This is a genomic window from Kitasatospora sp. NPDC033851, assembly GCF_055576085.1.
In genome coordinates this window covers 1-113,596 of record NZ_JBVIRL010000012.1, presented here as the reverse complement: position 1 = coordinate 113,596, position 113,596 = coordinate 1, and the positions used below count along the sequence as shown (strand labels likewise).

Sequence of the window (113,596 nt, the reverse complement as noted above, 5' to 3'; positions counted from 1 at the left end):
GCCGCCAGCTCCAGGGGGTCGGTGGCCCCGGTCCCCTCGTCCGGGTCGCGGTAGCCGCCGCGGTCGGAGCTGGAGAAGCCGGACCTGCGGAAGGTGACGGCCTCCACCAGCGCCGGTCCCCGTCCCTGCCGGGCCGCCTCGACGGCGTCCGCGACCACCCGGTGCACCGCCTCCACGTCGTTGCCGTCCACCGCGTACCCGGGGATGCCGTAGCCGGCCGCCCGCCGGTACAGCTCGGTCTGGCGCGAGTGCCGGTCGAGGCGGACGCTCAGGCCGTAGCCGTTGTTCTCGACCAGCACGACGACCGGTAGCCGCCACAGCGCCGCCATGTTCAACGCCTCGTTGAACGCACCGGAGTTGACCGCGCCGTCGCCGGTCACGCAGAGCGTGACGGCGCCCCGGCCGGCCCGCTTCTGGGCCAGGCCGTGGCCGACCGCCAGGAGCAGCGAGTGCCCGACGATGCCGGAGGGGCCGAGCAGTCCGTGCTCGGCGTCGGCGATCAGCATGTGCCCGGCCCGGCCGCCGCACTGGCCGTCGGCCCGGCCCATCATCTCCGCGAAGGTGCGGCCCAGCGGCAGGCCGAGACCGACGTACTGGGCGTGCGGGCGGTGCGTGGCGGTGGTCAGGTCGCCCGGCCGCAGCGCGGCGGTGGCGCCGATGCCGGCCGCCTCCTGGCCGATGCCCAGGTGCATCGGCCCGGTGACGAGCCGCTCGGCCACCAGCTCGGCGAGCACTTCGTCCATCCGGCGGAGCACCCGCATCCGCCGGTAGAGCTCCAGCAGGTCGTCGTCGGGCGGGGGGTGCGGGAGCGTTCCGCACGCCTGCCGAGGTTGCGTCACAGTGCGTTCTCCAGAACGTGGATGGGGGCGGCGGGCGCGGTCCGACGGCGGAACGGCCCGACCAGGGCGAGTCCGCCGGCCGCGCCGGCCAGCGCGAGCAGCGCGCAGGACCACCACAGCGCCCACGGCGCGACCGAACCGTAGAGATAGGCGCCGGCCGGCGGGCCGAGCAGCTGGGCGGCCACGTCGGACCAGCCGAAGGCCGCCTGGTAGCGGCCCTGGGCGTGCGTGGGGGCCAGGTCCGCGATGATCGAGCCGACGAAGCCGGCCGCCCCGATCTCGCCGATGGTCCAGACCACGACGGTGGCCAGGTACCCGGCCGCGGTGTGCACCAGACCGGTGGCCGCGATGCCCAGTCCGAAGACGGCCCAGGACACCGCGAGCACCGCGATCCGGTCGAACCGTTCCAACCAGCCGGCCAGCGGCGGTTGGAGCACGCCGATCAGGACGCCGCTGACCAGGAAGACCGCGCCGTAGACGGCGGAGGACTCGCCGCTGTCCTTGATCGCGAGCGGCAGCCCGACGGTGACCTGCGCGTTGATCAGGCCGCTGACGACGTTGAGCGCGATCAGTGCGAGCAGCAGCCGGTCCCGGAACAGCCCGACGGGGTGCTTCCGGGCGACGGCACGCGGCAGGGCCGCCGCCGGCCCCTTCGGCAGCAACAGGGCCACCAGCACCGCGAAAGCGGCGGAGGAGGCGGCCTGGGCGAGGAACAACAGCCCGTAGCCGTACCGGGCCAGCAGGCCCGCCAGCAGCCCGGCGAGACCCACCCCCAGGTTGACCGCCCAGTAGATCAGTCCGTAGGCACGCGGCTGGGACTGCGCGGGCACCAGGACCGCCACCAGCGCGGCCGCGGCCGGACGGTAGACGTCGGCCACCACCCCGACCAGGACGGCGGCCGCGAGAAGCGCCGGCAGGCCGTGCGCGAGGCCGAGGCCGACGATGCTCGCCGAACTGGCCGCGAGCCCGCAGACCACGGCCACCCGGGGGCCGAACCGGTCGGCCAGCACGCCGCCGAGCGGCTGCGAGACCAGGCCGCCCAGCCCGACGGCCGCCAGCACCGTCCCGGCGTCCGACGCGGACAGGCCCTGATCGCCCAGATAGAGCACCAGGAACGGGACCGCCATACTGCCGATCCGGTTCACGAGCTGGCCGGCGAACACCACCCAGAATCCCCGTGGCAGCCCACGGAAGTGACGTAAAACGAAAGTCCTTGCCTGGGTGATGATTTCGATACCCCCGATCCCCCGACCGGACACCGCAACGGATGGCCCGGAAACTCGGCGAGAATGCCGTATTGCCCCGCGAGAGCATCGGCAGGGCTGTTCCGGACGTGCGGTCCCTTCGTCCTCACCGTACAAGCCGACCACGTGCTTTTGAAGGGACATCTCAACACCCGAGATGGCCATCCGCCCTCGTTGACCGAATGTTGACAGGTCGTCACTCCTGTGCTTGCATCCCCAAGGCGAATCGCCAGCTGCCAGAGAGGCTCGGTCAATTGACTACCCGGCGTGTGATTCTCGTCGACACCTACGCCCTGTCCCGCCGTCTCGCGACCGCCTTCCTCGAGCGCGGAATAGAACCGGTCAGGGTACAGAGCACTGTCGAAGTCCCCCGGCTCTACGCCGGGAAGCCGGATTCGAATCCGTATCTCGCCGACTTCGTGCACACCGGGGACGTCGAGGCGACCGCGGCACGGCTGGCGCCCTTCGAACCGCTGGCCGTGCTGCCCGGCGGCGAGCTGGGGGTGGAACTCGCCGACGCGCTGAGCGAGCGGCTCGCCCGCGACCGCCCGATCCCGACGAACGGGACGGCGCTCAGCCCGGCCCGCCGCGACAAGTACGCCATGGTCGAGCGGATCAAGGCCTGCGGGCTGCGCGGAGCGGAGCAGATCCTGGTCCGCTCCGAGGAGCAACTGCGCTCCTGGCACGAGCGGTCGGGCGGGCGGGCGATCCTCAAGCCGCTGCGCAGCGCCGCCAACGACGGCGTGTTCTGGTGCGACACCCCCGAGGAGTCGGTGCGGGCCTACCGCACCCTCGCCGGCCGCGAGAACATCTTCTCCGAGCCCGGCGACGGCGTGGTCGCCCAGGAGTACCTGGTCGGCGCCGAGTACCTGCTGAACACGGTCAGCCGGGACGGCCACCACCATGTCTGCGACATCTGGAAGACGCACCGGATCAGCGCCAACGGCAAGCGCGACCTGGCGGTCGCCTGCCAGCTGCTGCCCCGCCGGGGCGAGGTGCAGGAGCCGGTGGTCGACTACGGCCTGCGGGTCCTGGACGCCCTGGGCATCGCGAACGGCCCGGCCCACGTGGAGATCAAGCTGACCCCGCAGGGCCCGTGCGTGATCGAGGTCGGCGCCCGGATCGCGGGACTCGACCTGCCCGGCCGCACCCACCTCGCCACCGGCGAGTCCCAGATCAGCTGGACGGTCGACGCGTTCGCCGAACCCGACCGCTTCCTGGCGCGCCACCAGGAGGACTACCGGCTGAGCCGGTCCGTCGCCTGGGCCGGCCTGGTGTCACCGGTGCGGGGCGTCCTGCGCGGCTACCGGGGGCTGGACGACATCAGGGCCCTGGAGAGCTTCCGCGAACTGCACCTGGCGGTCCACCCCGGCGACCCGATCAGCCCCACCGTGGACGACTCCACCTACCCGCTGGCGGTCTCACTCGCCCACGAGGTGGACGAGGTGCTCCTGCGCGACCTCGGCACGCTGCGCTGGCTGGACGGACCGGGCCTCTACGACGTGGCCGAGGGCCAGGCGCATTCCTGACCCTGCGGGATTCCTGCCTCTTCGGGATTCCCGCCTGTCAAAACTCTGCGAACTCCGCGAACTCCGCGCACTCTTCGAACTCCGTGACACACCGCTAGCAGATGGTTGGAATCACCCATGGATCTGGGAATTTCGGGGCGCACCGCGCTCGTGTGCTCGTCCACCGGCGGCCTGGGGGAGGCGATCGCCCGGGCGCTGGCCGCGGAGGGCGCCCGGACGGTGGTCTGCGGACGGCGCGGGGAGCGCGCCCGGCAGATCGCCGCCGAGTTGCCCGACGCCGTCGGAGTCGAGGCGGACCTCCTGGCCGAGGACGGCCCGGCCCGGCTGATGGCGGCGACGATCGCGGCTTTCGGCCCGCCCGACCTGCTCGTCCTCAACGGGCCCGGGCCCAAACCCGGTCCGGCGAGCGGCCTCGACCCGGCCGAGGTGGACGCCGCGCTGGACGTCACGCTGCGCCCGCAGTTGGCCCTGGTCACGCTGGCGCTGCCGGCCATGCGGGAACGCGGCTGGGGCCGCATCCTGGCGGTCGGATCCAGCGGGATCGCCGCTCCGATCCCCAACCTGGCGCTCTCCAACCTGGGTCGCGCGGCGCTGGCCGGCTACCTCAAGACCCTGGCCGCCGAGGTCGCCGCGGACGGGGTGACGGTGAACCTCCTGCTGCCCGGCCGGATCGAGACCGAGCGCACCGCGGCGATCGACGCCGCCAACGCCGAGCGCGCCGGCCGCAGCCTGGCGGACGTGCGGCGGTCCTCGGTCGAGGCCATTCCGGCAGGTCGCTACGGGCGGCCCGAGGAGTTCGGCGCGACCGCCGCCTTCCTGTGCAGCGCGCAGGCCTCCTACGTCACCGGCACCGCGATGCGTTGTGACGGCGGCTACGTGCGCGGCCTGTGACGGGAAACACGGATTACCCGGGCTTCCCGCCCATCACGCAGCGTCAAATTCCATCACGCGGGAAACCGCATTCCTGATAAGATCGATCATGCTCACGACGAGTAAAGCTCTCCGTAAATCATCGCGCAAACCTGCGAGTAAACCGGAGATCGCCGCCTGGCGGCCTTCCGTAGGCGGCATCCGAGAAGTCTTCCACGCGCGCATAACGAACCACGTCTACCCCATGCACACGCACGACGCATGGACACTCCTCATCGTCGACGACGGAATCGTCCGTTTCGACGTGGACCGTCATGAATACGGCGCCCTGGATCACCTCGTCACGATCCTCCCGCCGCAGGTCGCGCACAACGGCGATTCGGTCTCCCCGGACGGATTCCGGAAACGGGTGCTCTATCTGGACCCGACCCTGCTGAGCCATGAACTCATCGGGGCGGCCGCGGACCAGCCCGTCATCTCGGACCCGGTGCTGCGGCAACGGATCCACCTGCTGCACACCGCCCTGAACGGGACCGACGACCCGCTGGAGGCCGAGAGCCGACTGGGCTTCATCGTCGAACGCCTGCACGGACACCTCGCGGGAACGCTGCGTGATGCCCGTCCGCCGGCCGCCCCGGGCGTCGCCGGGCGGCTGCGCGACCTGCTCGACGCCCGGCTGGTCGAAGGCCTCACCCTGGCGGAGGCCTCCGACCTGCTGCAGTCCCACCCCACCCAGCTGGTCCGCGCCTTCACCAAGGAGTTCGGCGTGGCCCCGCATCAGTACCTGACGGGCCGAAGGGTGGACACGGCACGCGGCCTGCTGCTGGAGGGCATGACGCCGGGACTCGTCGCGGCGACCACCGGCTTCTACGACCAGTCGCACTTCACCCGCCACTTCAAGAACACCATCGGTACCAGCCCCGGCCGCTACGCCCGGTCCGCCACCGCCGGCTCGGCCAAGGCCTCGGTCGCCGGCTCGGTCGCACGCTCCGACTCGGTCGCACGCACGGTTTCGGCCGCACGCTCGGTCTCGGTCGCACGCTCGGTCTCGGCCGCCGGCTCGGCAGCGGGCATCTCCCGCAAGCGGGTGAGCGGGGACAGCAGGACCCCGCCGACCACGAAGACCGCCGATCCGAGCGTCGAGACCCACAGGGTCTGATGCACGCCGATCCGGTCGGCGAGCAGTCCCGAGAGCAGGCCGCCGAGCGCACCGAGCCCGAACATCACGGCCCGTACCGCCGCGTTCATCCGCCCGAGCAGCTCGGGCGGCGTGACGTTCTGCCGCACGCTGATGATCAGGATGTTGACGGTCGTCAGCCCCAGCGGCCCGAGGAACCAGGCGATCGTGAACAGTCCGCCCACCAGGAAGTCCGGGCCGGCGGCGGCCGGCACGAGCAGCATCGGCACGAACGCCACCGTCAGCGCGCAGGCGTAGAGACGCCCGAGGGACAGCCGCTGGGTCAGCCGGCGGCACATGATGCCGCCGACGATCCCACCGCAGGCACCGACCGAGAAGATCAGTCCCAGCACCGAGGCCGACAGCCCCCGGTCGCGGGCCGCGTACAGGAGGAACATCGGCTGCGTCGCCGAGAGGAAGAAGTTCGCCAGGCCGCCGACCAGCGCGATCCACCGCACCAGGCGGTTGCCCGCGACGAACCTCAGTCCCTGGGCCAGTTCCGTGCGGATCCGCCGCCCGGGCACGACCTGGGGCGGGGTCTCCTTGGCGCGGATCAGGAGCAGCGAGACCACCGAGCCGAGGAAGGTCACGGCGTTCGCGGCCATCGCGACCGGAGCCGTCAGCAGGCTCACCAGCGATCCCGCCAGTCCGGGCCCGGCCGCCTCGGCGGTCGCGGACGTGGTCGCCAGCTTGGAGTTGGCGTCGACCAGGTACTTCGGGTCGCGGATCAGCGTGGGGACGAACGACATCCAGCTGATGTCGAAGAGCACCGCGCCGATCCCCACACCGAAGGTGATCGCCAGCAGCAGCGGCATGTCCAACCGGTCGAGCCAGGCCAGCACCGGCACCATGCCGATCAGCACCAGCCGGAGCAGGTTCGCCCCGATCATCGTCGTGCGCCGGCGGTGGCGGTCCACCCAGACCCCGAACAGCGGCCCGAACACCAGGTACGGGACCATCTGCAGGAAGCGCAGCAGACCGAGTTCGTCGGGCTGCGCGTCCAGGGTGATCACCGCGGTCAACGGCAGTGCCAGCACGGTGATCTGCGTGCCGAACAGGGAGAGGGTCTCCCCCGACCAGAAGGTGAGGAAGTCCCGGTTGCGCCACAGGCTCGGGCGGCCCTGCACCCCGGCCCCGTCGGCGACGGTGCTGTCCTTGTCCGCGACGGCGGTTTCCCCTTCACGGACAGTGGTGTCCTGCGTGGTCATGCCGGTACTCCTTCCGGTCGCGCGGCGGACACCTCGTGCAGGGTTTCCCACACCGCTTCGCCCAGCGCCTTCAGTCCGGCTCCCTGCCACAGCGAGAAGTGGTCGCCGGGCACGGTGACGGTGCGCACGTCCTGCGCCGCGTCGCTCCACCGCAGCGGACCGCGCGGCGAGTCCTCGGCCTCGACGACCAGCACCGGTCCGGGGTAGCCGGGCTCGGGGCGGTAGCCGTGGAGGGCCTCGACGTTGCGCCGGAACACCTCGAACCGGTGGTCCAGGGTCTCGGCGTCCAGCTCCTCGGCGATCAGGCCCGCCCGGTGCAGCAGACGCCAGGCGTCCCCGGTCGGCGCGTCCGACGGCCACTCCCCCAGCACGTCGGCGACCTGCTGCTCGGCCCGTCCGTTCCCGGCCTCGGTCAGCAGGTTGACGGCGAACCCGGACAGGACCGCCTGCCGCGGCGGGACCGGTTCGGCGTGGTGCATCAGGGCGTCGACCAGCACCACGAGCGGCACCCGCCGCCCCCGCGCCAGCAGCCGGTGGGCCATGGCGAACGCGACCGAGCCGCCCATCGACCAGCCGAGCAGGCACAACTCCGGCCCCACGCAGTCCTCTTCGACCGTGCGGGCGTAGTCCTCGGCGAGCTCGCGCAGGTCGGTGGGCGGCAGGCCGTCGCCGTCGTACCCGGGCGCCTCGATGCCGACCACCGGCCGGCCTCCGAGGAGGCCGGCCAGCGGCAGGTAGGTGTAGGCGGAGCCGGAGGCGGAGTGCACGCAGTACAGCGGCGCCAGCCCGGTGTCGTCCCCGCCGAACGGCAGGAGCAGGTCAGCCGACACGGCCGGGCTCCGCGGTGACGCCCGCCGGGGCGGCCTTGAGGGCCGCCGGCTTCGCCGCCACCAGCCGGTCGACCTCCGCGGCGATCGAGCGCGTGGTGGCGTCGGCGAACATCGTCCGCAGCCGGATCTTGACGCCGAACTCCTTGCCGAGGCGGCTGACGACCCGCATCGCCTGCAGGGAGTTGCCGCCGGCCGCGAAGAACGCGACCGCCGCGCTGACCCGCTCGACCTCCAGTACCTCGGCGTAGATCCGCGCGACCGCCTGCTCCGTCGGCCCCTGCGGGGCGACGTAGTCCTCCTCGGGGTCGGCCTCGACCGGGTCCGGCAGGGCCTTGCGGTCGACCTTCCGGGCCGTGGTCAGCGGCAGCCGGTCCAGGACCACCCAGGCGGTCGGGACCATGTACTCGGGCAGCCGCTCGGCCAGGTGGGCCCGCAGGTCGGCCGGGTCGGGAAGGCGGTCGGCGGCCGGCGAGGCGTAGCCGACCAGGCGGTTCTCACCGCGCCGGTCCGGCCGCAGCACCACCGCGCCGACCCCCACGTCCGGGTGCGACATCAGCGCGGACTCGATCTCCTCCAGCTCGATGCGCAGGCCGCGCAGCTTCACCTGGCCGTCGCCGCGGCCGAGGAACTCCAGCTGGTAGTCCCGGTTCCAGCGGACGAGGTCGCCGCTTCGGTAGACCCGGCCGCCGGGGTGGAACGGATCCTCGGTGAACGCCGCCGCCGTCAGGTCCGGGCGGTTGAGGTAGCCGCGGGCGAGGCCTTCCGGACCGCCGATCAGCAGCTCACCGGCGACACCGCGCGGGACGAGCTGGCCGGCCTTGTCGACCACGTACATCCGGCGGTCGGTGAAGGGGGCGCCGATCGGCGGGGCGCTGCGGGCCGGCTCGTGCGGGCACTCGTAGGAGGTGCAGCCGACGGCGGCCTCGGTGGGGCCGTAGCAGTTGATCATCCGGCGCCCCGGCAGGTTCCACTTGGCGACCATCTCGGCCGGAACGGCCTCGCCGCCCGCCATGATCTTCCGAAGGTGCGGGTAGGACCCGCCCTCGACGAGCGCGAGCATCGCCGGCGACATGCAGATGTAGGTGACCTCCTGCGCCCGCATGAGCGCCGCGAGCGCGTCGGGCGAGGTGCCGGCCTCCTTGTCGACCAGGACCAGGGCCGCTCCGGCGGTGAGGCCGGCGAAGATCTCGCCCTGCGACATGTCGAAGGCCAGGGCGGCCAGCTGGAGCATCCGGTCCTCCGACTGGAGGTCGAACACCCGGCGGTAGGAGGCGATGAACGACTGGAGCGCCCGGTGTTCGAGGAGCACGCCCTTGGGCCGGCCGGTCGAGCCGGAGGTGTAGATGACGTAGGCGAGCGAGTCGCGGCCGGCCTCCTCGGCCCAGCCGTCGGACTCGGCTCCCGCCTTGGCGATCGCCTCCCGCTCGCGGTCGACCTCGATGACCGACCAGTCCGCCGACGCGGGTATCCGCTCGCTCACCCGGCTCTGGGTCAGCACGATCGGCGCCGCGGTGTCCTGGAGGATGTACTCCAGCCGACCGGCCGGGTGCGAGGGGTCCAGGACCGCGTACGCCGCCCCGGACTTCAGCACGCCGAGCAGCGCGACGAGTGCGTCGAGGTCGCGCTCCATCGCCACCGCGACCACCTGCCCGTGCCGTACCCCCCGGTCGCGCAGGAAGGCGGCGAGTTCGAACGCCCGGCTCTCCAGCTGACGGTAGGTCAGACTGTCGCCCTCGTGGATCGCGGCGACGCGGTCCGGCTGCTCCAGCGCGCGCCGGGCGATCGCGGCGTGCACCGGCTCGTCCGCGTGCGAGAGCAGCTCGCCGACCCCGGCCGCGAGGAGCTCCTGGACCTCCGTGCCGTCGAGCAGCGCCAGCTGCGACACCGGCCGGGCGGGCTCCGCGCAGGCCGCCCGCAGCACCTGGGCCAGGTGCCGGACGAGCGCCTCGACCCGCCAGCCGTCGAAGAGGTCGGCGGCGTACTCGACGAGGACGTGGAGCCGGTCGGCCGACTCGACGAAGGTCAGGGCCAGGTCGAAGCGGGCGCCGAGCGACGGGATCGCGACGGCCTCCGCGGTCAGCCCCGGCAGCTCGAACCCCATGCCCGAGGTCTGCTCGGTCAGGAACTGGGCGCAGACACCGAACAGCGGGTTGCGGCCCGCGTCGCGGTGCGGCCGGAGCCGGTCGACGACCCGTTCGAAGGGCACGTCCTGGTTGTCGTAGGCGTCCAGCAGGGTGTCGGAGAGCCGGTCCAGCAGGGTGGCGAACGCGGGATCGTCCTCGAGGCCGGCCCGCAGCACCACCATGTTGGTGAAGTACCCGACCACCTCCTCGAGGTCCGGATCGGTCCGGCCGAGCGCCGCGGTGCCGAGCGAGACGTCCTGGTTGCCGGTGTACCGGCCCAGGACCACGGTCAGCGCGGCGGTCAGGACCATGAACAGCGACGCGCCCTCGGCCTCGGCGAGCGCGCGGGCCGCCGCGAGCAGGTCCGGCGGCAGCTCGGCCCGCGTGGTGCCGGCGGTGTAGCTGGGTTCGGCCGGACGCGGGCGGTCGGCGGGCAGCTCCAGCGGGGTGACGCCGTCCAACTGCGTCTGCCAGTACTGGAGTTGCTCCTCCAGGCCGCCGTTCTCGAGGGCGGCGCGCTGCTCGGCGGCGAAGTCCGCGAAGCGGACGGGCGCCGGGCCGTCGGCCGGTCTGCCGGCCGGTACGTCGCCACGGAGCGCCGCGGCGTAGGCATCCGGGAGCTGCCGGAGCAGCAGGCTGGTCGACCAGCCGTCGGTGACGAGGTGGTGGAAGACGAGCGACAGCACGTGCTCGTCCGCCGAGAACCGGAACAGCTTGAAGCGGTACAGCGGGCCTTGCACCAGGTCGAAGGACCGGGAGGCGTGCTCGTGCAGCTCCTGCGCGAGCCGGGCCTCGCGGGCTTCGGGGCTCCCCTCGGCCAGGTCGCCGACCGGCAGGTCCACGTCCGACGGCGGGGTGAACACCATCCCCGGCGCCCCGTCCACCGCGGACACCGTTCCACGCAGCGACTCGTGCCGGCGCACGAGCTCGGTCAGGGCGGCGGCGAGCGCCGCGCCGTCCAGCGGTCCGCGGAGCCGATGGGCGACCGCGACGTTGTACGTCGCGAGCCCGGGAGTCAGCTGCTCCAGGAACCAGAGCTGCTCCTGCCCGACCGACAGCGACACGTGCCCCGACGCCATCGAACCCTGATCAACGACCACTGTGCTCGCTCCAAACCGATGAGAACCCGACAGCCCTGTCAGCCTGCCGGAACCCACCGTGCCGCTTCCCGGCCGCCACGTCTTGTACGTTCTTGACGTGCGCGGAAACCCGCTCCGAAGTTCCCCGACGGTTTGTCAAACGGCCTAGCATCCCTGCTTAAACTTGCGAACACCCCGGAACGGAGCGAACATTGACGACCAACGTCTTGACCATCGGCACGCCCGTCGACGATCTGCACGAGCGGCGGCTGAACGCGGTCGCCGCGGCCGGCGCCAGGCTCGGCGCACTGACCGGAGCCCCGGCGCCGGAGCCCTCCACCCCCGCCGTCGACCTGCTGCGCGCGCTGGCGGCCGCCGGCCGGATCGCGGTGAGCGCCGAGGACGAGGCGGCCGGACCGTGGACGTTGTCCTACGTGCCCTCGGCGGCCGCGCTGACCGCGGTGGCCACCGGCCGTGCGCCCTCCTGGGGGGCGCGGGTGGACACCAAGCAGCAGAAGGCGCTGCGCCGCAGCCGGGGCGCGGTGATCCGGCTGCCCTTCGCCGACCTCACGGGCGGCGAGGCGAGCGGCGACGCGGCCAACGAGGCGAACGGCGAGGCGAACGGCTCGGCGGGCGGCTCGGCGGGCGGTGATTCGCTGAGCACCTTCACCACCGACTGGTCGCCCTTCACCGCCGCCTGCGCGGTCGTGGTGCACCCTGACCACGAGGCACTGGCCGGCACCGAGGTGCGGCAACGCCCGTACTTCAGCGGCCGGTTCGTGCGCCACCCGCTTCACGGCGACGTGCTGCCCGTCTGGGTCGCCGACTGGGCCAAGCCCGAGTTCGGCACCGGCGCGGTGATCGTCAACCCGGCGCACTCGGTCGCCGACCTGGAGTTCGCGCGCGCCATCGGGCTGCCGGTCCGCTTCGGCCTCGGCGAGCAGGAGCCCGGCGCGGACCCGAAGACCTGGCTGACGCCGCCGGTCATCAAGACCGGTGTCGCGGTGCGGGCCGGCCGGCGGCACGACGGCCTGCCCCACGAGGAGGCCATGCAGGCGTACCTCGAGGACCTGCTGGCCTCCGGGCACGCCGAGACGGCCGAGTCCGTCTCGCTCGGCCGGACGCCGCTCGCGGTGCTGAGCGCCGACCCGGCCGGCGAGCTGCGCTGGGCGCCCGCGCTGCGGGCCCGCAGCCTCACCGAGGGGACGGACGGGGCCGCGGCCGTGTCCGTGTCGATCGACCCCGCGCCGCTGCTCGCCTCGGCGGCCGCGTACCCGGCGGGGCGGGCGACCCTGGTGGCCTCCTCGGAGGCGGTCACGGCGGACCTGCTGTGGCTGCGCCTGCTGACGCTGGACGTCGAGGTCGCGCACCCGCCGGTCGCGGTGCTGCCGGTGGCCCGGGTCGGCTCGGCCCAGAACGTCGATCCGGAGTGGCTGGACGCCTCGCTGCTGGTGGCGGGCCGCACGGACGAGACGGTGTCGGTCAAGGCCCAGCTCGGCGAGCAGATCGGACGCATCACCGGTGATCACGCGGCGGCGGCCGCCGCCGCCGGCGGGCCGGAGCCCGCGGCGTCCAAGACCGCCGCGAAGCTCTGCGAGGCGCTCTCCGCCGCCGACTTCCCGGCCGCCTTCGGCACGGCCGCCACCATCGCGAAGACGGTACGGCGCGGGGGCGAGGTCGGGGAGTCGGAGCGCACCGCGTTCCTCGCCGCCCTGCACGTGCTCTTCGGTCTGCCGCTGCCCGAGGGCTTCTCCGCAGGTGCGCTGGACGGCGCGCTGCGCGCGTGAGCCGGGCTGATCCGGACGTGATCCGGACCTGATTCGGACGCGAGGACGGGCGGGGCGCCGCAAGGCCACCCCGCCCGTCCACCGTCGCCACCGGCCGTCGCCACCGGCTGGTGCCATCGGCCTCGTTACCGGCCGGCGACCCGGTCCAGCACCTCGTCGCCCGCCGGGTTGCGCTTCACGCTGATCCGCTTCTGGTGCGGGTCGGTGAGCATGACCTGCGGGAGGACCCCCTTCTGCGCGGGCGCGTCCCCGAACGGCGACCAGAGCGGGCCGTCGTGCAGCGCCTGTAGGTCGGTCACGCTCAGTCCGCTGATCCGCTCGAGGCGGGCGGCGAGCGCGCGGTCCACGGAGCCGGCCAGCACCTCGCGGATCCGGTCCTCGGCCTCCAGCAGGTCGGGGTGCTCTCCGGCGAGGAACTCGTGCAGGTTGGCGGCCCGTCCCGCGAAGGGCGAGTACACCATGCAGACCAGCTGCGTGGTGTCGAGCCCGAAGGCGTCCTCGCCGTACCGGGTCGCGGACTCACGCATCGCCTCGACGCCGGCCTCGGTGGCGTAGCGCCGTTCCATCTCCTCGACGAGGTGGTCGGGGAAGTGCTTGCGGCGCATCAGTTCCAGGGCGAAGTCGGCGTACTGGTCGATGCCTTCGCGGTAGGAGCGCTGGTACACCCGCTCGGTCCGCAGTCCGCGCAGGTGGGCCATGAGCGCGGGGTTCACGCAGTCGGACTCGGTGAAGTTGAATGCGATGTCGTCGAAGACGAAGCCGAGGAAGTCCGTCAGGAGGCTCCAGTGCGCCCCTGAGGCGTAGCTCGTGTAGTCGTAGATGGAGTAGAACTGCAGCGCGGTGGGGATGGCCGACGTCACCCCGCGCGCCTCGACCCGCTCCGCGTTCTCCAGGCCGTGGATCTCCTGGAAGTAGGCCGTGGCCAGGCCGTTGAGCGTCTCCAGGGTGCCCTGGAAACCCTTCTTGCCGTCGGCGGGCTTCAGGCCGACGCTGCGCGCCAACTGCCGGATCCACAGGGCGTAGTCGCGCTGCTCGCGGGGGGAGTCGCCGGTGATGATCAGGTCCACGCCCTCGCCGTGGCCGGCGGCCACACCGAAGGAGTCCGCCACGTTCAGGTTGCACGCGTTGCAGAAGGTGGCCCGGCCGTCCCCGTAGGTGCGGTGCCCGGACATCAGCATGTCGACCCGGTTGAACTCGATCAGCCGGTGGGGCATGCTCCGGTCGCGGTGGAAGGGGCGGACCTGGCTGCCCTCGATGAGCAGCAGTTCGACGTCCGGATCGCCGTACAGGCCCAGCGCCTGGTACGTCCGGTCGATGTTCTGCATCACCTGGTAGGGCATTCCGCCGTGCCGCATGGTCGCCACCCGCAGCCGGAAGGTCTCCCCGTGCCGTTCGGCGACGGCCAGGTGGACGGCGCGCACGAAGGCCAGCGCGTAGGAGCTGTCCTTGCCGCCGCCGTAGGCAACCATCACGGTGTTGCGCCCGAGTTCGCCCGGTCGCGGCAGCGCTTCGAGCAGTGTCGTCGCGCACTCCTCGACCGCCGGCACGTCCCGCTCCGGGAGAGCCTTCCGCAAGTTGTCAAGAATAGCCGTGCTCATGACATCCCTCCCGGCTGCTTGGTCCTCGAGGACGCAGCCGACTCCAGTCGTCGAGGCCCCGATCGTCGGGGCCCGGTGTCGTGAACGAATGCGCCGGCCGACCGTCGATCACCCGGTGGCCGCGCAGGAAGAGGAGCCCGCTCCGGCGAACCGGGCGCGGGTGTATCTCAGATAATGGACAGAGTGGCTCGTTCGAACCCCTGGGGTCCCGAGCGGCGGAATCCAGCCTCGACCGGATGCGGGAGCAAGCGCTGAGCGACTCGTCCGGAGTCGGCGCGAGCTCTCGCCCGAAAAGCCAAACACACGTGTTCGCCCTGTGTCCAGCGAAGTCGATCAGTTCGCCCGCCTGCCCTTCGACGCCGGTCGGCCGATGGCTTCCAGCACCGATCGACCGCCGATCGACCGCCGCGGACCGCTCCGGACCGGGCCTGCCCGATCACCGACGTCTCGACATCCGAGACCGTTTCGGCTGTTCTGCCGGTTGGCTGATTCTTTCCCCTGCCGCCCCTGGGCGCGGCGGTCCCGACACCCGTCCGCAGCCGGTCCCGCTCCGCTGACCTGCAACAACCTGCCACCGGCCGGTCACTCCGAGGCCCGAAGAGACGCGACCATGCCGCCAGAACCGGACGGGCCGACTCCGACCTGACGATGCATGTCACATTCCCGACGCCCAACAAGCCGTTGATCTCCCTAAGGATGTGAGGCATAGTCAACAACCGGCGAGGACGCCGGCAATCCAGAGGGGGACTGGAGGTGGGAATCCCGTACGCGGACTTGTGTCGCGTCCGGCGAAGAAGTACTCACCACGAGGCCGGAACGCTCGCGCCCACGGCACGGTAGTGCCGGCGGCAGCGCGGCAGAGGTCGTTTCTCCATCCCGACCCTGATCGGGATTTCCACGGTCGAACTCCCTACGGTGACGTTCCATCGTTCTTGCTCCGCCGATGCGCGACCGCGCCCACCGGGAATCCGCCATGCGGTCCCGGAGGAGGTCCGGCATCGGCTCTTTCCCGCGAACCACCCATACTCATCCGCCAATCACTGAGCTCCGGAGGACGGTTATGTCTACAGCACCCGGCCCGCTGTTCGAGCCGCAGTCGAGCGAGATTCTTGACGCCACCCTGCGCGATGGCTCGTACGCCGTCGACTTCCAGCTCGAAGAGAAATTCGTCATCGAACTCCTCGGCCGACTGAACGAGACGCCGATCGGGAAGGTGGAAATCGGCCACGGCCTCGGCTACGAGGCCGAGCGTTCCGGCATCAGGGCCTGCAACATCGACCTGTCCCGGTGGTGCGAGATCGCCCGCTCGGAACTGTCGGAAACCTCCTGGGGCATGTTCGCGCAGCCCGGCTTCAGCCGGCTCGAGACGCTTCAGGAGCTCTGCGACCAGGGCATGTCGTTCGTCCGCATCGGCATGGAGGCCGACCGGGTCTCCGAGCACCTCGAGTACATCGAGCGCGCCACCGAGATCTGCGGGCAGGTCTACCTCAACCTCATGAAGACCAGCGCCACGCCCGCCGAGCAGCTGCCCAAGCTGCTGAGCGGAGTCACTCCGGCCGTGGCCGGACTGTACGTCGTGGACTCCTACGGCTCGATGCTCCCCAGCGACGTGCAGCACTACGTCGAGGTCGCCAGGGAGCACTTCCCGGTCGTCGGGTTCCACGGCCACGACAACCTCGGCATGGCGAACGCCAACAGCATCGCCGCGCTCCAGGCCGGCGCCGCCATCGTCGACGGAACGCTCGACGGCATCGGCCGCGGCGCCGGCAACGCGGAGACCGAGTCGCTGGCCGGCATCCTCAGCATGGTCGGCAGCGACAGGTACGACTACAAGCAGTTGGCCCGGCTCGCGGAGTTCTGCCGCACCAGCCTGGAACTCCTGCCGGAGAACCGGAACATGCAGGTCCTCGGCGGAGTCATCGGGATCCACTCCGGATACTTCCCGCTCATCGAGGAACTCTGCGCCGAGCTCACCGTCGACCCGGCCCCCCTGATGGAGATCGCCGTCGACCTGGCGTCGCAGAGCGTCGGCAAGAACCACCTTCACGCCGCGGCCCAGCGGATCTCCCAGGGCCTCGCGGCGGTCTAGCGAACCCCTTTCGACCAGCGCCCTACAGGGAGGAACACATGAGGATCGCACGATTCGACGCCGGCGACGGCTACCGGATCCACGCCGGACAGGACGGCGGCTGGGTGCCGCTGTCGGCCATCGAGGGCTACCAGGCTCCCGCGCGGATCGCGGACCTGCTGGACGAGGCCCGGAGGAGCGAGCTCGCCGCGCTGCTCGCCTCCCGGTCGGTCGAGCCGCTGACCGACGTCCGGCTCGACGAGGCCGCGACCATCGCCGACGGCGGCGACATCTGGGGTGCCGGCCTGAACTACCGGGGCCACTCCGAGGACCTGAACACCCAGCAGCCCGCCTCCGGCCCGGGATCGTACCTGCGGCCGAGCAGCTGCCTGATCGGCAACGGGCAGCAGATCGAACTGCCGTCCCAGAGCAAGCGGGTGACCGCGGAGGCCGAACTCGGTCTCGTCATCGGCGTGGCCTGCAAGAACGTGTCGCGCGCGAACTGGCGCTCGGTCGTCGCGGGTGTCACGACCGTGCTCGACATGACCGCCGAGGACGTGATCCGCGAGAATCCGCGGTACATCCCGTGGTCCAAGGGATTCGACACGTTCTGCAGTGTGGGACCGCAGCTGGTGACGCTGGACGAGTTCGACGACGAGGCGCTCCGGAACATCCGGGTGTCGACCATCCGCAATGACGAGGTCGTCTCCTCCGCCCTGGTGTCCGCCATGAAGTACGACCTGGGCTATCTGGTCGAGTACTTCACGGCCGGTCGGACCCTCGCGCCCGGAACCGTCATCTGCACGGGAACTCCGGGAGCCGCGGTGATCAGCCCCGGAGACTCGATCAAGGCCGTCGTCGAGGGTGTGGGAACGCTCGTCCACACCGTGCGGTAGTTCGTCTGACCATCGCTGAAAAAGGTTGATCACTTGTCTGTCCAGCAGATATCAGTAGTCGACGCGATCGAGCGCGTCGTTCAGGACCATCCCGACTGCGGCGCCATCGAGACCACCGACGGCTCGATCACCTATCGGGAATTCGGCGAGCACGTCCGCGATTTCACCGCGCGGCTCGAATCGCTCACCGAACCGGGTGAGTTCATCGGAATCGAGGCCGTCCGCACCTCGGGGTCGATCGTCGCCATGGTCGGCGCGCTGACCGCAGGACGACCGTTCGTGTTCATCGACCCGCGCGACAGCGAGTCGTCGAACAAGCGGAAGGTCTCCTCGCTCGGCATCAACCTGGTCGCCGGCACCCCTGCCGGGTCGCACGCGCCGCGACTCGCCGCGACGCCGGCCGAGTGGCGGGACGGCCCGGAAGGCCAACACCTGTCACCTCAGGTCGATCTGACGGAGTATCAGGACACCCTCGGCTACGCGATCCACACCTCGGGTTCGACCGGAGAGCCCAAGTGCGTCCTGGTGCGCGCCGAGCCGTTGGTGCCCATGGTCCGGGACCACGTACGGCGCCTGGAGCTGGACACCCGGTGCCGCACCCTGCAGTTCGCCCGACTGACCTTCGACGGGTGCATCACCGAGATCCTGTGGACCCTGACCTCGGGCGCCTGCCTGGTGATCCTCGGCGAAGAGCACCTCAGCCCGGGACCGGTGCTCCAGCGGACGCTGGAGCGGTACCGCATCACCCATCTGAAGACGACACCCTTCGCGCTGACGGCCACCGAGCCGAGCGAGGGGATGGCCCTCAAGCACGTGATCAACGGCGGCGGCGCCTGCCGGCAGGCCGTGCTCCGGAAGTGGTCCGCGGCGGCGGCGTTCCACAACGCCTACGGGCTCACCGAGACCACCGTCTGCAACTTCCTCAGCGCCCCGCTGGACCCGGACGACTGCAAGGAGTCCGTCCCGCTCGGCGACCTGGTCGGCGACTGCGGGTTCGACCTCGCCCCGCTGCCGACGGCGGCCGACGAGGCCGCCGGTTCGCCGGTGACCCGCGGCGAACTCGTCATCACCGGCAACAGCGTCGCGGTGGGCTACCTGACCGCCCAGGGCGTACGGCCCTTCCTCGACGACGACGCGGACCGGGTCTACCACACCGGCGACATCGTCGAACGCCGCGACGGACAGGTCTACTTCGTCGAGCGGCTGGACCGGCAGGTCAAGGTCCGCGGCTACCGCCTGGACCCGGGCGAGGTCGAGAGCGCGGCCTGCCGCCTCGACGGCGTCGTGGAGGCGGTCGTCACCGCCGAGTCGCACGAGAGCGGCGACGACGACGCCGCCGACGCCCTGGTCTGCTACCACCTCGGCACCGCCACCTCCCGGGAGGTGCGCACCCACCTGGAGACGGTCCTCGACTCCTACAAGGTCCCCTCGGTGATCCGGCAGATCGAGGCGGTCCCCTACACCCGCAACGGCAAGGTCGACCGCGAGGCGCTCCGGGCGAGCCGCCGCGCCGCCCCCGAGGCGGAACGGGCCGCCGCGCCGGAGGACCAGATCCTCGAACTGGTACGCCGGCTCACCGGGGTGGCCGACGCCGGCCTCGACGACAACTTCTTCGACATCGGCGGCGATTCGGCCTCCACGGTGATCCTGGTCAACAAGCTGAAGGAACTCGGCTGGATGGCTGTCGGCGTCCGGGACGTCCTCCGGGCCGAGAACCTGAAGGTCCTCGTCGACGAACTACGTGATCGGAGCGCTTGACCGCGATGTGTGGCGTATGCGGGACCTATTCCCCCAACGGTCGGGTGAATCGCAGCATCGCGGCTGCCATGCACAACCGGCTGGTCCACCGCGGACCGGACGAGACCTACTCACTCAACACCGGGACGCTGTCCGCGAAACTCGGCCGCCTCGGCTTCACCGGCCTGGTCGACGGCTGGCAGCCCGCCGAGGACCGCAGCGGCCGGTACGTGGCCATGACGAACGGCGAGGTGTACAACGCCGAGGCCCTCCGCGCGAAGGTGGGTGCCGACCGGCACCGGAACGCCGTCGACGTGTCCGTCATCCCCGAACTCGTGGCCCGGTACGGGATCCAGGGGCTCGGCCTGGTCGACGGGCAGTTCGCGACCGTCGTCTTCGACCGCGCCGAGGACACCCTGGTCCTGGCCCGGGACCGGTTCGGCGTCTGCCCGCTGTACTACGCCGCGACCGGCGACGACGTCCACTTCTGCTCGGAGCTCAAGCCTCTGGTCCAGAGCGTCGACCGCTCCTGGAAGGTGGACATCGGCGCCGTCGACCAGTACTTCTCGCTGGGCAACGTCGTCGCGCCGCGGACCTTGGTGAAGGGCGTGAACGCCGTCCCCCCCGGCTGCGCCGTCCGGTTCGGTCCGGACGGCCAGGAGACCGAACGCTACTGGCGCTACGGCGAGTTCGCCCCCACCGCGGAGGCGGTCCCGGACGAGGCGCTCCGGGCGGGGCTGCGGGGCTCGATCCGGGACCGGCTGCACGCCGACGTCGAGATCGGCGCCTACCTGAGCGGGGGGTTCGACTCCACCGCGATCCTGATGGAATCGGCCGCCCTGCTCGACCGGCCGGTCCGCACCTTCTCCATCGTGTTCGACGATCCCTCGCTGGACGAGGGGCGCTTCCAGCGGGAGGTGGCGCAGCAGGCCGGCAGCAAGCACGAGCAGATCCTGTGCCGGCCGACCGACATCGCGGCACGGTTCGAGGAGATGGTCCGGCACTGCTGCTACCCGCAGCGCGAGACCTACAACGTGGCCGCCATGATGCTCGCGGATACGGTACGGTCCGCCGGCGTCAAGGGGGTGGTCTCCGGCGAGGGCGCGGACGAGCTGTTCTTCGGCTACGACTCCTACGCCTTCGACAGCGCCACCAGGTCCACCCGGAGCTCCTGCGCCGAGAACGAACAGGCCTGGGGCCGCGCGGACTTCAGCTGGGAGGTGGACTGGCGCAAGGTGCACCGCCGGCGGGAGTACCTCGCACCGGCGGCCGCCGAGGCGCTGGTGGGCGAGGAGTTCTGGCGCACCAGGCTGATCCCGTTCTCCGAGGACGAGGCGAAGCGGCTCTCGCCCATGCAGCTTCGCTCCGTCTCCGACGTCTACGTCCAGCTGGCGGGCCACCTCCTCGGCGACCACGGCGACTCCATGGTCATGAAGAACTCGATCGAGGGCCGCTACCCGTTCCTCGGGAACGAGGTGGTCTCCCTCGCGCTGCGGACCGCCGACAGCGCCAAGGTGGTCGACTTCGAGGGCAAGGCCTGCCTCAAGTCGGCCTACCGGGGAATCGTCCCGGATTCCGTCCTGCAGCGCGGCAAGCACGGGTTCACCGCGTACGACCTGCGGTCGGTCGTCGACGCCCGGACCTGGGACGACTGGCAGGGCCTGGTCGAGGCCAGCGGGCTCTTCGTCCCGGGCAGCCTCGACACCGTGCCGGCCCAGGGCGGTGCGGACAAGTGGGACTTCAGGCTCAGCCTGATCAGCATCGCCATGGTGATGGACGAACTGGCCCTCGGGCTCTGACCCGTGAGCCCCGCCGCCACATGTCACTGAAAGAACAGGAGAGGGACCGGTGGATCCCGAAAGTCCGAGTGTCGTCGTCTTTCCGGGTGCCGGGTCCTTCGGCACCGAACTCCGCGGACTGCTGAGCGCGTCGGGGCCGTCGGCCTGGCTCGCCCGGTACCCGGGAAGGCTCGGCCGGGACTTCGGCCGGGCAGCGGGCGCCTTCGAGGAGGTCGTGCGGTCCTGCGTCGCCCAGGTGGAGCGGCGCCGGCCCGTACGGCCGGTCCTCGTCGGGCACAGCTTCGGCGCGTACGTGGCCCATGCCACGGCGCGGGAACTGGCGGAGCTGGGCACGGAGGTCGCCGCCCTGGTGGTGGTCGGCGCGAACGCACCGGCCCTGCTGACGGTGCCGGAGCCGCCCACGCTCCACCGGTCCGACACCGTCGCCTACCTGGAGGGCATCGACCCCGGCCTCCTGCCGGACGAGGGCGACGAGTGGCGGGAGATCGTCATCGACACCGCGATGCAGGACCTGCGGCTGCTGCGGGAGTCCACCGGCTCGACGGTCCGTGAGGTGAGCTGCCCGATCCTCGCCGTCCGCGGTGCGGAGGATCCGCTGACCTCCACCGACGGCATCGGCGCGTGGGCCGACGCCACGTCCGGCAGCTTCGTGTCCCGGACGTTCCCGGGCGGGCACTCGGACCTGCTGGACACGCCCGCCTTCGCCACGTGGCTGCGCGGGGCCTCCCGGCACTCGCCCGTCGCCACCCGAACCGCGGGCTGACCCATGGACAAGCACGCCATCATCGTCGGCGGCGGAGCCAGCGGGGTGACCCTGTTCACCCAGCTGGCCACCACGCCCGGCATCGGCACCATCACGGTGGTCGACCCCAACCCGATCGGGCTGGGAACGGCCTTCGGCACCACCGATCCGCTGCTGCTCTGCAACACCTCCGTCGACGTCACCTCGATCGACCCCACCGGCGAGTCCGATCTGCTGAGGTACCTCGCCGCACGCGGCTGGCCGGTCCACCGCGACCACTTCGTCCCCCGCTACCTCGTCGGCCAGTACTGCCGCGAGCGGTACCTGACGTACCGCCGGGCCGCCGAACAGGCCGGCATCCGGGTCCGCCACCACCGCGCACGAGCCACCTCCGTCGGCCCCGACGACGGCGGCGGCCACACCGTCACGCTCGACGACGGGGCCCGGCTCACCGGCACCGACGTCTTCCTCTGCCTCGGCCTCGACCAGCCGGTCGTCCCCGAACTGGTCCGCGCGCACGTCGGCCATCCGGACCTCACCGCCGCGCCGTACCCCGTCGGGCAGTTGCGCCGGCTGCCCGCCCGCGCACGGATCCTGGTGCTCGGCAGCAAGCTCGCGGCGATCGACGCGGCGATCGTGCTGGGACAGCGGGGGCGGCACGTGGTGCTCTCCTCGCCCTCCGGACAACTGCCCGCCGTCCGGAGCCGGCTCACCCGGCCCGCCAGCTCGGTCCTCGACCCGGCCTCCTGGCGTCAACTCACCCCGGACTCACCGGACTTCGACCGCGAAGCAGCCCGCCTGGTGGTCTCCGCGGTGGCCCGGGCCGGATCGGGCGCCGCTCTGCGCGCCCAGACCAGCGGCGCGACCGCACCCGCCGACCGGCTGGCCGAGGAACTGCGCCTCGCCGAGTCCGGACAGGTCCCGTGGCAGGACGCGATCGCCGAGATCATCGACGCGATCAACGACAGCACCGCGCCCTGGCCCGCGGACACCCGCAGGACGGTGCTCGGACGGTACCGGCACGTCATCTCCCGCTACATCTCCTCCATTCCGGTCCGCAACGCCCGACTGCTGCTCGAACGCCTCACCGAGGGCACGCTGACGGTCGCCCCGCGACTGCCGGAAGCCGTCACCCCGGCCGAGTCCGGCCCCGGGTGGCTCGTCCGGTGGGCGGACGACCGCACCGAACACATCGACCACATCGTCTGCGCGGCCGGCTACCACAAGCCGACCCTGCGCCGACTCCCGGACCGCACCCTGCTGCTCCACTCCGACCCGGCCCTCGCCGTGACGGGCACCGAGCCGGAGATCTCCCCCGGCCTCCGGGTGTGCGATCCGCGGACCGGCGAACCCGAGCGGGTCTGGGTGCTCGGCGCCGCCTCGCACCCCCGGGCCGCCATCGTCAACTACCTGAACACCGCGGCCCGTCAGGCGACCGGCATCGCCACCGACCTGCTCTGGGCCGCGCACGACGCACCCACCCCTGCCATCAGGGTCACCGGCTCCGTCAAGGTCAACGACACCGTCAAGGTCAACAACACCGTCAAGGTCAACAACACCGTCAAGGCCACCGTCACCGCCACCGGAAGGCTCGTATGATGTTCGTCCTCGTCAACCCCGTCTCCACCGGAAAGGCGCTGGCCGAGGCCTTCCGGGAGGAGGGCGCGGACTGCCTGCACCTGTACGACGCGTCACTCCGGGCCGCGTACGACGCGGACGGCTCCCCGCGCACCATGGTGCACGAGGACCTCGCCAAGACCCTCGAGGTGCTGGGCGGCCTGCGCCCGACCGCCGTCATCGCCGCGAGCGAGTACGGCGTCCTGCTCGCCGACGAGCTCGCCACCAGGCTCGGACTGCCGCACCACCGGCCCGAGCAGGCCGCGGCCCGCCGCGACAAGGAGCTGATGGTCCGGGCCCTGGAGCAGGCCGGCGTGCCCGCCGCGCGCACCGGATCGGTCCGCGACGAAGCCGAGCTGACCGACCTGCTCGCCCGCTGGGACAGCTACCCCGTGATGGTCAAGCCGCGCGACAGCGCCGGCAGCGACGGCTGCACCATCTCGCCCGACCCGGAGACGGCCCTGACGGCCTTCCGCGCGATCGTCGACCGGCAGAACCTGATGGGCGAGGTCAACGACGACGTCCTCGTCCAGGAGTTCCTGACCGGCACCCAGTACATCGTGAACACCGTGAGCATCGACGGCCGCCACCTGGTGAGCGAGGTGTACGCGGAGCGCATCGACCACATCGACGGCGCCCCGGTGCTGCGCCACATCATCTCCCGGCCGCAGCTCGACGCGGCGGAGGCGGAGCTGGTCGGCTACGTGCTGGACTGCCTCGACGCCCTGGGCATCCGGGAGGGGGCCGCCCACACCGAGGTCATGCTGACCCCGGCCGGACCGCGCCTGGTCGAGGTCAACTCCCGCGTCATGGGCCCCTCGCTGGCCCCGGACCCGTACCACGCGGCCTTCGGATACAGCCACCAGCACCTCGTCGTGGAGCGCTTCCTGCGCCCCGAGGAGTTCGCGCTGCGCCTCGAACTCCCCTACACGGCGGCCCGGTCGGTCGCCAAGGTCTTCCTCCGCTCCGACCGCCCGGGGAAGCTGCTGGCCGTGGACGGCGCCCGCATCCTGCGCCGCCTGCCCGGCTTCCACAGCATCGACCGGCTGCCCGAGATCGGGCAGCCCATCCTCGACCGGTACCTCACCACCGGCGCCAGCGGCATCGCCTACCTGGTCCACGAGGACGAGCACCTGCTGCTGAACTCGCTCGGCGTCATCCACGACCTGGAGGACAGCGGAGCCCTCTACCGCCTCGCCGAACAGGACTGACCGCCGGTGCCGATCGCGCTCATCGCCCTCTCCGTCCTGCTCCAGGCCGGGACGGAGGGCTTCCTCTCCGGCCGGCTCGACCCGGCCGGCAGCCTGCTCTTCTCCTGCCTGGCGTTCCTCGCCACCGCGGTGGTGTTCACCCTGACCACCGTGCTGCGCGGCAAGCACCGGGGAGCGCTCGCCGACCGCGAGGTCAGACGGCTGCTGGTCCAGATGAACCTGGCGAGCGCACTGACCTTCCTGGGCTACTTCGTGGCGCTGGCCTGGGTGCCCGCCGCACTGGCCGCAAGCCTCATGGCCGGCGTCGGCCCGCTCGCCGTCGCCGTCCTCGGCGCGGCCCGGGGCGCCGGCGGCCCGGGCCGCGCGGGCTGGCTCCGGGCGGGCGCGCTGCTCGCGGTGTCGCTGGCGGTGGCCGCCTGCACCCGGTCCGGCGAGACGGCGGCGATCGGACCGGAGGTCCTCGGCGGCGGCCTGCTGGCGGTGCTCTCCGGCTTCGGCGCGGCCCATCTGGCGACCGTTTCACGGAAGTTGGGCGACCTCAAGGTGGACCCGGTGGTGGTGACGGCCCACCGCTTCCACCTCACCTACCTGCTGGCCGGCGTGCTCCTCGCGGCCCAGGGCGGCCCGACGGGCCACGGGCTGTCGCTCGGCGCGGCCTCGCTGGCGGCGGTGGCGGGGGTGGTCGTCCCGCTGTACCTGCTCCAGATCGGCGCGCAGCGCTGCCCCCCGGTGATCACCATGGTGCTGCTCACCACCCTCCCCGGACTGACGTACCTGGCGCAGGTGCTGTTCGGCGACCGGTTCAGACCGCTCAGCGCGGTGCTGATCACGGCGCTGGTGGCGCTCGCCGTGCTGTTCACCCGGCTCGAGGCCCGGCCCCGGCGTTCCCCCGCCGCGACCACCGCTCCGGCCGCCACCTCGACCGATCCCGCAACCTCGACCGGCCCCAGTGCCTCGACCGACCCCACTGCCTCGACCGACCCCGCAACCACGACAGAAGGAGACCGCGATGCCGACCGTGCTGGTACTCGGGGGCGCGGCACCCAGGGAGTCCGGCTTCGTCCGTGACATCTGCGACCGCGCGATGGACCAGTTCCGCAAGCGCGGCGTCCGCGTCGTCCTCACCGACACCCGGGAGAACCTCGCGGCCGCACCGGAGCTCACCGCCCTGGCCGACGAGGTCCACGAACTGGACTTCGCCGACGCGTCGGCCTGCCAGGACTGGGCCGCCGCCTACGCCCGACACTCCCCCGTGCACGCGGTCGTCGGCTACCGCGAGTACGCCGCCGTCAGCGTGGCCTCGGTCGCCGCGCTCCTCGGCGTCCCGGGCAACCCGCCCGAGGCGGTGCGACTCGTCCGGACAAAGGACGAGTGCCGCGAGCACCTGCGCCGCCACGGCTTCCGGCAGCCGGAGTTGACGGTCTGCGCGTCCGCGGAGGAGGCCACGGACTTCCTGCGGGAGCACGGACCCGACGTGGTGGTCAAACCCCGCCGGGGCTCCAGCAGCGAGGGAGTGAGCCGGGTCTCGGACCCGGCCGCGATGGCCGCCGCCTTCCGGGACGCCCGGGACGCCGACGGCCTGGCCCTGGTCGAGGAGTTCGTGCACGGCCGCGAGTTCAGCGTGGAGGGCCTGTTCACGCAGGGCACTCCCCACGTCCTCGCCGTCACCGAGAAAGCGCTCGCCCCCGGCGGGTTCGTGGAGATGGGCCACACGATGCCCGCCGCGCTCGGCGACGACGAGGCCGAGGTCGTCTCCACCGTGACGGCGGCGCTCCGGGCGATCGGCCTGCGGCGCGGCCACTTCCACGTCGAGTGCTGGGTCACCGGGTCGGGTGTCGTGCTCGGCGAGGTCCACGCCCGCCAGGGCGGGGACTGGATCCACGCGATGCTGGAGTGGTGCCACCCGGAGCTCGAGCTCTACGGGCACTGGCTGGACGACCTCCTCGACACACCCCCCGCCGGTGTACCGGCGCGCGCCACGCGGGGCGCCGCCGTACGCTTCCTGGCCCCTCCCACCGGCGTCGTCACCTCGGTCGGCGGCTGGTCCGAGGTGGCCGACGACCCCTCGGTGCTGGCCGCCACCTGCACCCTGGCGGTCGGCACCCGCATCCACCCCGTCACCTCCAACCTCGACCGGCACGGGGCGATCGTCGTGGGTGCGGCGGACGCCGCTCAGGCCCGGGCCAAGGCCGAGTTGCTGCAGGGCTCGCTGACCGTCGAGGTGCGCCGGCCGTGACCACCGTGACCGCCGCCGTGGTGCAGGCCGCCGCCCGGCTGTTCGACACGCCGGGCGCGCTGGCCCGCGCCGAGGAGCTGATCCGCGAAGCCGCCCTGGGCCACCGGGCCGAGGTCGTCGTGCTGCCCGAGGCGTTCCTCGGCGGCTACCCCAAGGGCCTGGACTTCGGCGTCAGCGTCGGCGACCGCACCCCGGCCGGCCGCGAGCTGTTCCGCCGCTACCACGCCTCCGCCGTCACCGTCCCCGGCCCGGAGGTCGACGCGCTGGCCGCCCTCACCCGGGAACTGGGCTGCCACGCGGTGGTCGGCGCGGTGGAGCGGCGCGGCGCCACCCTGTACTGCGTCGCCCTGTTCTTCGGCCCCGACGGCTACCTGGGGCTGCACCGCAAGCTGATGCCGACCGCGGCGGAACGCTACCTGTGGGGTCAGGGCGACGGCTCCACCCTCACGGTCGTCGACACCGGCAGGGCCCGCCTGGGGGCGGCGATCTGCTGGGAGAACTACATGCCGCTGTTCCGCACGGCGATGTACGCCAAGGGCGTCGACCTGTGGTGCGCACCGACCGTGGACGCCCGCGACGCCTGGCAGGTGACCATGCGGCACGTCGCGCTGGAGGGGCGCTGCTTCGTCCTCAGCGCCTGCCAGTACCTGCGCCGCGACGCCCTCCCGCCCGACCTCCACCCGGTCCAGGGCGACGCCCCCGACACCGTCCTGATCGGCGGCGGCTCGGTCATCGTCTCCCCGCTCGGCGAGGTCCTGGCCGGCCCGCTGCGGGACGGCGAGGGCATCCTGTCCGCCGAACTCGACCTCGACGATCTGGCGCGCGCCCGCTTCGACTTCGACCCCGTCGGCCACTACGCCCGCCCGGACGTCTTCACCCTCCACGTCGACGAGTCGACCCGCAGGTAGGCCCGCGGATAGGCCCGCGAGTCGACCCGCGAGTCGACCCGCGCGAGAACGGCCGTTCTCGGAAATGAGAACGGCTGTTCCGCTGAAGGGCGTCTCAGCCCCGGCCGAGGACGCGGTCCACGGTGATCTCGATGACCACCCGGTCCGGGTTGACCCGCGGCTGGCGGTAGCGCTCGGCATAGCGCCGCTCGGCCTCGGCCACCTGTTCGGGCTCGTCCCGGACGACCGCGACGCCCTCCAGGGTCGCCCACCGCGCCCGGTCCACCTGGCAGACCGCGACCCGCAGGCCCTGCGGCCCCGCCTGCGCGACATTGAGCGCCTTGCGACTGGTGCGGCTGGTGATCACCCGGGCGGTCGCCGTCTCCGGCTCGAACGTCACACCGACCGGCACCACGTGCGGCGTGCCGTCCGGGCGGATGGTGGTCAGGGTGGAGATGTGCCGCTCACGCCAGAAGGCGAGCATGGCGTCGTCGAGGTCGCGCGGGTCATGGGCCATGATCGCGATCGTACGGCCCCCGGGGAACGATCAAGCCCCGGGGGCCGTACGCCGTACGGGCCGACGAGTCGACGGCCGGCGTGCGCTTCAGGGCCCGCAGCGCGTCAGGGCCCGCGGCGCGTCAGTGTCCGCGGGCGATCCACTCCGGCAGGGCCGGGGCCTCGACGCCGATGGTGGTCGGGTCGCCGTGGCCGGTCCGCACCACCGTGTCCGCCGGGAGCGTCAGCAGGCGCTCGCGGATCGAGTCGATGATGGTCGGGAAGTGCGAGAACGACCGGCCGGTCGCGCCCGGGCCGCCCTGGAAGAGGGTGTCGCCGGTGAAGACCGTGCCCAGGTCGGGCGCGTACAGGCAGACCGCGCCCGGGGCGTGCCCCGGGGTGTGCAGCACGGTCAGCTCCGTGCCGGCCACCTCGATCCGCTGCCCGTCGGCCAGTTCGCCGTCCGGGAGGCGGTCTGGGTGGGTGAGCTTCCACAGCGGCAGGTCGTCCGGGTGCAGCAGGATCGGCGCACCGGTGCGGGCCGCGAGGGCCGGGGCCGCGTCGATGTGGTCGTTGTGCGCGTGCGTGGAGACGATCGCCCGCAGCCGGCGGCCGCCGAGCGCCGCCTCGATGGCCGCCGCGTCGTGCGCGGCGTCGATCACCACCGCCTCCTCGTCGTCGCCGACGATCCAGACGTTGTTCTCCACCTCCCAGCTGCCGCCGTCGAGCTCGAAGGTCCCGGCGGTCACCAGCCGGTCGACACGGGCCTCAGAGGTCACAGGGTCACCACCGAGCGGAGGACGTCGCCCTGGTGCATGCGCTCGAAGGCCTGCTCCACCGCGTCGAGTTCGATGGTCTCGGTGACGAAGGCGCGCAGGTCCAGGCGGCCCTGGAGGTAGAGGTCGATGAGCATCGGGAAGTCCCGCGAGGGCAGGCAGTCGCCGTACCAGGAGGACTTCAGGGCGCCGCCGCGGCCGAAGACGTCGAGCAGCGGGAGCTCCAGCGTCATCTCCGGGGTCGGCACGCCGACCAGGACGACGGTGCCGGCCAGGTCGCGGGCGTAGAACGCCTGCCGGTAGGTCTCGGGCCGGCCGACCGCCTCGACGACGACGTCCGCGCCGTTGCCGCCGGTCAGCTCGCGGATGGCCTCGACCGGGTCGGTGGTGCGGGAGTTGACGGTGTGGGTGGCGCCGAGCGTGCGGGCGGTCTCCAGCTTGCGGTCGTCGATGTCGACGGCGATGATCTTCGCCGCGCCCGCCAGCCGGGAGCCCATCACGGCCGCGCCGCCGACACCGCCACAGCCGATGACGGCGACCGAGTCGCCGCGGCCGACGTTGCCGGTGTTGATCGCGGCGCCGAGGCCCGCCATCACGCCGCAGCCCAGCAGGCCGGCGACGGCCGGCTCGGCCGCCGGGTCGACCTTGGTGCACTGGCCGGCCGCGACCAGGGTCTTCTCGGCGAACGCGCCGATGCCCAGGGCCGGGGACAGCTCGGTGCCGTCCAGCAGCGTCATCTTCTGCTTGGCGTTGTGGGTGTCGAAGCAGTACTGCGGGCGCCCGCGCCGACAGGCACGGCACTGGCCGCACACCGCACGCCAGTTGAGGACCACGAAGTCGCCGGGCGCGACCTCGGTGACGCCCTCGCCGACCGACTCCACGATGCCCGCGGCCTCGTGGCCGAGCAGGAACGGGAACTCGTCGTTGATGCCGCCCTCGCGGTAGTGGAGGTCGGTGTGGCAGACGCCGCAAGCCTGGATCCGGACCACCGCCTCGCCCGGACCGGGGTCCGGCACCACGATCGTGGTCACCTCCACGGGCGCGCCCTTGGCACGCGCGATGACTGCCTTGACCTGCTGGGCCATCCGATTCCACCTCCGTCGGCCGATGCCGCTCCGCACCGGCGTGACCTGCGACGACACGACTGCAGAAGGACTGCAGAAGCACTGCCCACGAAGCGTAGCGCCCGCTCCGCCGGCCGCCGGCGGAGCGGGGGGCGATCCGGCGTGATCCGCCTCACCGCGCGTGCCGACGGCGTGTCAGCCGACGCCGCGGTACGTCACGGAACCTCACGGCACCTCACGGCACCTCAGGTGGCACATGCCGGCGGCCTACCCGCCGACCTATCCGGCGGCCGCCCGGCCCCCGCCCGGCACGGCCGCTCAGGCGGGGGCGCACGGACGGCGCTGAGCGCTCGTCAGCGCGCCTCGAACTGCCCGGAAAGCATCGGTGTTGGCTGGAAGTGCCGCAGACGGGCGCCCTACGGCCCACGTACGGTCGTAGCAGAGACGGTCCACGCGACCACGCTCAGCACACCCGCCCCACCCGGCGGCGCGCCACCGCGCGCCCGTGCCGGGCGCGTACCGACCGTACGCCCCCGCACATGTCGCGCCTCCCCGCAGCCTCCCCAGCAGATGCCCTACCCAGTCCCGGCCCGTGTCGAGCCGCCAGCCGGCCGCACCACCCGTCCCCCGCACCATCCTCGGACCACCCCCCGTCGGACCGCCCCCGCGGCCCCGCCCTGGAGTCTGGAGTACGGATGTCCACCGAGAACAGTGCGACCGGTGCCGGAACCGGCACCGCCCCGCTTCCCCCGCTGCACTGCCTGCGCCACCTGGAGCCCGGCCCGCCCCGGCTCGCCGCGCTGCCCACCGGCACGCCGGTCTGGCTGGTCAGCCGGCACGCCGACGTGCGGCAGGTGCTGACGGACCCGCGCCTGGGCCGCGCCCCGCTCTACGCGCCGGACGCGCCGCCGGTCACGGTCACGCCCAACATCCTGGACGACCCGCAGAGCATGCTGAACATCGACGGCACCGAGCACCAGCGGCTGCGCCGCACCGTGCAGCGGGCCTTCACCCCGCGCGCGATAGCCCGCTGGAAGCCGTGGGTGGCATCCGTCGTCGAGTCGCTCATCGACGAGCTGATCGACCACGGCTCCCCCGCCGACATCGTCGCCGCCTACACCCGGCCGCTGCCGGTCGCGGTGATCAGCCGACTGATGGGCCTGGACAACCTGGACACCAAGCGGCTCGCCCACTGGAGCGACCACGCGCTCTCCACCACGGCCTACACCGCCGAGGCGATCGGCACCGCGATGACCGAGTTCTCCGCCTTCGGCGCCGAGGTGATCGCCGAGCGGCGGGCCGAGCCTGGTGACGACCTGGTCAGCGGCCTGCTCGCGGCCGCCGCCGAGGACGGCTCGATCACCGAGGCGCAGCTGGTCGCGCTGGTCATCGGCCTGGTCGTGGCCGGCCACGAGACCACCATGACCAGCCTCGGCAACGCCCTGGTCTACCTGCTCGCCGACGGCCGCGAGGCCTGGCAGCAGCTCGCCTCCGACGAGACCAGCGCCGCCGCCGCGACCGAGCAGCTGCTGCGCGCCGTCCCGCTCGGCGACGCCCACGAGCACATGCCCGGACTGATGCGGCGCACCGTCGAGGAGGTGGAGATCGGCGGGGTGGTCATCCCGGCCGGCAACGTGGTCGCCGCCGACACGGCCGCCGCCAACCACGACCCGGACGTCTTCACCGGGGACCTGCGCACCGAGCTGTTCTCCCCGCCGGCCGCGCCGATGCTGACCTTCGGGGCCGGGCCGCACCACTGCCTGGGCGCCTGGCTGGCCCGGATGGAGCTGGAGCTCGCCCTGCACCGACTGGCCCGCCGGCTGCCCGCCCTGCGGATGGCGGACGCGGCCGAACGGATCGACTGGCGGCGCGGCCTGCTCACGCGCAGCCCGAACTCCCTGCGGGTGAGCTGGTGACGGGCCGGGCCGACACCGAACCGGTGATCGTCCGGGTCGACCGGGACCGCTGTATCGGCTCCGGAATGTGCGCTCGCAGCGCACCCGACTCGCTGGCCCTCGGCGCGGACGGGCTCGCCGCGCCGCTGGCCGAATACGCGGACGGCGGCGCCGAGTTGACGGATGAGCTGACCGAGGCGGTGGACTTCTGCCCGGTCGAGGCGCTCACCCTCCACTCGGCCCGCGGGGGCTACCGGATCGATCCGGCGGAGTGACGCCCGTCCTGGTGTCGTCTGCCGCACGGGCGCTGCCCGCCACCACCGCGGCGGGCGGATCCCCCGCGGCCGGCGACACCGGGCGACGCTGGAGCGCCGCCTCGCCGTACGGAACGGCCAGGCGGGCGCCAACGCGTGACCGTCGGCGAGAAGCTGTTCCACCGCTACCTGGCCGACTTCGAGGAGCCGCGGGCGAGGGCGGGCAGGTCCTGCCGCAGCCCTCGCCCTGACGGCCCCGGCCCCCGGCCTCACCGCATCGCCATCACGGCATCGCCACCGCCGTACCCGAGACCCGCACGCGGGCGTCCTCCGCCCGCAGTTCGACCCGCAGCACGCCCGGGCGGCCCAGGTCCTCGCCCTGGTGCAGCGTCAGGACCGTCGGGGCCGCCACCGCGCCCAGCTCCTGCAGGTACGCGCCGAACGCGGCCGCGGCGGCGCCGGTGGCCGGGTCCTCGACCACGCCGCCGACCGGGAAGGGGTCGCGGACGTGGTAGACCTCGGGCGTCTCGCGCCGGACGAGTTGGAGGGTGGTCAGGTCGCGGGCCCGCATGTAGTCCGCCAGGCCGTCGAAGTCGTAGTCGAGGCGGGCCAGCCGCTCGCGGGTGCCGGCGGCGAGGACGAGGTGCCGGGCACCGGCGTAGGCGATGCGCGGCGGCAGGGCCGGGTCCAGGTCGGCGGCGGCCCAGCCGAGCAGGGCGAGCGCCTCCTCGACATCGGCCGCGGTGACCTCCTCGACCTTCGGTTCGACGCTGGTGAGGGTGGCCCGCAGCAGTCCGTCGGTGCCGCGCTCGACCTCGACCGGGACGTCCCCGGCGGCCGTCGCGAAGGCGTACCGCCCGGGGCCGATGTGCTCGGCAAGGGCGACGGCGGCGGCGACCGTCGCGTGCCCGCAGAACGGCACCTCCGCGAGCGGGCTGAAGTACCGTACCCGGTACGCCCCTTCGGCCGGGCCGGCGGTGAGGAAGGCGGTCTCCGAGTAGCCGATCTCGGCGGCGATGGCGAGCATCCGCGGATCGGTCAGCCCGGTGGCGTCGAGCACCACGCCCGCCGGGTTGCCGCCCTCGGGGCGGGTGGCGAAGGCGGCGTAGCGGAGGATCTCGGGCGAGGAGCCGGAGGAGCCGGAGGAGGCGGCAGCGTCGTCGGTCATGCCCGGACGAACGCGTTCCCCCTGCCCGCTGTTCCCGCACGGCCGCTGCCGTCGTGCCGCCGTTCCCGTGCCGCGCGCCGGGTCACCGGAGCACCGCCTCCAGGAAGTCCGAACCGAGCCGGGCGCTGCCCGCCAGGTCGAGCTGGTAGAGCATGTACCGCCCGCGCCGCTGTGTGGTGAGCAGCCCGGCCTTCCGCAGCACGGCCAGGTGGCGGGAGACCTCGGGCGCGGTGAGATGCCAGGCGGAGGCCAGTTCGACGGTGGTGTGCGGGCCACGGGCCATGGTGCGGGCGAGGCGCAGCCGGACGGGGTGGGCGAGCGCCTCCAGGCGCTGCTGGACGAGGGCGAGTGAGACCGGCTCGGGCAGGCCGGGTTCGGCGGTCGGGTACTGCAGGACGGGCCGCCAGCCGGGGGCGTAGACGACCAGGAGGTGGGGGCGGCCGAAGGCGGTGGGGATGAAGGTGACGCCTCCGCTGTCGGCGGCGCCGGCGGTGGAGTCCTGCAGCTTGTCGATGACGATCCGCCGCCGCCCGTCGCCCTGGTCGAGGGTGACGGACGGTGAGAGGGCGGCGAGTGTTTCGCCGAGGCCCCGGCGGGCCAGCAGGTCGGCTTTGCGCCGGGCGTCGGCGGCGAGGTCGGGCAGGACGCGCTGCCAGGCGTCGGCGAAGAAGGCCGGCACGCAGTCCTCCAGCATTCGCCGTACCAGTGCCCGGACGGCGGGCGGGTCGGCGAGCAGCCGGTCGGCGAAGGCGGCCTGCCGGGGGCCGCGGGCGAGGGCGAGGTCGCGGGCGAGCTCGTTGGCGGCGGGGTCGGTGAGCGGGGAGGCGGTCCGGCGGTTGAGCCGGGAGGAGCCGCAGGTGGTGATGAGGGCGCCGGTGACGTACAGCTCGTCGTCGATCCGGTCGACGGCGTCGAGTTCCTCGGCGAGGGTGGCGCCGGGCAGGCCGGGGACGAGGAAGTCGGCGCGCGAGGAGCGCCACAGGAAGTCGGCTTCCAGGAGCCGCTCGGCCAGCTCCGGCGGGATCGCGGCGGTGGTGCTGCTCGCCCAGCCGTGCAGCGCGGGGTGGTGCGCGGGCTCGGCGAGGACGTGCAGCATGGCGTTCAGCTCGGCGAGCGGGGAGGGCGTGAAGAGCAGGCGTTCGTCGGACAAGCCGGTGATGTCGATGGTCACACTCATATGCCTGCCTCGCTTCGCTCACTCACGCGGCAGATCCTGTCACCCCGTGCCGCCACGTCCGCCCCCGATTGACGGGAACCGTCAATCGGCGTGCCAGGCGGCCCGGCCGGGGCGGACGGTACCGGCCATGAGCCTGATTCAGGAGAAGTCCGTCCATGACCACGCCGCCGTCCGCGGCGGGGAGCCGCCCGCCCCGCCGATCGGTGCGGGCCGCCGGGGCCCGTCCGCGCTGCTGAGCCTGCTGACCGCCGCCGGCGGGCCCCGGTACGCCGTCGCGCTGGCGGTGGACGCGGTGGGCGGCGGCATGCTGCGACCGTTCCTGCTGCTGTACGGGGTCGGCGTGCTGCACCTGGGCGCGGGGGCGGTCGGGCTGGCGCTGTCGGCCGGGATGGTCGCGGGCCTGCTGGTGGTGCCGCTGACCGGCCGCTGGATCGACCGTGGCGCCCGGACCCTGCCCGCGGCCGTCACCCTGCTGCTGCGGGCGGCGGGCGCGCTGACGCTGCTGCTCGCGGACGGCCTGCCGGGGTTCACGGCGGCGGCGGTGCTGTTCGGGGTGGGCAGCCAGTCCTGGCCGACGACGCACGCCGCGGTGGTGAGCACGCTGACCGACGGACGGCTGCGGGACGCGGCGCTCGCCGCCGGGCGGTCGGTGCGCAACGCGGGGCTGGGCCTGGGCGCGCTGCTGGCCACCGTGGCGGTGAGCGGCGGGGCGAGCGCGATCCGGCTGCTGGCCGGGGTGACGGGCGCGGCCTGCCTGGTCGCCGCCGCACTGGTGGCCTCGCTGCGGGTGCGGGCCCGCCAGGAGGGTGCGCCGAAGGCGGCGCACGACGGTCCCCGGGAGCGGCGCGCGCCACTGCGCCGGATCAGTCTGCTGAGCCTCGCCAATCTGCCGTACGCGTTCTGCTTCGACGTGCTGGAGGTGGCGCTGCCCGCGCTGCTGGTGCTGCACCTGCACGCCTCCCCGGCGTGGTCCTCGGGCCTGTTCGTGGGCAACACGGTGCTGGTGATCGCCCTGCAGCTGGCGCTGGTGCTGCGCTTGGCGGACCGTTCGCGGCGCGCTGTGCTGGCGGCCTCGGGGGCACTGCTGGCGGTCTCGTACCTGGGCTTCTGGGGGGCCGGGGCGCTGGGCGGCACCCCGGGGACGGCGGGCATCGCGGTGGTCTCGGTGCTGTACACGCTGGGCGAGATCCTCTACACCGGTTCGGGTACCGCGCTGGTCGCGGCGGTCGCCCCGCCGCACCTGCTGGGGCGGGCGCTGGCCCGCTGGGAGCTGTCGATGGGCGTGGGCCGGGCGGCCGCGCCGGCGGTGGTGACGGCCCTGCTGGCCGCCGGTCCGGGCGCGCTGTGGCTGCCGCTCGCCGCCGCCACCGCGCTGGGGGCGCTGGCGGTGCTGCGGCTGGGCCCGGCACAGTAGGGTCGGCCGGCGGGTGGGATGATCAGTGGCATGGCCCTGACCCCGTACCAGCAGCACCTCCGGGACCGGATCCTGGCCGCCGAGGTGACCGCCCCGCCGGAGCCGTGGCGCCCGGTCGGCCGGGGGCTGATCCCGGTCGGCGGGCTGCTCGGCATCGGCTTCGCCGTCCACCCGGAGAGCGGGCACGACCTGGTGCTGACCGTCTCGTCCGGCGGGCACGGCCTGTTCGACGCCGTGACGGGCCTCAAGGTGGCGCGCGACTACGACCCGGAGGAGGACCCGGACGGCCCGGACCTCTGCTGCCCCGGCCTCGGCCAGGTCTCGGACGTACGGATCCCGGTGGCCGGGACGTGGGGCGGCGGCCTGCACACCAGCTCCGAGGGCGGCTGGCACGTCGAGGTCACCGCCCCGGAGTGGCCGCACCACCGGGTGCTGCTCGCGACCGGCCGGGGCCCGTGGCAGGGCGAGCACGCCGAGTGCTGGTGGCACGTCTTCAACTCCGGCTGGTCCACCCTGCGCGCCGCCGGCTTCTCCCCCACCGGCCGGACCCTCGCGGTGGCCACCAGCAGCGACCTCACGCTCTGGACCCGCGCCTAGGCCGGACCCCGTGCCTGGCGCCGACACCTTCCGGATGCGGGAGCCGTGCCCAGCGCCGACGCTTTCCGGATGCGGGCGCCGCGCCGAGCGCCGATGCTGGCCGCGAGGCGTGCCCGGCCCGAGGAAGGAAGTCCAACGTGAGCGCACTCGACTTCGAGATCATCGACAGCCCCGACAGCTCGCTCAACAAGACCTCCGTCCTGGTCACCGGCCCGCAGCACGCCATGCTGGTGGACGCCGGGTTCACCCGGTCCGACGGCCGCCGTCTGGTCGAGCGGATCAGAGCCGGCGGCAAGCGGCTGACCACCGTGTTCGTCAGCCACGGCGACCCGGACTTCTACTTCGGCGCCCAGGAGGTCCAGGACGCCTTCCCGCAGGCCCGGTTCCTGGCCACCCCCTCGACGGTCGAGCACATCCAGGAGACGTTCGACGCCAAGCTGCGCGCCTGGTCCCACCTGGGCCCCGAGCTGCCCACCCGGCTGGTGCGGCCCGAGGTGCTGGCCGGGGACGAAATCGTCTTCGAGGGCCACCGGTTCGAGGTGCGCGGCGCCGACTTCCACCTGCCGGACCGGCACTACCTCTGGCAGCACCACCACCGCGCCGTGCTCGGCGGGGTCCTGCTCTTCGAGGGCCTGCACGTGTGGACGGCCGACACCCCCAGCTCCGCCCAACGGGCCGCCTGGATCGACCTGCTGGACGGTATCGAGGCGCTCCATCCGACCTGGGTGGCGGCCGGCCACCGGGTCGCCGGCGCGCCCACCGACCTGAACGCCGTCGACCACACCCGCGCCTACCTGCGGGCTTTCGAGACCGAGATCGGCCGGGCCGCGGACGCGGCCGCCGCCAAGGAGGGCCTGGAGCGGCGCTTCCCGGAGCTGGGGCTGCGGATCGCGGTGGACATCGGCACCAAGGTCGTCATGGGCGAGATGGCGTGGGGGTGAGCACGCGATGATCGAGATCCCCAGGGACGTCGCCACCTTCGCCGAGTCCGCCGCCCCCGCCGACGTGGTCCGCCGCCAGTACCTGGCCTCCGCCCGGGGCGACCTGGCCGCGCTGCGCGCCACGCTCGCCGAGGACGTCGAGTGGACCGAGATGGCCGGCTTCCCGCTGGCCGGCACCCACCGCACCCCGAAGGGCGTCACCACCAACGTGATGGAGCGGCTGGCCGCCGAGTGGGACAACTGGACCGCGCACGACGACACCTACGTGGTGGACGGTGAGGACGTCGTGGTCCTGGCCCGCTACACGGCCGTCCACAAGACCACCGGAAAACCGCTCGCGGTCCGGGTCGCCCACCACTTCACCGTGCGCGGCGGCCGGATCGTCCGCTTCGAGCAGTTCACCGACACCGCACTGGTCAGGGACGCGATGACGCCATAGGGCCGGTCGTCCACCCCGACCCCGCGTTCACCCGTACGGGCGGGCGAGGCGCGGCGCGCCCGGCGCGGCCTCGACACACCACCCGGACGGCGGCAGGCTGACCCCGGATCCACGGCCGGAGAACGAGGAGTCGAGCATGGCGGGCACGGACAGCGGCACCACCGGAACCGGCGGCAGCACCGGGGCGGGCGGCGGGCAGGACCGCCCGATCGTCATCGTCGGCGCGTCCCTGGGCGGCGCGAAGGCCGCCGAGGCGCTGCGCGAGGCCGGGTACGAGGGCCGCATCGTCCTGATCGGCGAGGAGCACGAGCGCCCGTACGAACGGCCGCCGTTGTCCAAGGGCTACCTGCTGGGCAAGACGCCCCGGGAGAAGATCTACGTCCACCCGCCGCAGTGGTACGCCGAGCACGACGTCACGCTGCGCCTGGGCACGGCGGTGTCCTCGATCGACCCGGCCGGGCACACCGTGACGCTCGCCGACGACGGCCGGGTGGAGTACGCGAAGCTGCTGCTGACCACCGGCTCGGTGCCGCGCCGCCTGCCGGTGCCGGGCGCCGACCAGGACGGCGTGCTCTACCTGCGCCGGGTCGACGACAGCGACCGGATCAAGGCGGTGCTGCGGCCGGGCGCCCGGATCGTGGTGATCGGCGCGGGCTGGATCGGCCTGGAGGTGGCGGCCGCGGCCCGCCAGGCGGGCGCCGAGGTGACGGTGCTGGAGGCGCTCGAACTGCCGCTGCTGCGGGTGCTCGGCCGGGAGGTCGCCCAGGTCTTCGCCGACCTGCACCGGGACCACGGCGTGGACCTGCGCTTCGGCGTCAAGGTGGCCGAACTGACCGGCGACGGCGGCACGGTGAACGGGGTGAAGCTCGCCGACGGGACGACGGTGGCGGCCGACGCGGTGGTGGTCGGCATCGGCATCGCCCCCGCCGCCGGGCTCGCCGAGGCGGCCGGACTGGAAGTCGACAACGGCATCAAGACCGACCGGCACCTGCGCACCTCGGACCCGGACGTGTACGCGGCCGGCGATGTCGCCAACGCCTACCACCCGCTGTTCGGCCGGCACATCCGGGTCGAGCACTGGGCCAACGCCCTCAACCAGCCGCAGACCGCCGCCCGCGCACTGCTCGGACAGCCGGACGCGGTGTACGACCGGGTCCCCTACTTCTTCACGGACCAGTACGACCTCGGCATGGAGTACGTCGGCTACGTCGAGCCGGACGGCTACGACCAGGTGGTCTTCCGCGGCGACCCGGCCACCCGCGAGTTCATCGCGTTCTGGCTGTCCGGCGGCCGGGTGCGCGCGGGGATGAACGTCAACGTCTGGGACGTCACCGACCCGATCCGCGAACTGGTCCGCTCGGGGCGGGTGGTGGACTCCAAGGCGCTGGCCGACCCGAACGTTCCGCTCGGCGAGCTGTAGCAGCTTCCTCCCGACCCCCGACCCCTCCGCCTCCCGCCCCTCCGACCCAGAGGTACAGCGGCTACCCCACCGGGACGCCGGGGTTCACCAGGCCCCGGCCCCCGGTGACGGTGTTGCCCGCGCCGATCGTCACCGTGCACGTCGCGGCGTCGTAGTCGGTCACGTCGATCGCGTACCGGTCCGCTCCGGTGGCGCCGGTGAGGTCGGAGTGGTTGCCCCGGAAGACCGTGCCGCAGCCCCAGCCCGGCCGGACGCTGTGGGTCTGGAAACCGTCATCGGTGGTGCGCCTGCCGGTGTTGTTCTCGATGACGTAGCCGTTGCCCTTCACGTCGACCCAGGAGTCGTCGTAGTTGCGGCCGGTGAGGCCGTCGCCGTCGAAGGAGTTGCCGGAGACCAGGCCGCCGGTGGTGCCCTCCTTGAGGTCGACGTTCTCGGCGCCGATGTTCGGGCCGAAGGTGTTGCCGACGATCTGCACGTGGTCGCTGCGGTCGGAGAGGGTGTTGGCGGTGCCGACGTAGACGCCCTCGCCCAGGCCGTCCCGGGCCAGGCCGGTGTCGTGGACGCGCGAGTCGCGCAGCGTGCCGTGGGCGCTGGAGTTGCGGAAGTGCACGCCCTCCATGGTGGTGTGGTGGACCGTGACGTCGTCCAGCACCACGTAGTTCGCGGCGTCCGCCACGATGCCCTTCTGGGCGCCGGTGACGGTCAGGCCGTGGACGGTCCAGTAGCTCGCGCCGTCGAGGTGGAGGCCGTAGCCGCCGCCGGTCGGGGTGGTGAGCACGGCCTTGGCCGAGCCGGTCAGGGTGATCCGGGCGGCGGCGGTGCCGGGCGCGGTGGCCTTGAAGCTGCCGGAGTAGGTGCCGTCGGCGAGCTGGATGGTCTGGCCGGGCGCGGCGGCCGCGAGGGCGGCCTGGAGCTGCTTGGCGGTGCCGACCTTGACGACGGTCGCGGCCGGGGCGGCCGGAGCCGCCGGTTCGGCCGTCGCGGCGGGGGCGGCGGCGCCGAGGGCGAGAGCGGTGAGGACGACGCCGAGGGCGCGGGGGGACTGCGGCTTCACGGACGGTGCTCCTTTCGGTGGTCGAGGCCGCTTGCTTCCTTCGTCAGCGACAGGGACATGCCACTACACAGTGGACTGGACCATTCCGGAGCGTCAAGAGTGCCGCCGGTGGGCGATACTGGGCTTCGGGGAACCCTCGGGCAGCTCCCGGGGGCCTCGGGCAGCCAGGGCAGCTCGGGAAGCTCGGGGAATCGTCGGGCAGGGAGGCGCGGTGGGCGGGACGGCCGGGTTCGCCGTAGTGGTGTTCGGCGCGTTGGGCGGCGTGGTCGCCTACCTCGCCGGGATGGTCGGGCTGCGCGAGCTGCGACGCTTGCGCCGGGTCGGCGTCCCGGCGTCGGCACTGGTGCGCGCCCGCGCCTCGGGCCCGGAGGACCGCGCGCTGCCGCCGCGTCCGCTGCTGGAGTTCGAGACGGCCGACGGCCGGGTGGTCGAGGTCTTCTCCCCCGTGCCCTCCACCGCCCGCCACCCGCTGCCGGACGGCCGCTACGTGCGGGTCCGCTACGACCCGGCCGATCCCCGGCAGGTGCTGGTGGACGGGCGGGAGCGGGTGGGGCTGGAGTACGGGTTCCTCGCACTCGGGGTGTTGGCGGTGCTCGGCTCGATCGCCCTCGCCGCCACGGCGCTCTAGCAGTCCCGGTGCGCTCCGCGGGGCCCGGGCCCCGCGGAGCGCTTCGCCAACGGCGGCTACACCACGGGCTGACCCTCCGGCCGACCACCGGGCCCGCCCAGGGCCGCGCCCGGGCCCACGCCCAGGGCCTCGACCAGCCGCCGGGCCCGGGTGTCCTCGTCGAGCAGCATCCGCACCAGCGGGCCGGGCGCCGCGCCGGCCAGGTACGCCTCGACGGAACGCGGATCGGCCGGGAGGGCGACCGTCCCGGCGGTGACGGCCGCGCGGGCCCGGGCGTAGTCGAGGCCCGCCCGGGCGAGCAGCTCGCCGCCGGCGTCGTCCACGTCCGGCTGCGGTTGACGGCCCAGGACTTCGTGGACGGCCAGGAGGGCGAGCAGGACGTGCTCGGTACCGGGCGTCCGACGGCCGAGGCGCTGCGCCTGTTCGTCCGTCTCCCGCCGGATCCAGTCCGACGACGGTGCCGCCGGACCTGCCGCACGAGCCGTGCCGGGCTTCAACAACCTCTTCCAGAGCGGGCGTCGGTTCGACCGACGGCCGAGCAGCGCGTCCCGGGTGGGGAGCAGCAACGGGTCCAGCGCGGTCGGTGCGCCCGGCGCGGTCGGTGCGCCTGGGGTGGTCGGTGAGCCTGGTGCGGTCGGCACGCCCCCCGGCTGGGAAGGCGCCCCGTCCAGACGCTCCCGGACGGTCTGCGGTGCGACGCCCGCCGCGCGCAGCAGTTCGGCGGCGCGGGTGCGGTCGTCGGCGAGCAGGGCACGCAGGACGTGCTCGGCGGTGAGCTTCCGCTCGCCGCCGTGCCGGGCCGACGTCACCGCGGCGGACAGCGCGCGGGCGGCGGCGCCCGTCAGGACGAGGTCCGGGGCCCCGGCCGAACCGAGGACCTCCCGGGCGGGCACGCCCGCGCCGGCCTCGTCGTCCGCGCTCCGGTCGCCGCCGTCGCGGTCACGGTCGCGGTCTCGGTCTCGGTCGCGCAACAGCGCCCGCAGCGCGCTCTCCGTGACCCCGGCGGCAGCGAGGGCCGCACCGGCCGGGCCACCCGACCCCACCACCGCGGCCAGCAGGTGCTCCGTCCCGAGCCGGCCGCCGCGCGTGGTGCCGAGCGCGTGCCAGTCCGCTTCCAGCGTGGTCTCCATCGGACCCTCCCCACCCAGGTGGCTTTGCCCATACCATACGCCCGCTTTGCTTCTGCTTTGTAGTCGCCCGCACGTCAAGTCGGCATCAGGAGCCGGTGACGGAAGCATCGGCGGCGCACCGTTGTTGGAAGCGGGAGAGCCCGCGCCGGCGAAAGGGGTGAGCACCGTGGCCGACACCCTCCCCGGGCCCGAGCACGCCCCCGAGGACACACCTTCCGAGGACACACCCGCCGAGGGCGCACCCACTGCGGACGTACCCACTGCGGACGCGACCATCGAGGACGCAGCGGCGACGGACGACACAGCCGCCGAGGCGCTGGACGCCTACTCGCGGATCGTCACGACCGTGGCCGCCGCGGTGACGCCGCGCGTCGCCGCGCTCCAGGTCCCCCGGCGCGGCCGGGGCGGCTGGTTCAGCACCGCGCTCGGCTCGGCGGTGGTCTTCACCGACGACGGTTTCCTGCTCACGAACGCCCACGTCGTCGGCCACGCCGACGCCGGGACGCTGGCCTTCGCCGACGGCACCACCTCCCCCTTCCACACCATCGGCGCCGACCCGCTCTCCGACCTGGCCGTGCTGCGCGCCGACGGCCCGACCCCCACGCCGGTGCGGCTCGGCGAGGCCACCGCCCTGTGGGTCGGGCAGCTGGTCGTCGCCGTCGGCAACCCGCTCGGGCTGGCCGGGACGGTCACGGCGGGCGTGGTCAGCGCCCTCGGCCGCTCGCTCCCGGCCCGCTCCGGCAGCGCCGTGCGCGTCATCGACAACGTCATCCAGACCGACGCCGCCCTCAACCCCGGCAACTCCGGCGGCGCGCTGACCACCGCGAACGGCGAGGTCGTCGGGATCACCACGGCGGTGGCCGGCAACGGGCTGGGCCTGGCCGTCCCCATCGACGCCACCAGTCGGCAGATCATCGCCGCCCTGCTCGCCGAGGGCCGGATCCGCCGCGCCTACCTGGGCCTCGCCGGAGTGCCCGCCCCGCGGACGCCCGCCCTGCGCCACCGCACCGGGCAGCACACCGGCCTGCGGATCGTCGAGGTGATCGCCGACGCCCCCGCCAGCCACGCCGGACTGCACGAGGGCGACCTGCTGCTCACCGCCTCCGGAGAGCCGATGAGCAGCGCCCAGTCCCTGCAGCGCCTGATGCTGGCCGACGCGATCGGCCGCCCGCTGGCGCTCACGGTGCTGCGCAACGGGGCCCTGGTCGACGTCATCGCCGTCCCGAAGGAACTGCCGTCGGACGACTAGGAGTTGTCCGGGCGGGGTGGCGACGGCTCCGGGAGCGCACAGGTGCTCGGCCGGCACTATGACGGCAGTGCGCTCTCACACCACCGACTGCCACGTCGCGCCCCCAGCTCGCGCCCGAACGCCGTGCCGTTCCGTCGGCAGTGCCGGCGACGGCCCCCGCGCCCATCACCCGATCGGGCGAAGGCCGTACCCGGTGGCCGTATCCGATGACCGGCTGGGCCGGTTGGTACGGCATCGATTGGTAGGCCGGTGCGCGACTGCTGTGGACACCACCCGGCGACGACAGGCAGAAGAAGGCGGAATGCTCCAAATCTCAGTCGAGGACTCCGAGATCGACCCGGGCGAGGCCCATCGGTGGCACCTGGTCTCCCTGACCGGTGACGGGGGGCCGGCTCCGCGCCGGACGACCGGTTACAACCAGGCGAAACATTTCACCGTGGCGCAGCACGCCCAGAGCATCGACGAACCGATCCGGTCCTACGTCGCGGCCAGCTTCGAGCTCCCCGGACGGGTGGATCTGGACGCGCTGGAAGGAGCGTTTCTCCACCTGGTGCGCAGGCACGAGGTGCTCCGGGCGGTCTACCAGCCGCTCGGCGGGGACCTGGGCTGCGAGGTCCTGACGCCCGACGAGGTGGCCCTCAAGCACGACTACGTCGGCCCGCTGGAGACTCCCGCCGAGGTCACCGGGCACCTCCACGAGGCGTTCCGGGAGGTGGACACGCTCGCCTGGCCGCTGATCACGATGGGCGCGGTCGTGCGGCCGGAGTCGACCACGGTCTGGTTCTCGTGCGACCACCTCGTCACCGACGGCCTCTCCAGCGCGATCGCCGTCAACGACATCACCACCGCCTACCGGGGCCTCGCTCAGGAGCAGGAGCCCGGCAGCTACCTGGAGTTCAGCCGCACCCAGCGCCGCGCCAACCGGGCGATGAACGCCGACGACGCGCGGCTGGACTACTGGCGGGCCTTCCGCGACCGCAACGACGGCCTGTTCCCGCGCTTCCCGCTCGACCTCGGGGTACGGCCCGGCCGGCTGTACGCGCCGCTGGCCAGTACCGAACGGCTGCTGACCGCCCGCCAGACCGAGGAGTTCGGCGCCGCCTGCCGGGCCCGTGGCGGGCGGCTGTCCATGGGACTGCTCGCGGGCGTCGCGCTCGCCCTGCGGCAGCTGGGCGGACCGGCGGAGTACCGGGGGCTGGTGCCGGTCAACGAGCGCGACCGGGGCGTCTACGCCGAGTCCATGGGGTGGTTCATCAACACCCTGCCGATCGAGTTCCCGGTCGGGGAGCGGGCCGGCTTCGCCGACGTGCTGACCGCTGCCCAGGACGCCTACGGGCGGGCGCAGGCCCACGCCGGAGTGCACTTCGTGAAGGCGTGGCGGCTGCTCGCCCCGGCCGAGTACGCGCGACTGCACTACTGGCCGCACGCGGTGAACTTCTTCTCCTACATCGACTTCCGCCGCCTGCCCGGTGCCGACCTGCACGCCGCCCAGCGGGCCCGGATGCACGTCTGGGTCTCCGGCTGCAACGGGCTCCTGCACTGGCTGCACCGCACCGACGACGGCCTGTTCGTCAACACCATCCACGTCGACACCCCACTGGCCCGGGACACCAACCGGGCCCTGCTGGACGGATTGGCCGGCGTGCTCACCGACATCGCTCAGCCGTTCTGACGGACGACCAGCCGTTCCGGCTCGGCGGTCGGGGCGGCGCGCCGCGTGCCGCCCGGGTGGGTCGAGGACATCCGTGCCGCCGACTACCGCTTCGCCGGGAGGAGTTCGGGCGCCGGGCCGACCGGCAGGTGCCGGCGGGACCGGCGGGACCGGCGGGACCGGCGGTGGATCGCCTCCAGCTCGCGCAGTTCGGCGAGCAGTCCGGGCACCGGTACGGTCAGCACCGGGCAGCCCGCCGCCCGCACGCAGTACGCGGACACCGGGCGCCGCAGCCCGCGGCGCCGCAGGCCTCCGCTCTGCCCGAGGACCAGCAGGTCACCGGGCCGGTCGGCGAGGTGGACCAGCGCGGGGCCGGTCTCGCCGCGGATCACCACCGGGTGCAGCGGCACCCCGGGGTCGGCGCCGCCGAAGGCCGAGTCGAGGGCCTCGTGCAGGCGCTGTTCGGCGGCTTCCCGGACGGCCGCGAGCAGCGGCGGGCAGGGCGAGCGCCGGTAGCCGTGCTCACCGCCGGGGGGCTCCCAGGCCAGCACCGGCAGCAGTTCCGCACCCCGTGCCCGCGCCTCGGCCACCCCGCGGTGGAGGGCCGCCAGGCTCCCCAGCGACCCGCTGACTCCGACCAGCACCCTGGGTGCCCCGCCGTCCTGGTGTCGCCCGTTGCCGTGCATGATCCGTCCTCGTGTCGTGGTGGCCTTACAGCTCCACCCAACCGTCGGCCCGGGCGTCCGCCGGCCCTTCTTGATGCCTCCCTGACGCCCGACGCGACGATCCCAACGCCGCCCATACGCCGTCCGTTCGGCGCGGGTGTGCGGGCCGGCCGAGGCCGGGCGGAGGCAGCCCGGACCGCCCGGATCACCATGGATCCCCGGGTCGGCAGAAAACGCCCATGGTGCTAGTGTCATTAGCACCATGTTGCTGAAGCTGGACATCGGAGACGCCCGGCCCCTGCACGAGCAGGTGGCGGGCGCGATCCGCCGAGCCGTCGCCGAGGGCGAGTGCGCCCCCGGGGACAAGCTGCCACCCGCCCGGGAGCTGTCCCGGGCGCTCGGCGTGAACACCAACACCGTGCTGCGCGGACTGCGCACCCTGCGGGACGAAGGGGTACTGGAGTTCCGCCGGGGCCGTGGCATCACGATCGCCACCGGCGCCGACACCCGCGCCGAAATCGCTGATCGCGTACGGCAGTTGGTCGACGACGCGGCCCGGGCCGGCTACAGCACGAACGATCTCGTGGACATGATCAGGGGGATGTCGTGAGGGACGAGGGGCCCATAGCGAAGGGGCACCGGGAGAAGGGGCACCGAGAGGGGCACCAACCGGGGGGCCGGGGCGCGCTCTGGGGCGCGGCGGCCTGGTCGGTCGGCGTACTGGCGCTGCTGGTCGCGCTGCCGCTGGCGGCGCGCCACCGGCTGCCGGACCCGCTGGCCACCCATTGGGGCGGACGGGACCCGGACGGTTCGATGTCACTGACGGGGGCCGCGCTGTTCCCGGCGGGACTCTGGCTGGTCCTGGTGCTGGTCTCCGTGCTGCTGCAGCGGTACTGCGCCGAGCGGTCGCCCGGCTGCGGGGCGGCGACACTGGCGGCCGGCGGGGTGCTGCTGACGGGGGCGCAGACCGCCGTCGTGCACGCCAACCTGGACCGCGCCCGCTGGCAGGACGCCGCGCCGATGGGCATCGAGGTGGTCCTGGTCCTGGTGGCCACGGCCGCCGCCGGGGCGCTGGCCTGGCTGGCGGGCCGCCGGTTCGGGGGCCGGGCCGAGGAGCGTCCGGCGGCCGGGGCGCCGGCGCTGGACGTGCCGGCGGGCGAGCGGTTCGTCTGGCTCTCGCGGGCCGCGAACCCGTGGCTGCAGCTGCTGGCCGCCGTGCTCGGGCTGGTCGCGGTGGCGGGTGTGCTGGCGGCCGCGAGCGGGCTGACCGCGCTGGACTGGGCGATCGTCCTGCCGTTCGCGTTCCCCGCCGTCGCCGTCCTCGCCTGCTCCTCGGTGCAGGCGCGGGTGACCGCCCGGGGCCTGACGGTCGGCTTCGGCCCGTTCGGCCGGCCCGCCCGGCACTGGTCCCCCGCCGAGCTCGAGTCGGCGCGGGTCGAGGTGCGCACACCCGCCCAGGCCGGCGGCTGGGGCTACCGGATCAGCCGCCTGGGCACCACCGTTATGCTGCGCCGGGGCACCTGCCTGGTGGTCCGCACCCGCAAGGGCACGGACTTCGCGGTCAGCGTCGACGACGCCGACCGCGGCGCGGCCCTGCTCAACTCCCTGATCGCCAAGGCCGGACCGCCGGCCGTGAACCACGGAGGCGATCGCCGATGATCGATTCCCTCACCGCCTTCACCGTCGCCATCGACTACGGGCGGGCCCACACCACCTTCCTGGTGCACGCCGACGGCTCGCCCGGGCCGGTGGCCCGGATGCACAAGGACGCGGCCTACGACCACAGCGCGCCGTACCAGGTCTTCGCCGGGCCCGGACTCGGGCAACTCATCGGCCACGTCAACAACTTCTCCGCCATAGGGGCCGACCGGACGCTGATCGGCCGGGTCGGCCACCGCTCGCGGTCCTGGCGGCACGACGTGTGGACCTTCGACCAGAACGGCCTCACCGTCCTGGAGGGCGAACCCGTCGGCCTCGCCAACAAGGCGCGGGGCAGCCTTCCCCTGCTCGGCAGCGGCGTGGTCGATGCCGCCCTCCCCTTCGAGCTGCGCTACCGGTCGGCCGAGTCGGCGGGCTTCGAACTGACCCGTCACGCCGGGGTGCGGGCGACCTACGCCGTCCGGATCCACGATCCGCGGATCTCCCGGCTCCTGGTCCTGGCCTGCGTCGCCCACTTCAACACGTACGGCACCGCCGACCTCCGCAAGTCCATGGTGGACGTGACCGCCAACCCCCTCAAGGCCTGAGAACGGTCCGACGGCCGACAGCCCCGGCGTGGTCCGCCCACGCCGGGGCTGTCGGCTGTCCGGCCGTCGACTGTCGGGACGTCGGCCTGTCGAGCTGTCGAGCTGTCGAGCTGTCGGAAAACCTTCCGGCTCGCGAGGTGCCCCCACCTGCCGGAACGGGTACACCAGGTGACAGCCGCTCTCGAAAGGCAAGGAGGCGTCCGTGACTCATGACTCACGCGCGCAGCAGGCTTCGGACACCCGGCGGGGTGTCCAGGACGAACGGACCGTCACGTTCCTCCGTCTCGGCGTCGGGCTGATCGGCATTCTGCTGCCACCGGCCCTGCCGTTCGGCAACTGGCTGGCCGCCGAGGTGACGGGGCGCAGTACGGACGGCTTCTGGCCGGGCTCGATGAGCGCCTCGTACTACACCGACACGCGGAACGTCTTCGTCGGCTCCCTGTGCGCGCTCGGAGTGTTCCTGATCTGCTACCGCTTCGACCGCCGGGACGACCGCTGGAGCACGGCGGCCGGGCTCTTCGCGATCGGGGTCGCGCTGTGCCCGACGTCGCCGGACGGCGCGTCGGACGTCCGGCGGACCATCGGGGTGTTCCACCTGGTCTTCGCGAGCCTGCTGTTCGTGATGCTGGCGATGTTCTGCCTCTACTCCTTCCGCAATCCCCGGTCCACCCAACCGGCCCGGGTGAGCGCGGCCTACCTGGTGGCCGGGGTGCTGATCCTGGTCGCCCTGGTGCTCTCCGTCGCGGCCGGGGCGACGGGGGTCGGTGCCGACTGGTCGGTGCGGCCGCTGTTCCTGTGCGAGTGGCTGGCGACGTGGTCCTTCGGTGCGGCCTGGATCGGGGCCGCGCTCGAACTCGCCGCGCACCGCCGGGGCGGTTCCGACCCGGCGGCCGTCCCCCGGCAGCCGGGCGGCGCGCTGGTGGAGCCGAGCCTGCCGGAGGCCCCGGCCTGAGAGCCAAGCCGGAGAACCAGGCTGAGGGCCAGACCTGAGGGCCAGAGCCGAGGGTTCGTCATCTCGTCATACCGATCGACCGTTACCATGCGCACCAAGGGCAGCCACCACGGCGGCCGGTGACGGGTTCCCAGCAACGGGAGGGCGAGCATGGCGAACGAGGTCCGGGCGGAACGCGGTCCGCAGGAGCACTACCCGTCGATGGACCTGCGGATGGACGTCCCGCACTCCGCCCGGGTCTACGACTACCTCATCGGCGGCAAGACCAACTTCGAGGCGGACCGGGTCGCCGCGCACGCCTCGGTCCGGGCCTGGCCGTCGCTGCCGATCTCGATGCGGACCACCCGCGACTTCATGCAGCGCTCGGTGCGCCACCTCGCCGAGCAGTACGGCGTACGGCAGTTCCTGGACATCGGCACCGGCATCCCCACCTCGCCGAACGTGCACGAGGTCGCGCAGGCGGTCGCGCCCGAGGCCCGGGTCGCGTACGTGGACAACGACCCGATCGTGCTGAACCACGCGCGGGCGCTGATGTCCAGCACGCCCGAGGGCCGCACCTGTTACGTGGACGCCGACTTCCGCGACCCGGAGTCGATCATCAACAACCGCCGGCTGCGCGAGGTGCTCGACCTCTCCCAGCCGGTGGCGCTGTCGCTGATCGCGATCGTCCACCTGGTGCTGGACGAGGACGACCCGCAGGGCATCGTTCGCCGCTTCATGGCCGCCCTGGCGCCCGGCAGCGTCCTCGCCCTGACGGTGTTCACCGGCGACACCGACCCGGTCGGCGTGGGCGGCGTCGGCCGGGAGTACAACGCGCGCGGCATCCCGCTGCAGATCCGCGACAAGGCCGAGACGGAGGCCTTCTTCGACGGCTTCGAGCTGCTCGACCCGGGCGTCACGCTGGTCCACCACTGGCGCCCGGACGCCGACGCCGCACCCGTGCGCGACCAGGACATCGCGATGTACGCGGGCGTGGCGATCAAGCGCTGAGCGGCCGTCAGCGGCGGGCCCGGTCACCCGGGGACGGAGACCAGGCCCGCCTCGTAGGCCAGGATGACCAGTTGCACCCGGTCGCGGGCGTCGAGCTTGGCGAGCAGCCGGGTCATGTAGGTCTTGACGGTGGCGATGCTGAGCACCAGTTCGGCGGCGATCTCGGTGTTGGACAGGCCGCGGCCGACCAGGGTGAGGATCTCCCGCTCCCGGTCGGTGATCGCCTCCAGCCGGCGGAGGGCTGCGCCCCGCTCGGCGGGGCCGGGCACCCGCTCGGGCGGCCGGGCGCCGGCGAACGCGCCGATCAGCCGCCGGGTGACGCTCGGCGCGATCAGGGCGTCCCCGGCGGCGACCACCCGCACCGCTCCCAGGATGTCCTCCAGCGCCATGTCCTTGACCAGGAACCCGGACGCCCCGGCGTTCAGCGCCGCGTAGACGTGCTCGTCCTCGTCGAAGGTGGTGAGCACGACCACCCTGGTCGGGCCGCCGGCGGCGGTCACCAGCCGGGTGGCCTCGATGCCGTCCATACCGGGCATCCGGATGTCCATCACGACGACGTCCGGGCGCAGTTCGGCGGCGAGCCGGACGGCCTCGGTCCCGGTGCCCGCCTCGCCGACCACCTCGACGTCGGTGGTCTCCGTGATGACCATCTCGAGCGCGGCCCGCACCAGTGGCTGGTCGTCGGCCAGCACGACCCTGATCATGCGCCCGCCTCCCCCGCGAGCGCGGCGGCGAGAACCGGCACCGGCACCGGCAGCGTGGCCGCAACCCGGAAGCCGCCGTCGGCGCGCGGCCCGGCGGCGAACTCGCCGTGCAGCAGGGCGACCCGCTCGCGCAGCCCGGCCAGCCCGAAGCCACTGCCCGTGCCCGTGCCGTGCCCCCGGCCCCGCCCCCGGTCGGTGACCTCGACGGACAGCTCCCCCGCCGTCCGGTGGTCGACGGAGACCTCGCAGGCGTCGGCGTCCGCGTGCCGGACCACGTTGGTGACCGACTCCTGGATGATCCGGAACGCCGCGAGGTCGATCTCCGGCGGCAGCGGCCTCTGTTCGCCGTGCCGCCGGACCTCCACCCGGACGCCCGCCTCGGTGGTCGCCCCGGCCAGCCGGTCGAGCTCGGCCAGGCCCTGCGGGGCGGTGGCCGAGGCCTCGCCGTCGGCCCGGCGCAGGACGACGAGCATCCGGCGCAGCGCGGCCAGGGTGTCCCGTCCGGCGGTCTCGATCTCGCCCAGCGCCGCCTTGGCGCGCTCGGGCCTGCTGTCGATGACCCGGCGGGCGGCGCCGGCCTGCAGCGCGACGATGCCGAGGCTGTGCGCGACGGTGTCGTGCATCTCCCGGGCGATCCGCAGCCGTTCGGCGGTGACCGCCTCGGCGGCCGCCCGGCTGCTCAACGCCTCGGCGTGCTCCCGGTTCTGCCGCACCGTACGCCCGACCAGCCAGGCGACCAGCGCGAGCAGTGCGGCGCCGTCGGCGGAGCCGATGTGGGTGCCGGTGAAGACCCCGACGGTGTTGCCGTGGACCAGGCCGATGTGCAGCACCAGGAAGCCCATGACCAGGGCGAACGCGGCCCGCGAGGTGCGGCGCGACCGGGTGGCGGTGATCAGGCAGAGCGCGGTGTCCACGGCGACCAGCGCGCCGGGCGGCACCTGGGTGCCCCCGGCCCAGCCGTCGGTCTCCGTCCAGGTGGCGATCAGCAGCAGGGCGACCGACAGCACCGGCAGCCGGCGCACCAGCGCGGCGCCGGTGAAGGCCACCGCCGTGTCGGCCAGGGTGAACGCCCATCCGCCGTGCGCGGCGGCGCCGTGGTGCTGCGCGGCGTCACCGCCGAGCCGGACGGCGGGGTAGGCGGCGGCCACGCACCAGGCGAGCCCGACCCAGATCTCGGGCGGGACGCGCCGGAACAGCGGCGGCTTGGGGGTCGAGGACATGGTTCAAGATCGTAACCACGGGCCGGTGAGCCGTCATCCACCCGTGGTTGTACGGCCGGGGGGTGACCGCACTGTCGACGCCGGTCCGATGCGGCGCCACCCGCTTTCCCGGCACCGTGGAGCCCATGATCGAAGTCACCGAGCTGACGAAGCTCTACGGCCGCGGCAACGCCCGCCGGACCGCCGTCGACCGTCTCACCTTCACCGTCCGGCCCGGCCACGTCACCGGCTTCCTCGGCCCCAACGGCGCGGGCAAGTCCACCACCCTGCGGCTGGTCCTCGGCCTGAACGACCCCACCACCGGCACCGTCACCGTCGACGGCCACACCTTCCGCGGCCGCCCGCGCGGCCTGCGCCACGTCGGCGCGCTGCTCGACGCGGGCGACGTCCACGGCGGGCGCACCGGCCGGGCCCATCTGCGGGCGCTGGCCCGGAGCAACGCGGTCCCGGCCGCGCGGGTCGAGGAGGTCCTGGCGGAGGTCGGGCTCACCGAGGCCGCCGGGCGGCGGATCGGCGGCTACTCGCTGGGCATGAAGCAGCGGCTCGGCATCGCGGGCGCGCTGCTCGGCGACCCGCCGGTGCTGCTCTTCGACGAGCCGCTGAACGGGCTGGACCCGGAGGGCGTGCTGTGGGTGCGCGGACTGTTCCGCCGCCTTGCCGCCGAGGGGCGGACGGTGTTCGTCTCCAGCCACATGATGGCGGAGATGGAGCACACCGCCGACCGCCTGGTGGTGATCGGACGCGGCCGGCTGATCGCCGACGAGAGCCTCACCGAGTTCGCCGCCCGCGCGGGCCGGGCCGCCGTCACCGTCCGGGCCGCCGAACCCGACCGGCTGGCCGCCGTGTTGGCGGCCGCGGGCGCCACCGTACGCCCCGGCCCGGACGGCGCCCTCGCGGTGACCGGCCTGGACGCCACCCGGATCGGCGAACTCGCCCTGGAACAGCGCCTGTTGCTGCACGCCCTGACCGACCGCGGCGCCTCCCTGGAGGAGGCGTTCATGGAACTGACCGCCGACAGCGTCGAGTACCTCGCCGGAGAGCCCCGATGACCAGCACGACCGCGAACAGCACAAGCACGAACAGCACCGCGACCGCCCACGCCATGACCGCCCGCGCCGAACCGCGCGCCCGGTTCGGCGACCTGCTCGCCGCCGAGTGGATCAAGTTCTGGTCGCTGCGCTCGATCCCGTGGGTGCTCGGCCTGAGCACCCTGGCCGTCGTCGCCGCCAACCTCAGGTCCGCCCAGTACACCCACGACCACTCCACGCCGGGCGACGGTGACCCCGTCATGATGGCGCAGGTCGCGCTGAACGCCGCCTTCGGCCTGCCCTCCGCCGACATCCTGATGCTCGTCGGGGGCACGATCGGCGCGATCGTCATCGCGGGCGAGTACGCGACCGGGCTGATCCGCACGACCCTGGCGGCCGTGCCGGACCGCCGGGCGGTGCTGGTGGCCAAGGCGTGCGTGCTGACGGCCGTGATGCTCGGCTTCGGCGTGCTCAGCGTCGGCGTCTCCTTCGGCGCCACCCAGGCGATCCTGTCCGATGTCGGCATCGGACAGTCACTCACCGACCCCGCCGCCTTCCGGTACGTCGCGGCGGCCGTCCTGTTCGGTCCGGTGTGCGCGCTGGTCGGGCTCGGCCTCGGCACGCTGATCCGGCACAGCGCGGGCGCGGTGGTGGGCACGGTCGTGGTGCTGTTCTTCGTCCCGTCCCTCGTCACCGAGCGCTACCGCTGGACGGCCGACCTGCTGCACGCCCTGCCGCTGCCCGCCTGGCAGCGCCTCGCCCGGACCACCCTGGCGGGCCAGCGCCCGAGCGAGTACCCACCCACCGTCGCGGGCTCCTGGATCACCTTCGCGGCCTGGTCGCTCGCCTCGGTGGTGATCGCGGCGGTCGTGATCCGGCGCCGGGACCACTGAGGGCCGAGGGCCCGGGGACGGCTCAGAACGCCGCGATGCTCCCCGGCGCCCGCTCGGCCCGGCTGAGCGCCCGCAGCACGTCCACCCACCCGTGCCGGCGGACGGCCAGCCGGGCCAGCAGGCCGGCCACGGCGTCGGCCGTCTCCGGCGGGAGTCCGGGGGTCGGAACGCCGACACTGACCGCCAAGTCGTCGGCGTGGACGGCCAGTTCCATCGTCCGGGTCGCCAGCAGGTCGTCGAGGGTGAGCGACCAGGGCCCCCAGAACGGCAGCCGGGCCGACCGGGCGCCGTCCGCCGCGGCGAGGGCGGCCGTCAGGTCCGCGACCGCTCCGGCGACCCGGCGGTGCAGTGCCGCCGGCCCGTCGGCGGCGAACGCCTCGCTGCCCTGCCGGATCCGCACGTTGATGTCCGCGTCGAGGGCCGCGCCGACCCACGCCACCCGGGCGTAGTGGTCCAGCAGGCCGACCGTCTCCTCGGCCGGCGCCGCAGCGGCCAAAGCCTCGGGCACGCACAGCACCTGATAGGCCAGGTGCCCGGCCAGCCCGCCGACGCTCCACTGCGCCAGCGCGCTCGGCCGGCGCCACGCCTCGGCCACCTCCGGGCGGCGCAGCAACTGCTCGGCCGCGCGGGCCGCGGCCAGGAAGTCCGTTCGGGCATCGGTCACGACCCACTCCCTACCGCGCCGCGCCGGTTCGGAAACCGCCCCGACACCGTGTCCGCCACCGCGACCAGCAACGCCGCCAGCACCAGGCCCGCCGCGACCGCCACGCCCAACTGGAAGGCCGTCGCCCAGTCCGGGTGGCGGCCGCGGGCATGGGCGAAGAACACCGAGCCGACGACCGCGATGCCCACCGCCGAGCCGACCCGCTGCGCGGTCTGCAGCACGCCGCCCGCGCTGCCCGCCCGGGCAACCGGAACCTGCTGGAGGGTCAGCGTCTGGTTCGGGGCGATCACCAGCCCGCTGCCCACCCCGGCGACCAGCAACGGCAGCGCCGTCGTCCAGCCCACCCGGGGCCCCGACCACAGCTGCACCGCGAGTGCCGAGGCCAGCAGCCCGCCCAGCACCAGCAGCAGCCCGGCCACCACCAGCCGTCGGCCGAGCCGGCTCACCAACCGCCCGCCGACCGCCGCGGCCACCCCCGAGCCGACCGCGAACGGGGTGATCGCCAGGCCCGCCGCCAGCGCCGAGTAGTGCAGTCCGGCCTGCAGGTACAGCGTGAAGATGAAGAAGATCGCGGTGAACCCGGCGAAGTACACCAGCGACAGCAGCACCCCCGCCGCGTACGGGCGCACCGCGAACAGCGCCATGCTCACCAGCGGTTCGTGCCGCCGCCCGTAGTACACCTCCCAGCCGACGAAGGCCGCGAGCAGCACCGCCGCCACCGGCAGCAGCAGCCAGCGGGCCGGGCTGTGCCACTGCTGTTCCTGGACGAACGGCAGCAGCAGCGCGACCGTGCCGGCGCCGAGCAGCACCACCCCGACCGGGTCGAAGTCGCGGTGCCCGGCCCGCTCGGCGGCCGGCGGGGGCGGCGGGAGCAGCCGGTAGGCGATCGGCAGGGCGGCGACGCCGATCGGCAGGTTGACCAGGAACACCCACCGCCAGCCGTCCTGCGGGCCGAACAGGTGGATCAGCAGCCCGCCGAGCAGCGGCCCGACGGCGGTGGACAGCCCGATGGTGGCGCCGAGCGCGCCGAAGGCCCGGCCGCGGTCGGCGCCCTGGAAGAGGGTCTGGATGAAGCCGGACACCTGCGGCACGAGCACACCGCCCGCCGCGCCCTGGAACAGCCGGGCCAGCACCAGCCACTCCTGGTTCTGCGCCGCGCCGGCCAGCGCGCTGGCCGCGGTGAACAGGGCGAGCCCGGCGAGGAAGACGGCCCGCCGGCTGCGCGCGTCGCCGAGCCGCCCGGACGGGACGAGCACCAGGCCGAAGGCCAGCGCGTAGCCGCTGAGCACCCACTGCAGGCCGCTCTCCGACATGTGCAGCCCGGCCCGTACGGTCGGCAGGGCGACGTTGACGATGCTGACGTCCAGCAGGGTCATGAACCCGGCGACCAGGCAGACCGCGAGCGCCCGCCAGCGCCGCGCGGTGGCCCGCCCGCCCGCGGCGGAGGCACCGGGCGGCTCCGGGGCCGGGTCCGGTTCCGGGTCCGGGTCCGGGTGCGCGGAGGTGGGCGGGGGGTGGGGGGTCATGGGAGCCTCTTCCCGGTGTCCGGGGCGGCCTGCGGCCCGACCGGTCGTCGGCCGGCGTCGCTCGGCTCATCGTCGCGCTGCCCACCTTGGGCCGCCACCCGGGCCGCCACCCGCCGTCCTTGCACTCACTCATGCACGCAGTCCTTCATGCCGTCCCTGTGCCGTCCCTCACTCGAACGGCCGAACCGGATCGCGGTCGGCGCCCGCACCCCAGAGGCTGACGGCATGACCGTCGCCACCGAGAGCCCGCCGTCCGCCCCGCCGGTGCTGGACCTCCGGCAGCGAAACGTCGTCTTCGCCACGATCGTGCTCGGCATGCTGCTGGCCGCCCTCGACCAGACCATCGTCGGCACCGCGCTGCCCACCATCGTCGCGGACCTCGGAGGGGCCGCGCACATGTCCTGGGTGGTGACGGCCTATCTGCTGGCCGAGACGGTCGCCACCGTGCCGGCCGGCAAGTTCGGCGACCTGTACGGGCGCAAGCTGCTGTTCCAGGCCTCGGCGATCGTCTTCGTCTGCGGCTCCTTCCTGTGCGGGCTGGCCACCAACATGACCCTGCTGATCGCCTGGCGGGCGGTGCAGGGCCTCGGCGCGGGCGGCCTGATGGTCACCGCCATGGCGCTGATCGCCGACGTCATCCCGCTGCGCGAACGCGGCAAGTACCAGGGCGCGATCGGCGCGGTGTTCGGCGTGGCCACGGTGATCGGGCCGTTGCTGGGCGGGCTGTTCACCGACCACCTGTCCTGGCGCTGGGCCAACGCGTCTCCTTCCCTGCGGTGTTTCTCCCCCAGAGCATGCGGCCATACGGCCATGCGGCCATGCGAACGGACGGCCGATCACTCGGAGACGGCCACGGCGGCGTCAGCCGGCCAGCCATGGCGCCTCGGGGAGCTTGGCGCCGTCGGCGTGGCCGGAGAACTCCGCCGTGGTCGGCGCGCCCAGGCCCGGCATCCGCATGGTCACCCGCCGCAGTGTGCCGTCGCCGTCGACCCAGTACGTCAGCGGCGACCGTCCGCCGTCGGGTGCGGAGCCCTGGGCGCGCGGCCCGGCGAAGCGGTCGTAGCCGCGGCCGTCGATGCGGTCCCGGCCCAGCCAGCGCGCCCCGGACTGGGCGAGCAGCAGCGGGTTGTCGGGGCGGTCGGCACCGAGCTGGACCACCAGGCTGAGTCCGGCGTCCAGGGGGTCCGCGGTGTAGGAGCGCGGTGACCAGCCCGGCCGCGGCACGTGCTCGGCCTGCTGCCAGGGCGGGTCGTCGACGCCGGCCGGCTCGGGGGCCAGCCCGAGACCGCCGGTGTCCCAGACGATCAGGCCGTGGTCGAGCGGCCCGCTCGCCCCGGTGGTCCGGTAGCGGCCCACACCCCGGTGGGTGCGGTAGTCCACGACACCCTCGACCCGGATGGTGACGCCCCCGCCCTCGGTGGCCGTGAGCGTCATCCCCACCGGGCCGGCCTGGTAGAGGTTCAGCCGCGAGAGCGCCAGCCGGGAGGCCTCGTCGGTGGTCACCGGGCGTTCGGTGGTCTCGTCGGAGACCGTCCGGTAGACGACCAGGCCACCCGCCGCGGTGCCGCACACCACGATCGCGATCAGGGTCCTCAGCCGGACGGCCCGACGCTGCCTGCGGCCGTCGGCCTTCGTCTTCCGGGGCATGCGGGTGCTCTTTCTCCTCGGTCGGTCACGACAGTCGGGCGGGTCCGGGGACCATCGGTCCGCGAACCCGCCCGATCGGGCCCGGCGCGGGTCTCCCCGCCTCGGGCTCCTGGGTGTCAGCCGTGCTGGCCGCGCTGGGCGGCCTTGCGCCTACGGACCACCAGCACCAGTGCCGTGCCGAAGGCGATCAGTGCCGCCGCGCTGGTCAGGGCGATCGGCATCCCCTCGCCCGCGCCGGTGTTGGGCAGGTGCCCGGGTGCGGGGCCCGGCGGGGCAGGCGGTACCGGAGCCGCCGTCGTCGGCTCCGGGGTCGGAGTCGGCGTCGGCGTCTCGGTCGGGGTGGGTGTCGGGGTGGGTGTCGGCGTCGGCGTGGGGATCAGCTTGTTGACGGCCGTCACCTCCACGCCGGCATCGAGGTTCGCCGAGGTCAGCACCAGCGGCCCGAAGACCGTGATCTCCGGCGCGGCGTAGCCCGCGGGCGGGCTCAGCTCCTGCCAGTAGTACGACCCCGGCAGCCCGGTGCCCTGGCAGAGGCCGTCGGCACCGGTCGTACAGGGCGCACCGACCTTGGCGTCGGGCTTGTCGCCGGTCGACTGCAGCCCGTCCGTCCCGTTGGTCTCGTGCCACAGCTGGAACGTGGCGCCGGCCAGCGGTTTGCCGTCCTGGTCGTGCTTGACCAGGCGCAGCGCGCCCTCCTGCCGGCGGAAGCCGAAGTCGAAGCTGTGGTCGTTCTCGCCCGGTCCGCCGGTGGTCAGTGCCCGTTCCGGATACTTCCCGCCGGACGGGACGACACCGTCGGAGTCGACGAAGCGGTTGTCGCCGACGTCGTGTTCGGTCGGCACCCACTGGAAGAGGGGGCCGTCCTTGGCGTAGTCCGCCGGGTTGTCCAGCTTGATCGTGTACTTGGTCCTCGGCTTGAGGCCGCCGTCGACGTTGCTGTCGTCGAAGTAGTACTCGCCGCGGGTGGTCGTCTTGGTGGTGCCGACGAGCTTCCCCGACTCGTCGTACAGGTGGACGGTGGCCCCAGGCACCGGGCGCTGGCCCGGCAGTTGGAGGCCGCTGCGCTCGGGGTCGTACCAGACCCGGTTGCCGATCTGCAGCGGCGCCTGGTCGCAGAGGACTTCGAGGTCGCCCATCGCGGCGCCCTTGCCGAACGGCGGGACCGGCCCGACGGGGTTGAGCCGCACGCCGCCGTCGGCCTTGCCGTCGCGCTGGACGAAGGCGGTGCCGTAGCCGAAGGCCATGCCGTTGCTGTCGTAGCCCGAGGTCGCGATGGAGTTCTCGACCTTCGAGAACGCCATCCCGGCATTCGCGGCGTTGTTGTGGCCGAGGCGGTTGTTGTCGAAGACCCGGGTGCCCCGGGTCGTGATTCCGCAGCCCTTGTTGGTGTCCAGCACGTACATGCCGTTCACCGGGCAGGCCTTGTTGAGGTCACCGCCGGACAGGACGGTGGCCATCGTGCCGGCCGTCGGTCCGGCCGCCGACTGGTCGCCGAAGCGGTCCCGGAAGGCGATCAGCATCGAGCCGTCGGTCTCGAACGCGATCTCGGCCAACTCCGGCTCGGGGTTGGCCATGTAGCTGGTGCAGGCCTGGCCGTTCTGGGTGGCCGGGTAGGTGTCCTGCCACGGGAACCAGGCGGTGCCGGGGCACGTCCCGCCGACCGTGGCGCCGCGCGGGTAGTCGAGCGGCTGGTCCAGCACGGCCTTCTTGAACGCGCCGGTGGCCGGGTCGAACGGCAGCACCACGGCGCGCAGGTCCGAGGCCTTGCCGGTGGACTCGCCCGAGCAGACGCCGCCGAGGAAGCCGGTGCCGTCCTGGAGGCCGAGGCCGTACGGACGCCAGTCCCCGGCCGCCGGGCAGCCCGGGTCGGGGATCGGGTAGGCGGCCTTCGGCTCGGCCGCCGTCGGCGCGGTGGCGTCGTAGCGGTAGAGCTTGCGGTCGTTGAGGTTGACGACGAACAGGTCCTTGCCGTCGTCGGTGACCTTGATGGCGCCGAGGCTCTCCTTGCCCACCGCGGCCAGGAAGGCGTCGTCGTTGCCCGGGCCGTGCGGAGTGGTGCCCGCGTCCGGGACGGTGGCGAACAGCGTGGTCTTCTTCTGCGCCGGGTCGGTCACGTAGATCGCGCCGGGGCCACCCGGGCCGTAACTCGTGCTCCGCTTGGCCTGGGCCGAGGAGAACACCCGCCGGTCGGCCCGGTTCCAGGCGATGCCGTAGAGGTTGCCGGTCTGTTCGGCCGTGGCCAGGTCGGTCACGGTCACGTCGGTGCCGGCCACGCCCCGGGAGCTGTACGGGTAGGACACCAGCGTGTGCTGGGCCCCGCCCTCCCGGGTGGCCGGCTGACAGGTCGACACCAGCGGCGCGTTCTTCTGGCAGTAGTCGCCCGGGTTCCACAGCCCGGTGGTGAGTTCCGCCTTCTTGCCGCCGGTGAGGTCGACGAACTCCTCGTTGGAGCTGAGCTGGTTGGGCGCGCCCGTCAGTCCCTGGCGTGAGGCGAAGGCCGGGAAGAGCACGCCCGGCTTCGGATTCACCACCTGCACGCGGTACTTGCCACCGGTCGCCTTGCTCGCGGCCGGTGCGAGCGTCACCGTGCCGTCGGCTGCCGTGGTGCCCTCGATGCCGGCACCGGAGTCGTCGGTGAGCGTCACCTTCACGCCCGCCATGCCCGGCTCCAGCACGGGCGTCCACACCCCGCTGGTGTCGACGGCCCGGATCACCCGGACCGTGACCGTGCCGTCGCCGGTCTGCGGAAACGCCGACGGGGCCACCGCCAGCGAGCAGGCGCCGATCGCGACGGCGAGTGCCACCGCGCCGCCTGCGGTTCGACGGCCGATCCCACCCGGTCGCCACCGGTCCGGGCCGCGCGCGGCACCGGCTGGTCGTTCACTTGTCGTCGTCATCCCTGCTCTCATCGTCAAGTTGAGCATCATCACGTTGGGCATCACCAGTGGGGGCCTGCCGCCCGACCTCGCGAGGGAGCTCGTGAGTGGCGGAAAGCCGCCATTGTTAACGGGAGCTTAAAGCGGCCTCACGGAAGTTCGCAGGAAAACAAGGAACTTTGACGAGGTATCAGGCGTTTCGACGGCCGTCGCACCAACCCGCTTCCCTTTCGATACCGGAGCGCTGACCTGCGGAGAAGGCGCTCCCGGAGCCCCGGCGCCACTCCCGGGCGCCGCATGCACCTGTCGACAATCGAACACAGGACCTGCCGCGCCTGCACACACCATGCCCCAACTCGCGCACCCCACGGGCAACTTCCGCACCATCACGGCCGCCCCGGTGCGGCCGAAACCCGCTCTGGCACGATGGACCGATGCGCATACTGATCATGGGCGGCACCAGGTTCGTCGGCCGCCACCTCGCCGAGGCCGCCCTCGCCGCCGGGCACGACGTCACGGTGCTGCACCGGGGCAGGTCCGGCGCCCACCTGCTCCCCCACGCCACCCACCTGATCGCCGACCGCGACGCCGACCTGTCCGTGCTGCGCGGCCGCAGCTGGGACGCCACCGTCGACGTCAGCGCCTACTACCCGCGCCAGATCCGGGACTTGGCCGCCGCCCTCGACCCCGGCGCCGCCGGACGCTACCTCCTCGTCTCGTCCATGGCGGTGTACGACACCCCGGCCGCCCCCGCCTACACCGAGGACTCCCCGCTGCGCCCCGCCGACGGCCCGGAGCCCGACACGATCACCGGCGAGACCTACGGCGTCCTCAAGGTCCAGTGCGAACGCGCGGCCCGGCAGGCGTTCGGCCCGGAGACGCTGCTGGTGCGCCCCACGTACGTGATCGGCCCCCACGACTACACCCACCGCTTCGACTACTGGGTGCAGCGCCTCACCCGGGGCGGCGAGGTCCTGGCACCGGGCCGGCCCGACGCGCCGATCCAGGTCGTCGACGCCCGGGACCTCGCCGCCTGGATGCTCGCACTGCTGGAACGGAACGCCTCCGGCACCTACCACGCCGCCGCTCCACCGCCGTTCACCTTCGGCGACCTGCTCGACGCCGTCGCCTCGGCGGTCGCCCCGGCCGGCACCACCCTCACCTGGGTGGCCGAGGACTTCCTGCGCGCAGCCGGCATCCCCGACCGCGCACTCCCGCTCTGGCCCCGCAACCCGCAGCTCCGGGCCACCAACACCGCCGACCCGGCCGCGGCCCTCGCCACCGGCCTCACACCCCGCCCGGTGGCCGACACGGCCCGGGACATCCCGCCCTTCGAGCCGCTGCCGGAGACCCTGACACCCGAACAGGAGGCCGACCTGCTCGCCGCCTGGCACCGCCGCTAGGGTCCGTCCGGCGGATCAGGCGTGAGCGTGATCCGCCGGCACCCGGATGAGTCAGGCCTGCGAGAACTGAGCGACGTACTCGTCGAACGGCGGGATGCCAACTTCCGCGCGGCGCTCGTCCATGCGCTCGGGATCCTCACAGGGCCACGGGACAGGCGAGGCGTCCTCTACCCCGGCGATCTGTGTGCCGTAGATCTGCTTCCGACCTTCGTTCACAAGGGTGCGATCCCGCAGGAAGGCAAGATCTCGCGAGCTGGCGGCGCCGTTGGCCACCGCCTGCTCCATCAGCCGCAGCGCGCGCCGCTGGACGTCGAGCTGTCGGTCGGCGTGTTGCGCGATCAGCCACGCGGCCCGGGCCGCGTCCTCACCGACCAGTTCCGCGGTCGGCCATCCGTGCGCGTCCATGATCTCGCTGAGACGGTCCGCGTGCTGCGCGGTCAAGCGGCGCCACGCCAACTGCTCCGCCGGGGCAGCACTGTTCGCGTGGCGCGCGGCCCGGTGATCTGCCGCCGCCATGTCGGTGAGCTCCCTGGCCACTACGGCAACGTCGGATGCCATCCCAACTCCAAGTCAGATCGAGGTTCTCGCCGGTCATCCGCAACCCTAGGTGTGCAAATCACCCCAAAATTTCCTTCCAGAGGACGGTGACAGACCCGTCCGGCCCTTGGGATAATTGATCTGTCCACGGAGCCAGAGCCGGATCGAAACAACGCCGACAGTCCCGCGGACGATGTAGGCGCGCTTGTCGTAGCGCGTCGACGGCGCGGAAGTGCTTCGGGCGATTGATCGTGCGCTCGACGTCATTGCGGCGCGGCCGGCCCCGCCGAAGGCCCGGCCCCACGAACCGTCCGGACATGCGAACGGCCGCACAGCGCAGGTGCGTTGTGCGGCCGCCGTCGACGGAGGAGAGGTCAGTCCTCGTCCTGGTCCTCGTACTCCTCCCGCAGGTTCTCCACCGGGTCGCCCCAGAGATCGGAATCGTCCGGCCCCTGCCCCAACTCATCCAGCAGCGCGACGAACTCGTCCAGCGCGGCCTTCGCGTCGCCGTTGCGGATCCGGTCATCGAAGCGGGTCAGCAGGGCCAGCGCGCCGATCAGCCCGGGCAGCGAGTCGGCCGCCCACGCCGCAGCCGTGCTCCCGGCCGTTCGGGTCGTAGATCTGGACGTGCTTGAATGGCGTCGTCACACCGTCCTGGACAGCACGGGCCGCCGGGGTAACCCCCGACGGCCCTTCCGCAGCTGTGGCCTGACGGCTCAGAAGAGGCCGTCGTCCTCGTAGTAGTTGTTGACGACGACCTCGGGCCCGTCGTCGTCGAACGCCTCGTTGAGCAGCGCGCCGCCGACCAGACCCGCCGCGCCGGCGCCGATCAGCGCACCGGTGCCGAAGCGCCGGCCGCCGCCCTGCGCCTGCTGGCCGGGCACCTGCGGGTACCCCTGCTGCTGGACGGGCTGCGGGTAGCCCTGCTGCGGGGTGTAGAACGGCGGGACAGTGGTCTGCACCCGCTGGGCGCAGGCGACGCAGGTCTCGATCTGGCGGGGCACGCCCCACTGCGGCGACCACAGCACCGCCGTCGTGCCGGCGCCGTGCGAGGGGTCGAAGAAGCACGTCACGGGGGAACTCCCTGCTACTGGCTGGGTCTGCGGTACGGGGGGCACGGCGGCGGGAACCACCGGCGCGGGCGGCGCGGACGGCACGGCGGGCTTCACCGGAGCCGGGGCAGCGGCAGCCGGGGTCGGAGCCGCCGCGGGCTGCAGGACGTCCACGCCGAAGTCCGTGGCGATGCCCGCGAGCCCGGCGGCGTACCCCTGCCCGACCGCCCGGAACTTCCAGTCGGCGCCGTGCCGGTACAGCTCGCCGAACACCATCGCCGTCTCGCTGCCCGCCTCGGGCGCCACGTCGTAGCGGGCCACCTCGGCGCCGCCGTCCGGGTCGGTGATCCGGATGTACGCGCCGCGGACCTGCCCGAAGCTCTGGCGTCGCTGCGCCGCGTCGTAGATCGCCACCGCGAAGACGATCTTCTCCACGAAGGGGGAGACCTCCGCGAGCCGGACCTCGATCTGTTCGCGGTCGGCTCCGCTGCCGGAGCTGCCGGAGCTGCCCGAGCCGCCCGAGCCGCCCGAGCCGCCCGAGCCGCCGTGGTGGCGGACCGAGCCGTCCGGGCTGCGCAGGTTGTTGAAGAAGACGAAGTTCCGGTCCGCGCCGACCTTCCCGTCCGCCCCGCACAGCAGTGCGCTGGCGTCCAGGTCGTACCCGGCCCCCGCCGTCCAGCCGAGGCCGACCCGGACTACCAGCAGCCCGGGGGCCTGCGTGCCCAGGGAGACGTTGCCGCCCTTCGTCAGGGCCACACTCATGGGACTTCCTCCACGACCGTACGAGTACCGCTGTTCGACCACGACAACGCTGTAGATCTCGCGCTGGTTCCCGGCCGCGTCGTCAGGATCGCGTCAGTGCCGAAGCGGCCGGGCTCAGTACCGCACGGGCAGTTCCCGCAGGCCACGGGCCCGCAGGGTGGGTCGGTGGCGCAGCTGCTCGACCGGCGCGTCCAGGGCGAGGTCGGGGAAGCGGCGCAGCAGGGCGGTCAGCGCGATGGCGGTCTCCATCCGGGCCAGCGGCGCGCCGAGGCAGTAGTGGATGCCGTGGCCGAGGGCGAGGTGGCCGTTCTCGCGGCGGTGCAGGTCGAGCCGGTCGGGGTCGGTGAACTGCTCGGGGTCGCGGTTGGCGGAGCCGAGGGCGAGCAGCACGGTCTCCCCCGCCGGGACGGTGACGCCGCCGATGGTGACGTCCTCGCGCGGGAAGCGGCGGATGGCGAGCGGGGCGGGGCCGTCGAAGCGGGCGAGTTCCTCGACGGCGGCGTCGATCAGTTCCGGTTCGGCGCGCAGGGCGGCGAGCTGCTCGGGGTGGGTGAGCAGGGCGAGGACGGCGTTGGCGATGAGGTGGACGGTGTTCTCGTAGCCGGCGAAGAGGATGAGGAAGGCGAGCGAGGTCAGTTCGTCCTCGCTGAGCCGGTCACCGGCCTCCCCGATCCGGTCGGCGCCGTCGCAGAGCCGGTCGGCGCCGTCGCCCTCGCCGCGCCGGTCACCGCGCTCGTCCTCCTGCTCGTCGCGGACGGCGATCAGGTCGGAGAGCAGGTCGTCGCCGGGTTCGGTGCGCTTGTGCTCGATCAGTCCGGTGAAGAAGCCGAGCATCGCCTTGACGGCGGCGCGGGCGGCCTCGGGGTGCTCGGGGTCGGGGGTGATGAGGGTGTCGGTCCAGGCGCGGAAGTCGTGCCGGTCGTCCTCGGGGACGCCGAGCAGGTCGCAGATGACGGTGATCGGCAGCGGTGCGGCGTACGCGGCGAGCAGGTCGGCGCGGCCCGCCGGGGCCATGGCGTCCAGGAGCTGCTCGGCGACCTTCTCGATCGGGGCGCGCAGGGCGGCGATCCGGCGCGGGGTGAAGGCCTGGGAGACCAGGCGGCGGATCCGGGTGTGGTCCGGCGGGTCCATGTTGAGCAGGTTGGCGTCCAGCGCGGGCGGCAGCGCGAAGCCGCGGTAGTTGCCGGGGGCGGCGTGCGCCCTGTCGAGGGCGAGCCGGGGGTCGGCGAGGGCCCGGCGCACGTCCGGGTAGCGGGTCACCAGCCAGAAGGGCAGGCCGTCCGGGCCGACGACCCGGTGGACGGGGGCGTCGGCGCGCAGCCGGTCGTAGCCGCCGTACGGGTCGGCGATCAGGGAGGTGAGGGTGAGGTCGGGCGCTGTCACCGGCCCAGCCTACGGGCCGCTCGGCGGCACTCTGGCGGGGCATCAGGTCCGGACCTATTGTCAGGTGACATGACATTCCTTCGCCGTACCGCCGGACTGGCCGCCGCCCTCACCGGAACGCTCGCCGCCCTACTGGCCCCGGCCGCCGCCCACGCCGACCCCGGCGGCTGCCGCACCGCCGCGACGGCGTCGCCGGACGCCGAGCAGGCCCGCCTCCAGGACGCCCGCACCGCCGCCTTCACCGAGCGGTCCGGCCTGAACGACCTGCTCCGGGGCTTCCCCGCCGCCCTGTGCGCCGCCCGCAACGCCCACCGCGCCGAGCGGGTGGTCGATGCCTGGGGCCGGGCGCTCTGGCAGGCCGGCGTCGACCGCGCCCAGGGCCGGCGGCCGAGCGGTGAACTGCCCGCCCGCGACGACCGCCCGCTGTACTGGACCCGGCTCGCCATGACCGTCCAACTGTCGCGCTGGCAGCCCGGGTTCACCGTCGACCAGGCCGGGCTCCGGGCCCGCTTCGAGGACGCCTCACGCGGCCTGGACGACGGCTTCAGCACCGCGCCCGACCTCCGCCGCATCTTCGTCAGCGGCTTCGACCCGTACGGTCTGGACACCGAGCCGCGTCGCGCCAACCCCTCCGGCTCGGCCGTCCTGCAACTGAACGGGCGGCGGATCACCCTCGCCGACGGCAGCACCGCCGAGGTGCGGGCCGTCGTCCTGCCGGTGCGCTACGGCGACTTCGACGAAGGGATCGTGGAACGCGCCTTCGGCCCGCACCTGGTGCCCGGCCCGCAGTCCGCCGACCTGATCACCAGCATCAGCCAGGGCTACCCCGGCATGTTCACCCTGGAGGCCTGGGCCGGACGCGCCCGCTCCGCCGACCCCGCCACCGACAACCTCGGCGCGCTCTCCGGCGGCACCACGCGGCACCCGGTCGACGCCCCCGGCCTGGCCGACGGACCCCAGTTCATCCACACCACCCTGCCCACCGACGCCATGACGGCCGTCCAGCAGCCCTACCCCGTCCTGCTCAACACCCCCGTCACCGAGATCCCCGCAGGCGCCACCGACCCCGTCGTCCGTGCCGACGGCCCCACCCCCGACTCCCGCGCGGTCGCCGGAGGCGGCGGCGGCTACCTCTCCAACGAAGTCGCCTACCGCTCCAACCGCCTCCGTCTCGACCTCGCCCCCGACCTCCCCGGCGGCCACCTCCACACCCCGGTCCTGACCGGCCTCCCCACCGACCGGAACCGCCTCACCGCACCGGAGTTCGAACAGAACGAGGCCGCGATCGCCGACCAGGTCCGCGCCATCCTCAGCAGCGCCCGCCTCTGAGCGGCCGCCTCCGAGTCCCAGCCGCGGCGGCAGGGGGCGGGTCGACGCCCGACGGTGCGCCCCCACCACGCTCCCGCACGTCCCTCACACCGGGTCGGCGAAGCACGTCCCCACGGCCCGGGCCCGCGACGCGGCGATCTCCGCGTGGGCGGCCTCGCGGTCCGCCCAGTGCGAACCCTCGACGGACTTGCCGCGCTCCAGGTCCTTGTACACCCGGAAGAAGTGGGTGATCTCCAGCAGGTCGAACTCCGGCAGGTCACCGATGTCCTGCAAGGCCGCGTAGCGCGGGTCCCGGGCCGGGACGCAGAGCACCTTCTGGTCGGGCCCGCGCTCGTCGCGCATCACCCACATGCCCACCGCCCGGCAGGTCAGCACACAGCCCGGGACGGCCGGCTCCCGGCCGAGCACCAGGGCGTCCAGCGGCTCACCGTCGCCGCCGAGGGTGCCCTCGACATAGCCGTAGTCCGCGGGGTAGCGGGTGGCCGTGAACAGGGTGCGGTCGAGGCGGATCCGGCCCGCCACGAAGTCCATCACGTACTTGTTCCGCGACCCCTGCGGGATCTCGATCATCACCTCGAACTCCACCGCGGCCTCCTCCTCGGCTCCTGGGGAAAGTCCCCGGGCTCCCGGAGGAATTGTCGGCCGTTCGGGCACCCTCCGAAACCGCCTCCGCCGTTCGGCGGAACCCACTACCATCCCGGCCATGGGGAGCTGGCGGGTCACGGTCACGGATCACCATCGCAGGAAGGGCGGGCGGCCGCAGGGACGCCCGGAAGGGCCGCTGGCCCGGCGGGACGGACTGGCGGTGCACGGCCGCGACGGCGAACTCAGCTGCGTCGACGCCACCGGCCGGGTCCGCTGGCGGCAGCCCTGCCCGGGGCGACCGAACGCGGCCCACATCTCCTCCGGCCGGGTGCTGGTCACCACCGACTCGTTCGACTACACCGCCTGGGGCCACCTCGGCCCCGCCCTCCTGCTGGACCTCGCCGACGGCACCCCCGTCGCCGAACTGCGCGGCGAGCGCGCGGCGGCCCTCGGCGGCGGCCGCTTCGTCCTCGGCCTGGAGGGCTACGACGCCTTCGACACCCGGGCGTACGACCGCGACGGCGCCCTGGTCGACTCCTGGCGCAGCTACGGCCACTACGTCGTCGGCAGCGGCCTGCGCGTCGTCGAGACGGACCGCCGCCGCCCGACCGGGAGCCGGGTGGTGCGGCTGCTGCCCGGCGGACTGATCGAGCGCGGCCCGCTGCTCGCCGACCCGCAGGCCCCCGAGCCGCTGGTGCTGCCCGACGGCACCCTCCTGGTGCTCGACGCGGGGACGCTGCGCGCCGTCGGCCGCGACCTGGACGACACCGTCCTCGCCGAGCTGCACCCGCTGGCCCCCGACCGGCAGCACCGCTTCACCGGCTCGCTGCGCCGCACCGCCGACCGCCTCGACGCCACCCTGGTCGAACGCCACCCGACCCGCATGGGCTCGTACACCACCCACACCTGGCACCTCGCACTGCACCCGCCCCACCGGCCCTGAGCCGACCGCCCCGACCCCGGGTCACGTGTCAGCGCACGACCGGCAGGTCCAGCACCGATGCCCGGTCGCCGCCCCAGCCGATCCGGTAGGAGGCCTGTCCGTCGGCCGGGAGCAGTTGGAAGGAGTCGGGGTTGGCGGCGGCCACGGTGAGCCGGATCCGCTCGCCGGCCCGGAAGAGTACGGAGACCGGCTGCAGGTCGATGGTGACGCGCTGGGCGTGCCCCTGCGGGAAGTCCTCGGCGTCCGCCGCCGCATAGGTGCGCGGGGTGCGCAGCCGGCGCCAGTCGGGGTTGTCGTCCCGGTCGGCCACTGCCCTTTCGGTCAGCGCCAGTTGGCCTTCCGTCAGGTAGGTCACCCGGCCGTCCGGTCCGACGTCCTCCAGGTACACGTGCAGGGCGCCCCGGGCCGAGCCGGCCAGGCCGGTCACGTCGAGGGTGACCTTCCCGTTCCCGGTGACCCGGGTGTCGGCGGTCAGCGGCGCCGTGGTGTAGCTGAGCAGCTTGGCGTCGACGGCGGCGCGGTCGGGGTAACTGACCTCGGCGCCGCTGAGGTTGGTGTTCCAGCGGTCCAGCGGGCCGGTGCCGGCGGTCGGGTCGAGGCGCAGCGGGTCGGTGCCGGTGCGGCGGTCCTCCGGGCGGCGGCCGAGCGTGTTGCCGGCCGCGAGGTAGAACGACTGGGTGCGGGTGCCGGGCACCGGCCAGCGGGTGGTGGTGCGCCAGACGTCCTCGTTGAAGGTGTAGTAGTGCACCTGTCGTCGGCCGTCGGGGCGGGCGTCGGCCCGCACGTAGCGTTCGAAGAAGTCGTAGGTGCGCTGGTCGAGTTGGTCGTGCTCCTGCCTGGTGAGCGGACGGGCGGGCTGGAACGGGTCGGCGAGCCAGCCGGCGCCGTGGTTCCAGGGGCCGATCCAGTCGTCCTGGGTGTTGGAGAGGCCGGCGAACTGGGAGAGCACGCCGTTGGCGGTGCCCGCGTCGAGCCAGCCGGCCCTGGTGAGGATGGGGATTTTGCCCGTCCGGACGGCGTCGGTCTTGTCGCCGACGCTGCCGACCGTCCAGCTCTTCGGGCCGTCCTGGTAGTCGCGGTGGACGCCGGACGTCGCCATGTCGACCAGGTTGGCGTTGCCGGCGTGCTCGGCGCGGGCGGCGGCGAGCAGGGCCGGTCCGTCGGGGCCGTCGACGGGGCGGGGTTGGAGGCCGGTGAGGCCGGTGCGCGCGCAGAGTTGCCGGGTCTGTTCGTCGGTCTCGCAGGTGGTGCCGCCGGCTTGGTCGAGGATGCGCAGCAGGAGGGCGTACGGGGCGAGCCGGGGTTCGATGAGCGCGCCGCCGGGGCGCACCAGGTCCTCGTACGGGTCGAAGTCGTAGGAGATCGGCGCGGCGGCGGTGATGTGGTGGTTGCCGAGGGCGGTGGCGAGCATCGCGGTGTCGCCGCTGTAGGAGATGCCGGTGGTGCCGACCCGGCCGTTGGACCAGGGCTGGGCGGCGATCCAGTCGCTGAGGGTGCCGCTGTCGGCGATGGCGTCGGCGCCGAGTTCGGAGGTGAGGGTGCCGAAGGAGGCGCCGGTGCCGCGCAGGTCGGCGATGACGTAGGCGTAGCCGTGGTCGGTCCACTGCTCGGCCTCACCGCCGGCGCCGCCGGGCCGGCCGGCCTGGACCTTGGCCCGCCAGTAGCGCTGGGTGACCAGGACGGTGGGGAGGTCGGCGCCGGCCCGGGTGCCCTCGGGCAGGTAGATGTCGACGGCGAGGCGGACTCCGTCGGGCATGGTCACGTAGCGCGACTGCAGATGCGGCAGGACGGGCCCGGTGACGGGCCCTGCCGCGGGCTCAACGGCGGGCCCGGCAAGGGGCGCGGCGGCTGCCGGGACGACCCCGACCCCGACCCCGAGCACGGCAGCGGTCGCAGCCGCGACCAGCGTCGCGAGCGGGCGGCGCAGCGTGGCGCGCCTCATCGGGCGGTCGCCTCCCCGTTCCCGGGGCCTTCTGTCCGGCCGGCCCTCGCCGTCCGCGGTGCGGAAGTGTTGCCGTGCTGTCTGATCGCTCATCCGACGACCTGGCCTCTCTCGTGCGAACGAGTAGCGTGGTCTCGCCCCCGTCGCCGATGGGACCACGGCCGCGCGGCCGCCCGCCAGGGTGAACTACCCGGAGACGACCCCGAGATGGCCCTGGTCGTTCCCGTAGTCGCGCACCGCCTCGGCGACGATCGCCTCCAGTCGGGCGTGGTGGGCGCCGCGCCAGTAGGCCTGGCCGCATTCGGTGCACTGGGCGAAGGCGTCGTAGGAGCGTTCGGTGCCGTCCCGCAGCTGCTCGCGCACCGAGGTCTTGGTGGCGGTGCGCAGTGTGCCGTTGCAGGTGGTGCAGCGGCTCCAGGGGGCGAGCGGCGGCGCGAAGCGGGAGAGCACGTCGCGCAGTTGCTCGGCGGGGCGGTGGCTGTAGACGTAGGCGCCGGCCCACAGTTCGCGGCGGCGCAGCAGGCCGCGGTCGCGGGAGAGCAGGACGCGCTGTTCGGCGGCGGAGCGGGCGGCCAGCGCGGCGTCGCCGATGTCGGGGTTCTCGTACGCGGCGTCCACGCCGAGCAGGCGCAGCCGACGGGTAAGGGTGCCGAGGTGGACGTCGAGCAGGAAGCGGGGCGGGGTGGGCGAGGGCTGCGGCCTGGTCACGGCCCGGACGGTGATGTGCTCGCCGTCGGCCGGGACGTGCGCGTCGGGGACGGTCCGGCCGTCCACCAGCAGGGCGCCGACCTCGGTGAGCGGGACGCCCAGGGACTCGACGACGTGGCCGAGGGTGGAGGTGCCGTCGGTGCGCAGCTCGGTCCGGCCGGCCCGCCGGGGCGCGGAGACGAAGAGGTGCAGCTCGGGGGCGAAGTCGAGCCAGATCTGGGGTCTGTCCACGCGGCCAGCATGCCAGTGGGTGGCGGGCGGGGGCCACCGGTTTCCGGGCGGCCCCGCGCCGCTACGCTCCGTTATGCCCTGTCCGTCGCGCTGCTACGACCCGTCCGCCGTGGTGCCCGCCACGACCCGCGACGCCGGTGACGCGGATGACGCCATCTGGCCTCGGTCGCGCTCCGCCCAGCGGGCGACCGGCCCCATCGCGTACCCCGCGACGAGGAACACCCCGCCCAGGACCAGCCAGCCCGCCAGGCCTCCGTCCAGCAGGAGGGTGGTGAGCAGCAGCGGCCCGAGGGTGCGGGCGACGGCGACGCCGGTGCCGAAGAAGCCCTGGTACTGGCCGATCCGGTCGGGCGGGGCGAGGTCGAAGCCGATCTGCCAGGAGCCCGCCGACTGCCGCATCTCGCCCGCCACCTGCAGTACGGACGCGGCGACCAGCAGGGCGCCGACCGCCCACACCGGCACGTCCAGCGCGGACAGTCCGAAGACGACGCAGCAGCCGAGCAGCAGCACCCCGGCGGAACGGACCGCCCGCGCGGCCGTGTCCAGCCCGGTGACGTCGCGCGCCGCCCGGACCTGGAAGACCAGCACCGCCAGGGTGTTGAGCACGAACAGCGCCGAGCCGAGCCAGCCGATCGCGGCGGCGCGCTGGGCGATCCAGAGCGGGATGATCAGGCTGAGCAGCGGCATCCGCAGCAGCAGGATGGCGTTGAGCAAGGTGACGGCGGCGTACCGCCGGTCGCGCAGCACGGCCAGCCGCGGTCCGGTGCCGGACTCCTCGGCGGCGGGCGGGACTTCGGGCAGTCGCCGCAGGAGCAGGGCGCCGATCAGGAGGCCGACCGTGGTGAGGACGAAGGCGCTCAGGTACGCGGCGCGGGTGCCGACGCTCAGCGCGATGCCGCCGACGGCCGCGCCGACGGCCAGTCCCCCGTTGAGGGTTGACTGCAGGTGGGCGAGCAGGCCGGTCCGTTCGCCGGGTGGCACCAGGCCGGCGACCAGCGCCTGCCGGGCCGCGGTCAGCCCGGACTGCGTGGTGGCGTAGAGGCAGACCGCGAGGAGGAACAGCGGGTAGGAGCGGATCACCAGGAAGGCGGCGACCACGGCCGCGGCCGCGAGTCCGAGCGCCACCGCCGTGCGGCGCGGGCCGCGCCGGTCGGCGAGGTGGCCGAGTGGGACGCCCGCGACGGAGCCTAGCGCCCAGCCGACCGCGAGGCCGAGTCCGAGGGCGGTCGGTGACATGCCGACGACGCGGGTGAAGTAGAGCGCGGAGCAGGTGTAGTACGCGCCGTCGCCCACCGCGCTCGCCAACTGGGCTGCGGCCAGGGTCCGCTGGGGGCCGGCGGGCGGAAGGAGGCTGCCCCACCGGGCGGCTCTGTCGGTCGGCACGTCTCTCCTTCACTGGTCACGGACCGTCACCGTTCGCCCGTCCGTGGGTGGCCGCCCACGGACGGGCGACAGCACCGGGACGGCGAGCGGCGCGCGAGCCGGGAGTTCACAACCGTCAGCGACGGTTCGCCACCCACCCTAGGCAGAAACTGGCCCATCCGACAGGTCCAGTGATCAAGGGATTCCCTGGGCCACTTCCGTCCGTCTCCGCACCGCCGACCGAGCGCTGAACCCTCGTACGACAGCGGCTCGTTGGGCTCTCCGGGCGATTTGGGAGCGTCTCAGGCGGGCCTCGCCCCCGCCGCCGAAGCGCCGTCCGTACCCGCTCCGAATCCGCTCCCGCCGAACGCTGCAAAAGCCCCATCAGCCAGTCCAGGGGCCAACTTTGACCGTGTTGACCCGTCAGTAGCGCCCTTTTATGCTCAACGGCGTTCGCGATCCGGCACCGGGGCCGGGGCCCCGTGCCCGCCCGATCCGGTGCCGTCTCCGGCTCGAAGGGCCCCTCCCATCAGCACCTCCATCGCCCCCTCGGACTCCACCGGCCACCCGGGCGACGCCGGACACCCCCGCACCCTCCGCCGCCGGGGCCGGGCCACCGAGGCCACCGGAGCACGGACTGCCGGAGCACGGACTGCCGGAGCCGCACCCGCCGAGGCCGAGCCCGCCGGTCGCCGCCGCTTCCTCACCTACCTGCTGGCCGCGCCCACCCTCACCGTCGCCGCCCGCCTCGGCCTCGACGCCGCCGCCCCCGCCACCGCGCAGGCCGCCACCCCGGGCAGCGGACAGGCCGTCCACGCCGCCGAGGCCGCCCGGGACGCCGCCGCGCCCCCGCAGTTGCTCGGCCTGCCCGGCATCCCGGACATCGTCGACCTCGGCGACGCGATGATCCTCGCCGGACTGCCGACCTCGCACCTGCTGGTCCTCGAAGTCACCCCCGCCGGACGCGCCGCGCTGTACCTGCCCCGGCTGGAGGTCGGCCAGGGCCTGACCACCGCGATCGCGATGCTGGTCGCCGAGGAGCTCGACGCCCGGCTCACCGACGTGGACGTGCCGCTCTCCGACGGCCGCCCCGAACTGCTCTTCAACCAGCTGACCGGCGGCTCCAACTCCATCCGCTCGCTGTACGACCCGGTGCGCGGCGCGGCCGCCGCCGCCCGCGCCCGGCTGGTGACCGCCGCCGCCAGGCGCTGGAACGTTCCCGCGACCACGCTGCGCACCGCCGACTCCGCCGTCCTCGCCCCCGACGGCCGCCGGCTCGGCTACGGCGGACTCGCCGCCGACGCCGCCGCGATCGCCACGCCCGCCGTCCCCGCCCTCCCCAAGGCCGCCGACCAGCTGCGGCTGGTCGGCAGGCCGACCGGCCGGATCGACGCCCGCGACATCGTCACCGGCCGCGCCAAGTACACCGGGGACCTGCAGATCCCGGGCGCCGTACCGACGGTGGTCGCCCGCCCCACCACCGTCAACGGCACCCTCAGGTCCCTGGACGCCTCCGCCGCCCGCGCCATGCCGGGGGTGCTGGGCGTGGTGCAGATCCCGAGCGGCGTCGCCGTCCTCGCCGAGACCTTCGACCAGGCACTCAAGGCCCGCGACGCGCTGCGCACCACCTGGAACCCGGGCCCGGTCGCGGGGCTGTCCACCGACGACGTCAGGGAGCGGCTGCGCGCCGCCCACCTGCCCTTCCTCCCCCCGCCGCTGCTCGCCCAGCACCTGGACGCGGAGTTCGACTTCGCCTTCGTCAACCACGCCCCGATGGAGGTGCTCACCGCCGTCGCCGACGTCCGGCCGAACCGGGCCGAGCTGTGGTTCGCCGCGCAGAGCCCGATCGTCGCCCAGCACACCATCGCCGCCGAACTCGGCCTGCCGCAGGACGCCGTCACCGTCCACGTGGTGCGCGGCGGCGGCTCGTTCGGCCGGCGGCTGTTCTTCGACGCCGCCCTGGAGGCCGCCCGGATCTCCAAGGCCGCCGGCCGCCCGGTCAAGCTGATGTGGACCCGCAACGACGACATGCGGCACGGCCGGATGCGCCCGGCCAGCCACCACCGGATCCGGGCCGTCTACGGACTCGACCACGTGCTCAGCTGGGAGCACCGCGCCGCCAGTGTGCAGACCGACTTCGGCCACGGCCTCGGCGACGCCCTCACCGCCGCCGGCTACAACCTCCCGCTGGCCGGGCTCACCACCTCCGAGCTGTTCTTCCTGCTCACCGAGAAGAACCCGTACAACGTCGGCATCCCCACCCAGCTGCTCGCCGAGGTCCCACTGGACCTGCACACCGGCAGCTGGCGCTCGGTCTACTCGGGCACCGTCCGGGTCTCCGACGAGATCGTGATGGACGAACTGGCTCGTCGGATGGGCCAGGACGAGGTCGCCTTCCGCCGCGCCCGGCTGCGCAGCCACGCCGGACAGGCCGTCCTGGACACCGTCGCCGCGAAGGGGAACTGGGGCCGCCCGATGCCCCCCGGCCAGGCCCAGGGCATCGGCTACCACGACGACAACGGCGGCATCGCCGCGTACCTGGTCGAACTGGACGCCACCGACCGCGTCAACCCCCGGGTCACCAAGGCGGTGGTCGCCGCCGACGTCGGCCGGGTCATCAACCCCACCGGTCTGGAGGCCCAGTTGACCGGCGCGCTGGTCGACGGCATCTCGGTGATCCTCCAGGCCGGCAACCACCTCGACAACGGCGCGTTCCGGGAAGGAAGTTACGGCGACTTCCACTACGCCCGGCAGCGGCACACCCCGCCGGTGGTCGAGATCCACCTGATGCCGCCGAGCGGACCGCCGGGCGGCGCCGGCGAGTTGGGCGTCCCGGCGGCCTGCGCCGCGGTCGCCAACGCCTACGCCCGCGCGACCGGCACCAGCCCGCGCACCTTCCCCATCAACTTCTGAACCAGCCGACGACCTTCAAGAGCCGAGGATCCCGACTCCCCATGCCCACCCACACCTTCGTCCTCAACGGGCAGCCCGTCACCGTCGAGGCCCCGGACGACATGCCGCTGCTCTGGGTGCTGCGCGACAAACTCGGTGTCACCGGCCCCAAGTACGGCTGCGGGGTGGGCGTCTGCCGCGCCTGCACCAGCCACCTCGACGGCCAGGAGTTCCAGCCCTGCACCCGGTCCGTCAAGGACTGCGCGGGCCACACCGTCACCACCATCGAGGGCCTCGCCGACGGCGAGACCCTGCACCCCGTCCAGGAGGCCTGGCTCTCCTGCGACGTCGCCCAGTGCGGCTTCTGCCAGCCCGGGCAGATCATGGCGGCCGTCGCGCTGCTGCGCCGCACGCCCAACCCGACGGACGCGGACATCGACCAGATCCAGAACGTCTGCCGCTGCGGCACCTACCCGCGCATCCGCGAGGCGATCAAGCAGGCGGCCGCCCACCAGCCGCACTGACCCGCGCGTGCCCCGGGCCCGGCGGGCGGGGCACCCGGCGACCAGCACCGGCCGACAACCTTCACCGCCGCCGCCGAACACGCTTCCCCCGCCGCCGCCCGCGACTATGATCCGTACGCAACAAAGGCCGTCGCGGGTGGTTCTGACACTGTCTGACAACAGGGGGCGTCATGGCGGATCAGGAAGCGCAATCCGGAGGAACCGCACAGCCTCGGTGCGAGGAGGACTTCGCAGCCGAACTGCGCACGCTCCGCCTGGACGCCGGCCAGCCCTCGTTCCGCACGATGGCGAGGGCCGTCGGCTGCATCTCGCACACCACGCTCTTCGAGGCGGTCACCGGCTCGCGCCTTCCGTCCTGGCCCACGACCAGGGCCTTCGTCCGGGCCTGCGGCGGAGACGAGGAGGAGTGGCACCACCGCTGGAGAACCGCCGCCGACGGCGGGAAGCCGCCCGCCGCTCCGGCCCCGTCTCCCCCTCCCACTCCCTCGGCCCCCGCTCCTCCGGCCCTCGCCCTTCCGGCTCCGGCCGGCCCGGTTCCGGCCGGCCCGGTTCCGTTGCCGCGGCCCGCCACGTTCCCGGCCGCTCCCCGCCGGGGACTTCCCCGGCTCTGGACCCACGCGTTCAGCCTGCTCCTCGGCCTGGTGCTCGGCGTGTCGGGCACGCTCGGCCTGGTCGCCACCCGGGCGCCCGACGCCTCGCTCGACGCCGACAACTGCCCTTCCGCGCACGGTGATTCACCCAGCCCCGAGCCACAGCCGGAGGCCCGCGGATCCTCGGCCGACCTTTCGGCACTGTCCTGGGTGGCCCACACCGCCGTCGAACAACAGGACATCCCCAGCACCGAGTTGGCCCTCCCGGTGCGGGCCGCGGCGGCCCCGGGGGACGCCCTGGTCGTGTCGATGATGCTGACCACCACCTGTCCCGGCCCGGTCACGGTCACCGACAGCCACGACGACCGGTTCCAGCTCGTCGGGGACGTGACCGACTCGCTGCGCCGCCGGGTCCTCGTCCTCGCCGCCTTCGCCGCCTCGGCGCTGACCACCGCCGACTCCATCCGCGCCACCTACCCGCGCGCGAGCACCTCCCACGTCTCCGTGGACGAGTTCCGTGGCGCCACCACCGTCAGCACCACCGCCCGCTCCCTCGCCACTGCCACCGCCACCACTGCCACTGCCACCGCCTTCGACCACTGCAACGCCGCAGGCAGGGCCGCCTCCCCGTGGGGAACCGCGTCGGCCGTACTGCGGCGGGACGGCCTCGGCCGACGGCCGGGCCGACTCCGTTCGACCGTCCCCGCCGCCCCGGTCACCCGGTGACCGGCGCCGCCGGGTCGCGGCCGAAGAACGCGGCGAGCCGGTCGTACGGCGGCGCGTCCTCGGGCACGGCGACGGCCGGGCCGAAGGCGTGGTGGTCCTCCTCGGCGCCGCGGTACTCGGGCTTGAGCGCGCCCTCGGCCCAGGCCAGCGCGGCGAGCGCGACCTCGTGGTCCAGGCCCTCGGTGGACTGCCCGGTGGCTCGGGCCAAGTCCCAGTCGTGGACGGCGAATTCGGCGATCTGCTGGTCCACCGGGAAGCGCGCCGGCACGGTGCCGCCCCCGGGCATCTCCAGTGTCCCGCCGAGGTCGCCGGCCGCGCGCCAGGCGTCGGCCAGCTCCTCGGCCCCGGCTTCGAAGGCGTGCAGCCAGTCCTCCTCGACGCGTTCGAAGGGCTGCGACCAGTCCGGCTGCCCGCCCTTCGCCCGTACGGTGAACTGCCGCAGGTCGTGGAGCAGATGGCTGACCAGGTCGCCGACGTCCCAGGAACGGCAGGGGGTCGGATGGCCGGCCAGTTCGACGCCGGTGCCGTCGATCAGCCCGGCGGTCTGCGCGAGGGCCCGGGCGAGCAGTCCGATCGGGTCTTCCGCTGCGGTCATGGCACACCTCTCGGTCGGGGCACGGGTCGTGCCGGGCGATCGTAAGCGCGAGCGCCGACGACCGCCCGGCACGACACCTCCCCCGTGGGTGGACGGGTCGAGGGCCGTCCACCGCGCGGGTCAGGCCGCGAAGCCGCCGTCCACCGCGCGGGTCAGGCCGCGAAGCCGCCGTCCACCGCCAGCTCCGCGCCCGTCACGTACCGGCCGTCCTCGCCGACCAGGTAGGCGACGGCGGCCGCGACCTCCGCGGCGGTCCCGAAGCGGCCGAGCGCGGTGAGCCCGGCCTGGAACTCCGCCGCCGGTCCGTCGGCGGGGTTCATGTCGGTGTCGATCGGGCCCGGGTGCACCAGGTTGGCGGTGATCCCGCGCGGGCCGAGCTCCCGGGCCAGCGCCTTGGTGAGCCCGATCAGCGCGGCCTTGCTGGTCGCGTACAGCGTGGCGCCGGGGAAGGCGACCCGCTTGGCGATGCAGCTGCCGATGGTGACGACCCGTCCGCCCTCGGCCAGGTGTGCGGAGGCCGCCTGGGCGAACAGGAAGGGCGCCCGGACGTTCACCTCCAGCACCCGGTCGACGTCGGCCGGAGCCAGCTCGCCGATCGGGCCGAGGGCGCCGACACCGGCGTTGTTCACCAGGACGTCCAGTCGCCCGAACCGTTCGGCGACCGCCGCCACCGCGGCCTGTATCGCCTGCGGGTCTGCGCTGTCCGCGCGGACGGCCCAGCCGGTCCGCCCCATCGCGGTGATCTTCGCGGCGACCTCCTCGGCCCGCTCCGCGCCGCCCTGGTAGGTCAGCACCACATCGGCGCCGTCCTCGGCCAGCCGCAGCGCGACCGCCGCCCCGATCCCCCTGCTGCCGCCGGTCACCAGGGCCACCTTGCCGTCGAGCACCGCGGTTCCGTTCATCGTCATATCTCCAGAACTCCTCGTTCCGATCTCGGACATGACTCGATCCTGGTCCGAGGCGCGGCAAACCTCCGGCGGGATTCGGACGTCGCGTTGAACCTTCAACCATGCTTCGAAGCGCCCCCGCACCCCGGCGTGCGCGCCGCCTACCGGTCGTGCGACCCGACGGCCGGCCGCCCCGTGCGATTCGACCCGCCGCCCGCCGTCCCGGACCAGCGGGCGCCGCCCCGGGAACGCACCGCGCCGAGCGGCCGCCCCCCGCACAGGGGGCAGCCGCTCGGCCGGGTCGCGAGGCTCCGTCGGAGGCTGGGTCGGGCACTCCGTCGCAGGCCCGCTCGGAACCTCCGTCAGATGGTTGCGGGCCGTCAGACGGCTTGCGGGTGTCAGACGGTTGCGGGCCGTCAGACGGTCAGGGTCTGGCCCGGGAAGATCAGGTCCGGGTTGCCACCGATGACGCGCACGTTCTGCTGGTAGAGGTGGTCGGTGTCGACGCTGAACTTGGCCGCGATGTCACTCAGGGTGTCACCGCTCTTGACGGTGTAGCTGCCGCCGGCGCTGTTCGTCGGCGCGGCCGGCGCGGACTGCACCGGCTTGGCGGACGGACGTCCCGGTGCCGGGTCGGCGGCCTGGGGCGCCTGCTGCTTGGCCATCGGAGCCATCGGGGCCGCCGGGGCCGGCTTGGCCACGGGCTTCGCCGCCTTGGTCGCCGGCTTGGCGGCGGGCGTGGCGGCCGGCGCGGCGTTCGAGGAGGTGTCGACGGCGGCGGGGGCACCACCCTTGCTCAGGCCCGCCTTCTTCGAGCAGACCGGCCAGGCGCCCGGGCCCTGCGAGGCGAGCACCTTCTCGGCGACCGCGATCTGCTGCGCCCTGGTCGCCTGGTTGGCCTGGGGGGCGTACGCGGTGCCGCCGTACGCCTTCCAGGTGCCGGGGGAGAACTGCAGGCCGCCGTGGAACCCGTTGCCGGTGTTGATGCTCCAGTTGCCGCCGCTCTCGCACTGGGCGACGGAGTCCCAGGCGGAGGCCGGTGCGGCGGAGGCCGACGTGGCCGTGACGAGGCCGACCACCGGCAGGGCCGCGGCGGCGGCGCCCGCGACGACCGCCATCCGCACGCGGTTGCGCTTGGTGGTGGTGGTCTCGGTGGCAGCGGCGGTCTCGTGACGGGGATTCATACAGATCCTCTCGACAAGCCCCGGGCGGGCAGGCGGAACCAGGCCCGGGACATGGGCCGGTGGTGTCCGCTCACCTCACTCGACGGGCGGCCGGGCACGTGTCGGACGTACCGTGCCGCCCCGGTCACCCTCCGCTCGCCGGGGCCGGTTCGAGCCGGCCTGGTCGGCGGCACCGCCCTCGCGCCGTGGGTCAGTCGGCGGGCAGTGCGTCGGGGTGAACCCGGGTGGCGCTCGTTGCGCCGCCAATGAAGCTAGGGGGCATCCCCCGGGCTCAGCAAGCAATTCTTCGACGTCGCAGGTCAGTTGACTGTTACCGGCGGTATCGATCAAGAAACGGCGCCCGGTTTGACCGGGTTTGACCGGGTTTTCGAGATCAAATGATCAGATCCCGTGCCCTCGCTCACATCTGTCCATTCGCGAGATCCGGCACACCATCCACTCATGGCGACCGCGAACTGACGCACCGTCACCAGTACACCCGGAGTTCCCGGCTCCACGGAGCCGCCGAGTGGCATCCACCACACCGACCACGTTCCGTGAGCGCGCGAATGCGCTCAGCTCCGCCCGTCGAGCTCCGCGTCCCGCGCCAGCAGCGCGGCCTGGACCCGGTTCTCGCAGCCCAGCTTGGCCAGGATCCGGCTCACGTAGGTCTTCACCGTCGCCTCGCTCATGTGGATCCGGGCCCCCGCGTCGGCGTTGGACAGGCCCTCGCCGAGCAGCGCCAGCACCTCCAGCTCGCGCGCGGTGAGCACCTCCAGCCGGCGCCGGGCCGCGGCGCTGCGGGCGGCCAGCGAGCCGCTGTGCCCGGCCGCCAGCGAGTCGACGATGTGTCGGGTGGCGGCCGGGGAGAGGAAGGCGTTCCCGCCGGCGGCCGCCCGGACGGCCTGGATCAGCTCGTTCGGCGCGGTGTCCTTGAGCAGGAAGCCGGCGCCGCCCTCGGTCACGGCGCGCAGGACGTTCTCGCGCTCCCCGAAGGTGGTGAGGATCAGCGCCCGCGCGCCGGGGGCGACCCTCGCCAGCTCCCCGAGCGCCGTCAGTCCGTCCATCACCGGCATCTGGATGTCCAGCAGCACCACGTCCACCCGGTGCGCCCGGGCCAGCTCCAGCGCCTCCCGGCCGTCGGCGGCCTCGGCGACCACCTCGATGTCGTCGGCGGAGCCGAGGATCATCCTGATGCCGGCCCGGATCAGCGGCTCGTCGTCGGCGACGAGGACTCGGATCACGCTGGTCATTCCCCTCGAACGGTCTTTCGGGTGCGGGACCATCCTCACATCTCCGCCGCCCGGCCCGGACCGCCGGTCCCCCCGGCCTTGGCCCCCGGCGACCCGACCCCCGCCCCCGATCCCCCCAGCCCCGACCCCGACCCGGGCACACGCGCGATCAGTCCTTGGCGACGTACTCCTGCTTGTCCACCAGCACCCCGTCCCGGAAGCAGAACCGCGCCACGTGCTGCTCGTTCCAGGTCTCACCGGGCGGGCCGCCCAGGAGGTACCAGCGGCACCGCGCGCCCTCCGGCAGGGTCGGCCCGGTGCGCTTGTAGTCGTCGGTGAAGAAGCCGTTGCCGGACGGCAGTTCGCGCAGCACCGCGGCCTCGGCCGTGCCGACCTCGATCCGGTCGTACCGCGTCTTCTTCACCGTCGCGTCGCGGCTGCCGTCGACGAAGGCCACGACCCCCCAGACCAGCAGCCCCAGCACGGTCAGCCCGACCGCCACCACGCCGACCGCGCAGCCCATCGCCGGACTGCGCCGCTTGCCGTCCGCCTCGTCGGCCGGCAGGCCCTCGAACACCCAGTCGTCCGCCCCGGCCGCGGCGGCGGCGCCCTCCGTGTCGCCCTCCGTCCCCTCGTACGGCAGTACGGCGGCCAGCCGGAAGCCGTGCTCCGGCGTCGGCCCGGCGTGCACCATGCCGCCGACCAGCCTCGCGCGCTCCCGCAACCCGGTGAGCCCCTGACCGCCGCTCACGGCCTGGCCCGCTCCGGCGCGCACGCCCACCAGCTCCGGCGCGCGCGTGTTGGTGACCTCCACCACCAGCGCGTCCGGCTCGTACCGGAGCGCGACGCCGATCGGCGCGCCGGGGGCGTGCTTGTGCGCATTGGTGAGCGCCTCCTGCACGATCCGGTACGCCGCGTGGTCGACCGCGGCCGGCAGCGGGCGCCGCTCGCCCTCCCGGCTGAGCGTCACCTCCGCCCCGGCCGCCCGGGAGGACTGCAGCAGCCCGTCGATCCCGTCCACCCCGCCCCGGGCGGGCGCCGCGGCCGCCGCCCCCACCACGGGCGGTGCCCCCGCCGTGGGCCGCGCCGCCGTCGACTCGTCGTGCAGCACCCCGACCACCTCGCGCAGCTCGCGCATCGCCGCGACCGCCGCCTGCCGCAGCACCCCGACCGCCTCCCGCTGCCGGTCGGTGAGCGCACGGTCCACCTCCAGCGCGCCCGAGTGCACCGAGATCAGCGCCAGCTGGTGGCCCAGGCTGTCGTGCATGTCCTGGGCTATCCGGTGCCGCTCGCGCAGCCGTGCCTGGTGCACCACCATGACCCGCTCGCGCAGCAGCTGGTCGTTGCGCTCGCGCAGCGCGTCCAGCAGGGCGCGCCGCTGCGCGCGGTAGCGGCCGTACAGGGCGGGCAGCACGGCGAGCACCAGGAAGGTGCCCAGCGACAGCCCGAGGACCAGCTTGGGCGAGACCGAGGAGGCGTCCTTCAGTACGCCCGTCACGACGAACAGCGCCCAGCCCAGGACGAAGGTGCCGACCAGCGTCCAGGCCCGGCGGATCCGCGCCCCGGCCGTCCAGCCCGCGCAGACCAGCAGCAGCACCGGACCCCCCGACCAGCCGGAGGCCGCCGCGGCGGCGAGCAGCACGGTGGCCGGCAGCCCCCGCCGCAGCACCCACAGCGCCGCGACGCCGAGGCCGAAGGGCACCGCCAGGCCGGTGCCGGCAAGGGTCTCCAGCAGGGCGGCCAGACCGCCCATCAGCAGGGCGAGCGCGGCCTCGCCCACCACCCGCCGGGGCCGCCAGGGCCCCGGCAGCGCCGTCCGTACCGCCTTCTTCCAGGCCCGTGCGATCGCATCCACCCGCCGAGGCTAACCGGCCGGCCGACGCCCGCGCCGTCCTCCTTCGTCGCCGCCGGCACCGACGAAAGTCGCCTGGTCACGTCCACCGGTGAGGTCCGCCCGGACGCCCGCTCAGCCGAAGGCCGTCAGCAGCAGCGCCACGTCGTCCACCCGGCGGGTCGAGCCGACCTCGCGCAGCAGCCGCTCGGCCGCCTCCTCCAGCCCCTCCCCCGCCGGGGCCCGGGCCAGCGCGGCGCGCAGCCGGTCCACGCCCTGGTCGATCGCCACCGCCGGGTCCTCGACCAGCCCGTCCGTGTACAGCGCGAGCACCGCGCCCGGCCGCAGCCGCAGTTCGCTGACCGGGTACTCGGCCCGCTCGTCCACGCCGAGCAGCGGTCCACCCGCCACGTACAGCGCCTCGGCCCGCCCGCCCGGGTGGCGCAGCACCGGCGGCAGGTGCCCGGCGCGGGCGATCCGGGCGGCGCCGTCGGCCGGGGTGAGCCGGACCAGGCAGCAGCTGGCGAGCAGCCCGGGGTCGAGGTCGAGCAGCAGCCGGTTGGTGCGCGCGAGCACCTGGTCGGGCGGGTCGCCGCCGGTCGCGAAGGCGCGGACGGCGCTGCGCAGCTGGCCCATCGCGGCGGCGGCGGCGACGCTGTGGCCCTCGACGTCGCCGATCACCAGGGTGACGTCACGGCCGGTGACGATCACGTCGTACCAGTCGCCGCCGATCTCCATCCCCTGGGTTCCGGGCAGGTAGCGGGCGGTGATCCGGATGCCGGGCACCTCGGGCAGCCGGTGCGGCAGCAGCGCCTGCTGCAGGCCGCGGGCCAGGGCGAACTCCGCGTCGTACAGCCGGGCGCGCTCCAGGGCCTGGGCGATGAAGCCGCCCAGGGCGGTGAGCAGGCCGCGTTCCTCGACGGTGAACGGGTGCGGGCGGTCGAAGCCGAGGATGCAGCTGCCGACCGGGCGGCCGGAGGCGATCAGCGGCAGGAAGGCCCAGGCGCCCATCTCGTCGAGGGCCAGGCCCGGGTAGGCGGCGGAGAGGTCCCGCACCGACTCGAAGAAGATCGGGGTGCCGGTGCTGAGCGTTTCCGCGCCGGGGACGCGGGCGTCGATCGGGGTGCCCTCGAAGGTGTCCAGGAAGCCGTCCGGGTAGCCGCTCTGCGAGACCAGGTGCAGGTGCTTGTCGCGCACCGTGTAGATGGCGAGTTCCTGGCCGCCGAAGGCCGGCAGGATCTCCTCGGCCACCGCCCGGCACACGTCGCGCACGGTGACCGCCTCGGTGAGCGCGCTGGCGAGCTGGAGCAGGTGGTGGGTGCCGCCGACGTCGGTGCGGGCGGCCGACGGCGGCCCGGTCGGCGGCTCGGCGGCGCCGGGCAGGGGTTCGGCGGCGACGACCCGGCCGGTGACGCCGTGCGCGTCGGGGTAGAGCGAGAAGGCGAGCCAGCCGTCCGGTGGGCGGGCCGCCAGGAAGGTGGTGGGCCGCTGGGAGAGCAGCGCCGCGCGGTAGCGGTGCTCGTAGAAGGGATCGGCGAGCCAGGGCAGGACGTCCCAGGGGTGGTGGCCGATCAGGTCCTCGCGGCGGGCCCGCAGCAGGGGCTCGGTGGCACGGTTGGCGTAACCGATCCGACCGTCCAGGTCGAGCGAGAACACGCCCTCGTGCAGCCGCTCGACGGCGGCCGCGGCGGCGGTCAGGCTCCGGACGTCCAGCACGGCGCCCACCAGGTGGGTCCGGCCGTCCGAGATCGCCGCGGGCACCCGCGCCCACAGCTCCACCGGGAACGGCAGGCCGTCCGGCCCGAGCACCCGGACCCGGGCGGCCAGCACCTCGCCGTGCTCCAGCGCGGTCCGGGCGGCGGCCCGGAACTCCGGCAGGTCACCGGGGGCGACCCGGCGGTTCAGGGCGGCCACCGTGCCGTCGAACTCCCCCGGCCCGAACCCGAAGATCTCCCGGAACCGCGTGTCGGCGGAGAGCGCCCCGGTGACCACGTTCCAGTCGAACAGCCCGACCCGGGTGGTCGGCACCGACGGCGGCGGCAGTTCGACCACGGCCGCCTCCTCACCCGGCTCCACGGACTGCCCGGCCTCCGCCAACTCGGCCAGCCTGTCGCCCAGTTCGGCGGCGACGGCGGCGAGTTCCGGGCCCGCCGGCCCCGGCACCCCGTCGTCCGAGGCGGGCCACAGCGCGCTCAGCACCCCGAACCGCTCGGGGCCGTGCCCCACCGGCACGCAGGCCGAGGCGAAGTCGTACGGCAGGCCGACCGCGAGCTGCGGGAAGCGCCGCATGGTGTCCTCGGAGTCGGACAGGACGATCTCGTGCCCGGTCCGGAAGCAGACCGCGACCGGCAGCGGCCCGGCCGCCGCGATCCGCCGGAACGGGGTCATCACCGACATCGGCACCCCCGCGATCGTGTGCAGCACCAGCGAGCGGCGGTCCCGCGAACGCAGGTGCACCATCGCGCCGTACGCCCCGGTGGAGCCGAGCACCCGGCGCACGGCGACCGCGAGCAGCTCGTCCCGTCGGCGGTCCGCTCCCTGGGCCGTTTCCCGCACGGATCGCGGAAGCTCCCGGCGCACCTGCGCGTCGGCTCCGGGCTCCCGCGGCCGGTCCGGCCCGGACCGCGCCCCAGGGTCCCCACCGGTCACATCCGGATGGCGCATGCTCTTTTGCTACGCCGGGCCCGGAACCGTGTCAAGGCGAGCCCGCTCCCGCCCCGGGCTGCCGGGCCGCCCCGCTTGCACCAGCATGGACGGCATGCCGAGCACGACCCGCCGCACCACCGTGGTCAACCTCAAGGGCCACCGCGACGACCCCGACTACGACGACGTCGTCTACGTCGGCCGCGCCATGCACCGCGGCGGCTGGCACCTCGCCGAGTCGCCGCTGCACTGCCCGTACCGCCCGGGCCCCGACCTCACCCGCGAGGAGATGGTCGCCGCGTACCGCGACCACCTCCTCGCCCGCCCCGACCTCCTCGCCCTCGTCCCGCCGCTGCGCGGTCACCGCCTCGGCTGCTGGTGCGCACCCCTGCCCTGCCACGCCGACGTCCTCGCCGACCTGGCGGACCACCCGCCGAAGAAGCCCTGACGCCCACCCCCGCACAGCCGCGTCCGTCTCTGCCCACGACGCCCGCCCCGCCTCTTCCACCGCTTCGGACGGTTCGGGGGCTGTTCGATATCCTCCGGGCGGGTGGCGGCGTGAGGCCGCCGGCGGGGAAGCGAGAGCCGTATGCAGTCGTCGTCCGAGGGGGCCGCGCGCGAGGCGTCGTGGCAGTGGGACGGGGAGGAGGACGGCAACGGGGAGGCGCCCGAGGACGTGATCGGCGGGGGCGGCGACGGGCCGCGGCTGAGCCGGCGCGGGATGCTGATCGGCGCCGGGGTGCTCGCGGCGGGCGGGGCCGTCTGGGCGTTGGGCCGTTCGGGTGCCGGCGGCGCCGTTGCGCCGAGGCCGACCAGGCCGCAACCGACCGCGCTCTCCGGCCCGACCCCGGCCTGGACCTACCGCGGCCCCCAGGCGATGACCCCGGAACGGCTCACCGACCCGCCGGGCCGCCCCGTCTACCTGTCCAAGACCGGCCTGCAGGTCCTCGACCCGGCCAACGGCACCGCCGCCCGGCTGCTGGTCTTCGACCCGCCGGAGAGCCGCGACTGGCCCAGCGACCTCGACATGCTCGGCAAGGTCGTGGTCGGGCCCGACCGCCTCTTCGCCACCACCTACGAGGGCCACCTCGAAGCCCGCCACTTCACCGACCCCGCCGCCGACTGGAGCCTTCCGCTGCCCGACGAGCTGGGGGGCACCCAGACCCGGCTCACCGGCTACGACCACGGCACCCTGTACGGCTACTCCTGGGCCGGCCCCCGGCCCCCGGAGGCCCCGTCGGATAACCGGCTGTTCGCCCTGCGGGTCGCCGACCGTTCCTTCCTCTGGTCCGTCCCCACCGAACGCGAGGAGCAGCCGGTCACCCCCGCCACCATGATCGGCGACAGCCTTCTGGCCTGTGTCCGCTTCCTCGGCAACCGCGCCGAGCTGGTGGCCCGGGACGCCGCCACCGGCCGGCAGCTGTGGACCGCCCCCGGCGACGAGGACCTGCGCTGGTGCGTCACCGGCTCGCAGGACGTCTACGTCCCCGACGGCAACGGCGGCGTGCGCGCGCTGCGCCCCACCGGCGAGCCCCGCTGGACGCACTCCCCCGCCCGGGGCGAGTCCTGGCGGGCGCTGCCGCCCGTCCCGGACGGCCCGCGGGTGTACGTCGCGCGCGACAACGGCATCGTCACCGGCCACGACGCGACCACCGGTGCCGTCGAGTGGACCTGCCGCCTGCCGTACCTGCTGGACCGCCGCACCCACCCCCTGGTCGCCGACCACACGCTGTTCGTGCCGGGTACGGCGGTCGGCGGGGTCAGCGCGATCCACACCGCGACCGGCGAGCTGGGGTGGACCTTCCGCGACTCGGGCCCCGGCCGGGACGTCTGGAGCCTCGCCGCCGACGGCGGCCACCTCTACGCGGGCCACGACGACATCCTGTACGCCCTCCCGCTGACCTGAGCGGCTCCACGAAGCGTCCACCAAGCGGCAGGATGGCCCGATGCAGGTACGCCCGATCTCCCCCGACAAGCTGGCCGAGCTGCTCGCCGACCGCATCACCGCCCTGCCCGACGCCGTCGGGCGCCGGCTGCGGGTGGCCGTCGACGGCGCCGCGGCCGCCCGCCCCGAGGCACTCGCCGACGCCCTGGTGGAACCGCTGCGGCTGCGCGGCCGCCCCACGCTGCGGGTGTCGGCGGCGGACTTCCTGCGCCCGGCCTCGATCCGGCTGGAGTACGGCCACCACGACGCGGACGCCTTCCACGACCTCTGGCTGGACGACGGCGCCCTGCTGCGCGAAGTCCTCGACCCGCTGGAGCCGGGCGGCAGCGGCCGTGTCCTGCCCTCCCTGCGCGACCCGGTCACCGACCGCTCCACCCGCGCTCCGTACGTCCGACTCCCGCCCGGCGGCGTCCTGTTGCTGGACGGCCGGCTCCTCCTCGGCCGCTGGCTGCCGCTGGACCTGACCGTCCACCTCGCCCTCACCCCGGCCGCCCTGGCCCGCCGCACCCCCGCCGACCAGCAGTGGACCCTCCCCGCCTTCGCCCGCTACGAGGCCGAAACCGCCCCCGCCGAAGCCGCCGACATCACCATCCGCATGGACGACCCCCGCCACCCCGCCCTGGTCGAACACCCGTAACCCCGGCGAACGCCCCGGCCCGCCACCCGCCGCCCCGGCCTGCCACCCTGCCGCCCTGGGCGGCCCGCACGCTCACCGCCCCGGCGGCCTGCCCCTCCCGGGGCGGGCGGGGGTCGGGGCGGGGCCGCGCTGGCAGTACGGGCACCAGAACACCGCCCGGTCCCGTGGGGGCGAGCCCTGCCGCCCGGTCACGACGGGGGTGACGCAGCGCGGGCAGGGCCGCCCGGCCCGGCCGTAGACCCAGTGCTGGTAGCCGGGCCTGGTGTCGCCGGTGGTGATGTGGCCGGGGCGCAGCTTGTTGGCGTCCAGCATCTGCCGGGCGCGCTCCACCAGCCGGTCGGGGTGCGGGAGTTCGCCGACCTCGGTCCACGGTGTCACGCCGGCCACGAAGCACAGCTCGTTGGCGTAGACATTGCCGATGCCGGCCAGGTTGCGCTGGTCGAGGAGGGCCTCGATGACCGGGCGGCCCGGGTGGGCGAGGAGACGGCGGACGGCCTCGACCGGGTCCCAGTCGGAGCCGAGCAGGTCCGGGCCGAGGTGGCCGACGATCCGCCGCTCGTCGGTGGTGCGCAGCAGTTCGACGACGGGCAGCCGGTAGCCGACGGCGGTGCCCCGTTCGGTGCCGAGGACGGCGCGGATCTGCCAGGCGGGGCCGCCGGTCCACCGTTCGCCGGGGCAGTAGACCTCCCAGCGGCCGTCCATCCGCAGGTGGGTGTGCAGGGTGAGGCCGCCTTCGAGGCGGGTGAGCAGGTGCTTGCCGCGCGGGGCGACCTCGAGCACCCGGCGGCCGGCGAGGTCGGCGGTGGCGTGGGCGGGCACCCGCAGGTCGGCGCTGGTCAGCTGTCGGCCGGCGAGGGCCTCGTGCAGCCGGGCCGCCACGCGGTAGACGGAGTCACCTTCTGGCATGTCTCCATTCTGGTCCGCGCGGCGGCCCGGTGGGTCGCGGTGCCCCGTCGCACTACTCCAAGCAGTCCGACTACTCCGGCTGCTCCGACGCGGGCTACTGCTCGCGGACGACGACCACCGGGCACGGCGCGTGCTCGGTGAGGTGGCGGCTGACCGAGCCGAGCAGGACGCCGGAGAACCCGCCGAGGCCGCGGCTGCCGACGACGAGCAGGGCGGCGCCCTTGGCCGCTTCGAGCAGGACCTTGGGGGCGTTGCCGGGCATCACGCTCTCGCTGATCCGCACGCCCGGGTCGTCGCCGACGACCCTGACGACGGAGTCGGAGAGGGTCTTGCCCGCGAGTTCCTCGGGGTTGAGGGTCTCGCCGGTCGGTACGCCCTGTCCACCCCAGCCGTAGAAGGCGGGGTACTCCCAGGCGGCGATCGCGTTGACGGTCCCGCCGACGGCCTTGGCGTAGTCGACCGCCCAGCGCAGCGCCTGCTCCGAGGCGGGCGAGCCGTCCACGCCGACGACGATCCGGGGATTGGCACTCATGGCCTTGCTCCTTCGGTTGCTCCTGCTTGCTGGTACAGCTGGATGGGCTCCTGATCGGTCCCGACCCTCCGGACACGGATCACGTCGGACACCTGGTCGGTCTGTGCCACGCCGCCGGCGGCGTGCCGCATGAACTTCGCTACTGCCGGATCAACTCCGGTACACAGCCCACGAGTTCGACATCCGCTGGATCTGCCCGGGAGTGAACTGGCTCATACAGGGGTCGTAGCTGTAGTCCATGTAGTTGTGGATCGGGTCCAGCCCCGGGCTGGAGCAGGTGTCGCGGCCCTCGGGGCAGCCGTAGGCGGCGCTGCGCTCGGCCGGGGTGTCGTCCACGTAGTCGCCCGAGCCCAGGCAGCCGCCCTGGAAGGTGTGGAAGAGGCCGAGCCAGTGGCCGATCTCGTGCGTGGCGGTGTTGCCCTCGTTGTAGTGGGTGGCGGAGCCGCCGGGCAGCGAGGCGTCGAGCACGACCACGCCGTCGTCGGTCGGGTTCGACCGGTACGCGTTCGGGAAGGTCGACCAGCCGAGCAGGGACTGCCCGAGCCGGGCGGTGTAGAGGTTGAGGGCGCCCTGGTCGCCCTTGCGCAGGGCCGTCTTCATCGCCTTCTCGGCGGTCGAGCCGGGCGTCATGCCGCTGTACCAGCCGGCGTTGTCGGTCCAGTCGGTGCCGGCCAGCTCGAAGTGGAACGGAGTGGGGGTGTTGCCCGCGCCCTGGCCGCCGTAGGTGGCGTTGAGGTGGTCGATCTGGGCAGCGACGGCGCCCTCGTCCAGGTTCCCGGAGTCGCCGGCGTGGACCACGTGGACGTAGACCGGGACGGTGGTCGGGGCGCCGATCGGCGCGCGGGCGGTGCCGAGCTTGGCGAGCCGGTCGTCGAGGTCGGCCTGCATCGCCCGGGCCTCGGCGGCGCTGACGGCGTTCGGGTCCTTCCCGGCCTGGCTGCCTGCCGGTTTCCGAGCGGCAGCCCCGACGGCGCCGTCGGCTGTGACCCCGGTGTTGTCTCCTGCGACCCCGGTGCCGTCGGCTGTGACCCTGGTGCTGTCGGCTGTGACCCCGGTGCTGTCGCACATGGTCGTCGGGGCGGCGGCGCGCTGCGGAACCGGTCCCGCGAACTGGCTCAGACCGGCGGCGGCGACCAGCGCGGCGGCGCAGGGGAACAGGCGGGGGGCACGCGAGCGCACCCGGGCAGTACGGCGCATCTGCGCTCCTGACGGGGGAGTTGACGGGGTCTCGGCCGCGCCCGGGCTCGCTCCGGCCGGACCCGTCGGCGCGGCACCCGGCGCGGACTCGCCGAGACTACGACGCCGTGAAGTCGATCTCCCGTAGGGCGCGCGCGGCGGCCCGGTCGAGTACCACGGCCGACGCACAGCCGGCCGGCAGCCGTCCGGCCGCGAGGATCCGCCGGCGCAGCCGGGCGACGCCGGACCGGTGCCGGGCGAAGGCGTAGCGGGAGACGCCGCGTCCGCGCCGCCGCTGCCCGTCCAGCGCCGCGGCCGGGTCGACGTCGAGCAGCAGCAGGTGCACCCGGCGGCCCTGCCGGGCGGCCGCGCGGACGAGCCAGGCCCGTACCCAGGGCAGCGTGCCGCAGTCGTGCACCGCGAGCGGTCCGCCGTCCAGTACGGCGCGGCGCAGCCGCCGGTAGTGCGCGAGCCGGGCGAGCGGGCGGTAGAGGGCGTACGGGAGGCGGCCGGGCAGTCGGGCCGCGTACTCGTCGCGGACCAGCTGGGAGTCGATCAGCGGGGCGCGGACGCAGCGGCGCATCAGGGTGCTCTTGCCGCTGCCGGGCAGGCCGGTGACGATCAGCAGGTCACCGGCGGGGTAGCGCAGGGCCGCCGGGCCCGGTCCGCGCAGCTCGTGCAGGGCGGGCGGGTCGTACGGCGGGGGCAGGACGACGTGCTCCCCGGCGGTGCGCGGCGGCGGCACGCTCGGCACCGCCGCCCGCGCCGTTCTCGTCCCGCTCACCGGATCTCCCCCCGCCGTTCCCTGCTCAGGAGCATGGCGCATTCCCAAGAGCGAGTAAAGGGCGACGGTCGGAGCGGATACGAACGGACCCTGCCGGGCCCGGGCCTGTTGCGGGACCGGGCCCGTTTCCGGCACCCACCGTCGCCGGTCGGTCCCGGTCGGGACCGACCGGCGACGACTGCTGCCGGCTGTTCCCGACCGTCAGCCGAGCTGCGGGGCGATCCGGGAGGCGATCAGCTCCAGGTGGTCGAGGTCGTCCAGGTCGAGGATCTGCAGGTAGATCCGCTCGCTGCCGACGGCCGCGAACCGGCCGATCCTCTCGACCACCTCGTCCGGGGTGCCGGCCAGGCCGTTGGCCTTCAGCTCGTCGACGTCGCGGCCGATGGCGGCGGCCCGGCGGGCCACCTCGGCGTCGTCCCGGCCGACGCAGGCGACCAGGGCGTTGGAGTAGACCAGGTCGTCGGCCGAGCGCCCGGCCTGCTCGACGGCGGCGCGGACCCGGGCGAACTGGGCGGCGGAGTCGTCCACCGAGGCGAACGGCAGGTTGAACTCGTCGGCGAAGCGGGCGGCCAGCGCCGGGGTGCGCTTGGGGCCGAGGCCGCCGACCAGCACCGGGATGCGGTCCTGGGCGGGCTTGGGCAGCGCCGGCGAGTCGGTCAGGGTGTAGTACTCGCCGGCGAAGTCGAAGGTGTCACCGAGCTTGGTGTTCCACAGCCCGGTGATGATCGCCAGTTGCTCCTCCAGCCGGCCGAACTTCTCCTTGGGGAAGGGGATGCCGTAGGCGGTGTGTTCGGCCTCGTACCAGCCGGCGCCGAGGCCGAACTCGACCCGGCCGCCGCTCATCGCGTCGACCTGGGCGACCTGGATCGCGGTGACGCCGGGCAGCCGGAAGGTGGCGGCGGTCATCAGGGTGCCGAGGCGGATGGTGCGGGTGTCGCGGGCGAGGCCGGCCAGGGTGATCCAGGCGTCGGTGGGGCCGGGCAGGCCGTCGACGTCGCCCATCTTCAGGTAGTGGTCGGAGCGGAAGAAGGCGCTGAAGGCACCGAGCTCCTCGGCGGTGCGGGCGACCTTCAGGAGGGTGTCGTAGCTCGCGCCCTGCTGGGGTTCGGTGAAGATGCGAAGATCCATGCGGACCATTCTGGTACCCACCCCCCCGGTCGTGAGCGCAGGGAACCGGCCAGACCACGGAACGTACCGGGCTCCCGGGGACGGGTGGCCAAGGTCTCAGCACGGAACCGTCACGGCCCTCCGTTCCCGCCCCCGGTCTCGCCTACCGTGGACGGATGTTCGCGACCCCCGACGAATCCTTCCGACGCTCCCCCGACGAGCCGGCCGGCTGCCCGCTGCCCGGCATCGTGGCGGCCTTCACGCCTCGGCTGGCCGAGTTCGCGTTCGAGCCCGGCTTCGTCGCGGCGGTCGACCAGCACGCGGCGATGCTGCGCGAGCTGCTGTACGCGCAGGGGCCGGAGCTCGCGCCCCGACCCCTGGACCGTGCGGAAGTGTCGGACTACGCGCTGGGTTTCCTGGACGCGCTCGCCGAGATCGGCTGGCGGGAGCCGGTCGGCTACGACTACGCCGTACTCCGGCTCACCGCGATCTGCTGGCTGGCGCGCGAGCAGCGCCTGCTGGAGGCCTGAGACCTACCTCCGCTGCCTCCTCACCGGGTCCCGTCCTCGTCCCCTGGTCCCGCCCCCGTCGGGGCCGCGCGCGCCCGGTGTCCGGGGTGGTTCGCTCGGGTGAACGGTCCGGCGGTCCGCACGCGTACAGTGGCGGTCCGGGGAACAGGCGGCGCGGGCGGGACGGACGGGACGGTGCGGCAGTGAGCGGTACGGCGGCGGACAGCGCGGTGGGGCACCGGGCGCTGCACTGGCGGACCCGCCCGGAACGGGCCCGGGCCGCCGTCCTGGTGCTGCACGGCGGCGAGGAGCACAACCTCGCCCGGCCCGGTCGCCTCAACCTCCCCCTGCTGCGGATGCACGGCTTCCTGCGCGCGCTGACCAAGGCGACCGCGGACGCCGAGGTGGCCGTCGGCACCGTCCGCTACCGCCACCGCGGTTGGAACGGCGAGCGCGCCGACGCCGCCCGGGACACGCTCGCCGCACTCGACGAACTGGCCGCGCTGCTGGGCCCGGTGCCCACCGTCCTGATCGGCCACTCGATGGGCGGACGGGCCGCGCTGCAGGCCGGCGGGCACCCGTCCGTCACCGGCCTGGTCGCCCTCGCCCCGTGGTGCCCGGCCGAGGACCCCTGCGAACAGCTGGCCGACCGGGACGTCCTGATGCTGCACGGCGACCGCGACACCGTCACCGCGCCCGCCGACACCCGCGCCTTCGCCGCCCGCAGCCGTGCCGCCGGCGCCCGCGTCTGCGGCTACACCGTCACCGGCAGCGGCCACGCCATGCTCCAGCGCGTCCCCGACTGGCACCGCGCCACCACCCGCCTCACCACCGCCCTCCTCGGCCTGCACCCCCTCCCCGCCGAAGCCGCCTCCGCCCTCGCCCTCCCAGCCGCCTCCCCCGAGGCACTCACCCTCCCCCTCCCCCGCCAGCCCCGCCGCACCCCGGCCCTCCCGGCCAACCCCTGAGCCGAGGCCGCCGCGCGGTGGCCACCGACCTCACCTGCCGAAACGCTCTCCCTCCCCGGCTCCCCGCACCTCACCGGGCGCCCGTCCGGGCCCCTGGCCGGAAACCACCGCCGGACGGGCGGCGGACGGTCAGCGGACGGCCAGCGGGGGCGGCGTCAGGCGAGGTCAGGCCCGGCGACCGGGGAGGGGAGGCGGCCGGCCAGGAGGGCCTCGCCGAGCGGGGTCGGCCGGTGGGTCACGGTGCGGCCGGTACGGTCCTTGACGGTGAGGCCGGAGTCGGCGAGTACGGTCGCGTGCTCGCTGGCGGAGGCGGTGGAGACGTCCAGGTGCGCCGCCAACTCCTTGGTGGAGCACGGGCCGTGGGTGGCGATGGCCTCCAGGGCGGCGGCCCGGGTCTGGCCGAGCAGGGCGGTCAGGGTGCGGCTGGCGGTCGGTTCGGACTCGGCACGCAAGGGTCCACCGATCCGGGCCGGGTAGAGGAGCACGGGCTGCTGCTCCGGGTCTTCGAAGCGGGCGATGACGGGGCGGCGGGGGCCGAACACGCAGGGCTGGAGCAGCAGTCCGCGGCCGTCCAGCCGCACATCGTGCCGGCACCGGTTCGCCAGCGGGAAGCTGAGCACCGGGCGGCGCCAGGACACCGCCGGGTGCAGCGAGCCGAGCACCTGATCCGGCTCGGTGATCCGGCGGCGCCGCCCGTGTTCGGTGGTGACGATGGTCTCGATCTGCCGCCGGTACGGGTCGATCGCCCGGGTCTGGTAGTCGGCGGTGACGTTGCCGAGCAGCTTCCTGGCCCGGCGGTCGCCCGCCGCCACGCCCCGCGCGAAGGCGCTCAACTGCCGCTCGCCGCCGACCGAGCGCAGGTGGTCGCGCAGCGGCGCCTCGGGCGCTTCGGCGGTGGCGCTCTCGGTGGCGCCCGGGTCTCGCCGCACGGCGAGGAACTCCGGGATCGCCGAGGGGGTGTAGAGGTCGAAGAGCAGCGCGGTCCGCGGGTTCCAGGACGCCCGCAGATGGTCGCGCCAGCCCTGGAAGCGCGGGTCGCGCAGCCCGCTCACCAGGGCGTGCACGCTGAGGGACAGCTCCATCGACATGTCCGGACGCTCCGCGACCCGGACCCGCGCCAGGTCGTCCGCACCGAAGAAGATTCGCAGCACGACCGCGATCGTCACCCCGGGAGCGGCCCCGACGCAAGACCGTTCGGCGAGAACCGAATCGTTTGCCTGCCGCCCGTTCGCCCGGCCAGGCTCGGGCTCCCGAGTCTCCCCTTCGAACGGGGTGTTCGGTCTCCGAACGGAGTGTCCGGGTGGCCCGGACACCCCCGCCCATTCTCGCCTCAGCCCAGGTCGGCCGGGGACTCCACCACGACCCCGTACAGGTCCCCGATCGTCGCCAGCGCGCCGCGGTGGACCTGGGCGGCGGTCAGCTCGGTGCCGCCCGACGGCAGCGGCCGGGTCGCGCTGGCGGCGGCCACCACGGTCGGTCGGTTGCCGCGCAGGAAGGCACTGGCCGTGGTGAAGGTGACGCACATGTGGGTCATGAATCCGGCGACGACGACGTCCTGGTGGCCGGCCGCGTCGATCAGTTCGCCCAGGTCGGTGCCGACGAAGGCGTCCGGGACCTGCTTGACCACCACGCGCTCGCCGTCGACGGGCGCCACGCTCGGGTGGATCTGCCCGATCTCGGCCCGGATGTCGTACGGGGTGCCCTCGCCGCCGTCGTTGATCACGTGGATGACGGTGGCGCCGGCCGCCCGGGCCCGGGCGAGCAGGTCGGCGGCGGCGGTCAGCGCCTCCTGCCAGCCCTCCAGCTCCATCACGCCGCGTACGTAGGTGTTCTGGTAGTCGATCAGGATCACGGTCGCATCGCCGAGCGAGGCCGGCTTCTCGTCGAGTCCGCTGAGGGTGCGCAGGGTCGTCGTGGGCACAGCGGTGCCGCCTTTCGGGTTCGGAAGTCGGGGATTCGGCAGGTCACGCTCGGTGCGGTCTGCCGTTGAAAACGCTACGGGCGACGCTCGCATGTCGGCAATGCCATCTAACATGCAGATTCCGACATCGAGGGGGCGCCCATGGCAACCGAGACCGACAACGAAGCCGCGACCGGCACCGACCCCGACGCCGGCACCGGCACCGGCACCGTCCGAAGGCTGATCGTCATCGTCCTGTTCGAGGGCGTGGACCTGCTCGACGTGACCGGCCCGCCCGAGGTGTTCTCGCTGGTCCGGCGGGAGACCGACGACGCGACCGGCTACCGGGTCGTCCTCGCCGCCGAGACCATGGCTCCGGTCACCACCGCGGCTGGCGTGCGGATCCTGCCCGACCTCACCTTCGACCAGGCCGCCGAGGGCGGCATCGACACCCTGCTGGTGCCCGGTGCGGTCGAGGTGGACGAGCGGCGCCGGGTCCGCGCGCTCACCGACCCCGCGGTGGTCGGGCGGGTCCGCGCGCTGGCCGCCCGCTCGCGCCGGGTGGCCAGCGTCTGCGTCGGCGCGCACCTGCTCGCCGCCGCCGGGCTGCTGGACGGCCGGCGGGCCACCACGCACTGGTCCACGGCCGGCCAACTCGCCGCCGAGTACCCGGAGATCGAGGTCGACGCCGACCCGATCTTCATCCGCGAGGGCGAGGTCTGGACGGGCGCCGGCATCAGCGCCTGCCTGGATCTCTCGCTCGCCCTGGTCGCCGAGGACTTCGGCGAGGAACTGGCACTGCGGGTCGCCCGCCAGCTGGTGATGTACCTCAAACGCCCCAGCGGCCAGAGCCAGTTCAGCGTCCCGCTGGAGCCGGTGTCGACCACCCGGCGGATCGAGGAGCTGCGCCACCACATCCTGCGCAACCTCTCCGGGCGGCTCACCGTCCCGGACCTCGCCGCCCACGCCCACGTCAGCGAACGGCAGTTGACCCGGATCTTCAAGACCGAGCTGGGCACCACCCCGAGCGCGTACATCGAGTCGGCCCGGGTCGAACTCGCCCGCCACCAGCTGGAATCGGGCGACGCCACGCTCGAACGCCTCGCCACCGCCTGCGGGTTCGGCACCGTCGACACCCTGGTGCGGGCCTTCCGCCGTCGCCTCGGCACCACGCCGACCGACTACCGGCAGCGCTTCCGCACCGGCACCGGCACCGTCGCCGTCGCCAGTCCGGCCGCCACATCGGCCCCCACCTCAGCCATCGCTACGGCGACCGGTACGACCACTACGACCGGTACGACCGGTACGACCGCTGTCACGGCAACCGGACGGTGAACACCGTACGGCCCGGCCGGCTGGCCGCGGCCACCGTGCCGCCGTGCGCCTGGACGACGGCCCGGACGATCGCCAGCCCGAGGCCGGTCGAGCCGGTGGCCCGGGAGCGGGCGCGGTCGCCCCGGACGAAGCGCTCGAAGACGCGGTCGAGCAACTCCGGCGCGATCCCCGGGCCGTCGTCCGCGACGCTCAACTCGACCTGGCTGCCCGCCTGGTGGAGACCCAGCTCGACCCCGGTGCCCGGCGGGGTGTGGGACCGGGCGTTGGCCAGCAGGTTGGCCACCACCTGGCTCAGCCGGTGCTCGTCGCCGCGGACCAGGACCGGCTCCTCGGGGAGGGCGAGGCGCCAGCGGTGGTCCGGGCCCGCGGCGCGGGCGTCGGCCACGGCGTTGAGGGCGATCCGGGTCAGGTCCACCTCCTCCTCCGCCAGCGGGCGCCCGGCGTCCAGGCGGGCGAGCAGCAGCAGGTCCTCGACGATCGCCCCCATCCGCACCGCCTCGGCGTCGATCCGCTCCAGCGAGTGCCGGACGGGTGCCGGCACGGCCCCGGGGTGGCGCAGCGCCAGTTCGGCGTGGCCGCGCACGGCCGCGACCGGGGTGCGCAGCTCGTGGCTGGCGTCGGCGGCGAAGGCCCGCAGCCGCTCCTCGACGGCGTGGCGGCGGGCCAGCGCGTCGCCGACGTGGCCGAGCATCCGGTTGAGCGCCGCGCCGACCCGGCCGACCTCGGTGCGCGGGTCGTCGTCCGGCACGCGTTCGGCCAGCAGGACCTCGCCGCTGGCAAGCGGCATCTCGCTGACCCGTTCGGCCATGCCCACCACCCGCCGCAGCGGGCGCAGCGACCAGCCGACCCAGAAGGCCCCGGCCGTACCGGCGGCCGCAACGGCGATCGCGAAGACCGTCAGTTCCAGGGTCTCCAGCCGCCGGACGGTGTCCTCGGCCGAGCGCAGCGGCAGGCCACTGACCAGCACGTCGCCGTCCCGCCCGGCGACCGCGCGGACCCGGTAGTGGCCCTGCGCCCCGCCGAGGTCGAGGGTGCGGGCCGCGCCGCCGACCGGCAGGGCGGCGAGCGCCCGCTGCTGGGCGGGGGTGAAGGTGATCCGGTCGTCCTCGTCGCCGGGGCCGTCCGCGTCGTCGGCGTCGCCGTCGACCACGCCCGCCCCGGTGACCCGGCCGCCGAGCAGCCGTACCCCGAGCGTGCCCGGGGTCTGCGCCCGGGTGTCGGGGCCGGCGCCCTGACCGGCGTGCTCCAGGCTCGCGGCGTAGCGTCCGCCGGACTCGGCGAGCTGCTGGTCGAGGCGGTCGACGAGGAAGTGGCGCAGCGCGGCGGCGGTGGCGAAGCCGACGGCGGCGCAGGTGACGACGAGCAGCACCAGCAGGCCGGCGATCAGGCGGGCGCGCAGGGTGCGGGGCGTGCGAGGGGTGCGAGGGGTGCGGCGATCCCGCGCACCGCCCGGCCTCATGCCGCGGCCTTGATCAGGTATCCCGCGCCCCGCACGGTGTGGATCATCGGGCTGCGGCCCGCGTCGACCTTCTTCCGCAGGTAGCTGATGTACAGCTCGACGATGTGCGCCTGCCCGCCGAAGTCGTACGACCAGACCGCGTCCAGGATCTGCGCCTTGCTGAGCACCTGCCGGGGGTGGCGCATCAGATGGGCGAGCAGCGCGTACTCGGTCGGGCTGAGCTCGACGGCCTCGCCGCCGCGGGTCACCTCGCGGGCCCGGTCGTCGAGGACGAGGTCGCCGAGGACCAGCGCGTGCGCGGGCGGCCGGTACGGGGTGGTGGCGGGCGGGGCGGCCCGGCGCAGCAGTCCGCGCAACCGGACGACCACCTCGGCCAGGCTGAACGGCTTGGTCACGTAGTCGTCGCCGCCCGCCGCGATGCCCGCGATCCGCTCCTCGACCGCGTCCCGGGCGGTGAGGAACAGCACCCGCACCTCGGGCTGCTCGGCGTGGACCCGGCGCAGCACCTCCAGGCCGTCGAGGTCGGGCAGCATCACGTCGAGCACCACGGCGTGCGGCCGCCAGGCCGCGGCGGTCTCCACGGCGGCCAGGCCGGTGGTCGCGCCGCGCGCCTGCCAGCCCTCGTAGCGGACGGCGCCGCAGACCACCTCGACCAGGTCCGGTTCGTCGTCGACGACCAGGACGCGCCACTCCGGGCGGTCGGCGGTGTCGTCCATGGTGCTCCCTCGGGCTCGTGCTGGGCGGCGTTCATTCTGTACCGCCGCGATGAGAAACCCCTGAGACCCCGCGCAATCGTTCGTACACCAGCACAACTGCCATGACCTGGGCTGATGCCGATGCGCGAGGGCGCGGGGAGCGGGACCGTTCAGAGGCGGCTCAGAGCTTGCGGTGCGATCGTGGTCGGCCTCGGCGGCACTCGCCGCCGGGCGCTGAGGAGGTACCCGATGACCACTGCCGCCGCACCGAAGTCGCGGCCCGGTCCCCGGCGGCACGGGCCGCGACCGACACCCGCCGGCCGGGGGCACCGGGCCTCGCCTCGTCCGTCCTTCGCCCTGGCCCCGGCCGTCGCGCTCGGCCTGATCTCCGCCGGCGCGCTCGGCGTGCTCGCGCTGTGGTGGGCGAGCACCCCGGCGGTCGTCGGCGCGGCCGGCTGGCTGACCGGCGCCGGGCGGATCACCGGGCTGCTGGCGGGGTACGCCGCGCCGTTGCTGCTCCTGCTGATGGCCCGGCTGCCGCCGGTGGAGCGCGGGGTCGGCGCGGACCGGCTGGCGCGCTGGCACGCGTTCGGCGGGCGCTGGCTGGTGGCCGCCGTGTCGGTGCACGTCCTGACGGTCGTCTGGGGCTACGCGCTGACCGACGGGCGCGGACCGGTCGGCGAGGGCGTGGAGATCGTCTTCCACTACCCCGAGATGATCAAGGCCACGCTGGGCACCCTGCTGCTGCTCGGCACCGGCGCGGTCTCCGCCCGGGCCGCGCGCCGCCGCCTGTCGTACGAGACCTGGTACTACCTGCACCTGGCCACGTACCTGGCGGTGGCACTCGCCTTCTCCCACCAGCTGGCCACCGGCGCCGACCTGGGCGGCGGCCCCGGTCAGGCCGCCTGGTACGCGCTCTACTTCGGCACGGCGGCACTGATCGGCTGGTACCGGCTGGCCCGGCCGTGGCTGCTCGACCGGCGGCACCGTCTGCAGGTCGCGGAGATACGGCCGGAGGGCCCCGGCGTGGTGTCGCTGTTCCTGACCGGGCAGCGGCTGGACGACCTCGGCGCCGAGCCCGGCCAGTTCTTCCGCCTCCAGTTCCAGGCGCCCGGCCTGCGCTGGGCCGCCAACCCCTACTCGCTGTCCGCACCGCCGCACCCGCGCTTCCTGCGCTTCACGGTCAAGGACCTCGGCGGGCACAGCGCCGCGGTCGCCGGCCTGCGCCCCGGCACCAAGGTGCGCGCCGAGGGCCCGTACGGCGCGTTCACCGGGCGGCGGCTGCGGCAGCGCCGGGTGCTGCTGCTCGGGGCGGGCGTCGGAATCACCCCGCTGCGCGCCCTGTTCGAGACGCTGCCGGGCGAGTTGACGCTGGTCCAGCGGGCCCGGCGGCCGGAGGACGTCCTGTTCCGGGCGGAGCTGGCCGAGGTCGCCCGGCAGCGCGGCGCGGTGGTGCACGAGCTGGTCGGCCCGCGCGAACAGGTCGGCGACCTCGGCGCCGCGCTCGCCCGACTCGTTCCCGACCTCGCCGAGCACGAGGTCTACCTGTGCGGGCCGCAGGCGCTGACCGACGAGGCCGTCCACGCGCTGCGGGCGGCCGGGGTGCGGCCGCGACGCGTCCACCACGAGAGCTTTTCCCTCTGAGCCCGGCCGGGTCCCACCCAGTCGCACCCAGTCCCGCCGAGTCCGCCGAGCCTTCCCGACTTCCGAGGAGCGTCGAAATCCATGCGCCGAGCCGTCGTCACCAGCGCAGCCACCGCCGCCGGGGTGGTGCTGCTGCTCTCCCTCAAACCGCACGAGGCGAGCGGACCGCCCCCGGTGATCGGCTCGGGGACGGGAGCCGGTTCCGTCTCGGGCACTGGTTCCGCCTCCGGTGCCGGTGCCGGTTCCGATGTGTCGGAGCCGTCGAACGCCGCCGGCCCGTCCGCGTCCGCGGCCCCCACCGGTGCCACCCGGAAGGTCAGCGGCGACACCGTCAACACCCGGTACGGCCCAGTGCAGGTCCAAGTCACCCTCTCCGGCAGCCGGATCACCGCCGTCGACGTGGTCAAGTACCCCAACGCCGAACGGCGCGACCGCGAGATCAACACCTCCGCCCTGCCCATGCTCAACCAGGAGGCGATCTCCGCGCAGAACGCCGGGATCGACGTCGTCAGCGGCGCGACGTACACCAGCGACGGCTACATCCGCTCATTGCAGAGCGCCCTCGACCGGGCCAAGGGCTGAGGCAGCCGTGCTCCGCCACGCCGAGCCCGTGATGGGCACCGTGTTCTCGATCACCGTCCGTGACTCGGGCCCGGAGACCGCCGCCGCGCTGGGTCGGATCGTCGAGCGGCTGCACCGGATCGACGCGGTGTTCTCCACCTACCGGCCGGACAGCGACATCAGCCGCCTCGACCGCGGCGAACTGGCCCTGGCCGCCTGCGGTCCGGACGTCCCCGCCGTCCTCGCCGCCTGCCGCCAGGTGGCCGCGGAGACCGACGGCTGGTTCACCGAGCGGCCCGGCGGCCGGCTCGACCCCAGCGGCTGGGTCAAGGGATGGGCGGTCGAGGAGGCGGCCGCGCTGCTGCGCTCCTCCGGCGCCCGGCAGTACTGCGTCAGCGGCGGCGGCGACGTGCAGACCGGCGGCGGGCCCTGGCGGATCGGCATCGCCGACCCCCGACAGCCGGCCCTGATCGCCGCCGTACTGGCCGGCCGGGGCCTCGCCGTGGCCACCTCCGGCACCGCCGAACGCGGCGCGCACATCATCGACCCACACACCGGCCGCCCGGCCACCGGCCTGGCCTCCCTCACCCTGGTCGGCGCCCCGGGCACCGGCATCGCCCGTACCGACGCCTGGACCACCGCCGCCTTCGCCATGGGCCCGGACCGCGCCCTCGCCTGGGCCGCCCGCCGCCCCGGCATCGAGGCGCTCGCCATCCTGCCGGACGGCACCAAGCGCTGGACCCCGGGCCTGCCCGGCCACCTCCCGGCGAGCGGCCCAGCAGACTGGCAGTCCGCCGTCGGCTGACGGCGGCGACATGCGGGGGCCTCATGAGGCAGCGCCATGACGTGAGCTCATGAGGTGACGCCATGAGGCAAGCTCATGAGGTGACGCCATGAACCGAACTCATGAGGCAGCGCCATGAGGCGAGCTCATGAGGCAGCGCCATGAGAGCCACCGCCGCGTCCTCGCCTACCTCCGCACCCGCGCGGAGCACCCCGCCCGCTGACCCGCGAAGGCAGCCTGCACAGGGAGTTGCACGGCTGTTCCGCGCTCCCCCGATGTGGCGTAGCGTGGCCGGATGAACACGAAGGCGTCCTCGCGGTACGACGTCGTGATCGTCGGCGGCGGGCACAACGGGCTGGTGGCCGCGGCGTATCTGGCGCGGGCCGGGCAGCGGGTGCTGGTGCTGGAGCGGCTGGCCCGGGTGGGTGGGGCGGCGGTGTCCGCGTCGGCGTTCCCGGGGGTGGACGCGCGGCTGTCGCGCTACTCGTACCTGGTGAGCCTGCTGCCGCGCAAGGTGGTGCGGGACCTCGGGCTGCGGCTGGAGCTGCGGCGCCGCCGGATCGCCTCGTACACGCCCACCGAGCGGGACGGGAAGCCGACCGGCCTGCTGGTGGACGCGGGCGACCCCGGCCGGACCCGGGAGTCGTTCCGGGCGCTGACCGGCGGCGACCGGGAGTGGCGGGCCTGGCAGCGTTTCTACGCGATGACCGGGCAGGTCGCCGAGCGGGTGTTCCCGACGCTCACCGAGCCGCTGCCCTCCCGCGCGGAGCTGCGCCGACGGGTCGCGGACGAGCCCGCCTGGCGGTCCCTGTTCGAGGAGCCGCTCGGCGCGGCGATCGAGCGGAGCTTCGCGGACGACCTGGTGCGCGGGGTGGTCCTGACGGACGCGTTGATCGGCACCTTCACCCACGCCCACGACCCGTCGCTCCGGCAGAACCGGTGCTTCCTGTACCACGTGATCGGCAACGGGACGGGCGACTGGGACGTGCCGGTCGGCGGGATGGGCGCGGTGACGGGCGCGCTGGCCGAGGCGGCGCTGGCGGCCGGCGCCGAGATCCGGACCGGCCACGAGGTCACCGCAGTCGCCGCCGCTCGCTACGGCGACAGTGACGGCCCCGGCCACCACCACGGCCACGGCGACGCCGAGGTGTCGTACCGCGACCTGGCCCGGGACGACGAGGGGACGGTGGTGGCGCGCCGGGTGCTGGTGAACACCGCGCCGGCGGTCCTGGCCCGGCTGCTGGGCGACGACCCGGGGCCCGCACCGGAGGGCGCCCAGCTGAAGGTCAACATGGTGCTGCACCGGCTGCCGCGCCTGCGGGACACCGCCGCGGACCCGCGCGAGGCCTTCGCGGGGACCTTCCACATCGCCGAGGGCTACCGGCAGTTGGCGGCCGCGTACGCGGAGGCACAGGCCGGCCGGATCCCCTCGGCGCCGCCGTCCGAGATCTACTGCCACACCCTCACCGACCCGTCGATCCTGGGCCCGGAGGCCGTCCGGCAGGGGCTCCAGACGCTGACCCTCTTCGGTCTGCACATGCCCGCCCGGTTGTTCGGCGACCCGGCGGCCAAGGACCGCGCGCTGGCCGGGAGCCTGGCGCAGCTGGACGCGGTGCTGGCCGAGCCGATCGCCGACTGCCTGGCCACGGACGCCGACGGTCGGCCGTGTGTGGAGGCCAGGACTCCGCCGGAGCTGGAGCGGGAGATCGGTCTGCCGGGCGGCCACATCTTCCACCGCGACCTGTCCTTCCCTTTCGCGGACGGGTCCTTCCCGTTCGGGGACGAGGACGGCGCCGGGGACGCGGGTGGCAGTGCCGCTGCCCGCTGGGGCGTGGCGACGGACCGCCCGAACGTCCTGCTGTGCGGCGCGGGAGCCGTACGCGGCGGCGGCGTCAGCGGCATCCCGGGGCACAACGCGGCGCAGGCCGTCCTGGAGGACCTGGCTCACGGCTGACAGGGAGTCGTCGGGCGAGCACCGACGGCGGCCGGTCCCCTCAGACCTGGCAAGTCGCTCCCGGTGGCGGAATACTGAGAGTGAGCAGGGCAGAAAGGGAGGCCCTCCAATGGAATGTCCGCACCCATCCGGGTTCCATGTCGAGGTCCGTGAACGCTACGTCGCCGCGGTGGCGGAGGTGACCCGCCTGGTGCGGGCCGTTCCGGAGGACGGCTGGACGGCGCCCACGCCGTGCCGGGACTGGGATGTCCACACACTCATGAACCACCTTGCCGCACAGCACCTTTGGGTGTGCCAGGCGGTGGCCGGCTACACCCCGGAGGCGATCGGCCACCGGTTCGGGGGCGACGTGCTGGGCCGCAACCCCGCCGGGGTATGGGCGATGGCCGCCGACACGGCGGTGCGCGCGCTCCACCAGCCGGGCGCGCCCGACCTGCTGGTGCACCTGCCGTACGGGGTGCGTGACGCCGGCGGCTACGCCCGTGAGCTGACCGCCGAGACCGTCGTGCACGGCTGGGACTTGGCGCGGGCGCTGGGCGAGAACGGCCGGATACCGCCGGACTCCGCCCGGTACGCGCTGGAGGAGTTCCAGGGCTACCACGACCTGACCGGCACCGGCCTGTTCGACCCGCCGCTCGCCAGCGCACCGGGCGCCGACACCCAGGACCGGCTGCTGGCCCTCACCGGCCGCGACCCGAACTGGTCCTACGACAGCACGATGCACTGACTGGCCGTCAGGAGAATTTCCCCTGCAGATGGTTGATCCCCGCGCCCGGATCCGGACGCGGGGACGGAGCGGCCCGTCGAGCCGTTGAGTCGTCGAGCCGTTCAACCGTTCAGCCGTCGGACCGTCAGGCGCGGGCGAGCACCCAGGCGCCGAGGCCGTTGCAGCCGCCGGCCGAGTAGGTGGTGGCACGGAAGCCGGGCGGGACGGGCGAACCGGGGCAGGTCCACAGGCCGACCCGGGCGATGTTGTGGTACCAGGATCCGGCGCCGTCGCAGCCGCCCTGCTGGTGGCCGGTGATGACGTAACCGGCGACCACCGGGGAGCCTGAGCAGGTCCAGATCCCGTCATGCGGGAGGCCGTGCTGCCAGGAGCCGATGCCGCCGCAGCCTGCCCGCAGGTGGTTGGTGATGACGTACCCGGGCACGACCGGCGAGCCGGAGCAGGTCCATATGCCGTCCTTGACGAGGTTGTGGCGCCACGAGCCGATGCCACGGCAGCCGGACGTCAGGTGGTCGGTGATCACGTAGCCGGCCACCACCGGGGAGCCTGAGCAGGTCCAGATGCCGTCCTTGACCGGCTGCTGGTACCAGGAGCCGAAGCCGCCGCAGCCCGCGCCGTCGTGGTCCGTGATGACGTTCCCGGCGTCGACGGGCTGCCCGGAGCAGGCCCAACGGCCCGCGGGCCACGCGGGCTTGGCCTCCGCCGAGGACATGCCGGAGACCGTGCCGCCCAGGACGGCGGCCGCGACCAGGGCGAACGCCGCCGCAGCGGCTCCGATCCCCCTGCCGACGACCGCGGCCGCCGCGCGCTTCCACAGCTGACGGACATTCATTGTCGAACCACTCCAGTCGGATCGGGGGCAAGGGGAGCGTCCCGCCCGCCGGGGTGCCCGGCGGCGGAACGAGAGTCACCCTACGGGGAGGCGGAGTGAGAGTTCGGTGGAGGTTCCAAGAAATCCACTCCGGGGATCACCTTGTCCGAAAGCCGTCACGACCGCCGACCCCCGCAGCCCCCAACGGCCCCCAACGGCCGACCCGCGCAACCCGGCGCCCGATCCTCACCGCCCGATCCTCGCCGCCCGCTTCTCACTGCGCGTGACCACCTCCCCCCGGGGTGACATCGCGGCCGGACGGGCGCATGGTGGAAGGAAGGACGATGCGGACGACTGCCACCGGATCCGCCGCCCGAGGCCCCCGCCAGGCCCGAACACTTCGCATGCGGACAGAGCGTCGGCCCGGTGCCCCGGCGGTGGCGTCCTGTCAGATCCGGGAGGCAGACATGTCCATGGTGCTCATCACCGGCTCGTACCAGGTCCTCCACGACCGACCCGACGGCGACACCGTCCACTTCCTTCCGCAGGACCCGGGCTTCTGGTGCGACGTCCCCGGCCGCAACCGGGTCAAGCGCGACGAACACGGCGGCGCCTCACTGCGACTGGACGCGATCGACGCCCTCGAGACCCACTACCAGGGCGTCGGACCGGACTTCGCGCACCAGCCGCTCGGGCTCGGCGCGCACGCCGCCCGCGACGAACTGCTGAAGTGGCTGGGCTTCACCGACATCGTGCAGGACAACGAGGAGAAGGTCACGGCCTCGACGCCGGCGGCCGTCCCCGGCTACATCCTCACCGGCGGCGCCGACGTCTTCAACCGCTGCGTGGCGCTGGTCGGACGCGGCGCCCCGCCGAGCGTCGGCGACCCCCCGAAGCCTGCGAGGAGCGGCTTCCGGCTGGACGTCACCCCCGACATGCTGCACGACACCGTCAACCACCACCTGCTCTCGCTCGGGCTGGTCTACCCCACCTTCTACCAGAACCTCCCCGACAACCTGCGGGCCGACCTGACCGCCACCGCGCAGCAGGCCCGCACGGCCAAGGCCCCCGACAGCGTCTGGCTGCACGACGTGACCACCTCCGGCGTGAAGGTCGAGAACCTCGAATCGATCACCGAGGACCTCGTGATGCTGCCGAAGCTGTTCCGCCGCCTCGTCGACTACGTCCGGCTCTTCGGCTCCGACCTGGGCTGCCTGCCCGCCTTCCTGGCCGGCGGCGCCGACGAGTTCACCCTCCCCGACCACCCCAAGCCACCCCTCGTCGGCCTGCAGCACGTGGTCGAGATCAGCAACACCAGCACGGTGCGGATGACCCGACCCATCGAGGACCTGCTGTTCATCGAGAAGTAGCCGAGAAGCAGCCGGCCCGGCCGACCCGCCGTCAGCCCGTCAGCCCGCCGGCCACCGGCCGCCGGCCCGTCAGCGCATCAGCCCGGACGTTGAGGTCGGATTCACGCCAGCCCGACCCCCTGCCCGCTTGGTGGACTTCGTGACACGAACCACCACTCACGGACAGGACCCCCGGCATGGCCGACACCGCCCTCCACCCGTCCCCGCGCACCCCGGACCCCGCCGGCAGCCGACCGAACTCCCGGGCGCGGGACGGTGGTTGGCTCGCCGTCCTCGCCGTCACCACGGGCGTGTTCGCCATCGTCACCACCGAGATCCTGCCGATCGGCCTGCTGAGCCCGATCGGGGCCACCTTCCGGATCTCCGACGGCACGGCCGGGCTGATGATGACGCTGCCGGGCATCGTGGCCGCGGTCGCCGCGCCCGTGGTGACCGTCGCGACCAGGCGCGCCGACCGGCGGACCATGCTCTGCGCCCTGCTGCTGCTCCTGGCCCTGGCGGACCTCCTCAACGCGCTCGCCCCCGCCTACTGGGCCGTGTTGACCGCCCGGGTCACCCTCGGCCTGGTGATCGGGGCCTTCTGGTCGATCGGCTCGGGGCTCGCCCCGCGCCTCGTCCCGGAACACCGGCAGGCCCGGGCCAACACCGTGGTCTTCTCCGCCGTTCCGCTCGGCTCGGTCCTCGGCGTACCGGCGGGCGTGTTCCTCGGCTCCCTCGCCGGCTGGCGCACCGCCTTCCTCGCGATGGCCGCGCTGACCCTGCTGACCCTGGCCGCCCTCGTGGCCTCGCTGCCGCCGCTCCCGCCGGTGACCACCACCGGCCTCGGCGTGCTGCGCGGGCTGCTGGCCGGGCGGGGCACCCGCACCGGCCTCGCGGTGACCTTCCTGATCGTCCTGGCCCACTTCGCCAGCTACACCTACGTCACCCCGTTCCTCACGGCCACCACCCACGCCGGACCCGGCCTGGTCACCGGCCTCCTACTCGCGTACGGCGCCGCGGGACTGCTCGGCAACGTCCTCGCCGGCGGCCGCGCCGCGCGGGCGCTGCGCCCGGTGTTCGCCGCGGCCGCCGTGCTGCTCGCCTCCTCGACCCTGCTGCTGCCCGTGCTGGGCACCGGCGGCCCGGGCGCCGCCGTCCTGCTGACCCTCTGGGGCGTGGCCTACGGCGCCGTCCCGGTCTGCTCCCTGACCTGGTTCCTCGCCGCGGCCCCGCACGCCCCGGAAGCGGCCGGCGTGGTGTTCACCTCGGGGTTCCAGGCCACCCTCTCGCTCGGCGCCCTGACCGGCGGCCTCGTGGTGGACCACTCCTCCCCCGCCACCGTCATGGTGCTCGGTGGCGCCGTCGCCCTCCTCGCCGCCGCCACCGTGTGGGGGTACGGCGCCCGGATCCGGCCCGCTTCGATGCCCGTGCCGCACCGCTGACACCGCCACCGGCCGGCCGCCCCCTGGTCAGGGCCGCGGTCCGTGGCGAGAATGCCGGAGCGCCATCCGTCCCTCCCGACCGAGAGCGCGGACGGGCGGGCGGACGGGCGGACGGGCGGCCCACCGACCGGAACTGTCCGGGGCGGAAGACGGCACGTGACGGCGAGTGACGGCGAGAGGGACGGTGACCGGCATGGACCCCGAGTTCGGCACACGGTTCGGCGACTACCAGAACGAGATCTACCTCAACGGGCTTGCCGGCGTGCTGCCGACGATGCCGATGACCTTCACCGAACTGGAGGCGCGGGCGCGTTCGGCGCTGGCGCCGTCCGTCATCTCCTACGTCGCGGGCGGCGCGGGCGACGAATCCACCCAGCGGGCGAACGTCGCCGCCTTCGACCGGTGGGGCCTGGTCCCGCGGATGATGGTCGGCGCGAGCCGGCGGGACCTGTCCGTGGACCTGTTCGGGATGCGTCTGCCCTCGCCACTGTTCATGGCGCCCGTCGGGGTGATCGGCCTGTGCGCGCAGGACGGCCACGGCGACCTCGCCACCGCCCGGGCCGCCGCCCGCACCGGGGTGCCGATGGTCGCCTCCACCCTGACGGTCGATCCGCTGGAGCGGGTGGCCGCCGAGTTCGGCGACACCCCCGGGTTCTTCCAGCTCTACACCCCCACCGACCGGGCGCTCGCCGAGAGCCTGGTCCACCGGGCGGAGGCCGCCGGCTACCGGGGCATCGTCGTCACCCTGGACACCTGGACCACCGGCTGGCGCCCGCGCGACCTGGCCACGGGCAACTTCCCGCAGCTGCGCGGCCACTGCCTGGCCAACTACACCTCCGACCCGGTCTTCCGCGCCCGCCTCGCCAAGGCGCCCGAGGAGGATATGCAGGCCGCCGTCCTGGAGTGGATCGGCGTCTTCGGCAACCCGCTGACCTGGGCGGACCTGCCCTGGCTGCGGTCACTCACCGACCTGCCGATCCTCCTCAAGGGCATCTGCCACCCCGAGGACGTCCGCCGCGCCAAGGACGGCGGCGTGGACGGCGTCTACTGCTCCAACCACGGCGGCCGCCAGGCCAACGGCGGCCTGGCCGCGCTCGACGCGCTGCCAGGCGTGGTCGAGGCCGCCGACGGCCTGCCGGTCCTTTTCGACTCCGGCATCCGCTCCGGAGCCGACGTCGTCAAAGCCCTCGCGCTCGGCGCCACGGCCGTCGGCGTGGGCCGCCCGTACGCCTACGGCCTGGCCCTGGAGGGCACCGACGGCATCGTGCACGTGCTGCGCGCCCTGCTGGCCGAGGCCGACCTGATCACGGCCGTCGACGGCTACCCCACGCTCGCCGACCTGCGCGCCGAGGGCGCGCTGCGCCGGATCTGACACCTCGGCGGAACAGGCCCCGGCGGGGGCGGGCGGTTTCTCTGCGCCCTCCCCACCGGAACCCGCCCGGCCCGCCGAAGCCCGCTAGGCCACGTCTCTCCGATCATCTGACTTGTTGTCCCTGCGCGACTCGACAGGATCTTCGTGCCCGTCAGATCGCTGCAACCAGATGTGGTGTGGGTGGTAACCCTGTCCCACTGGGCGAGCTCCGGCAGAATCTGGATGCCGCACCGGCTGCCCGACTGGTAGCGTCGGGATCTTCACCGGTCCGCCGGATGGAGTACCCGGGCAGGATCCCCATGACCGACCCACACCGTCGACTCAGGAACGCACTCGACGCACTGGACGTCGCCTTCACGCCCCTCGCATCGGATGCAATCTCCTTTGGCGGCTGCACCCACTGCTACGCCGACAGCGACCTCGCGGCCCTCGAAGGGCCCGTCGACCAGGTGCCGGATGACCTGATCTCCTCCATCGCGGCCAAGTCGGCCGGCCACTGGGATGACTTCCCCGCGCTGTATCGCCGAATGACGCCCCGGATCGTACGGCTCCTGGCAACCGACCAGCTCCACGTCGATCACGGGCTGATCGCCTCCCGGCTGGTCGCCGCAGGTTGGCACGACTGGCCCGTCCCTCAGCGGGACGCACTGGAGCAGGTCTGGCACGCCTGGTGGCGCTCGACTCTGCACGAACACCCCAGCCCCGCGTACATCATGGGGGTGTTGGAGACCATCGCCGTCAGCACCCGCACCCTGGCACCATGGCTGACGATCTGGGCCGACACCCGGACGGAAGCGGCAGACCGGCACCTGGACGACGCCCTCGACGACTGGCTCTTCGAGACGCGACTCACCAACCTGCGGCTGGGCTTCTACGACGAGCTGGATGCCACTGCCGAACTGGTGCCCTGGCTGCTCTCCCTGGGCGCTGCCCGGATCGGGGCCGCCCGGTTCTTCGAGGTGGAACGGATTTCACTCGGCCAGGCCATGCCCCACCATTCGTGAGCGGAGCCAGATGATGATGGCCGCGAAGGTCACAGTGCCGAGAAAAACGTGGCCGCACTTGTCCTAGCGGGTGGCCACGGCCCGGAAACCCTTGAGCCTGTTGATCGCTCGCTCGACGACGTTGCGCTTCTTGTACCGCTCCTTGTCGAAGCCGGGAGGCCGACCGCCGCGGGAGCCACGTGTCACGCGGTTGGCCGCCTGGTCCGCCTTCTCCGCTTGTGGACGGTCTTCCACGGGCCGAACCGCTCCGGCAGGTCGCACCACTGCACGCCCGTCCGAACTCGGTGCAGGACACCGTTGATCACCTGCCGATGGTCCCGCCACCTGCCGCAACGTCCATTGCTCACGGGCAGGAGGGGCTCCGGCCTGGCCCATTCCGCGTCCGTCAGATCGCCGCGACCAGTCACACCAAGCTAACGATCCGATGATCGGAGAGACATGGCCCAAGGCCCGCTAAGGCGCACTGTCGGCAGCCAGATCGTCGAGGCCGAGCGACCCCCGGGAGAGCACGCGCGTGTGCCAGGCCCGGAGGTCGAAGCCGGGGCCCAGACGGCGCCGGGCCGCCTCCCGGCTCCGCAACCAGGCCCGCTCGCCCAGCTTGTAGCCGATCGCCTGGCCGGGCCAGCCGAGGTAGCGGTCGATCTCGCTGGTGCGGCGCCGGATGTCGCTGCCGTGGTGGGCGGCCATGAAGTCGGTGGCGAGCTCCGCGGTCCAGCGTTCGCCGTCGTGGCCACTCCAATCGCCGGTGGCGGAGCCGGCGGGGACGGTCAGCTCCAGGTGCATGCCGATGTCGACGATCACCCGGATGATCCGCAGCATCTGCTTGTCCAGGTAGCCGAGGCGCCGAGCGGGATCGGTCAGGAAGCCCAACTCGTCCATCAGGCGCTCGGCGTACAGCGCCCAGCCCTCCTTGTCGGCGCTGACCGCGCCGAGGGTGATCTGGTAGCTGCTGAGACGGTCGGCGGAGGCCGTCCACCGGGCCGTCTGCAGGTGGTGCCCGGGAACGCCCTCGTGGTACCAGGTGCTGACGAGCTGCCAGGTCGGGAAGGAGCGCCGACCGAGGGCGGGCAGATAGGTGCGGCCCGGACGGCTGAAATCGAGGCTGGGCCCGTTGTAGTACGGCGCGCCCGAGCTTCCCGGCGGCGCGATCCAGGTCTCCACCCGGCGCAGCGGGCCCGCGATGTCGAAGTGGGTGCCGTCGAGGGCGTCGATCGCCTCGTCAGTGATCTGCTGGAGCCAGGCGCGGATGTTCTCCTCGCCCTCGATCGCGTGACCGTCCCGGTTGAGGTGGTCCATGGTGGCCCGGACGCCCGCCCCGGGCAGCACGCGCTCGGCCTCGGCCCGCATCTCGGCGACCGTCCGGTGGAACTCCTCCCACGCCCAGGCGTACGCCTCGGCCGGGTCGACCTCGGCGCCGTTCGCCCAGCGGGCGGAGCGCAGGTAGCGCTCCCGGCCGACGGCGTCCGGAGTGCCGTCGGCGGCGGGCAGGTAGGTGTCGCGCAGCCAGTCACGGAAGCCCGCCACCGCGGCGGTCGCACGGACGGCGGCCGCGTCCAGTTCGGGCCGCAGCCGGGCGGGTCCACCCGCCACGAACCCGGTGAACCAGCCGGCGCCGCCCCCGTCCTCACCGGTCCAGGCCGCCAGTTGGGAAAGGACTGCGCGGGCCTGCCGCGGCGCACACAGCAGCCCGCGGGCAATGCCCTCGGCCAGGGTCGCCCGGTAGCCGTCCAGCGCGCCGGGCACGTTGCGCAGCCGCCCGGCGATCGCCGCCCAGCTCGCGTCGGTGTCGGTCGGCATCATGGTGAAGACACCGCGCACCTTGTGCAGCGGCGAGTTGACGTTGCGCAGCTGCCGGAAGTGGTCCCCGGCCTCGTGCACGGCGAGCTCGGCGGTCAGCCGCTCCCGCAGCAGACGGGCGCAGTCCCGTTCGGCGGTGTCCTCGGGAGTGGCCCCGGCGGTGTCCTCGGGGATGCCGGTGGTCCGTTCGGCGGCGTCGAGCGCGGCCAGTGTCCGCCGGGCCGGGTCGGCGAGCGCTTCGAAGCCCTCCGGCGACAGGTCCGGCAACCGGTCGTCCTCCGGGTGCAGCCCGAGTCTGGTCGAGGTCGCCGGGTCGAGCGCGGCGATCTGCGCGACGTGGTCGTCGGCGATCCGGCGGAAGGTCCTCGTCATCTCGGGCATGCGCCCATGCTGGCGCACCGGCCGGGGCGCTGTCACCGGCGCAGAACGCCCCCGCGCCGGCCCGGGGCCCTACGACCGGAAAGGCCGCCCGGAAATCGCCCGGGTACCGTCCGGAAATGCGAAGAACCCCCATCCGGGATCCGGATGGGGGTTCTTCTGAAAGATTGTTCGGCGGCGTCCTACTCTCCCACAGGGTCCCCCCTGCAGTACCATCGGCGCTGTAAGGCTTAGCTTCCGGGTTCGGAATGTAACCGGGC

General features: G+C 73.8%; 95 protein-coding genes, 1 rRNA gene and 4 pseudogenes (1 of these 100 cut by a window edge). 53 read left to right on the top strand and 47 right to left on the bottom strand.

All coding sequences use genetic code 11. From position 1 onward, the window contains the following. Both ACZ51D_RS23165 and ACZ51D_RS23160 read right to left on the bottom strand, forming a co-directional pair. A protein-coding gene (locus tag ACZ51D_RS23165; RefSeq protein WP_465663425.1) for a thiamine pyrophosphate-dependent dehydrogenase E1 component subunit alpha crosses the window boundary here: on the bottom strand, nucleotides 1-839 show its 5' portion. 169 nt of this gene lie to the left of the window's left edge; the window shows 839 of its 1,008 coding nt (coding positions 1-839); its start codon is at nucleotides 837-839; the stop codon falls past the left edge of the window. Next, a complete protein-coding gene (locus ACZ51D_RS23160; RefSeq protein WP_465663424.1) occupies nucleotides 836-2,005 on the bottom strand; it encodes an MFS transporter in 1,170 nt (389 codons plus the stop codon). The genes ACZ51D_RS23165 and ACZ51D_RS23160 overlap by 4 nt, the downstream gene beginning before the upstream one ends. A 332-nt stretch (nucleotides 2,006-2,337) precedes the next feature. On the opposite strand from ACZ51D_RS23160, the gene ACZ51D_RS23155 reads away from it, so the two are divergent. The 3 genes and pseudogenes from ACZ51D_RS23155 to ACZ51D_RS23145 form a co-directional block, all read left to right on the top strand. Further along, nucleotides 2,338-3,612, top strand: a complete 1,275-nt coding sequence (locus ACZ51D_RS23155) for an ATP-grasp domain-containing protein (protein ID WP_465617969.1) — start codon at nucleotides 2,338-2,340, stop codon at nucleotides 3,610-3,612. Between the two features lie 117 nt (nucleotides 3,613-3,729). Further along, entirely contained in the window at nucleotides 3,730-4,503 is a 774-nt protein-coding gene (locus ACZ51D_RS23150) for an SDR family oxidoreductase (RefSeq protein WP_465617967.1), read from the top strand. Nucleotides 4,504-4,591: 88 nt separating this feature from the next. After that, nucleotides 4,592-5,359 (top strand): annotated as a pseudogene (locus ACZ51D_RS23145) (AraC family transcriptional regulator); the annotation flags it as partial. Between the two features lie 50 nt (nucleotides 5,360-5,409). Here the strand turns inward: ACZ51D_RS23145 and ACZ51D_RS23140 are convergent. Genes ACZ51D_RS23140 through ACZ51D_RS23130 form a run of 3 tightly spaced genes read right to left on the bottom strand, consistent with a single transcriptional unit; the run spans nucleotide 5,410 to nucleotide 10,899 of the window. After that, entirely contained in the window at nucleotides 5,410-6,867 is a 1,458-nt protein-coding gene (locus ACZ51D_RS23140) for an MFS transporter (protein WP_465617966.1), read from the bottom strand. Next, nucleotides 6,864-7,697, bottom strand: coding sequence for a thioesterase domain-containing protein (locus ACZ51D_RS23135; protein WP_465617964.1), 834 nt, complete (start codon nucleotides 7,695-7,697; stop codon nucleotides 6,864-6,866). The genes ACZ51D_RS23140 and ACZ51D_RS23135 overlap by 4 nt, the downstream gene beginning before the upstream one ends. After that, complete coding sequence (locus tag ACZ51D_RS23130) at nucleotides 7,687-10,899, bottom strand: non-ribosomal peptide synthetase (protein ID WP_465617962.1); 3,213 nt, start codon at nucleotides 10,897-10,899, stop codon at nucleotides 7,687-7,689. Before ACZ51D_RS23130 ends, ACZ51D_RS23135 begins: the two co-directional genes overlap by 11 nt. A gap of 212 nt (nucleotides 10,900-11,111) precedes the next feature. On the opposite strand from ACZ51D_RS23130, the gene ACZ51D_RS23125 reads away from it, so the two are divergent. Next, entirely contained in the window at nucleotides 11,112-12,686 is a 1,575-nt protein-coding gene (locus tag ACZ51D_RS23125; RefSeq protein WP_465617960.1) for a hypothetical protein, read from the top strand. A 125-nt stretch (nucleotides 12,687-12,811) separates the two neighbouring features. On the opposite strand, the gene ACZ51D_RS23120 is transcribed toward ACZ51D_RS23125, so the two are convergent. Beyond that, complete coding sequence (locus ACZ51D_RS23120; protein WP_360493842.1) at nucleotides 12,812-14,260, bottom strand: PqqD family protein; 1,449 nt, start codon at nucleotides 14,258-14,260, stop codon at nucleotides 12,812-12,814. Nucleotides 14,261-15,344: 1,084 nt separating this feature from the next. Between ACZ51D_RS23120 and ACZ51D_RS23115 the strand changes: the two genes are divergently transcribed. From ACZ51D_RS23115 to ACZ51D_RS23070, 10 genes are read left to right on the top strand one after another with little or no spacing between them, the layout of a single operon-like run. After that, nucleotides 15,345-16,373, top strand: a complete 1,029-nt coding sequence (locus ACZ51D_RS23115) for a beta/alpha barrel domain-containing protein (protein WP_360493839.1) — start codon at nucleotides 15,345-15,347, stop codon at nucleotides 16,371-16,373. 38 nt (nucleotides 16,374-16,411) lie between these two features. Next, complete coding sequence (locus tag ACZ51D_RS23110) at nucleotides 16,412-17,248, top strand: fumarylacetoacetate hydrolase family protein (RefSeq protein WP_465617957.1); 837 nt, start codon at nucleotides 16,412-16,414, stop codon at nucleotides 17,246-17,248. Nucleotides 17,249-17,281: 33 nt separating this feature from the next. Further along, nucleotides 17,282-19,006 carry a non-ribosomal peptide synthetase gene (locus ACZ51D_RS23105; RefSeq protein WP_465663423.1) on the top strand — a complete coding sequence of 575 codons (1,725 nt, stop codon included), beginning with the start codon at nucleotides 17,282-17,284 and terminating at the stop codon, nucleotides 19,004-19,006. Nucleotides 19,007-19,011: 5 nt separating this feature from the next. Then, entirely contained in the window at nucleotides 19,012-20,784 is a 1,773-nt protein-coding gene (asnB, locus tag ACZ51D_RS23100; RefSeq protein WP_465663461.1) for an asparagine synthase (glutamine-hydrolyzing), read from the top strand. A 49-nt stretch (nucleotides 20,785-20,833) separates the two neighbouring features. Then, complete coding sequence (locus ACZ51D_RS23095) at nucleotides 20,834-21,547, top strand: thioesterase II family protein (RefSeq protein WP_465617953.1); 714 nt, start codon at nucleotides 20,834-20,836, stop codon at nucleotides 21,545-21,547. 3 nt (nucleotides 21,548-21,550) lie between these two features. After that, complete coding sequence (locus ACZ51D_RS23090; RefSeq protein ID WP_465617951.1) at nucleotides 21,551-23,125, top strand: FAD/NAD(P)-binding protein; 1,575 nt, start codon at nucleotides 21,551-21,553, stop codon at nucleotides 23,123-23,125. Continuing rightward, nucleotides 23,122-24,354 (top strand): ATP-grasp domain-containing protein, encoded by a 1,233-nt coding sequence (locus ACZ51D_RS23085; protein ID WP_465617949.1) that lies wholly within the window; start codon nucleotides 23,122-23,124, stop codon nucleotides 24,352-24,354. The genes ACZ51D_RS23090 and ACZ51D_RS23085 overlap by 4 nt, the downstream gene beginning before the upstream one ends. 6 nt (nucleotides 24,355-24,360) lie before the next feature. Next, nucleotides 24,361-25,422: an EamA family transporter gene (locus ACZ51D_RS23080; protein ID WP_465663422.1), complete on the top strand. Its 1,062-nt coding sequence runs from the start codon at nucleotides 24,361-24,363 to the stop codon at nucleotides 25,420-25,422. Then, nucleotides 25,364-26,590 carry an ATP-grasp domain-containing protein gene (locus ACZ51D_RS23075; protein WP_465663421.1) on the top strand — a complete coding sequence of 409 codons (1,227 nt, stop codon included), beginning with the start codon at nucleotides 25,364-25,366 and terminating at the stop codon, nucleotides 26,588-26,590. Before ACZ51D_RS23080 ends, ACZ51D_RS23075 begins: the two co-directional genes overlap by 59 nt. After that, nucleotides 26,587-27,498, top strand: a complete 912-nt coding sequence (locus ACZ51D_RS23070; protein ID WP_465663420.1) for a nitrilase-related carbon-nitrogen hydrolase — start codon at nucleotides 26,587-26,589, stop codon at nucleotides 27,496-27,498. Before ACZ51D_RS23075 ends, ACZ51D_RS23070 begins: the two co-directional genes overlap by 4 nt. A 94-nt stretch (nucleotides 27,499-27,592) precedes the next feature. Here ACZ51D_RS23070 and ACZ51D_RS23065 read toward each other — a convergent pair whose 3' ends face one another. The 3 genes from ACZ51D_RS23065 to ACZ51D_RS23055 form a co-directional block, all read right to left on the bottom strand. After that, nucleotides 27,593-27,994 (bottom strand): pyridoxamine 5'-phosphate oxidase family protein, encoded by a 402-nt coding sequence (locus tag ACZ51D_RS23065; RefSeq protein ID WP_465617943.1) that lies wholly within the window; start codon nucleotides 27,992-27,994, stop codon nucleotides 27,593-27,595. A 121-nt stretch (nucleotides 27,995-28,115) separates the two neighbouring features. Next, complete coding sequence (locus ACZ51D_RS23060; protein ID WP_465617941.1) at nucleotides 28,116-28,751, bottom strand: MBL fold metallo-hydrolase; 636 nt, start codon at nucleotides 28,749-28,751, stop codon at nucleotides 28,116-28,118. After that, nucleotides 28,748-29,833 carry an S-(hydroxymethyl)mycothiol dehydrogenase gene (locus ACZ51D_RS23055; protein WP_465617939.1) on the bottom strand — a complete coding sequence of 362 codons (1,086 nt, stop codon included), beginning with the start codon at nucleotides 29,831-29,833 and terminating at the stop codon, nucleotides 28,748-28,750. Before ACZ51D_RS23055 ends, ACZ51D_RS23060 begins: the two co-directional genes overlap by 4 nt. 674 nt (nucleotides 29,834-30,507) lie before the next feature. Between ACZ51D_RS23055 and ACZ51D_RS23050 the strand changes: the two genes are divergently transcribed. After that, nucleotides 30,508-31,728 (top strand): cytochrome P450, encoded by a 1,221-nt coding sequence (locus tag ACZ51D_RS23050; RefSeq protein WP_360493805.1) that lies wholly within the window; start codon nucleotides 30,508-30,510, stop codon nucleotides 31,726-31,728. Further along, nucleotides 31,725-31,982: a ferredoxin gene (locus ACZ51D_RS23045; protein WP_360493802.1), complete on the top strand. Its 258-nt coding sequence runs from the start codon at nucleotides 31,725-31,727 to the stop codon at nucleotides 31,980-31,982. The genes ACZ51D_RS23050 and ACZ51D_RS23045 overlap by 4 nt, the downstream gene beginning before the upstream one ends. A gap of 262 nt (nucleotides 31,983-32,244) precedes the next feature. On the opposite strand, the gene ACZ51D_RS23040 is transcribed toward ACZ51D_RS23045, so the two are convergent. Both ACZ51D_RS23040 and ACZ51D_RS23035 read right to left on the bottom strand, forming a co-directional pair. Further along, on the bottom strand, nucleotides 32,245-33,129 hold the full coding sequence (locus tag ACZ51D_RS23040; protein ID WP_465663419.1) for a PhzF family phenazine biosynthesis protein: 885 nt from the start codon (nucleotides 33,127-33,129) through the stop codon (nucleotides 32,245-32,247). A gap of 82 nt (nucleotides 33,130-33,211) precedes the next feature. Then, a complete protein-coding gene (locus ACZ51D_RS23035) occupies nucleotides 33,212-34,306 on the bottom strand; it encodes a DUF5937 family protein (protein ID WP_465617932.1) in 1,095 nt (364 codons plus the stop codon). Between the two features lie 127 nt (nucleotides 34,307-34,433). On the opposite strand from ACZ51D_RS23035, the gene ACZ51D_RS23030 reads away from it, so the two are divergent. The 5 genes from ACZ51D_RS23030 to ACZ51D_RS23010 all read left to right on the top strand — a co-directional run bounded on the left by ACZ51D_RS23030 (nucleotide 34,434) and on the right by ACZ51D_RS23010 (nucleotide 39,117). Further along, complete coding sequence (locus ACZ51D_RS23030) at nucleotides 34,434-35,720, top strand: MFS transporter (protein WP_465617930.1); 1,287 nt, start codon at nucleotides 34,434-34,436, stop codon at nucleotides 35,718-35,720. Nucleotides 35,721-35,750: 30 nt separating this feature from the next. Next, nucleotides 35,751-36,317 (top strand): hypothetical protein, encoded by a 567-nt coding sequence (locus ACZ51D_RS23025; RefSeq protein ID WP_465663418.1) that lies wholly within the window; start codon nucleotides 35,751-35,753, stop codon nucleotides 36,315-36,317. Nucleotides 36,318-36,454: 137 nt separating this feature from the next. Beyond that, on the top strand, nucleotides 36,455-37,258 hold the full coding sequence (locus ACZ51D_RS23020) for an MBL fold metallo-hydrolase (RefSeq protein ID WP_465617926.1): 804 nt from the start codon (nucleotides 36,455-36,457) through the stop codon (nucleotides 37,256-37,258). 7 nt (nucleotides 37,259-37,265) lie between these two features. Continuing rightward, the gene (locus ACZ51D_RS23015; RefSeq protein ID WP_465663417.1) at nucleotides 37,266-37,697 is read left to right on the top strand and encodes a nuclear transport factor 2 family protein; all 432 of its coding nucleotides are present in this window, start codon (nucleotides 37,266-37,268) and stop codon (nucleotides 37,695-37,697) included. Nucleotides 37,698-37,833: 136 nt separating this feature from the next. Continuing rightward, on the top strand, nucleotides 37,834-39,117 hold the full coding sequence (locus ACZ51D_RS23010; protein ID WP_465617922.1) for an NAD(P)/FAD-dependent oxidoreductase: 1,284 nt from the start codon (nucleotides 37,834-37,836) through the stop codon (nucleotides 39,115-39,117). 61 nt (nucleotides 39,118-39,178) lie between these two features. Here ACZ51D_RS23010 and ACZ51D_RS23005 read toward each other — a convergent pair whose 3' ends face one another. Continuing rightward, on the bottom strand, nucleotides 39,179-40,171 hold the full coding sequence (locus ACZ51D_RS23005; protein ID WP_465617920.1) for a right-handed parallel beta-helix repeat-containing protein: 993 nt from the start codon (nucleotides 40,169-40,171) through the stop codon (nucleotides 39,179-39,181). 211 nt (nucleotides 40,172-40,382) lie between these two features. Here ACZ51D_RS23005 and ACZ51D_RS23000 point away from each other — a divergent pair, with 211 nt between their 5' ends. Beyond that, nucleotides 40,383-40,799 (top strand): DUF3592 domain-containing protein, encoded by a 417-nt coding sequence (locus ACZ51D_RS23000; protein ID WP_465617918.1) that lies wholly within the window; start codon nucleotides 40,383-40,385, stop codon nucleotides 40,797-40,799. A 56-nt stretch (nucleotides 40,800-40,855) separates the two neighbouring features. Here the strand turns inward: ACZ51D_RS23000 and ACZ51D_RS22995 are convergent, their stop codons facing one another. Next, entirely contained in the window at nucleotides 40,856-41,929 is a 1,074-nt protein-coding gene (locus ACZ51D_RS22995) for a Clp protease N-terminal domain-containing protein (protein WP_465663416.1), read from the bottom strand. 166 nt (nucleotides 41,930-42,095) lie between these two features. Between ACZ51D_RS22995 and ACZ51D_RS22990 the strand changes: the two genes are divergently transcribed. Both ACZ51D_RS22990 and ACZ51D_RS22985 read left to right on the top strand, forming a co-directional pair. Beyond that, nucleotides 42,096-43,178 (top strand): S1C family serine protease, encoded by a 1,083-nt coding sequence (locus ACZ51D_RS22990; RefSeq protein ID WP_465663415.1) that lies wholly within the window; start codon nucleotides 42,096-42,098, stop codon nucleotides 43,176-43,178. A gap of 301 nt (nucleotides 43,179-43,479) precedes the next feature. After that, entirely contained in the window at nucleotides 43,480-44,850 is a 1,371-nt protein-coding gene (locus ACZ51D_RS22985; RefSeq protein ID WP_465663414.1) for a condensation domain-containing protein, read from the top strand. A gap of 83 nt (nucleotides 44,851-44,933) precedes the next feature. Here ACZ51D_RS22985 and ACZ51D_RS22980 read toward each other — a convergent pair whose 3' ends face one another. Then, nucleotides 44,934-45,515 (bottom strand): universal stress protein, encoded by a 582-nt coding sequence (locus ACZ51D_RS22980; RefSeq protein ID WP_465663413.1) that lies wholly within the window; start codon nucleotides 45,513-45,515, stop codon nucleotides 44,934-44,936. A 241-nt stretch (nucleotides 45,516-45,756) separates the two neighbouring features. Between ACZ51D_RS22980 and ACZ51D_RS22975 the strand changes: the two genes are divergently transcribed. The 5 genes from ACZ51D_RS22975 to ACZ51D_RS22955 all read left to right on the top strand — a co-directional run bounded on the left by ACZ51D_RS22975 (nucleotide 45,757) and on the right by ACZ51D_RS22955 (nucleotide 49,682). Then, entirely contained in the window at nucleotides 45,757-46,104 is a 348-nt protein-coding gene (locus ACZ51D_RS22975; RefSeq protein ID WP_360493762.1) for a GntR family transcriptional regulator, read from the top strand. After that, nucleotides 46,101-47,153, top strand: coding sequence for a DUF1648 domain-containing protein (locus tag ACZ51D_RS22970; protein WP_465663412.1), 1,053 nt, complete (start codon nucleotides 46,101-46,103; stop codon nucleotides 47,151-47,153). Before ACZ51D_RS22975 ends, ACZ51D_RS22970 begins: the two co-directional genes overlap by 4 nt. Continuing rightward, nucleotides 47,150-47,740, top strand: a complete 591-nt coding sequence (locus ACZ51D_RS22965) for a hypothetical protein (RefSeq protein ID WP_465617905.1) — start codon at nucleotides 47,150-47,152, stop codon at nucleotides 47,738-47,740. The genes ACZ51D_RS22970 and ACZ51D_RS22965 overlap by 4 nt, the downstream gene beginning before the upstream one ends. Before the next feature lie 202 nt (nucleotides 47,741-47,942). Further along, nucleotides 47,943-48,692: a hypothetical protein gene (locus ACZ51D_RS22960; protein ID WP_465663411.1), complete on the top strand. Its 750-nt coding sequence runs from the start codon at nucleotides 47,943-47,945 to the stop codon at nucleotides 48,690-48,692. A 150-nt stretch (nucleotides 48,693-48,842) separates the two neighbouring features. Next, nucleotides 48,843-49,682: an SAM-dependent methyltransferase gene (locus ACZ51D_RS22955; protein WP_396287848.1), complete on the top strand. Its 840-nt coding sequence runs from the start codon at nucleotides 48,843-48,845 to the stop codon at nucleotides 49,680-49,682. A 23-nt stretch (nucleotides 49,683-49,705) separates the two neighbouring features. Here ACZ51D_RS22955 and ACZ51D_RS22950 read toward each other — a convergent pair whose 3' ends face one another. Together ACZ51D_RS22950 and ACZ51D_RS22945 are read right to left on the bottom strand one after the other, a co-directional pair. Then, nucleotides 49,706-50,386, bottom strand: coding sequence for a response regulator (locus tag ACZ51D_RS22950; protein WP_465663410.1), 681 nt, complete (start codon nucleotides 50,384-50,386; stop codon nucleotides 49,706-49,708). Then, a complete protein-coding gene (locus ACZ51D_RS22945; protein ID WP_465663409.1) occupies nucleotides 50,383-51,606 on the bottom strand; it encodes a sensor histidine kinase in 1,224 nt (407 codons plus the stop codon). Before ACZ51D_RS22945 ends, ACZ51D_RS22950 begins: the two co-directional genes overlap by 4 nt. Nucleotides 51,607-51,731: 125 nt before the next feature. Here ACZ51D_RS22945 and ACZ51D_RS22940 point away from each other — a divergent pair, with 125 nt between their 5' ends. Together ACZ51D_RS22940 and ACZ51D_RS22935 are read left to right on the top strand one after the other, a co-directional pair. Further along, a complete protein-coding gene (locus ACZ51D_RS22940) occupies nucleotides 51,732-52,655 on the top strand; it encodes an ABC transporter ATP-binding protein (protein ID WP_360493745.1) in 924 nt (307 codons plus the stop codon). Continuing rightward, nucleotides 52,652-53,527, top strand: a complete 876-nt coding sequence (locus ACZ51D_RS22935; protein WP_465663408.1) for an ABC transporter permease subunit — start codon at nucleotides 52,652-52,654, stop codon at nucleotides 53,525-53,527. The genes ACZ51D_RS22940 and ACZ51D_RS22935 overlap by 4 nt, the downstream gene beginning before the upstream one ends. Before the next feature lie 22 nt (nucleotides 53,528-53,549). On the opposite strand, the gene ACZ51D_RS22930 is transcribed toward ACZ51D_RS22935, so the two are convergent. Further along, nucleotides 53,550-54,191, bottom strand: a complete 642-nt coding sequence (locus ACZ51D_RS22930; RefSeq protein ID WP_465617893.1) for a maleylpyruvate isomerase N-terminal domain-containing protein — start codon at nucleotides 54,189-54,191, stop codon at nucleotides 53,550-53,552. Continuing rightward, entirely contained in the window at nucleotides 54,188-55,567 is a 1,380-nt protein-coding gene (locus ACZ51D_RS22925; protein WP_465663460.1) for an MFS transporter, read from the bottom strand. The genes ACZ51D_RS22930 and ACZ51D_RS22925 overlap by 4 nt, the downstream gene beginning before the upstream one ends. 375 nt (nucleotides 55,568-55,942) lie before the next feature. Between ACZ51D_RS22925 and ACZ51D_RS22920 the strand changes: the two are divergent. Continuing rightward, nucleotides 55,943-56,473: pseudogene (locus tag ACZ51D_RS22920) on the top strand (MFS transporter); the annotation flags it as partial. Nucleotides 56,474-56,578: 105 nt separating this feature from the next. On the opposite strand, the gene ACZ51D_RS22915 reads toward ACZ51D_RS22920, so the two are convergent. Further along, nucleotides 56,579-57,364 (bottom strand): hypothetical protein, encoded by a 786-nt coding sequence (locus ACZ51D_RS22915; RefSeq protein ID WP_465663407.1) that lies wholly within the window; start codon nucleotides 57,362-57,364, stop codon nucleotides 56,579-56,581. 116 nt (nucleotides 57,365-57,480) lie between these two features. Continuing rightward, nucleotides 57,481-60,168, bottom strand: a complete 2,688-nt coding sequence (locus tag ACZ51D_RS22910; RefSeq protein ID WP_465663406.1) for an SdrD B-like domain-containing protein — start codon at nucleotides 60,166-60,168, stop codon at nucleotides 57,481-57,483. 506 nt (nucleotides 60,169-60,674) lie between these two features. Between ACZ51D_RS22910 and ACZ51D_RS22905 the strand changes: the two genes are divergently transcribed. Continuing rightward, nucleotides 60,675-61,643, top strand: a complete 969-nt coding sequence (locus tag ACZ51D_RS22905; RefSeq protein ID WP_465617885.1) for an NAD-dependent epimerase/dehydratase family protein — start codon at nucleotides 60,675-60,677, stop codon at nucleotides 61,641-61,643. Nucleotides 61,644-61,694: 51 nt separating this feature from the next. Here ACZ51D_RS22905 and ACZ51D_RS22900 read toward each other — a convergent pair whose 3' ends face one another. The 4 genes and pseudogenes from ACZ51D_RS22900 to ACZ51D_RS22885 all read right to left on the bottom strand — a co-directional run bounded on the left by ACZ51D_RS22900 (nucleotide 61,695) and on the right by ACZ51D_RS22885 (nucleotide 65,377). Then, nucleotides 61,695-62,201, bottom strand: a complete 507-nt coding sequence (locus tag ACZ51D_RS22900) for a DUF6624 domain-containing protein (protein WP_465617883.1) — start codon at nucleotides 62,199-62,201, stop codon at nucleotides 61,695-61,697. Between the two features lie 126 nt (nucleotides 62,202-62,327). Next, a pseudogene (locus ACZ51D_RS22895) lies at nucleotides 62,328-62,454 on the bottom strand (IS5/IS1182 family transposase); the annotation flags it as partial. A gap of 442 nt (nucleotides 62,455-62,896) precedes the next feature. Then, a complete protein-coding gene (locus ACZ51D_RS22890) occupies nucleotides 62,897-63,994 on the bottom strand; it encodes a TerD family protein (protein WP_465663405.1) in 1,098 nt (365 codons plus the stop codon). A gap of 114 nt (nucleotides 63,995-64,108) precedes the next feature. Next, nucleotides 64,109-65,377: a cytochrome P450 family protein gene (locus tag ACZ51D_RS22885; protein ID WP_465663404.1), complete on the bottom strand. Its 1,269-nt coding sequence runs from the start codon at nucleotides 65,375-65,377 to the stop codon at nucleotides 64,109-64,111. A gap of 69 nt (nucleotides 65,378-65,446) precedes the next feature. Here ACZ51D_RS22885 and ACZ51D_RS22880 point away from each other — a divergent pair, with 69 nt between their 5' ends. Beyond that, nucleotides 65,447-66,706 (top strand): pyroglutamyl-peptidase I, encoded by a 1,260-nt coding sequence (locus tag ACZ51D_RS22880; protein ID WP_465617875.1) that lies wholly within the window; start codon nucleotides 65,447-65,449, stop codon nucleotides 66,704-66,706. 84 nt (nucleotides 66,707-66,790) lie between these two features. On the opposite strand, the gene ACZ51D_RS22875 is transcribed toward ACZ51D_RS22880, so the two are convergent. Beyond that, on the bottom strand, nucleotides 66,791-67,291 hold the full coding sequence (locus ACZ51D_RS22875) for an inorganic diphosphatase (RefSeq protein ID WP_465617873.1): 501 nt from the start codon (nucleotides 67,289-67,291) through the stop codon (nucleotides 66,791-66,793). A 118-nt stretch (nucleotides 67,292-67,409) separates the two neighbouring features. Between ACZ51D_RS22875 and ACZ51D_RS22870 the strand changes: the two genes are divergently transcribed. Then, entirely contained in the window at nucleotides 67,410-68,234 is an 825-nt protein-coding gene (locus ACZ51D_RS22870) for an outer membrane protein assembly factor BamB family protein (RefSeq protein WP_465663403.1), read from the top strand. A 28-nt stretch (nucleotides 68,235-68,262) separates the two neighbouring features. Here the strand turns inward: ACZ51D_RS22870 and ACZ51D_RS22865 are convergent, their stop codons facing one another. The 3 genes from ACZ51D_RS22865 to ACZ51D_RS22855 form a co-directional block, all read right to left on the bottom strand. Further along, complete coding sequence (locus ACZ51D_RS22865; protein WP_465663402.1) at nucleotides 68,263-70,176, bottom strand: CocE/NonD family hydrolase; 1,914 nt, start codon at nucleotides 70,174-70,176, stop codon at nucleotides 68,263-68,265. 186 nt (nucleotides 70,177-70,362) lie between these two features. After that, nucleotides 70,363-71,115: a Mut7-C RNAse domain-containing protein gene (locus ACZ51D_RS22860; protein WP_360493700.1), complete on the bottom strand. Its 753-nt coding sequence runs from the start codon at nucleotides 71,113-71,115 to the stop codon at nucleotides 70,363-70,365. 93 nt (nucleotides 71,116-71,208) lie between these two features. Then, the gene (locus ACZ51D_RS22855; RefSeq protein WP_465663401.1) at nucleotides 71,209-72,498 is read right to left on the bottom strand and encodes an MFS transporter; all 1,290 of its coding nucleotides are present in this window, start codon (nucleotides 72,496-72,498) and stop codon (nucleotides 71,209-71,211) included. A gap of 477 nt (nucleotides 72,499-72,975) precedes the next feature. Between ACZ51D_RS22855 and ACZ51D_RS22850 the strand changes: the two genes are divergently transcribed. From ACZ51D_RS22850 to ACZ51D_RS22840, 3 genes are all read left to right on the top strand, one after another. Then, nucleotides 72,976-75,390 (top strand): xanthine dehydrogenase family protein molybdopterin-binding subunit, encoded by a 2,415-nt coding sequence (locus ACZ51D_RS22850; protein ID WP_465663400.1) that lies wholly within the window; start codon nucleotides 72,976-72,978, stop codon nucleotides 75,388-75,390. 41 nt (nucleotides 75,391-75,431) lie between these two features. After that, nucleotides 75,432-75,893, top strand: coding sequence for a (2Fe-2S)-binding protein (locus ACZ51D_RS22845; protein WP_360493692.1), 462 nt, complete (start codon nucleotides 75,432-75,434; stop codon nucleotides 75,891-75,893). Between the two features lie 170 nt (nucleotides 75,894-76,063). Continuing rightward, nucleotides 76,064-77,209: a helix-turn-helix domain-containing protein gene (locus tag ACZ51D_RS22840; protein ID WP_465663399.1), complete on the top strand. Its 1,146-nt coding sequence runs from the start codon at nucleotides 76,064-76,066 to the stop codon at nucleotides 77,207-77,209. Here the strand turns inward: ACZ51D_RS22840 and ACZ51D_RS22835 are convergent. The 6 genes from ACZ51D_RS22835 to ACZ51D_RS22810 form a co-directional block, all read right to left on the bottom strand. Beyond that, on the bottom strand, nucleotides 77,199-77,804 hold the full coding sequence (locus tag ACZ51D_RS22835; RefSeq protein ID WP_465617859.1) for a TIGR03086 family metal-binding protein: 606 nt from the start codon (nucleotides 77,802-77,804) through the stop codon (nucleotides 77,199-77,201). The two genes, ACZ51D_RS22840 and ACZ51D_RS22835, sit on opposite strands and share 11 nt — an antisense overlap. 152 nt (nucleotides 77,805-77,956) lie before the next feature. Beyond that, nucleotides 77,957-78,712 carry an SDR family NAD(P)-dependent oxidoreductase gene (locus ACZ51D_RS22830; protein ID WP_465617857.1) on the bottom strand — a complete coding sequence of 252 codons (756 nt, stop codon included), beginning with the start codon at nucleotides 78,710-78,712 and terminating at the stop codon, nucleotides 77,957-77,959. A gap of 395 nt (nucleotides 78,713-79,107) precedes the next feature. Continuing rightward, complete coding sequence (locus tag ACZ51D_RS22825; RefSeq protein ID WP_465617855.1) at nucleotides 79,108-79,875, bottom strand: transglycosylase family protein; 768 nt, start codon at nucleotides 79,873-79,875, stop codon at nucleotides 79,108-79,110. 554 nt (nucleotides 79,876-80,429) lie between these two features. Further along, on the bottom strand, nucleotides 80,430-81,098 hold the full coding sequence (locus ACZ51D_RS22820) for a response regulator transcription factor (RefSeq protein WP_360494158.1): 669 nt from the start codon (nucleotides 81,096-81,098) through the stop codon (nucleotides 80,430-80,432). A 157-nt stretch (nucleotides 81,099-81,255) separates the two neighbouring features. Beyond that, a complete protein-coding gene (locus tag ACZ51D_RS22815) occupies nucleotides 81,256-82,941 on the bottom strand; it encodes a sensor histidine kinase (RefSeq protein WP_465663398.1) in 1,686 nt (561 codons plus the stop codon). Between the two features lie 111 nt (nucleotides 82,942-83,052). Then, the gene (locus tag ACZ51D_RS22810; RefSeq protein ID WP_465663397.1) at nucleotides 83,053-85,473 is read right to left on the bottom strand and encodes a SpoIIE family protein phosphatase; all 2,421 of its coding nucleotides are present in this window, start codon (nucleotides 85,471-85,473) and stop codon (nucleotides 83,053-83,055) included. A 202-nt stretch (nucleotides 85,474-85,675) separates the two neighbouring features. Between ACZ51D_RS22810 and ACZ51D_RS22805 the strand changes: the two genes are divergently transcribed. The 3 genes from ACZ51D_RS22805 to ACZ51D_RS22795 all read left to right on the top strand — a co-directional run bounded on the left by ACZ51D_RS22805 (nucleotide 85,676) and on the right by ACZ51D_RS22795 (nucleotide 88,142). Beyond that, complete coding sequence (locus ACZ51D_RS22805) at nucleotides 85,676-86,008, top strand: DUF4326 domain-containing protein (protein WP_465617844.1); 333 nt, start codon at nucleotides 85,676-85,678, stop codon at nucleotides 86,006-86,008. Nucleotides 86,009-86,149: 141 nt separating this feature from the next. Further along, nucleotides 86,150-87,466 (top strand): outer membrane protein assembly factor BamB family protein, encoded by a 1,317-nt coding sequence (locus ACZ51D_RS22800; protein ID WP_465663396.1) that lies wholly within the window; start codon nucleotides 86,150-86,152, stop codon nucleotides 87,464-87,466. 40 nt (nucleotides 87,467-87,506) lie between these two features. Next, a complete protein-coding gene (locus ACZ51D_RS22795; RefSeq protein WP_465617840.1) occupies nucleotides 87,507-88,142 on the top strand; it encodes a nucleoside/nucleotide kinase family protein in 636 nt (211 codons plus the stop codon). Nucleotides 88,143-88,214: 72 nt separating this feature from the next. Here the strand turns inward: ACZ51D_RS22795 and ACZ51D_RS22790 are convergent, their stop codons facing one another. The 5 genes from ACZ51D_RS22790 to ACZ51D_RS22770 form a co-directional block, all read right to left on the bottom strand. Then, entirely contained in the window at nucleotides 88,215-89,048 is an 834-nt protein-coding gene (locus tag ACZ51D_RS22790) for a DNA-formamidopyrimidine glycosylase family protein (RefSeq protein ID WP_465617838.1), read from the bottom strand. A gap of 94 nt (nucleotides 89,049-89,142) precedes the next feature. Then, the gene (locus ACZ51D_RS22785; RefSeq protein WP_465617836.1) at nucleotides 89,143-89,580 is read right to left on the bottom strand and encodes a universal stress protein; all 438 of its coding nucleotides are present in this window, start codon (nucleotides 89,578-89,580) and stop codon (nucleotides 89,143-89,145) included. A 150-nt stretch (nucleotides 89,581-89,730) separates the two neighbouring features. Further along, the gene (locus tag ACZ51D_RS22780; RefSeq protein ID WP_465663395.1) at nucleotides 89,731-90,777 is read right to left on the bottom strand and encodes a zinc metalloprotease; all 1,047 of its coding nucleotides are present in this window, start codon (nucleotides 90,775-90,777) and stop codon (nucleotides 89,731-89,733) included. A 97-nt stretch (nucleotides 90,778-90,874) separates the two neighbouring features. Then, nucleotides 90,875-91,582, bottom strand: a complete 708-nt coding sequence (locus tag ACZ51D_RS22775) for an AAA family ATPase (RefSeq protein ID WP_396287852.1) — start codon at nucleotides 91,580-91,582, stop codon at nucleotides 90,875-90,877. A 159-nt stretch (nucleotides 91,583-91,741) separates the two neighbouring features. Then, on the bottom strand, nucleotides 91,742-92,668 hold the full coding sequence (locus ACZ51D_RS22770) for an LLM class F420-dependent oxidoreductase (RefSeq protein WP_465617831.1): 927 nt from the start codon (nucleotides 92,666-92,668) through the stop codon (nucleotides 91,742-91,744). Between the two features lie 155 nt (nucleotides 92,669-92,823). Here ACZ51D_RS22770 and ACZ51D_RS22765 point away from each other — a divergent pair, with 155 nt between their 5' ends. Next, nucleotides 92,824-93,177: a DUF6401 family natural product biosynthesis protein gene (locus tag ACZ51D_RS22765; protein ID WP_360493649.1), complete on the top strand. Its 354-nt coding sequence runs from the start codon at nucleotides 92,824-92,826 to the stop codon at nucleotides 93,175-93,177. Nucleotides 93,178-93,359: 182 nt separating this feature from the next. Beyond that, on the top strand, nucleotides 93,360-94,124 hold the full coding sequence (locus ACZ51D_RS22760) for an alpha/beta fold hydrolase (protein ID WP_465617828.1): 765 nt from the start codon (nucleotides 93,360-93,362) through the stop codon (nucleotides 94,122-94,124). A 155-nt stretch (nucleotides 94,125-94,279) separates the two neighbouring features. Here ACZ51D_RS22760 and ACZ51D_RS22755 read toward each other — a convergent pair whose 3' ends face one another. Then, entirely contained in the window at nucleotides 94,280-95,275 is a 996-nt protein-coding gene (locus tag ACZ51D_RS22755; RefSeq protein WP_465617826.1) for an ArsR/SmtB family transcription factor, read from the bottom strand. A gap of 179 nt (nucleotides 95,276-95,454) precedes the next feature. Beyond that, nucleotides 95,455-96,045, bottom strand: coding sequence for an isochorismatase family protein (locus ACZ51D_RS22750; RefSeq protein WP_465663394.1), 591 nt, complete (start codon nucleotides 96,043-96,045; stop codon nucleotides 95,455-95,457). A gap of 141 nt (nucleotides 96,046-96,186) precedes the next feature. Here ACZ51D_RS22750 and ACZ51D_RS22745 point away from each other — a divergent pair, with 141 nt between their 5' ends. Beyond that, on the top strand, nucleotides 96,187-97,359 hold the full coding sequence (locus tag ACZ51D_RS22745; RefSeq protein WP_465663393.1) for a GlxA family transcriptional regulator: 1,173 nt from the start codon (nucleotides 96,187-96,189) through the stop codon (nucleotides 97,357-97,359). Here the strand turns inward: ACZ51D_RS22745 and ACZ51D_RS22740 are convergent. Then, nucleotides 97,340-98,818: a sensor histidine kinase gene (locus ACZ51D_RS22740; RefSeq protein WP_465663392.1), complete on the bottom strand. Its 1,479-nt coding sequence runs from the start codon at nucleotides 98,816-98,818 to the stop codon at nucleotides 97,340-97,342. The genes ACZ51D_RS22745 and ACZ51D_RS22740 overlap by 20 nt on opposite strands. Beyond that, nucleotides 98,815-99,534, bottom strand: coding sequence for a response regulator transcription factor (locus tag ACZ51D_RS22735; protein ID WP_360493632.1), 720 nt, complete (start codon nucleotides 99,532-99,534; stop codon nucleotides 98,815-98,817). The genes ACZ51D_RS22740 and ACZ51D_RS22735 overlap by 4 nt, the downstream gene beginning before the upstream one ends. Nucleotides 99,535-99,762: 228 nt before the next feature. Between ACZ51D_RS22735 and ACZ51D_RS22730 the strand changes: the two genes are divergently transcribed. From ACZ51D_RS22730 to ACZ51D_RS22710, 5 genes are all read left to right on the top strand, one after another. Next, nucleotides 99,763-101,157, top strand: a complete 1,395-nt coding sequence (locus ACZ51D_RS22730; RefSeq protein WP_465663391.1) for a ferredoxin reductase family protein — start codon at nucleotides 99,763-99,765, stop codon at nucleotides 101,155-101,157. 81 nt (nucleotides 101,158-101,238) lie between these two features. Next, complete coding sequence (locus ACZ51D_RS22725) at nucleotides 101,239-101,739, top strand: FMN-binding protein (RefSeq protein ID WP_465663390.1); 501 nt, start codon at nucleotides 101,239-101,241, stop codon at nucleotides 101,737-101,739. 7 nt (nucleotides 101,740-101,746) lie between these two features. After that, nucleotides 101,747-102,523: an FAD:protein FMN transferase gene (locus ACZ51D_RS22720; protein WP_465663389.1), complete on the top strand. Its 777-nt coding sequence runs from the start codon at nucleotides 101,747-101,749 to the stop codon at nucleotides 102,521-102,523. A 274-nt stretch (nucleotides 102,524-102,797) separates the two neighbouring features. Next, nucleotides 102,798-104,456 (top strand): phytoene desaturase family protein, encoded by a 1,659-nt coding sequence (locus ACZ51D_RS22715; RefSeq protein ID WP_465663388.1) that lies wholly within the window; start codon nucleotides 102,798-102,800, stop codon nucleotides 104,454-104,456. 109 nt (nucleotides 104,457-104,565) lie between these two features. Further along, nucleotides 104,566-105,183 (top strand): TIGR03086 family metal-binding protein, encoded by a 618-nt coding sequence (locus tag ACZ51D_RS22710; protein WP_465617808.1) that lies wholly within the window; start codon nucleotides 104,566-104,568, stop codon nucleotides 105,181-105,183. Nucleotides 105,184-105,307: 124 nt separating this feature from the next. Here ACZ51D_RS22710 and ACZ51D_RS22705 read toward each other — a convergent pair whose 3' ends face one another. After that, nucleotides 105,308-106,015: a hypothetical protein gene (locus tag ACZ51D_RS22705; RefSeq protein WP_465663387.1), complete on the bottom strand. Its 708-nt coding sequence runs from the start codon at nucleotides 106,013-106,015 to the stop codon at nucleotides 105,308-105,310. A gap of 446 nt (nucleotides 106,016-106,461) precedes the next feature. Between ACZ51D_RS22705 and ACZ51D_RS22700 the strand changes: the two genes are divergently transcribed. From ACZ51D_RS22700 to ACZ51D_RS22685, 4 genes are all read left to right on the top strand, one after another. Beyond that, the gene (locus ACZ51D_RS22700; RefSeq protein ID WP_465617804.1) at nucleotides 106,462-107,364 is read left to right on the top strand and encodes a nuclease; all 903 of its coding nucleotides are present in this window, start codon (nucleotides 106,462-106,464) and stop codon (nucleotides 107,362-107,364) included. Nucleotides 107,365-107,540: 176 nt separating this feature from the next. Then, nucleotides 107,541-108,785, top strand: a complete 1,245-nt coding sequence (locus ACZ51D_RS22695) for an MFS transporter (RefSeq protein ID WP_465663386.1) — start codon at nucleotides 107,541-107,543, stop codon at nucleotides 108,783-108,785. Nucleotides 108,786-108,978: 193 nt separating this feature from the next. Continuing rightward, on the top strand, nucleotides 108,979-110,157 hold the full coding sequence (locus ACZ51D_RS22690; RefSeq protein ID WP_465663385.1) for an alpha-hydroxy-acid oxidizing protein: 1,179 nt from the start codon (nucleotides 108,979-108,981) through the stop codon (nucleotides 110,155-110,157). Nucleotides 110,158-110,456: 299 nt separating this feature from the next. Beyond that, the gene (locus tag ACZ51D_RS22685; protein WP_465663384.1) at nucleotides 110,457-111,161 is read left to right on the top strand and encodes a hypothetical protein; all 705 of its coding nucleotides are present in this window, start codon (nucleotides 110,457-110,459) and stop codon (nucleotides 111,159-111,161) included. On the opposite strand, the pseudogene ACZ51D_RS22680 reads toward ACZ51D_RS22685, so the two are convergent. From ACZ51D_RS22680 to rrf, 3 genes and pseudogenes are all read right to left on the bottom strand, one after another. Further along, a pseudogene (locus tag ACZ51D_RS22680) lies at nucleotides 111,129-111,568 on the bottom strand (transposase). The gene ACZ51D_RS22685 and the pseudogene ACZ51D_RS22680 overlap by 33 nt on opposite strands. 46 nt (nucleotides 111,569-111,614) lie before the next feature. Next, nucleotides 111,615-113,339, bottom strand: coding sequence for a DUF885 domain-containing protein (locus tag ACZ51D_RS22675; protein ID WP_465617796.1), 1,725 nt, complete (start codon nucleotides 113,337-113,339; stop codon nucleotides 111,615-111,617). Between the two features lie 166 nt (nucleotides 113,340-113,505). Next, nucleotides 113,506-113,596 (bottom strand): 5S ribosomal RNA (gene rrf, locus ACZ51D_RS22670); the annotation flags it as partial.

Excerpts from the sequence above, each read along its gene's own strand:
- ACZ51D_RS23150 (WP_465617967.1), top strand. The coding sequence starts at position 3,730 with ATGGATCTGGGAATTTCGGGGCGCACCGCGCTCGTGTGCTCGTCCACC.
- ACZ51D_RS23140 (WP_465617966.1), bottom strand. The coding sequence starts at position 6,867 with ATGACCACGCAGGACACCACTGTCCGTGAAGGGGAAACCGCCGTCGCG.
- ACZ51D_RS23130 (WP_465617962.1), bottom strand. The coding sequence starts at position 10,899 with ATGGCGTCGGGGCACGTGTCGCTGTCGGTCGGGCAGGAGCAGCTCTGG.
- ACZ51D_RS23115 (WP_360493839.1), top strand. The coding sequence starts at position 15,345 with ATGTCTACAGCACCCGGCCCGCTGTTCGAGCCGCAGTCGAGCGAGATT.
- ACZ51D_RS23110 (WP_465617957.1), top strand. The coding sequence starts at position 16,412 with ATGAGGATCGCACGATTCGACGCCGGCGACGGCTACCGGATCCACGCC.
- asnB (WP_465663461.1), top strand. The coding sequence starts at position 19,012 with ATGTGTGGCGTATGCGGGACCTATTCCCCCAACGGTCGGGTGAATCGC.
- ACZ51D_RS23090 (WP_465617951.1), top strand. The coding sequence starts at position 21,551 with ATGGACAAGCACGCCATCATCGTCGGCGGCGGAGCCAGCGGGGTGACC.
- ACZ51D_RS23085 (WP_465617949.1), top strand. The coding sequence starts at position 23,122 with ATGATGTTCGTCCTCGTCAACCCCGTCTCCACCGGAAAGGCGCTGGCC.
- ACZ51D_RS23075 (WP_465663421.1), top strand. The coding sequence starts at position 25,364 with ATGCCGACCGTGCTGGTACTCGGGGGCGCGGCACCCAGGGAGTCCGGC.
- ACZ51D_RS23065 (WP_465617943.1), bottom strand. The coding sequence starts at position 27,994 with ATGGCCCATGACCCGCGCGACCTCGACGACGCCATGCTCGCCTTCTGG.
- ACZ51D_RS23055 (WP_465617939.1), bottom strand. The coding sequence starts at position 29,833 with ATGGCCCAGCAGGTCAAGGCAGTCATCGCGCGTGCCAAGGGCGCGCCC.
- ACZ51D_RS23050 (WP_360493805.1), top strand. The coding sequence starts at position 30,508 with ATGTCCACCGAGAACAGTGCGACCGGTGCCGGAACCGGCACCGCCCCG.
- ACZ51D_RS23040 (WP_465663419.1), bottom strand. The coding sequence starts at position 33,129 with ATGACCGACGACGCTGCCGCCTCCTCCGGCTCCTCCGGCTCCTCGCCC.
- ACZ51D_RS23035 (WP_465617932.1), bottom strand. The coding sequence starts at position 34,306 with ATGAGTGTGACCATCGACATCACCGGCTTGTCCGACGAACGCCTGCTC.
- ACZ51D_RS23030 (WP_465617930.1), top strand. The coding sequence starts at position 34,434 with ATGAGCCTGATTCAGGAGAAGTCCGTCCATGACCACGCCGCCGTCCGC.
- ACZ51D_RS23025 (WP_465663418.1), top strand. The coding sequence starts at position 35,751 with ATGGCCCTGACCCCGTACCAGCAGCACCTCCGGGACCGGATCCTGGCC.
- ACZ51D_RS23015 (WP_465663417.1), top strand. The coding sequence starts at position 37,266 with ATGATCGAGATCCCCAGGGACGTCGCCACCTTCGCCGAGTCCGCCGCC.
- ACZ51D_RS23010 (WP_465617922.1), top strand. The coding sequence starts at position 37,834 with ATGGCGGGCACGGACAGCGGCACCACCGGAACCGGCGGCAGCACCGGG.
- ACZ51D_RS22995 (WP_465663416.1), bottom strand. The coding sequence starts at position 41,929 with ATGGAGACCACGCTGGAAGCGGACTGGCACGCGCTCGGCACCACGCGC.
- ACZ51D_RS22985 (WP_465663414.1), top strand. The coding sequence starts at position 43,480 with ATGCTCCAAATCTCAGTCGAGGACTCCGAGATCGACCCGGGCGAGGCC.
- ACZ51D_RS22980 (WP_465663413.1), bottom strand. The coding sequence starts at position 45,515 with ATGCACGGCAACGGGCGACACCAGGACGGCGGGGCACCCAGGGTGCTG.
- ACZ51D_RS22975 (WP_360493762.1), top strand. The coding sequence starts at position 45,757 with ATGTTGCTGAAGCTGGACATCGGAGACGCCCGGCCCCTGCACGAGCAG.
- ACZ51D_RS22965 (WP_465617905.1), top strand. The coding sequence starts at position 47,150 with ATGATCGATTCCCTCACCGCCTTCACCGTCGCCATCGACTACGGGCGG.
- ACZ51D_RS22955 (WP_396287848.1), top strand. The coding sequence starts at position 48,843 with ATGGCGAACGAGGTCCGGGCGGAACGCGGTCCGCAGGAGCACTACCCG.
- ACZ51D_RS22950 (WP_465663410.1), bottom strand. The coding sequence starts at position 50,386 with ATGATCAGGGTCGTGCTGGCCGACGACCAGCCACTGGTGCGGGCCGCG.
- ACZ51D_RS22945 (WP_465663409.1), bottom strand. The coding sequence starts at position 51,606 with ATGTCCTCGACCCCCAAGCCGCCGCTGTTCCGGCGCGTCCCGCCCGAG.
- ACZ51D_RS22940 (WP_360493745.1), top strand. The coding sequence starts at position 51,732 with ATGATCGAAGTCACCGAGCTGACGAAGCTCTACGGCCGCGGCAACGCC.
- ACZ51D_RS22935 (WP_465663408.1), top strand. The coding sequence starts at position 52,652 with ATGACCAGCACGACCGCGAACAGCACAAGCACGAACAGCACCGCGACC.
- ACZ51D_RS22925 (WP_465663460.1), bottom strand. The coding sequence starts at position 55,567 with ATGACCCTGCTGGACGTCAGCATCGTCAACGTCGCCCTGCCGACCGTA.
- ACZ51D_RS22915 (WP_465663407.1), bottom strand. The coding sequence starts at position 57,364 with ATGCCCCGGAAGACGAAGGCCGACGGCCGCAGGCAGCGTCGGGCCGTC.
- ACZ51D_RS22905 (WP_465617885.1), top strand. The coding sequence starts at position 60,675 with ATGCGCATACTGATCATGGGCGGCACCAGGTTCGTCGGCCGCCACCTC.
- ACZ51D_RS22900 (WP_465617883.1), bottom strand. The coding sequence starts at position 62,201 with ATGGCATCCGACGTTGCCGTAGTGGCCAGGGAGCTCACCGACATGGCG.
- ACZ51D_RS22890 (WP_465663405.1), bottom strand. The coding sequence starts at position 63,994 with ATGAGTGTGGCCCTGACGAAGGGCGGCAACGTCTCCCTGGGCACGCAG.
- ACZ51D_RS22880 (WP_465617875.1), top strand. The coding sequence starts at position 65,447 with ATGACATTCCTTCGCCGTACCGCCGGACTGGCCGCCGCCCTCACCGGA.
- ACZ51D_RS22870 (WP_465663403.1), top strand. The coding sequence starts at position 67,410 with ATGGGGAGCTGGCGGGTCACGGTCACGGATCACCATCGCAGGAAGGGC.
- ACZ51D_RS22865 (WP_465663402.1), bottom strand. The coding sequence starts at position 70,176 with ATGAGGCGCGCCACGCTGCGCCGCCCGCTCGCGACGCTGGTCGCGGCT.
- ACZ51D_RS22845 (WP_360493692.1), top strand. The coding sequence starts at position 75,432 with ATGCCCACCCACACCTTCGTCCTCAACGGGCAGCCCGTCACCGTCGAG.
- ACZ51D_RS22840 (WP_465663399.1), top strand. The coding sequence starts at position 76,064 with ATGGCGGATCAGGAAGCGCAATCCGGAGGAACCGCACAGCCTCGGTGC.
- ACZ51D_RS22835 (WP_465617859.1), bottom strand. The coding sequence starts at position 77,804 with ATGACCGCAGCGGAAGACCCGATCGGACTGCTCGCCCGGGCCCTCGCG.
- ACZ51D_RS22830 (WP_465617857.1), bottom strand. The coding sequence starts at position 78,712 with ATGACGATGAACGGAACCGCGGTGCTCGACGGCAAGGTGGCCCTGGTG.
- ACZ51D_RS22825 (WP_465617855.1), bottom strand. The coding sequence starts at position 79,875 with ATGAATCCCCGTCACGAGACCGCCGCTGCCACCGAGACCACCACCACC.
- ACZ51D_RS22805 (WP_465617844.1), top strand. The coding sequence starts at position 85,676 with ATGCCGAGCACGACCCGCCGCACCACCGTGGTCAACCTCAAGGGCCAC.
- ACZ51D_RS22800 (WP_465663396.1), top strand. The coding sequence starts at position 86,150 with ATGCAGTCGTCGTCCGAGGGGGCCGCGCGCGAGGCGTCGTGGCAGTGG.
- ACZ51D_RS22795 (WP_465617840.1), top strand. The coding sequence starts at position 87,507 with ATGCAGGTACGCCCGATCTCCCCCGACAAGCTGGCCGAGCTGCTCGCC.
- ACZ51D_RS22790 (WP_465617838.1), bottom strand. The coding sequence starts at position 89,048 with ATGCCAGAAGGTGACTCCGTCTACCGCGTGGCGGCCCGGCTGCACGAG.
- ACZ51D_RS22785 (WP_465617836.1), bottom strand. The coding sequence starts at position 89,580 with ATGAGTGCCAATCCCCGGATCGTCGTCGGCGTGGACGGCTCGCCCGCC.
- ACZ51D_RS22780 (WP_465663395.1), bottom strand. The coding sequence starts at position 90,777 with ATGCGCCGTACTGCCCGGGTGCGCTCGCGTGCCCCCCGCCTGTTCCCC.
- ACZ51D_RS22775 (WP_396287852.1), bottom strand. The coding sequence starts at position 91,582 with ATGCGCCATGCTCCTGAGCAGGGAACGGCGGGGGGAGATCCGGTGAGC.
- ACZ51D_RS22770 (WP_465617831.1), bottom strand. The coding sequence starts at position 92,668 with ATGGATCTTCGCATCTTCACCGAACCCCAGCAGGGCGCGAGCTACGAC.
- ACZ51D_RS22765 (WP_360493649.1), top strand. The coding sequence starts at position 92,824 with ATGTTCGCGACCCCCGACGAATCCTTCCGACGCTCCCCCGACGAGCCG.
- ACZ51D_RS22745 (WP_465663393.1), top strand. The coding sequence starts at position 96,187 with ATGGCAACCGAGACCGACAACGAAGCCGCGACCGGCACCGACCCCGAC.
- ACZ51D_RS22740 (WP_465663392.1), bottom strand. The coding sequence starts at position 98,818 with ATGAGGCCGGGCGGTGCGCGGGATCGCCGCACCCCTCGCACCCCTCGC.
- ACZ51D_RS22735 (WP_360493632.1), bottom strand. The coding sequence starts at position 99,534 with ATGGACGACACCGCCGACCGCCCGGAGTGGCGCGTCCTGGTCGTCGAC.
- ACZ51D_RS22730 (WP_465663391.1), top strand. The coding sequence starts at position 99,763 with ATGACCACTGCCGCCGCACCGAAGTCGCGGCCCGGTCCCCGGCGGCAC.
- ACZ51D_RS22725 (WP_465663390.1), top strand. The coding sequence starts at position 101,239 with ATGCGCCGAGCCGTCGTCACCAGCGCAGCCACCGCCGCCGGGGTGGTG.
- ACZ51D_RS22715 (WP_465663388.1), top strand. The coding sequence starts at position 102,798 with ATGAACACGAAGGCGTCCTCGCGGTACGACGTCGTGATCGTCGGCGGC.
- ACZ51D_RS22710 (WP_465617808.1), top strand. The coding sequence starts at position 104,566 with ATGGAATGTCCGCACCCATCCGGGTTCCATGTCGAGGTCCGTGAACGC.
- ACZ51D_RS22705 (WP_465663387.1), bottom strand. The coding sequence starts at position 106,015 with ATGAATGTCCGTCAGCTGTGGAAGCGCGCGGCGGCCGCGGTCGTCGGC.
- ACZ51D_RS22700 (WP_465617804.1), top strand. The coding sequence starts at position 106,462 with ATGTCCATGGTGCTCATCACCGGCTCGTACCAGGTCCTCCACGACCGA.
- ACZ51D_RS22695 (WP_465663386.1), top strand. The coding sequence starts at position 107,541 with ATGGCCGACACCGCCCTCCACCCGTCCCCGCGCACCCCGGACCCCGCC.
- ACZ51D_RS22690 (WP_465663385.1), top strand. The coding sequence starts at position 108,979 with ATGGACCCCGAGTTCGGCACACGGTTCGGCGACTACCAGAACGAGATC.
- ACZ51D_RS22685 (WP_465663384.1), top strand. The coding sequence starts at position 110,457 with ATGACCGACCCACACCGTCGACTCAGGAACGCACTCGACGCACTGGAC.
- ACZ51D_RS22675 (WP_465617796.1), bottom strand. The coding sequence starts at position 113,339 with ATGCCCGAGATGACGAGGACCTTCCGCCGGATCGCCGACGACCACGTC.